At 72.3% G+C, this 98,580-nt stretch carries 77 protein-coding genes, 3 tRNA genes and 1 pseudogene (1 of these 81 cut by a window edge); 41 read left to right on the top strand and 40 right to left on the bottom strand.

What is annotated here, in order from left to right; all coding sequences use genetic code 11:
- Positions 1-59: 59 nt before the first annotated feature.
- Positions 60-3,689 carry a S8 family serine peptidase gene (locus tag ABZT74_RS20070; protein WP_356436533.1) on the bottom strand — a complete coding sequence of 1,210 codons (3,630 nt, stop codon included), beginning with the start codon at positions 3,687-3,689 and terminating at the stop codon, positions 60-62.
- Between the two features lie 961 nt (positions 3,690-4,650).
- Between ABZT74_RS20070 and ABZT74_RS20065 the strand changes: the two genes are divergently transcribed.
- The 7 genes from ABZT74_RS20065 to fxsT all read left to right on the top strand — a co-directional run bounded on the left by ABZT74_RS20065 (position 4,651) and on the right by fxsT (position 16,171).
- Positions 4,651-5,688 (top strand): rod shape-determining protein, encoded by a 1,038-nt coding sequence (locus ABZT74_RS20065; protein ID WP_356175178.1) that lies wholly within the window; start codon positions 4,651-4,653, stop codon positions 5,686-5,688.
- A gap of 24 nt (positions 5,689-5,712) precedes the next feature.
- Positions 5,713-7,335, top strand: a complete 1,623-nt coding sequence (locus ABZT74_RS20060) for a GAF domain-containing protein (RefSeq protein WP_356436530.1) — start codon at positions 5,713-5,715, stop codon at positions 7,333-7,335.
- 200 nt (positions 7,336-7,535) lie between these two features.
- Positions 7,536-7,718: a hypothetical protein gene (locus ABZT74_RS20055; RefSeq protein WP_355863655.1), complete on the top strand. Its 183-nt coding sequence runs from the start codon at positions 7,536-7,538 to the stop codon at positions 7,716-7,718.
- Between the two features lie 142 nt (positions 7,719-7,860).
- Entirely contained in the window at positions 7,861-10,053 is a 2,193-nt protein-coding gene (fxsB, locus tag ABZT74_RS20050) for a radical SAM/SPASM protein FxsB, inactivated metallohydrolase extension form (RefSeq protein ID WP_356436527.1), read from the top strand.
- Complete coding sequence (locus tag ABZT74_RS20045) at positions 10,046-10,819, top strand: AAC(3) family N-acetyltransferase (RefSeq protein ID WP_356436524.1); 774 nt, start codon at positions 10,046-10,048, stop codon at positions 10,817-10,819. The genes fxsB and ABZT74_RS20045 overlap by 8 nt, the downstream gene beginning before the upstream one ends.
- Before the next feature lie 94 nt (positions 10,820-10,913).
- On the top strand, positions 10,914-12,227 hold the full coding sequence (locus ABZT74_RS20040; RefSeq protein ID WP_355863649.1) for a TIR-like protein FxsC: 1,314 nt from the start codon (positions 10,914-10,916) through the stop codon (positions 12,225-12,227).
- Positions 12,224-16,171 carry an FxSxx-COOH system tetratricopeptide repeat protein gene (fxsT, locus tag ABZT74_RS20035; RefSeq protein WP_356436521.1) on the top strand — a complete coding sequence of 1,316 codons (3,948 nt, stop codon included), beginning with the start codon at positions 12,224-12,226 and terminating at the stop codon, positions 16,169-16,171. Before ABZT74_RS20040 ends, fxsT begins: the two co-directional genes overlap by 4 nt.
- Before the next feature lie 166 nt (positions 16,172-16,337).
- Here the strand turns inward: fxsT and ABZT74_RS20030 are convergent, their stop codons facing one another.
- The 4 genes from ABZT74_RS20030 to ABZT74_RS20015 form a co-directional block, all read right to left on the bottom strand.
- On the bottom strand, positions 16,338-17,321 hold the full coding sequence (locus ABZT74_RS20030; protein WP_356436518.1) for an alpha/beta hydrolase: 984 nt from the start codon (positions 17,319-17,321) through the stop codon (positions 16,338-16,340).
- A gap of 717 nt (positions 17,322-18,038) precedes the next feature.
- A tRNA-Ile gene (locus ABZT74_RS20025) sits at positions 18,039-18,115 on the bottom strand.
- Positions 18,116-18,281: 166 nt separating this feature from the next.
- Positions 18,282-18,354, bottom strand: a tRNA-Asn gene (locus ABZT74_RS20020).
- Between the two features lie 5 nt (positions 18,355-18,359).
- Positions 18,360-18,432: transfer RNA gene (locus ABZT74_RS20015), tRNA-Asn, on the bottom strand.
- A gap of 144 nt (positions 18,433-18,576) precedes the next feature.
- On the opposite strand from ABZT74_RS20015, the gene ABZT74_RS20010 reads away from it, so the two are divergent.
- The 4 genes from ABZT74_RS20010 (at position 18,577) to ABZT74_RS19995 (ending at position 24,281) form a co-directional block, all read left to right on the top strand.
- Positions 18,577-18,882: a YtxH domain-containing protein gene (locus ABZT74_RS20010; protein ID WP_164370735.1), complete on the top strand. Its 306-nt coding sequence runs from the start codon at positions 18,577-18,579 to the stop codon at positions 18,880-18,882.
- Positions 18,883-18,979: 97 nt separating this feature from the next.
- On the top strand, positions 18,980-20,434 hold the full coding sequence (locus tag ABZT74_RS20005; RefSeq protein ID WP_356175157.1) for an FGGY family carbohydrate kinase: 1,455 nt from the start codon (positions 18,980-18,982) through the stop codon (positions 20,432-20,434).
- Positions 20,435-20,619: 185 nt separating this feature from the next.
- Positions 20,620-22,353 (top strand): ABC transporter ATP-binding protein, encoded by a 1,734-nt coding sequence (locus ABZT74_RS20000; protein ID WP_356175154.1) that lies wholly within the window; start codon positions 20,620-20,622, stop codon positions 22,351-22,353.
- On the top strand, positions 22,353-24,281 hold the full coding sequence (locus ABZT74_RS19995) for an ABC transporter ATP-binding protein (protein ID WP_356175152.1): 1,929 nt from the start codon (positions 22,353-22,355) through the stop codon (positions 24,279-24,281). Before ABZT74_RS20000 ends, ABZT74_RS19995 begins: the two co-directional genes overlap by 1 nt.
- Positions 24,282-24,453: 172 nt before the next feature.
- Here the strand turns inward: ABZT74_RS19995 and ABZT74_RS19990 are convergent, their stop codons facing one another.
- The 5 genes from ABZT74_RS19990 to ABZT74_RS19970 form a co-directional block, all read right to left on the bottom strand.
- Positions 24,454-25,734: an RNA polymerase sigma factor gene (locus ABZT74_RS19990; protein WP_355863636.1), complete on the bottom strand. Its 1,281-nt coding sequence runs from the start codon at positions 25,732-25,734 to the stop codon at positions 24,454-24,456.
- A gap of 246 nt (positions 25,735-25,980) precedes the next feature.
- Complete coding sequence (dnaG, locus tag ABZT74_RS19985; protein ID WP_356436515.1) at positions 25,981-27,885, bottom strand: DNA primase; 1,905 nt, start codon at positions 27,883-27,885, stop codon at positions 25,981-25,983.
- A gap of 123 nt (positions 27,886-28,008) precedes the next feature.
- On the bottom strand, positions 28,009-29,274 hold the full coding sequence (locus ABZT74_RS19980) for an FAD-dependent oxidoreductase (RefSeq protein WP_356175147.1): 1,266 nt from the start codon (positions 29,272-29,274) through the stop codon (positions 28,009-28,011).
- 93 nt (positions 29,275-29,367) lie between these two features.
- Entirely contained in the window at positions 29,368-30,777 is a 1,410-nt protein-coding gene (locus tag ABZT74_RS19975) for a deoxyguanosinetriphosphate triphosphohydrolase (RefSeq protein ID WP_356436645.1), read from the bottom strand.
- 93 nt (positions 30,778-30,870) lie between these two features.
- On the bottom strand, positions 30,871-31,797 hold the full coding sequence (locus ABZT74_RS19970) for a sirohydrochlorin chelatase (RefSeq protein ID WP_356436512.1): 927 nt from the start codon (positions 31,795-31,797) through the stop codon (positions 30,871-30,873).
- 273 nt (positions 31,798-32,070) lie between these two features.
- Here ABZT74_RS19970 and ABZT74_RS19965 point away from each other — a divergent pair, with 273 nt between their 5' ends.
- Complete coding sequence (locus tag ABZT74_RS19965; RefSeq protein ID WP_356436509.1) at positions 32,071-32,811, top strand: ElyC/SanA/YdcF family protein; 741 nt, start codon at positions 32,071-32,073, stop codon at positions 32,809-32,811.
- 14 nt (positions 32,812-32,825) lie between these two features.
- Here ABZT74_RS19965 and ABZT74_RS19960 read toward each other — a convergent pair whose 3' ends face one another.
- The 3 genes from ABZT74_RS19960 to cutA form a co-directional block, all read right to left on the bottom strand.
- Complete coding sequence (locus tag ABZT74_RS19960; RefSeq protein WP_356436506.1) at positions 32,826-33,029, bottom strand: hypothetical protein; 204 nt, start codon at positions 33,027-33,029, stop codon at positions 32,826-32,828.
- A 124-nt stretch (positions 33,030-33,153) separates the two neighbouring features.
- A complete protein-coding gene (locus tag ABZT74_RS19955; RefSeq protein WP_355863626.1) occupies positions 33,154-33,600 on the bottom strand; it encodes a gamma-glutamylcyclotransferase family protein in 447 nt (148 codons plus the stop codon).
- A complete protein-coding gene (gene cutA / locus ABZT74_RS19950; protein WP_356436503.1) occupies positions 33,597-33,923 on the bottom strand; it encodes a divalent-cation tolerance protein CutA in 327 nt (108 codons plus the stop codon). The genes ABZT74_RS19955 and cutA overlap by 4 nt, the downstream gene beginning before the upstream one ends.
- Before the next feature lie 182 nt (positions 33,924-34,105).
- Here cutA and ABZT74_RS19945 point away from each other — a divergent pair, with 182 nt between their 5' ends.
- Positions 34,106-35,749, top strand: coding sequence for a M4 family metallopeptidase (locus tag ABZT74_RS19945; protein WP_356436500.1), 1,644 nt, complete (start codon positions 34,106-34,108; stop codon positions 35,747-35,749).
- A 222-nt stretch (positions 35,750-35,971) separates the two neighbouring features.
- Here ABZT74_RS19945 and ABZT74_RS19940 read toward each other — a convergent pair whose 3' ends face one another.
- Positions 35,972-36,556, bottom strand: a complete 585-nt coding sequence (locus ABZT74_RS19940) for an NAD(P)H-dependent oxidoreductase (protein ID WP_356436642.1) — start codon at positions 36,554-36,556, stop codon at positions 35,972-35,974.
- Positions 36,557-37,137: 581 nt separating this feature from the next.
- Between ABZT74_RS19940 and ABZT74_RS19935 the strand changes: the two genes are divergently transcribed.
- Positions 37,138-37,656, top strand: coding sequence for a hypothetical protein (locus tag ABZT74_RS19935; protein ID WP_355863618.1), 519 nt, complete (start codon positions 37,138-37,140; stop codon positions 37,654-37,656).
- A 166-nt stretch (positions 37,657-37,822) separates the two neighbouring features.
- Positions 37,823-38,443: a class F sortase gene (locus ABZT74_RS19930; protein ID WP_355863616.1), complete on the top strand. Its 621-nt coding sequence runs from the start codon at positions 37,823-37,825 to the stop codon at positions 38,441-38,443.
- Positions 38,444-38,474: 31 nt separating this feature from the next.
- Here ABZT74_RS19930 and ABZT74_RS19925 read toward each other — a convergent pair whose 3' ends face one another.
- Entirely contained in the window at positions 38,475-39,257 is a 783-nt protein-coding gene (locus ABZT74_RS19925; RefSeq protein ID WP_356436498.1) for a TSUP family transporter, read from the bottom strand.
- 281 nt (positions 39,258-39,538) lie between these two features.
- Positions 39,539-40,471 (bottom strand): oxidoreductase, encoded by a 933-nt coding sequence (locus tag ABZT74_RS19920; protein WP_356436495.1) that lies wholly within the window; start codon positions 40,469-40,471, stop codon positions 39,539-39,541.
- A 268-nt stretch (positions 40,472-40,739) separates the two neighbouring features.
- Here ABZT74_RS19920 and ABZT74_RS19915 point away from each other — a divergent pair, with 268 nt between their 5' ends.
- Positions 40,740-41,759 carry an alpha/beta hydrolase gene (locus tag ABZT74_RS19915; protein WP_356436492.1) on the top strand — a complete coding sequence of 340 codons (1,020 nt, stop codon included), beginning with the start codon at positions 40,740-40,742 and terminating at the stop codon, positions 41,757-41,759.
- Between the two features lie 150 nt (positions 41,760-41,909).
- Here ABZT74_RS19915 and ppdK read toward each other — a convergent pair whose 3' ends face one another.
- Together ppdK and ABZT74_RS19905 are read right to left on the bottom strand one after the other, a co-directional pair.
- Positions 41,910-44,660: a pyruvate, phosphate dikinase gene (gene ppdK, locus ABZT74_RS19910; protein ID WP_356436489.1), complete on the bottom strand. Its 2,751-nt coding sequence runs from the start codon at positions 44,658-44,660 to the stop codon at positions 41,910-41,912.
- 406 nt (positions 44,661-45,066) lie between these two features.
- Positions 45,067-46,287 carry an ROK family protein gene (locus ABZT74_RS19905; RefSeq protein ID WP_355863608.1) on the bottom strand — a complete coding sequence of 407 codons (1,221 nt, stop codon included), beginning with the start codon at positions 46,285-46,287 and terminating at the stop codon, positions 45,067-45,069.
- Between the two features lie 284 nt (positions 46,288-46,571).
- Here ABZT74_RS19905 and ABZT74_RS19900 point away from each other — a divergent pair, with 284 nt between their 5' ends.
- Together ABZT74_RS19900 and ABZT74_RS19895 are read left to right on the top strand one after the other, a co-directional pair.
- Entirely contained in the window at positions 46,572-48,011 is a 1,440-nt protein-coding gene (locus ABZT74_RS19900; RefSeq protein ID WP_356436639.1) for a hypothetical protein, read from the top strand.
- Positions 48,008-49,945: a glycogen debranching N-terminal domain-containing protein gene (locus tag ABZT74_RS19895; RefSeq protein WP_356173025.1), complete on the top strand. Its 1,938-nt coding sequence runs from the start codon at positions 48,008-48,010 to the stop codon at positions 49,943-49,945. The genes ABZT74_RS19900 and ABZT74_RS19895 overlap by 4 nt, the downstream gene beginning before the upstream one ends.
- A 1,015-nt stretch (positions 49,946-50,960) precedes the next feature.
- Here ABZT74_RS19895 and dusB read toward each other — a convergent pair.
- Positions 50,961-52,112, bottom strand: a complete 1,152-nt coding sequence (gene dusB, locus ABZT74_RS19890; protein ID WP_355863604.1) for a tRNA dihydrouridine synthase DusB — start codon at positions 52,110-52,112, stop codon at positions 50,961-50,963.
- Positions 52,113-52,208: 96 nt separating this feature from the next.
- Between dusB and ABZT74_RS19885 the strand changes: the two genes are divergently transcribed.
- The gene (locus tag ABZT74_RS19885) at positions 52,209-53,672 is read left to right on the top strand and encodes an MFS transporter (RefSeq protein WP_356173022.1); all 1,464 of its coding nucleotides are present in this window, start codon (positions 52,209-52,211) and stop codon (positions 53,670-53,672) included.
- Between the two features lie 138 nt (positions 53,673-53,810).
- Here ABZT74_RS19885 and ABZT74_RS19880 read toward each other — a convergent pair whose 3' ends face one another.
- Positions 53,811-54,641, bottom strand: a complete 831-nt coding sequence (locus ABZT74_RS19880; protein WP_356436631.1) for a helix-turn-helix transcriptional regulator — start codon at positions 54,639-54,641, stop codon at positions 53,811-53,813.
- A 278-nt stretch (positions 54,642-54,919) separates the two neighbouring features.
- On the opposite strand from ABZT74_RS19880, the gene ABZT74_RS19875 reads away from it, so the two are divergent.
- From ABZT74_RS19875 to ABZT74_RS19865, 3 genes are all read left to right on the top strand, one after another.
- On the top strand, positions 54,920-56,347 hold the full coding sequence (locus tag ABZT74_RS19875) for an MFS transporter (RefSeq protein WP_356436486.1): 1,428 nt from the start codon (positions 54,920-54,922) through the stop codon (positions 56,345-56,347).
- A 286-nt stretch (positions 56,348-56,633) separates the two neighbouring features.
- Entirely contained in the window at positions 56,634-57,908 is a 1,275-nt protein-coding gene (locus ABZT74_RS19870) for a M14 family zinc carboxypeptidase (RefSeq protein ID WP_356173062.1), read from the top strand.
- Between the two features lie 101 nt (positions 57,909-58,009).
- Entirely contained in the window at positions 58,010-58,216 is a 207-nt protein-coding gene (locus tag ABZT74_RS19865; RefSeq protein ID WP_081217173.1) for a hypothetical protein, read from the top strand.
- A 64-nt stretch (positions 58,217-58,280) separates the two neighbouring features.
- Here ABZT74_RS19865 and ABZT74_RS19860 read toward each other — a convergent pair whose 3' ends face one another.
- Positions 58,281-58,886 (bottom strand): TetR family transcriptional regulator, encoded by a 606-nt coding sequence (locus ABZT74_RS19860; RefSeq protein WP_356436483.1) that lies wholly within the window; start codon positions 58,884-58,886, stop codon positions 58,281-58,283.
- 26 nt (positions 58,887-58,912) lie between these two features.
- Entirely contained in the window at positions 58,913-59,917 is a 1,005-nt protein-coding gene (locus ABZT74_RS19855) for an aldo/keto reductase (protein ID WP_355863594.1), read from the bottom strand.
- A gap of 230 nt (positions 59,918-60,147) precedes the next feature.
- On the opposite strand from ABZT74_RS19855, the gene ABZT74_RS19850 reads away from it, so the two are divergent.
- Entirely contained in the window at positions 60,148-61,200 is a 1,053-nt protein-coding gene (locus ABZT74_RS19850; RefSeq protein WP_356436480.1) for a chitinase, read from the top strand.
- Positions 61,201-61,317: 117 nt separating this feature from the next.
- Here the strand turns inward: ABZT74_RS19850 and ABZT74_RS19845 are convergent, their stop codons facing one another.
- The gene (locus tag ABZT74_RS19845) at positions 61,318-62,700 is read right to left on the bottom strand and encodes a glycine--tRNA ligase (RefSeq protein WP_355863590.1); all 1,383 of its coding nucleotides are present in this window, start codon (positions 62,698-62,700) and stop codon (positions 61,318-61,320) included.
- Positions 62,701-62,931: 231 nt separating this feature from the next.
- On the opposite strand from ABZT74_RS19845, the gene ABZT74_RS19840 reads away from it, so the two are divergent.
- Genes ABZT74_RS19840 through ABZT74_RS19825 form a run of 4 tightly spaced genes read left to right on the top strand, consistent with a single transcriptional unit; the run spans position 62,932 to position 66,080 of the window.
- Positions 62,932-63,894 carry a metal ABC transporter substrate-binding protein gene (locus ABZT74_RS19840; RefSeq protein WP_356436477.1) on the top strand — a complete coding sequence of 321 codons (963 nt, stop codon included), beginning with the start codon at positions 62,932-62,934 and terminating at the stop codon, positions 63,892-63,894.
- Positions 63,895-63,926: 32 nt separating this feature from the next.
- A complete protein-coding gene (locus ABZT74_RS19835; RefSeq protein ID WP_356436474.1) occupies positions 63,927-64,703 on the top strand; it encodes a metal ABC transporter ATP-binding protein in 777 nt (258 codons plus the stop codon).
- Positions 64,703-65,605 (top strand): metal ABC transporter permease, encoded by a 903-nt coding sequence (locus ABZT74_RS19830; RefSeq protein WP_355863584.1) that lies wholly within the window; start codon positions 64,703-64,705, stop codon positions 65,603-65,605. The genes ABZT74_RS19835 and ABZT74_RS19830 overlap by 1 nt, the downstream gene beginning before the upstream one ends.
- A gap of 58 nt (positions 65,606-65,663) precedes the next feature.
- Positions 65,664-66,080, top strand: coding sequence for a transcriptional repressor (locus ABZT74_RS19825; RefSeq protein WP_355863582.1), 417 nt, complete (start codon positions 65,664-65,666; stop codon positions 66,078-66,080).
- Between the two features lie 90 nt (positions 66,081-66,170).
- Here the strand turns inward: ABZT74_RS19825 and ABZT74_RS19820 are convergent, their stop codons facing one another.
- From ABZT74_RS19820 to ABZT74_RS19810, 3 genes are all read right to left on the bottom strand, one after another.
- A complete protein-coding gene (locus ABZT74_RS19820; protein ID WP_355863580.1) occupies positions 66,171-67,016 on the bottom strand; it encodes an isoprenyl transferase in 846 nt (281 codons plus the stop codon).
- A gap of 102 nt (positions 67,017-67,118) precedes the next feature.
- The gene (recO, locus tag ABZT74_RS19815; protein ID WP_356436471.1) at positions 67,119-67,865 is read right to left on the bottom strand and encodes a DNA repair protein RecO; all 747 of its coding nucleotides are present in this window, start codon (positions 67,863-67,865) and stop codon (positions 67,119-67,121) included.
- Between the two features lie 194 nt (positions 67,866-68,059).
- Complete coding sequence (locus ABZT74_RS19810) at positions 68,060-68,290, bottom strand: hypothetical protein (RefSeq protein ID WP_356173001.1); 231 nt, start codon at positions 68,288-68,290, stop codon at positions 68,060-68,062.
- Between the two features lie 615 nt (positions 68,291-68,905).
- Here ABZT74_RS19810 and ABZT74_RS19805 point away from each other — a divergent pair.
- Positions 68,906-69,667 (top strand): PIG-L deacetylase family protein, encoded by a 762-nt coding sequence (locus ABZT74_RS19805; protein ID WP_356436468.1) that lies wholly within the window; start codon positions 68,906-68,908, stop codon positions 69,665-69,667.
- A gap of 82 nt (positions 69,668-69,749) precedes the next feature.
- On the opposite strand, the pseudogene ABZT74_RS19800 reads toward ABZT74_RS19805, so the two are convergent.
- Positions 69,750-70,136 (bottom strand): annotated as a pseudogene (locus ABZT74_RS19800) (protein phosphatase); the annotation flags it as partial.
- Positions 70,137-70,473: 337 nt separating this feature from the next.
- The gene (locus tag ABZT74_RS19795) at positions 70,474-71,217 is read right to left on the bottom strand and encodes a FadR/GntR family transcriptional regulator (RefSeq protein WP_356436628.1); all 744 of its coding nucleotides are present in this window, start codon (positions 71,215-71,217) and stop codon (positions 70,474-70,476) included.
- A gap of 314 nt (positions 71,218-71,531) precedes the next feature.
- Here ABZT74_RS19795 and ABZT74_RS19790 point away from each other — a divergent pair, with 314 nt between their 5' ends.
- The 5 genes from ABZT74_RS19790 to ABZT74_RS19770 are packed head-to-tail and all read left to right on the top strand — an operon-like array spanning position 71,532 to position 78,182.
- Positions 71,532-73,160, top strand: coding sequence for an ABC transporter substrate-binding protein (locus tag ABZT74_RS19790; RefSeq protein WP_356436465.1), 1,629 nt, complete (start codon positions 71,532-71,534; stop codon positions 73,158-73,160).
- A 19-nt stretch (positions 73,161-73,179) separates the two neighbouring features.
- Complete coding sequence (locus tag ABZT74_RS19785) at positions 73,180-74,139, top strand: ABC transporter permease (RefSeq protein ID WP_356172994.1); 960 nt, start codon at positions 73,180-73,182, stop codon at positions 74,137-74,139.
- Entirely contained in the window at positions 74,139-76,115 is a 1,977-nt protein-coding gene (locus tag ABZT74_RS19780) for a dipeptide/oligopeptide/nickel ABC transporter permease/ATP-binding protein (protein ID WP_356436462.1), read from the top strand. Before ABZT74_RS19785 ends, ABZT74_RS19780 begins: the two co-directional genes overlap by 1 nt.
- 43 nt (positions 76,116-76,158) lie before the next feature.
- Positions 76,159-77,250: an ABC transporter ATP-binding protein gene (locus ABZT74_RS19775; RefSeq protein ID WP_356436459.1), complete on the top strand. Its 1,092-nt coding sequence runs from the start codon at positions 76,159-76,161 to the stop codon at positions 77,248-77,250.
- Positions 77,247-78,182 carry a dihydrodipicolinate synthase family protein gene (locus ABZT74_RS19770; RefSeq protein WP_356436456.1) on the top strand — a complete coding sequence of 312 codons (936 nt, stop codon included), beginning with the start codon at positions 77,247-77,249 and terminating at the stop codon, positions 78,180-78,182. The genes ABZT74_RS19775 and ABZT74_RS19770 overlap by 4 nt, the downstream gene beginning before the upstream one ends.
- Positions 78,183-78,270: 88 nt before the next feature.
- On the opposite strand, the gene ABZT74_RS19765 is transcribed toward ABZT74_RS19770, so the two are convergent.
- The 3 genes from ABZT74_RS19765 to leuA form a co-directional block, all read right to left on the bottom strand.
- Entirely contained in the window at positions 78,271-79,485 is a 1,215-nt protein-coding gene (locus ABZT74_RS19765; RefSeq protein ID WP_356436453.1) for a sialidase family protein, read from the bottom strand.
- A 215-nt stretch (positions 79,486-79,700) separates the two neighbouring features.
- Complete coding sequence (locus tag ABZT74_RS19760; RefSeq protein WP_356436450.1) at positions 79,701-80,396, bottom strand: TerB family tellurite resistance protein; 696 nt, start codon at positions 80,394-80,396, stop codon at positions 79,701-79,703.
- 186 nt (positions 80,397-80,582) lie between these two features.
- Positions 80,583-82,334: a 2-isopropylmalate synthase gene (leuA, locus tag ABZT74_RS19755; RefSeq protein WP_356436447.1), complete on the bottom strand. Its 1,752-nt coding sequence runs from the start codon at positions 82,332-82,334 to the stop codon at positions 80,583-80,585.
- Positions 82,335-82,654: 320 nt separating this feature from the next.
- Here leuA and ABZT74_RS19750 point away from each other — a divergent pair, with 320 nt between their 5' ends.
- The 4 genes from ABZT74_RS19750 (at position 82,655) to ABZT74_RS19735 (ending at position 86,712) form a co-directional block, all read left to right on the top strand.
- Entirely contained in the window at positions 82,655-83,725 is a 1,071-nt protein-coding gene (locus ABZT74_RS19750) for a M4 family metallopeptidase (RefSeq protein WP_356436444.1), read from the top strand.
- Between the two features lie 60 nt (positions 83,726-83,785).
- A complete protein-coding gene (locus ABZT74_RS19745) occupies positions 83,786-84,052 on the top strand; it encodes a protealysin inhibitor emfourin (protein ID WP_355863554.1) in 267 nt (88 codons plus the stop codon).
- Positions 84,053-84,148: 96 nt separating this feature from the next.
- Positions 84,149-85,453, top strand: coding sequence for a GH1 family beta-glucosidase (locus ABZT74_RS19740; protein ID WP_355863552.1), 1,305 nt, complete (start codon positions 84,149-84,151; stop codon positions 85,451-85,453).
- Positions 85,450-86,712, top strand: coding sequence for an MFS transporter (locus ABZT74_RS19735; protein ID WP_356436441.1), 1,263 nt, complete (start codon positions 85,450-85,452; stop codon positions 86,710-86,712). The genes ABZT74_RS19740 and ABZT74_RS19735 overlap by 4 nt, the downstream gene beginning before the upstream one ends.
- Positions 86,713-86,761: 49 nt before the next feature.
- Here ABZT74_RS19735 and ABZT74_RS19730 read toward each other — a convergent pair whose 3' ends face one another.
- Complete coding sequence (locus ABZT74_RS19730; RefSeq protein WP_356436438.1) at positions 86,762-87,619, bottom strand: NAD(P)-dependent oxidoreductase; 858 nt, start codon at positions 87,617-87,619, stop codon at positions 86,762-86,764.
- 119 nt (positions 87,620-87,738) lie between these two features.
- Between ABZT74_RS19730 and ABZT74_RS19725 the strand changes: the two genes are divergently transcribed.
- Complete coding sequence (locus tag ABZT74_RS19725; protein WP_356436435.1) at positions 87,739-88,581, top strand: helix-turn-helix transcriptional regulator; 843 nt, start codon at positions 87,739-87,741, stop codon at positions 88,579-88,581.
- A 42-nt stretch (positions 88,582-88,623) separates the two neighbouring features.
- Here the strand turns inward: ABZT74_RS19725 and ABZT74_RS19720 are convergent, their stop codons facing one another.
- Positions 88,624-88,962 (bottom strand): P-II family nitrogen regulator, encoded by a 339-nt coding sequence (locus tag ABZT74_RS19720; RefSeq protein ID WP_356172965.1) that lies wholly within the window; start codon positions 88,960-88,962, stop codon positions 88,624-88,626.
- 207 nt (positions 88,963-89,169) lie between these two features.
- Between ABZT74_RS19720 and era the strand changes: the two genes are divergently transcribed.
- Positions 89,170-90,162: a GTPase Era gene (gene era / locus ABZT74_RS19715; RefSeq protein ID WP_355863542.1), complete on the top strand. Its 993-nt coding sequence runs from the start codon at positions 89,170-89,172 to the stop codon at positions 90,160-90,162.
- A gap of 51 nt (positions 90,163-90,213) precedes the next feature.
- Here the strand turns inward: era and ABZT74_RS19710 are convergent, their stop codons facing one another.
- Both ABZT74_RS19710 and ABZT74_RS19705 read right to left on the bottom strand, forming a co-directional pair.
- Positions 90,214-90,567, bottom strand: a complete 354-nt coding sequence (locus ABZT74_RS19710) for a cytidine deaminase (protein ID WP_356172963.1) — start codon at positions 90,565-90,567, stop codon at positions 90,214-90,216.
- 77 nt (positions 90,568-90,644) lie between these two features.
- Positions 90,645-91,466: a helix-turn-helix transcriptional regulator gene (locus tag ABZT74_RS19705; protein ID WP_356436625.1), complete on the bottom strand. Its 822-nt coding sequence runs from the start codon at positions 91,464-91,466 to the stop codon at positions 90,645-90,647.
- A 164-nt stretch (positions 91,467-91,630) separates the two neighbouring features.
- On the opposite strand from ABZT74_RS19705, the gene ABZT74_RS19700 reads away from it, so the two are divergent.
- Positions 91,631-93,136 (top strand): MFS transporter, encoded by a 1,506-nt coding sequence (locus ABZT74_RS19700; RefSeq protein ID WP_356436432.1) that lies wholly within the window; start codon positions 91,631-91,633, stop codon positions 93,134-93,136.
- 33 nt (positions 93,137-93,169) lie between these two features.
- Here the strand turns inward: ABZT74_RS19700 and ABZT74_RS19695 are convergent, their stop codons facing one another.
- The 5 genes from ABZT74_RS19695 to ABZT74_RS19675 all read right to left on the bottom strand — a co-directional run bounded on the left by ABZT74_RS19695 (position 93,170) and on the right by ABZT74_RS19675 (position 97,652).
- On the bottom strand, positions 93,170-93,529 hold the full coding sequence (locus ABZT74_RS19695; protein WP_356436429.1) for an MmcQ/YjbR family DNA-binding protein: 360 nt from the start codon (positions 93,527-93,529) through the stop codon (positions 93,170-93,172).
- On the bottom strand, positions 93,526-94,830 hold the full coding sequence (locus ABZT74_RS19690; protein ID WP_356172954.1) for a hemolysin family protein: 1,305 nt from the start codon (positions 94,828-94,830) through the stop codon (positions 93,526-93,528). The genes ABZT74_RS19695 and ABZT74_RS19690 overlap by 4 nt, the downstream gene beginning before the upstream one ends.
- The gene (ybeY, locus tag ABZT74_RS19685) at positions 94,827-95,324 is read right to left on the bottom strand and encodes an rRNA maturation RNase YbeY (RefSeq protein ID WP_355863532.1); all 498 of its coding nucleotides are present in this window, start codon (positions 95,322-95,324) and stop codon (positions 94,827-94,829) included. Before ybeY ends, ABZT74_RS19690 begins: the two co-directional genes overlap by 4 nt.
- A gap of 12 nt (positions 95,325-95,336) precedes the next feature.
- A complete protein-coding gene (locus ABZT74_RS19680) occupies positions 95,337-96,404 on the bottom strand; it encodes a PhoH family protein (RefSeq protein ID WP_355863530.1) in 1,068 nt (355 codons plus the stop codon).
- Between the two features lie 132 nt (positions 96,405-96,536).
- The gene (locus ABZT74_RS19675) at positions 96,537-97,652 is read right to left on the bottom strand and encodes a PfkB family carbohydrate kinase (RefSeq protein WP_356436427.1); all 1,116 of its coding nucleotides are present in this window, start codon (positions 97,650-97,652) and stop codon (positions 96,537-96,539) included.
- Between the two features lie 548 nt (positions 97,653-98,200).
- Here ABZT74_RS19675 and ABZT74_RS19670 point away from each other — a divergent pair.
- Positions 98,201-98,580 carry the start of an MFS transporter gene (locus tag ABZT74_RS19670; RefSeq protein ID WP_356436424.1) on the top strand. 1,051 nt of this gene lie beyond the right edge of the window, so only the first 380 of its 1,431 coding nucleotides appear in the window; it begins with the start codon at positions 98,201-98,203; the stop codon falls past the right edge of the window.

Raw genomic sequence — 98,580 nt, 5'->3', positions numbered from 1 at the left:
TGCCCGGGGGCCGGGCGGGCCCCCCGCGGGGGGGGGGGGGCCCCCCCCACGGCGGCCGGTCACCTCACGCCCACCGCCCGGATGATCTCCTGGGTGACCGTGCCGCCCTGGTCGTCCCGTGCGGAGGCCCGCAGGGAGATGAAGCCGGCGTCGCGCGGCACCGCCAACAGGCCCTTCCAGGAGGCGTGGTGGCCGAGGAGCGGAACCTTCTTCCAGGTCTTCCCGTCGTCGTAGGACACCTCCAGCTTTCCGCCGCCGATGGTGCCGGTGTCCGGGGCGCCCTTCACGTACTCGGCGGAGAGGCCCACCGGGACGAGGCCGTGCCGGACGTCGCCCGTGAGGTCGGTGCCGACGTCGAAGCCGAGGTTGAGGAGCGGAAGGAAGGTGGAGCGGTCCTCGGGGGTGGCCGCCGACCGGACGGTCCACTCGGTGTGGCCCTTGGTGGAGAGCTTCCAGCGCTCGGGGTCGAGGGCGGTGTCCGTGACGACCTTGTAGGTGTGCTCGTCGGCGGGCGCGTCCCACACGTAGGCGGCGGAGCTCGGGCCCCGGTCGACGAGGACGTCGTCCTGGTACACCGAGGTGGTCTGGGTCATTCCTGACTCCTCGCTCCACACGTCGCCGAAGCCGGTGTGGTCGGGCCCGGAGTCGCCCCAGCCGGGGGTGTTGAACTGGATCTGGTTGCCGTTGCGCTGCTGGCCCCAGCCGAGCCCGGTGCCGAGCCACGGGTGCCAGACCGGCTTGAACCAGTCGAGGGTCTCGTGACTGCCGCCCTGGTAGGGGACCAGGCCGCTGCGCTCCTCCAGCGTGCCCTCGCCGACGTACGCGGACTCCGTCCAGGTCTGGCCGGGGCCGGTGGAGACGTAGTCGGTGCGCTCGGCCGGGTAGTCGACGCGTTCCTGGAATCCGATGCCGATCGGGAACGGACGGGCGATCGAGTAGCGGAACTCGCTGCCGGAGACGGGCTTCACGGCGTGGAACCTGGTGTCGAGGACGGCCAGTTCACGTCGGGTGGGCTCGTACGTCAGGCTCCGGTCCGGGACCGCGTCCTCGTAGCCGTGCGAAAGGTCGTACACGTAGGGCGTGTTGCGGGTGCCGGTCATCTCGACGGTCCGGGAGGAGCGGAGCTTCGCCGCGTCCGCGGTGTTCACGGTGGCGATCTGGAGCGGCCGGTCCGTGTAGTCGTCGGTACCGAACCAGGTGTTCAGGCGTCCTGCCGTGGCGTCGGTGACGAACAGCGCCTTGACGCCAGCGTCCTGGGCCGCCTGGGCGAGCGCGGCCGGCTCGACGCCGTCGGTGAGGGTGGCCAGGACGGCCTTGCCGCGCACCCCGGTGAACGGTCCGTGGCCGACGTCGACGAGGGGCAGCCTGCTGCGGCCCTCGGTCAGGGTGCCGCCGGGCTGGGCGAGCGCGTCGGCGACACCCTTCACCTCCAGGAGGGGCTTCCCGAGGCGCCACACGGTGCGGTAGTCGAAGCTGCCCTCGGTGACCTCGGGGGTCGGCGCCGCGAAGATGCTGTCGTACTTGACCGGCACCTGGACCGCGCCGAACAGGTCGGAGCCGCCGGCGTTCCGGTCGTACTCCATCAGGAGCTGGCGGGTCTCGGTGCGCTGGTCGACCTTGGCCGAGATCTCCCGCAACGTCCGTCCGTCGAGGGTGACTTCGCGGTCCCGGTCGAGGGTGATCTGGGGTGCGGCGAGGAAGCCGAGGCCGAGCGAGTCGGCGCCGTGGCCGCCGCGCACGTCGAGGAAGGACGTCAGGCCGTACGTGCCCGGCAGGAGCCGGAGCTTCACGGTGCCGGACTCCCCGACGGACGCCGGGTAGGGGTCGGTGCCCGCGGCGAACCGCTGGACCGCGAGGTCGGCGGCGGCCGGTCTGCCGTCCCGGTCCTTCACGTGGACGGTGAGCGTGTACCGCTCCTCCTCCTTGACCATCCCGAACGCGGTGTGGGCGACCGGGGTGCCGTCCGCCGAGGCGACGATCTGCCCCGAGGTGTCGCCGACCGGGGCCTTCGACGCGTCGCCGGTGACCGTGGTGGAGGCGGTGCCGTGCGCGGGCACGGTGAGCGTGGTGTCGGCGAGGGTGGCGACACCCTCGCCGGCCCCCTCCGCGGCGAGCGTCAACCGCACCGCCGCGTCGGAGGAGTTGGTGTACGTCACGGTCTTCGTGACGGGCTTGTCGTCCTCGTAGGGCCAGCCGTGGAAGCCGAGGTCGGCGCTGCCGGTGGCGGTGATCCTCGCTCCGGTCGCGTCCGGGACGCTGACCCGGCCCGCGCCCAGCTGGTAGACGGGGGCGTCGAGCCGCTTCGACGTCGACATCAGCGCGTCCTTGAGCTGCGCGCCGGTCCAGTCGGGGTGCTTCTGCGCCAGCAGCGCGGCCACGCCCGCGACGTGCGGGGTCGCCATCGACGTACCGCTCATCGTCGTGTAGGGGCCACTGCCGTCGACGAGCGTCGAGCGGGCGGCGAGGATGTCGACGCCGGGCGCGGACAGGTCGGGCTTGAGGGCGTTGTCGCCGTAGCGCGGTCCGGCGCTGGTGAAGTAGGCGGCCTCGTCGGTGGAGTCGACGGCACCGATGGTCAGCGCGGAGTCGGCGGCGCCCGGCGAGCCGATCGAGGAGCGGGCGCCGGTGTTTCCGGCGGCGATGACGAAGAGGGCGCCGGTCTCCTTCGAGAGGCTGTCGACGGCCAGGGCCATCGGGTCGGTGCCGTCACTGGGCTCGGTGGAGCCGAGGCTCATCGAGATCACCTTGGCGTGCACGTCGCGGGCGGCCCACTCCATGCCGGCGATGATCTGCGAGTCGCTGCCCGAGCCCTCGTCGCTGAGCACCTTGCCGACGGCGAGCGTGGCGTCCGGCGCGACCCCCTTCTCCTTGCCGTCGGAGGCGGCACCGCTGCCGCCGACGGTGGAGGTGACGTGCGTGCCGTGCCCGTTGCGGTCGGCGACCTCCTGCCCGTCGATGAAGCTCCTGGTCTGCGAGACGCGGCCGGCCAGGTCGGGGTGGCCTGTGTCGACACCGGTGTCGAGGACGGCGACGGTCACGCCCTTGCCGGTGAGACCGGCCTCCCACGCCTCGGGGGTGCCGATCTGCGCGTTGCTCTCGGCCATGTCGGCCTTGACGCGCCCGTCGAGCCACACCTTGCCGATGCCGTCCTGACGGGTCACCGCCTTCCAGAACGTCCGGCCTTTGTCCGCGTCGACGGCGGCACCGCGGATGCTCGGCAGCGCCCGGGTCCGCTCGGCGCCGGCCGGGATCGCGGCACGCGCCGTCCTGTCGTAGGTGACGATCAGCGGCAGCTCGTGCGTCTTGCGGTCGGTGAGTCCCTGACGTATCAGCTCACTCACGTCGAACAGTCGCCGGTCGAGGGTGCCCGCCCGCAGATACGGCAGCGCCTCGTCGGGTACGACCGTCACGGCACCGTCGGCCACCTGCGTGCGCACCGCTCCGGTGGCGCCCCGGGGCCGCATCACGGACACCGTCTTCGTGCCGCCGCCGACCTCGGTGACGGTCACCTTGTCACCGGTCACGAGGGTGACGGTGTGTGCCGCGGACGCGGTCCGCGCCGATGCCGGGGCGCCGGTGTCGCCGGTTCCGGCGGCGTCGAGCGCGCCGGCCCGCCCCATGGGCAGCAGGGCGAGCACGAGCCCGGCCGACAGCAGCGCCGCCGGACGTCTCGCTGGTCCTCTGGTCATTGGTGCCCTCTCCTCATCGCCGTACCGCGCCGGACGGGGGTGGTGCCCGGGGCTTGCGAAGAGTGTCGGGGGGCTTGTGTTGCGGGGGTGTTGACGGGACCTGGCGGCTTCCCGCCCTGGCAGCTTCCCGCCAGGGCGGGGGCGGGGACAGGGCGGTAGGAGCCACCGAAACCGGGACAGGTCGCGTGCGATCCGCGACACACAGCCCGACCGGCCGTCGCGGACCGCACGCTCACCGGCGGCCACCGGCGGCCGGTCGGCACCGCGGTCGTCGGCAGGCAGTCGCCACCGCGGCCACCGACAGGCAGTCGCCACCGCGGCCACCGACAGGCAGTCGGCACCGCGGTCATCGGCGGGCGGTCGGCACCGCGCTCACCCTTGGGCGGTCGGCACCGCGCTCACCGGCAGGCGGTCGGCACCGCGGCCATCGACAGGCAGTCGCCACCGCGCTCACCGGCAGGCAGTCGCCACCGCGGCCATCGACAGGCAGTCGGCACCGCGGTCGCCGGCAGGCAGTCGCCACCGCGGCCACCGACAGGCAGTCGCCACCGCGGCCACCGACAGGCAGTCGGCGCCGCAGTCGCCGGCGGGCGGTCAGCGCCGCAGTCATCGACAGGCGGTTGGGGGTGAGGCCGTCTGTGGGCGGTCACGGATGACGCGGTCGTCGGCGGGCGGTCGCGGGCGGCGCGGTGACCGTCGCCCGTCCGCTGACGGCCCGTCACCCTCGCCTGGTGTCCGGGCCGCCGCACGCCCCGGATTCCGGACCGCCACGGGACGCGGTCGCCTGCCCGCGCGGTCGCCCGCCCTCCGCGGGGCCCTGATGCGCCGGAAGACCACCCGTCCAGCGGCACCCCGCCCGGCCCCCCACAAAGGGCGGCACCCGCCCCGCGCGCCGAGGATGCGAGAGAGGACCGCCGCCCGGCGGAGCCCCGCACGGTCTGCGCTCTCGGGAGGACCCGCCATGACCGCCAGCCTGGAGCAGTTGCGCCGCTGCCATTTCGCCGTCGACCTCGGCGCCGCGAGGACCCGTGTGTACGTGAAGGGCGCGGGTCTGGTCGTCGACCAGCCGAGCGTCGCGGCGATCAACACGAAGACGGGCGCGCTGATCGCGGTCGGCGAGTTCGCCGAGAAGATGACGGGCCGTACACCCGACTACATCCGGGTCGTGCGTCCCGTGTCCGGCGGCACCGTCGTGGACATCGACATGGCGCAGCGGATGCTGCGTCACCTGCTCGGCGACAAGGTCCGCCGCGCGCTGCGCCGCAAGCCCCGGCTGCGGGCCGCCGCCTGCACCCCGCACGACGCGGACCCGCTGGCGCAGCGCGCCGCGATCGAGACGCTGGTCGGGCTGGGGGCGCGCCGGGTCGAGCTGGTGGACACGCTGATCGCCGCCGCGGTCGGCTGCGGACTGCCCGTCGAGCGGCCCGAGGCCACCATGATCATGGTGTGCGGGGCGGCAGCGACCCAGCTCGCCGTGCTGTCGCTGGGCTCGATCGTGACGGCCATCCGCGTCCCGGTCGGCGGCGAGGCCGTCGACCACGCGATCGTCCAGCACCTGCGCCACCAGCACGAGTTGATGCTGCCGAGCCAGGCCGTACGGCCCCTGCAGCTCGCGCTCTCCGGCAACGGCCTCACCCCGCACGGCCCGGCCCTCACCGAGATCCACGGCCGGGACGTCGCGACCGGGCTGGCCCGTTCCGTGCAGGTCGACACCGCCGCCGTGCGCAACGCGATCCAGACCCCGCTGACCGCCGTGCTCGACGGCATCGGCAAGGTGCTCCGCACCTGCCCGCCCGACCTGGTGGCCGACCTCGCCGACCGCGGGATCATGATGGTCGGCGGCAGCGCGCTGCTCCCCGGTCTCGACCAGATGCTGCGGCACGCGACGGGCATGCCCGTGCACATCGCGGAACGGCCCGACGTGTGCGCGGTCCAGGGGCTCGGCTACATGCTGGAGGGCAAGATCGAGCCGCTGATCCTGGACCCGCTGGCCGGCTGACGCCCCGGCGCCCGGGGGTCTCGGATGACCGGTCCCGCACCCGTACCCGGCCGCAGGCCCGATCCCGTCCCCGGGCTCCCGCCCCTCCTCGAAGCGGTCCTGCGCGTCGGCACCGACCTCGAACTGCGGGCCACGCTCCAGCGGATCGTGGACGCGGCGGCGGAACTGACCGGCGCCCGGTCCGCGGCCCTGGGCACGAAGGATCCGGGCCGGGACGGCCTGGTACCCATCCGCAGGACGGTGACCGACCCGCGCACACCGGTTCCCGGCACGGGCACCGGCGGCGAGCGCGACGACCACCGCCACGGCGGCGGCTGTGAAGGGACCGGGGCTGCCACCGGTCCCGAGGCCGGCGCCGAGACGCACCCCGCTCCCGGGATCTGCCTGGACGTCCCCATCCGGGTCGGTGACGAGGTGTTCGGGAACCTGCGTCTCGCGGACAGGCCGGGCGGCCCCTTCACCCCGGAGGACGAGCAGGTGGTGCGGCTGCTCGCCACGCAGGCGGGGATCGCCATCGCCAACGCCCGGCTGTACGAGACGGCGCGGCAGCGGGAGCGCTGGATCGAGGGAGCCGCCGCCGTCACCACGGCCCTGCTCACCGGGGAGAGCGCGGACGACGCCCTGCTGACGGTCGCCGAGCGGGCCAGGCTGCTCGCGGGCGCGGCGGCGGGCGTGATCCTCCAGCCCACACCGGAGGGCGGCATGGAGATCGTGGCCGCCTCCACCCATCAGGACCCGGACGGCATCGTCGGCACCACCATCGCTCCCGGCAGCCCCGTCCTCGAACAACTCCTCGGCGGAGAGCCGGTGTTCATCGACGACTCGGCGACCGACCCGCGGATGACGACGCCGGTGCGGTCCCGGTTCGGGCCGAGCATGATGCTGCCCCTGCAGACCGAGGGCCGACTCATCGGGACGCTGGCCCTGCCGCGCGCGCGGGGCGACCGCCCGTACACCCGGGTCGAACGCCTGCTGGCCACCCAGTTCGCCTCGCAGGCCGCGCTCGCCCTCGTCCTCGCCGGTGCCCGGCACAGCCGGGAGCGCCTCGCGGTCTACGAGGACCGCGACCGCATCGCCCGCGACCTGCACGACCTGGTCGTCCAACGCCTGTTCGCGACCGGCATGATGCTGGAGTCCACGCTGCGCCGGAGCCGGGCCGAGGGAGCCGGCGGAGCGACGGAGGGCGAGGGAGCGGGGGCGGAGGAACCGGGGGGCGGTGGCGGCGCGGAGGTGCGGGCGACGCTCGGCCACGCCGTCGACGAGCTGCAGTCCACCATCCAGGAGGTCCGCACCGCGATCTTCGCCCTTCAGCAGCCGCCCGCCGACGCGCCGACCACGTTCCGTGGCAAGGTGCTGCGCGAGACGGCGGGCGCGGGCGCCCTGCTCGGTTTCCAGCCGTCCGCCCGGTTCACCGGGCCCGTAGAGGACCGGGTTCCGGAGCCCGTCGCCGGGCATCTCGTCGCCGCCCTGCGCCGCGCGCTGGCGGTCGCCTCACGGCGTGCCGGGGTCTCCCGGATCGAGGTCGCCGTCGACGCCACGGCCGTACTGCCGGACGGCCGTCCCGCCGTACGGCTCACCGTCCGGGACGACTCCCCGGCGCCCGTAGACGGCACGGACACCTTGTTCACCTGGCAGTCACCGCTGTGAGGACCCGGCACCCGCCGAACTGACGTCTCCCTCACCGGACCCCGTTCCGACGCGTTCACGGGATTCATCCGGCCGGCCGCGCTCGCATTGCGTAAAGCGCCGCTCGCGACTAAGTCTGAAATCGAAGGAAGTGCAGGTTGCGCGATAGATCCGACTGGTACTCTCCGCCCGATAGCAGCCCATCAAGCGAAAGTCCTCACATGAACCTTCCGGTGACGCAGGCGACGCACCGCTCCGCCGCCCCCAGGCCCATGCGCCGGCCGCACACCCCGCTGTCGGCGATCGACCCGCTCGGGACCGCCGCCGTGAGGTCCGCCGGACGAGTGACGGACATCCCCGGGCGCCGCCCGGCCAGGCCGATCACCTTCGACTCGGCCCTCTAGGCACCCCCACCGCTTTCGTACGGGCGCATCCGGCCCACCCCGCCGGGTGCGCCCGTCCGCGCGCCCCGGAACCCCCAACATCCCTTGTGGATCAAGGAGTTCGCGGTACAGGGGGCGCGTCCCCGGTATTACCCTTCACCGGGTGAAGCTCCAGCAACTCGTCCTCAAGATCCACAGCCGGTGCGACCTGGCCTGTGATCACTGTTATGTGTACGAGCATGCCGATCAGAGCTGGAAAAGCCGGCCCACCTTCATTACCGAAGAAACTCTCGGAAAAGTGGCCCGGAGATTCGCGGACTATGCCAGGGAAGAGAAACTCCCGTCCGTTTCCGTGATCCTTCACGGTGGCGAACCCCTTCTCGTGGGTCCCGTCCGTATGAGAGACATCTGCGCGGAACTCGTCCGCACCATCACCCCGGCGACCGCCCTCGATCTCAGAATTCACACGAACGGCGTGCGGCTGAACACCCGCTATCTCGACGTGTTCAAGGAATTCGACGTCAAGGTCAGCATCTCGCTCGACGGCGACCGCGCCGCGAACGACCGGCACCGGCGCGACCGGCGGGGCCGCAGCAGCCACGACCGGGTGCTGCGCGCGATCGACCTGCTGCGCACGCCCGAGTACCGGCACCTCTACAGCGGCCTGCTGTGCACGGTGGACGTGGCCAACGATCCCGTCGCGGTGCACGACGCGCTGGCCGCCCTGTGCCCGCCCCGTGTCGACTACCTGCTGCCGCACTCCACGTGGGACAGCCCGCCGCCCCGGCCGGACGGCTCCCCCACCGCCTACGCCGACTGGCTGCTGCGGATCTTCGACCGGTGGGACGCACAGGGCCGCACCGTCGGGGTGCGCACCTTCGAGTCGGTCCTGAGCACGCTGCGGGGCGGCCCGCCGCTGACGGAGGCGATGGGTCTCGCGCCGACCGATCTCGCGGTGGTGGAGACCGACGGCAGCTTCGAGCAGGCCGACTCCCTGAAGACGGCGTACGACGGTGCCCCGTCCACCGGCTACGACGTCGACCGGCACACCTTCGCCGAGTTCGCCGGCCACCCCGGGGTGCGCGCCCGGCAGCTGGGCCTCGCGGGCGTCGGCGCGACCTGCCGGCGCTGCCCGGTGATCGAGTCGTGCGGCGGAGGCCTCTACGCGCACCGGTACAGCACCGGGCACGGCTTCGCGAACCCGAGCGTGTTCTGCGCGGACCTGAAGGCCCTCGTGGACGGAGTCGCCGAGCGCATCACCGACCACTCCCTGAACCCCGCCGTCCACGACCGACACGAACTCGCCTACGCGCAGGGCGAACTGGTCCGCACCCTGGTCCCCGTCGTGGCCGCCCGGCACACCGGCGAGCCCGGCTGGGACGCGGTGTGGCGGGCGTTCCTGGCGCTCGACGGCGCCCCGGCGACCGCGCCGTACGTCGACGAGATCCTCGCGCACCCCTATCTGCACACCGCGCTGAACAACTGTCTGCACGGCCGCCTCACCGAACCGGGGCCGCTCGCCCGCGCGATCACCGCCGCGGCCGTCCGCGCCGGCGCCGACCTCACACTCTCCTGGGACGAGCCCACCGCGGACCTGCACCTGCCCACCCTGGGCACCCTCGGCCTCCCCGGGCCGGGCCCCGTCGACGTCTCGGTCACCGCCGGAGAGCTACGGGTACGCACCCGGGCCGGCACCGTCCACTCCCCCGGCGACGGCCGCTCCCCCTGGCGGCCGCTGCACACGGTCCCCGTCGCGGACGGCACCCTGCTGCTCCTGGACGACGCGGACCCGCTCCGCGACTGCTACCCCGTACCGGTCGCCGAGCCGCTGGGCTCCAGCGACCTCGCCATGTTCACCAAGCGGCTGCGCGGGGCCTACGAGCTGCTGGAGGAACGGCGTCCCCTGGAGGCCGAGGGCGTCCACGGGGCGGCGCCGACCACCGTCACCCCCCTCGCCGCCGGCACGGGGGTGCGGCTCGGCGCGCACGGGCTCGGCGCGATCGGCCTGGCCGTGGACTTCGAGCCCGAGGACCTGGTCCGGGAACTGCCGCGCTCCGCACGGCTGGCCCGTCTCAGGGCGCTGCGCGAGACGGCCGACCTGAACGTGCCGGGCAACCGGGCCGGCCGGCTGCTCGACGAGGCGAGCGGCGAGCTGGGCAACGCCGCCTACTGGGCCGGCGGGACGGCCGAGCGGGCCGCCGCCCTGGACCGGGCGGCCCGCGCGCTCGACCTGCTGGCCGCCCGCCCCGCCCACGAACTCACCGCCACCGGAGCGGTGCTGGCGGACGAGCTGCGCGCCGAACTGAAGCAGGCGGCGAGCACGGTCCCGTCCGTACGGGCCGGCGGACATGACTGACTCCGGCCGACTGGGCGACTTATTGGAGGAGTTGGGCATCCCTCGCGGAGGCGTCGTCCTGGCGCACGCCTCCCTGGGCGGCAGCGGTCTGCGGGCCGCCGAGGTACGGGACGCGCTGCTCGACGCCCTCGGACCGGACGGCACCCTCGTCGTGCCCGCGTTCTCGCCGGAGAACTCGTTCACCTCGCGGGCCTACAAGGAGCTCACCGCGGGGATGTCCGAGGAGCGGGAGCGGGCCTTCCGCGCGTCGCGGCCGCCGTTCGACGCCGCGACCACGCCCTGCCCGACGATGGGCGTGCTCGCCGAGTGCGTCCGCACCGCACCGGGCGCCGTGCGCAGCACCCATCCGCACACCTCGCTGGCCGGACTCGGCCCACGGGCGGCCGAGTTGCTGGCCGTCCACGACCCGGACTGCCATCTCGGCGAACGCTCCCCGCTCGGCGCGCTCTACGCGGCGAACGCCCAAATCCTGCTGTTCCGGGTGGGGTTCGAGGTGTGCAGCGCGTTCCACCTCGCCGAGTACCGGCTGCGGCCCGCGCCGCCGCTGCGCTCGTACTCCTGCGTGACCGGCGGGCCCGGCCGCTGGACCTCGTACGAGGACATCACCCTGGACGACGGGGACTTCGGGGCGATCGGGGCGCGGCTGCCGCGTGATCTCCCGGCGGAACGGGAAATGGCGGGGAGAGCGGTGCGGCTCTTCGGGATGCGGGAGGCCGTCGACCTGGCCGGGGTCCAGATGTCTGGATATCGCAAGGGATTGACGTGAAAGAGGCGACCCGCACGGGGCCTCGGTCGGGAAGATTGTGGGTTCCGGCCAGGTGAACATCCCGTAGGGGTCTCATCCACAGGCAGGGGGGCGCGTGGACATACCTGAACGGGCATCGGACAACCGGCCGTACTTCTTCCTGAGTTACGCCCACACACCGGCCTGGGGGCCCGGTGGCGGGGACCCGGACCACTGGGTGCAGGTCCTCTTCACGGACCTGTGCGACCACATCATGGCGCTGACCGACCTTCCCGCGGGGGTGCCCGCCGGGTTCATGGACCGGGAGATGCGTTCGGGGGACGGCTGGCCGGAGAAACTCAGCGAGAACCTCGCCAACTGCCGGGTGTTCGTGCCGCTGTTCTCACCGCGCTACTTCACCAGTGAGAGTTGCGGCCGGGAATGGTTCGCCTTCAACGAACGTATTCTGCGGGCCCGGGCGACCAGCAACGGCGCGGTGCAGGCGATCGTCCCCGCGCTGTGGACGCATATCGACTACGCCCAACTCCCCGATTCCGTACGGCACATCCATGTCGACCACGCCCAGTTCGGGGACCGTTACGCGGCCAACGGCATCTACGGTCTGATCAAACTGAACCGGCTGCGCGACGAGTACGAGGAAACGGTCCTCGGCCTCGCCCAGCGGATCGTGCAGATCGCGCAGGAGTCTCCGCTGCCCTCCAGCAGACCGCGCCCCTACGAGAGCACGCCGAGCGCGTTCAAGCCGCGCGGAGAGGGTCCCCGGCGTATCCACCTGACGGTGGCGGCACCCACCCGGCACAGCATCCCCGAGCACCGGGACGCCCGCCCGTACGGCGAGGACGCCCAGGACTGGAACCCGTACCATTCGGAGTCGACCCGTTCGCTGCCCGCGCTCGCCGAGGAACTCATCCGCTCCCTCGACTACCGGATCACGGTGTCCTCGTTCGACGACGAGACCACCGACGACGACCTGGGCGCGGACGACGCCGAGAAGGCGGGACCGAGCCACCCGGGCATCCTGCTCGTCGACCGCTGGGCACTCACCGACGAGGAACGGGCCCGCAGGCTCAAGGCGTTCGACGCCAGCGCCCGGCCCTGGATCAGCGCGGTCGTCCCGTGGAACCGGACCGACATCCAGTGCCACGGCGAGGAGGGCCGGCATCTGGCGGCCGAACTGGAACGGACCCTGCCGCTGATCCTCGACCGGGGGCGGCGCGCGGACTGCCGGGTCGCCGTCAACGGCGTACCCACGCTGAAGGCCTTCACCGACGTACTCCCTGTCGTCGTCGCGCACGCGACCCGGCAGTACCTCAAGCACGCCGAGGCGCATCCGCCCGCGGGCCCGGCCGTCCGCCGGCCCCGCCTGATGGGCCCCACCCACCCGCCGCTGCCCGAAGGCGGATCCGACCACGGAGGAGAAGAAGCATGACGGCCGTGCAGGACGGACGGATCATCACCTTCTACTCGTACAAGGGAGGCACGGGCCGCACCATGGCCCTGGCCAACACGGCCTGGATCCTCGCCGCCAACGGCAGGCGCGTCCTCGCCGTCGACTGGGACCTGGAGGCCCCCGGCCTGCACCGCTTCTTCCATCCCTTCCTCGACCCCAACGCGCTCGCGGCCACCACCGGCGTCATCGACATCATCAACGAGTACGCGTGGGCCGCGACCACCGGAACCCAGCGCTCCGGCGAATGGCACCGGGACTACGCGCGCGTCGAGCAGCACGCCATCTCCCTGACACCCGAACGCCTCGGACTGCGCTTCCAGGAGGGCGGCTCGCTCGACTTCCTCTCCGCCGGGCGCCAGGACCGCTCGTACTCGGCGAGCGTCTCGTCCTTCGAGTGGGACAACTTCTACGAACGGCTCGGCGGCGGCCTCTTCCTCGACGCCCTGCGCGACGACATGCGGGCCTCCTACGACTACGTGCTCATCGACAGCCGCACCGGGCTCTCCGACAACGCCGACATCTGCACCATCCAGATGCCCGACGTACTGGTGGACTGCTTCACGCTCAGCGACCAGTCCCTCGACGGCGCGGCGGCCGTCGCCCGCAGCGTCGAGGACGGCTACCGCAAGCGGCCGATCCGGGTCCTGCCGGTGCCGATGCGCATCGACGAGGGCGAGAAGGAGAAGGTGGACGCCGGCCGGGCGCTGGCCCGTCTGAAGTTCGACGGACTGCCCAAGGGGCTCGGCGGCGAGGAGATGGCCGGCGAGGAACTGACGGCCTACTGGGGCGCCGTCGAGATTCCGTACCGCCCGTACTACGCCTACGAGGAGACCCTCGCCACCGTCGGCGACGAGAGCGGCATCGCCAACTCGCTGCTGTCCGCGTTCGAACGGCTCACCGCGGTCATCACGGACGGCACCGTGACCGCCCTGCCGCCGGTGCCGGAGCCTGTACGGCTGCGCTGCCGGGACGCGTTCCTCAGGAGGCGTCCGATCTCCACCGCGGCGGACGTGGTGATCGCGTACACGGCGGAGAACCGGGTCTGGGCCGACTGGATCGAGTCGCTCCTCAAGCGGGCCGGCTGCCGGGTCACCCCGCACGACATCGCGTCCGGCCCCGTCGACCGCCCGGACCCGGCGACCCGCACCCTGGTGCTGCTGTCCAAGGCGTTCCGCAAGTCCCGGCACGCCGACCCCCTCTGGCGCGCCCTCATCGACGCCGAGGACGAGACCCCGCACGACGCCGCGCACGGGAGTGTCGTCCCCGTCCGGGTGGACGAGGTGCATCTGCCGCAGTCCTACCTGGACCGCAATCCGGTCGACCTGCACCGGCTCGACGAGGCCCAGTGCGTCAGCGCGCTCCTCGGCGCCCTGGAACTGCCGGGCCGGCCCGTCGAGCCGGGCGCGGCGGGACCCCGGTTCCCGGGCAGCACCCCGGCCATCTGGAGCGCGCCGCAGCGCAACAACACGTTCACCGGCCGCGACGTCATCCTCGACCGGGTCCGCGACCAGCTCGGCGGCGGCATCTCCGTCGTCCTGCCGCAGCCGCAGGCGCTGTACGGACTCGGCGGCGTCGGCAAGACCCAGGTGGCGCTGGAGTACGTGCACCGGTTCATGGCCGACTACGACCTGGTGTGGTGGATCTCCGCCGAGGACCCCGGCAACGTCGTCTCCTCGCTCGCCGAACTCGCGGCCCGCATCGGCGCGCCCAGCGGCGAGGACATCAACCTGGCCAGTCAGGAAGCCGTGCAGATGCTGGCCCGCGGGGCGCCGACCAAGCGGTGGATCCTGATCTTCGACAACGCCGACGACCCGGCCCGCCTCACCCGCTTCTTCCCGGCCGGGGGCGGCGGCCACATCCTCGTCACCTCCCGCAACCAGGCGTGGGCGCAGCAGGGCGCCTCGCTGCCCATCGACGTGTTCCTGCGCGAGGAGAGCGTCGAACACCTCACGCGGCGCGCCTCCGGGCTGACCGTGGAGGAGGCCGACCGGGTCGCGACGGCGGTCGGCGACCTGCCACTGGCCGTCGAGCAGGCGGCCGCCTGGCTGGCGGAGACGGCCACCCCGATCGAGGAGTACCTGCGCCAGCTCGCCGAGCAGACCACCGAGGTCCTGGACCTCAACCAGCCCGCCGACTATCCGCAGACGGTCGCCGCGACCTGGAACATCTCCATCGCCCGGCTGCGCGAACGCTCCCCGGCCTCCGTGCGGCTGCTCCAGCTGTGCGCGTTCCTGGCCGCCGAGCCGATCTCCTCGCATCTGCTCTACAGCAAGGAGATGATCGACGCCCTCAGGCCGTACGACCCGGCGCTGCAGGAGAGTCTGCTGCTCGGCCGGGTGATCCGGGAGATCGGCCGGTTCGCGCTCGCCAAGGTCGACCAGGTCAGCAACAGCATCCAGGTCCACCGGCTGGTGCAGGCCGTGATCCGCTCGCAGCTCACCGAGGAGGAGCAGCGGCAGGCCCGGCACGTGGTGCACACGGTCCTCGCGGGCTGCCGGCCGGACGGCGACGAACCGATCGACGACCCGGAGACCTGGCCGCGCTTCGCGGTCATCTGGCCGCACCTGGCGGCCTCGGACGCCCGCAACTGCACCGACTCCGCGACCCGCCGGCTCCTCATCGACCGCGTCCGCTACCTGTGGAAGCGCGGTGAGTTCCCCGGCGCGCAGGCGCTCGCCGAGGAACTCCTCGCCCACTGGGAGCCGATCCTCGGCGAGGACGACGTCCAGTTCCTGTACCTGCGCTGCCAGCTCGGCAACGTGCTGCGCTCCCAGGGACGGTATGTGGAGGCCCGGGACATCAACACGGCGCTCCTGGAGCGCCAGCAGCGGGTCCTCGGGCCCACCCACCCGCACACGTACGTCACCATGTCGGGCCTCGCGAGCGACCTCGCGGCGCTCGGGGTGTACGAGTCGGCGGTGGAGTTCGCCCGCGAGGCGCACGACGGGTTCCGGCAGATCTTCCACGAGTCGCACCGCCGCACCCTCAGCGCCGCGAACAACCTCGCGCTGGCGCTGCGCATGGTCGGCCGCTACGGCGAGGCCCGCGTCCTCGACCAGGAGACCTTCGACCGCCGCACGGAGGTCCTCGGCCCCGACCATCCGTACACGCTCGCCTCGGCGGCCCGCCTCGGCCGCGACCTGCGCGAGGTCGGCCGCTACGGCGAGTCGGTGTCCCTTCTCTCCCGCGCCTACGACGCCCACAAGCGCATCCTCGGCAAGGACTTCCCGGGCACGCTGAGCTGCGCCAAGTCCCTCGCGGTGTCGCTGCGGCGGGCGGGCGAGTTCGAGGACGCCCGGCGGCTCACGACGGCCACGCGCGCGCAGTACCGGCAGCAGTACGAGGCGCCGACGCCGGACTCGCTGGCCTGCGACCTCAACATGGCGGCGGACCTGTTCGCGGCGGACGAGCGGGAGGCGGCGCGCGAGGTCGCCCGGGAGGCCCTCACGGAGTACATGAAGGTGCCGGGCGAGGCGCACCCGTACACCCAGGCGGCGTTGAACAACCTGGGGATCTTCCACTGGGGCTGCGGCGACGCCGAGGAGGCGGAGAGGGTGTTCCGCAAGGTGCTGCGGCGGATGGGCGAGGTCCTCGGCGAGAAGCACCCGCACACCCTGTTCACCGGCATCAACTACGCCAACGTCCTCGCCGACCAGGGCCGGCTGGCCGAGGCCCGCGAGCTGGAGGAGAAGGCCGTGGTGACCCTGCGTACGGTGCTCGGCCCGCACCACCCGGAGACGCTCGCCATAGTCGCGAACGCGGGCCTGACCCTCGCCGCGCTCGGCCGCAGGGACGAGGCCCGCCGGATGCGCGACGAGGCCCTCACGGAACTGCGCGCGCTGCTCGGTGAGGAGAACGGCATGACCCGCGTGGCCGCGGACGACCGCCGTATCTACCGGGACCTGGAACCCCTGGCGGTGTGAGACCGGGACGGGACGGCACCCGGAGAGGCCGGCCGACGGCTTCTCCGGGCGACCCGACGACGGGCTCGCCCGGCAAGGACGCGGTCCCGTGGGCCGCGCGAGCCGGGGTCCCGTCTCGTGCCGGGGTCCGCTGACCGGCCCGGCGTCGGGAGCGGTGCCCGGACCGTCAGAGAGAGGCGGGAGCCTGCGAGCGCGCCGCGCCGGCCGGCCCCGGCGGGACCTCGGCGTGGGCGTCCGCGCCGGAGGCCACCGCGCGGCCCCGCCTGCTGCCGGGCCACACCGGAGTGTCCGCGAGCAGCCAGGCCAGCACCTTGGGCAGGGCCCGCAGCGCGGCGAAGTGGGCGGCGGTCGGTTCGAGGACGGCGGTGGCCCGGGGAATCCGGGCGGCCATCCACGAGGAGTGCGACGCCGGGGAGAACACGTCCTTCACCCCGTGCCACAGCAGCACCGGCACCCGGATGTCGGCCGGCTCGAAGCCCCAGTTCCCGGTGAGGGCCAGCGCGTCGTCGATCCACCCGTACGGCGAGGTCCGCAGCGCCTCGCGGTAGTTGCGCAGCAGCATCGAGCGGATGGTGTTGTCGGAGACGATCTGCCGGTCGTCGGCGGTGAGTTCGGGCCGGAGATCCTCCAGCAGGCGCACCGGGTCCCGGCGGATGGCGGCGGACCGCGGGATCAGCCGGGCGGTGAAGCGGTCCGGGTCGGTGAACGCGGTCCGGAACTCGTTGACGTTCGACGGTGCCATGCCGGCGAACCAGTCGAGTCCCTCGGCGCCGCGCGGGGCGAGCCCCACGAGTGCGGCGGCCCGCGTCACCCTCTGCGGCATCAGCGCGGCGCAGGCGAGCGCGTGCGGGGCGCCGCCGGACCGGCCGGCCACGGCGAACCGCTCGATGCCCAGGGCGTCCGCGATGGACGTGACGTCCTGCACGACGTCGACGACCCGTCGTCCCGGAAGCCGGTCCGATCCCCCGTACCCGGGGCGGTCGTAGCTGATCAGCCGGGTGCCGCGCTGGTACAGGAACATGGACCGGGGCCGCGGCCCCACCCGGCTGCCGGGCATGCCGTGCAGCAGGAACACGGGGCGTCCCCGCGGATCCCCCGAGATCTCGACGCGCAGCAACCGCCCGTCCGCCGAACGCACATGGTCACGCACAGCGCTCCCCCTCCCTCGGTCCGGACGGACCGGGACAAACGCTGCCGAGTGCCTGCCCGCCCGGATGTACGACGAAACGAGTTCGCAGGTCAACCTGACTGCCAGATCAAGCCACTTGCGGGCGCGCGCGCTCCGGGCGGGAGCGGGAGGGAAGAGGGGGAACGGCCGGGTCAGTACGGCAGGATGCGTCCCGAAGGGGTCCTGCGGTCGATCGGCATCTCGCGCGGCGCGGCGGGCCGGCGGCTGACGCGAATCCGGATCTGACGGTTCATGACCCCTCCTCATGACTGACGATCCCCCGCGTCGTCGCCGACGCGCTTAGACGCATGGTGCCCACGGAGACCCGCTCCTACCCTCCGAGCAGGATGTTCCGTGCGCCGCCCTTCGCGCCGGTGAGGAGCCGGGCCCGGCGCTCGGGAGGGTGCGGGAGGCCCGGGTGGGAAGTGCGGTCGGCGCGAGCCGTCCCGAGGGGGTCCTCCGGTGTCCCGGCGATCAGCGCCGCGGGCCTCTCCGGGAGGGCCTCGGGGCGGTGTGCGTGTACTCCGTCCGAGGGCCGGTCAGGCCGTTCGGGTGAGGGGCGAGTTGGCCGGGGCGGGGGCCTCCGCACGGGCCCTGCGACCGGGGTTCCACGGTCCGGCGGGGCGCCCTCGCGGGCTCTCAACTCGCCTGATCCGCCAGCGAAGTTGCTGGTCGCATCGATTCTTCCCGCGTAGCGTGTGGTGGGGCGGGTGGGACTCGAACCCACGGCCGACGGATTATGAGTCCGCTGCTCTAACCGGCTGAGCTACCGCCCCGTTACGGCGCGCCGCGCACATTTGTGCGCGCCGTCTGCCGCAGCATAGCCGCTCATACGATCTCCTGCTTCGGATGGTCGGCATCGCACGACCATGAGGACTTCGGCGTGCCCCGAGCGGTTCCCCCGGACATGAAAAAGGACCCCTGAGGGGTCCTCTTCCGTTGCTCTCCCGACTGGACTCGAACCAGTAACCTGCCGGTTAACAGCCGGCTGCTCTGCCAATTGAGCTACAGGAGACCGAGCTCCCCCGACTGGACTTGAACCAGTAACCTGCCGATTAACAGTCGGCTGCTCTGCCAATTGAGCTACAGGGGATTGTCTCGTTGCATCGAACGCACCCACCTGGGTATTCGCCAGGGGGCGTGCGCTTGCTGCGACACATACATTAGCGCAAGCAGGGGGGTGCTCCGCCAATCGGTTCCCTCCGACCGATGCCGACGCAAGGGAAGGGTGGCTGTCATGCGCTACAAGCTCACATTCGTCGCCGGACTGGCCCTGGGGTACGTGCTCGGCACGCGCGCCGGGCGAGAGCGGTACGAGCAGCTGAGGAAGTCCGCTCGCCAGGTCTCGCAGAACCCGGCCGTGCGCAACACCGCCGAGACCGCGGCCCAGCAGGGCCGCGCGATCGCGGGCAAGGCGTTCCACACGGTGAGCGAGAAGGTGGGCGACCGCGTCCCCGACTCGGTCACCGACCGGGTCCGCTCGCTGCGGCAGCGGAACACGGGCGGGGCCGGACAGGACGACTGGGGCACCAGCAACACCTGACCGGTACACCCGTGACACCAGGGGATTCCAGGGCCGCGCCGGATCTCGTGCACCCGCCCGGCGCCGCCACCCCCTGTCGTACGGCAGAATTTCCGCCATGGGGATAGTCGCCGGGTTGGACAGTTCGCCCGATTTCACTCGAATCGTCGTCTGCGACGCGGACACGGGCACCGTGCTGCGGCAGGGCTACGCGCCGCATCCGCTCGACGGCACCGAGGGCGGCGGACGTCCTTCCGACGTGGATCCACAGGCCTGGCTGCTGTCCCTGGGCGAGGCCGCCGGCGGCGGCCTGCTCGAAGGCGTGCAGGCCATCGGGGTGTCCGCGCAGCAGAACGGGCTCGTCCCGCTGGACGCGCAGGGCAACACCGTGCGGCCCGCACTGGTCGGCGGTGACAAGCGGGCACAGGTCGCCGCGGCCGATCTCATCGACGCGCTCGGCGGGCGCGAGGCGTGGGCGCAGGCCGTGGGCAGCGTCCCGCAGGCCGCGCAGCCGGTGACCAAGCTCCGCTGGCTGAACAAGACCGAACCCGACGCGGCGCGGCGGACCGCCATGCTGCTGCAGGCCCACGACTGGCTGGTGTGGCAGCTGCTCGGACGGCCGGTGCGCAGGACCACGGACCGGGGCGGCGCCTCCGGGACCGGCTACTGGTCGGCGGCGACCGGCGGATACCGCCCCGACCTCATCGAACTCGCCCTCGGCCACCATGCCGCGCTCCCCGAGGTGCTCGGCCCTTCCGAGGCGGCGGGGACCACGCCCGAAGGGCTGCTGATATCCGCCGGCACCGGCGAGACCATGGCGGCGGCGTTCGGGCTCGGCATCGGGCTCGGCGACGCGGTGGTGTCGCTCGGCGCCTCCGGTTCCGTGATGGCCGTGCACACCGAAGCACTGGTGGACTCCACCGGCATGATCACCTCCCTGGCGGACGCGACCGGCATGCACCTCCCGGTCGTCAGCACGCTCAACGCTGTACGGGCCCTGCGCGGCGCGGCCGAGCTGCTCGGCGTGCCGGACCTGGAGGGCCTGTCCGACCTGGCGATGAAGTCGACGCCGGGCTCGCACGGGCTGGTCCTGCTCCCGTACCTGGAGGGCGAGCGCACGCCGAACCTGCCGCACACGGCGGGGACGCTGGCGGGCCTGCGACGGGAGTCGATGCGGCCCGAGCACCTGGCACGGGCGGCCTTCGAGGGCATGCTGTGCGGTCTCGCGGACGCGCTCGACGTCCTGCGCGGGCGCGGTGTCGACGTCCGCCGGATCTTCCTGCTCGGCCAGGCCGCCGAGCTGCCCGCCGTGCAGGCCGTGGCCCCCGCGCTGTTCGGCGCGCCGGTCGTGGTGCCCCAGCCCGCGGACTACGCGGCACTCGGCGCGGCCCGCCAGGCCGCCTGGGCCCTCGGCGCCTCCCAGGGCACCCTCGACCCGCGGAACCCGCCCGCCTGGCAGGGTCCGGTCGCCCAGGTGCTGGAGCCCGGTGACGAACTCGCCGTGGGCCAGGCCGTACGACAGCAGTACGTGTCCGTACGGGAACAGACGCATCCCGGGGCGTTCCGGGCGTAACGGCGCGCGGCCGGTTCCCCGGAGCCCGACCGGCGTACGTCCGCGGACGGAGCCATGGTCCGTTCTTGGTCCGCACTTGGGTCAATCGGTTGAGGTAACACCGGTGGAGTGTCCGACGATAGGGGGTGGTGCACCATCCAGCGCCCGCCGATCACCCAGCCGTCGACGATCCCGAGAGACCCCGCGTGCTCATACGACTCCTGCGGACCCACCTGAGTCCGTACAAGAAACCCATCGCCCTGCTGGTCCTGCTGCAGTTCCTGCAGACCTGCGCCACGCTCTACCTGCCCACGCTGAACGCGCACATCATCGACAACGGTGTCGTGAAGGGGGACACGGACTACATCCTGTCCTTCGGCGCCCTCATGATCGGCATCTCGCTCGCGCAGGTCGTCTGCAACATCGGGGCCGTCTACTACGGCGCCCGGACGGCGTCCGCGGTCGGCCGGGACGTCCGGGCCGCCGTCTTCGACCGCGTCCAGTCCTTCTCCGCGCGTGAGATGGGTCACTTCGGAGCGCCCTCGCTGATCACCCGCACCACCAATGACGTCCAGCAGGTGCAGATGCTCGCACTGATGACGTTCACCCTTCTGGTGTCGGCCCCGATCATGTGTGTGGGCGGCATCATCCTGGCCCTCGGCCTCGACGTACCGCTGTCCGCGGTGCTCATCGCCGTGGTGCCCACCCTCGGTATCTGCGTCACGCTCATCGTGCGCCGGCTGCGCCCGCTCTTCCGCACCATGCAGGTGCGCCTGGACACCGTGAACCGGGTGCTGCGCGAGCAGATCACCGGCAACCGGGTGATCCGCGCGTTCGTGCGCGACGGCTACGAGAAGGAGCGCTTCAAGGGCGCCAACACTGACCTCACCGAGACGTCGCTGGCCACCGGGCGGATGCTCGCCCTGATGTTCCCGATCGTCATGACGGTGGTGAACGTGTCGTCCATCGCCGTCGTCTGGTTCGGCGCCCACCGCATCGACAGCGGCGGCATGCAGATCGGCGACCTCACCGCGTTCCTCGCCTACCTGATGCAGATCGTCATGTCCGTGATGATGGCGACCTTCATGTTCATGATGGTGCCGCGCGCGGAGGTCTGCGCCGAGCGCATCCAGGAGGTCCTGGGCACCGACAGCAGCGTCGTCCCGCCGGTCGCGCCCGTCCTGGAACTGCGCCGCCACGGCCACCTGGAGCTCCGCGCGGCGGGCTTCCGCTACCCGGGCGCCGAGGAGCCGGTCCTGAAGTCCGTCGACCTCGTGGCGCGCCCCGGGGAGATCACCGCCGTCATCGGCTCGACGGGCAGCGGCAAGTCGACGCTGCTCGGCCTGGTCCCCCGGCTGTTCGACGCCACCGACGGCGAGGTCCTGGTGGACGGCGTCGACGTGGCGACGATCGGCCCGAAGCTGCTGGCCAGAACGGTCGGGATGGTCCCGCAGAAGCCGTACCTGTTCGCCGGGACCGTCGCCACGAACCTGCGCTACGGCAACCCCGACGCGACCGACGAGGAGCTGTGGCACGCCCTGGAGGTCGCGCAGGCCAAGGGCTTCGTCGACCGTCTCGAAGGCGGCCTGGACGCGCCGATCTCCCAGGGAGGCACCAACGTGTCGGGCGGCCAGCGCCAGCGCCTGGCCATCGCCCGCACCCTGGTGCAGCGCCCCGAGATCTACCTCTTCGACGACTCCTTCTCGGCCCTCGACTACGCGACCGACGCGGCACTGCGCGCGGCGCTCGCCGAGGAGACCGCCGAGGCCACCGTGGTGATCGTCGCCCAGCGGGTGTCGACCATCCGGGACGCCGACCGGATCGTGGTCCTCGACGAGGGCCGGGTCGTCGGCACCGGACGGCATCACGAACTGATGGCCGACAACGAGACCTACCGGGAGATCGTCCTCTCCCAGCTGACGGAAGCGGAGGCCGCCTGATGGCCGGGCCGATGGGGCGCATGATGGCCGGGAGCGGCCCGGACCAGCGCTCGATGGAATTCAAGGTGTCGGGCCGCAGGCTCCTCACCCAGTTCAAGCCCGAGCGCGCCACGCTGTACGTGATGCTCGTCGCCGTCGTCTTCAGCGTCGGCCTGTCGGTGGTCGGCCCGAAGATCCTCGGCCGGGCCACCGACCTGGTCTTCGCGGGCATCGTCGGCCGTCAGATGCCGGCCGGCGCCACCAAGGCCGAGTCCCTGGACTCGCTGCGCGCGCACGGCCAGGGCGCCGTCGCCGACATGCTCAAGAGCACGGACTTCACCCCCGGCGAGGGCATCGACTTCCACGCCGTCGGCAGCGTCCTGCTCCTCGCGCTCTGTACGTTCCTGCTGGCCGGCCTGCTGATGGCGGTCGCGACGCGGCTGGTCAACCGGTCCGTCAACAGGACCGTCTTCCGGATGCGCGAGGACCTCCAGGCGAAACTGTCGCGGCTGCCGCTGTCGTACTTCGACAAGCGCCAGCGCGGTGAGGTCCTCAGCCGGGCCACGAACGACATGGACAACATCCAGCAGACCCTCCAGCAGTCGATGGGCCAGCTCGTCAACTCGCTGCTGACCATCGTGGGGGTCCTCGCGATGATGTTCTGGGTGTCGCCGCTGCTCGCGCTCGTCGCCCTGGTCACGGTGCCGCTGTCCTTCGTCGTCGCCACCCGGATCGGCAAGCGCTCGCAGCCGCACTTCGTGCAGCAGTGGCGCACCACCGGCAAGCTCAACGCCCACATCGAGGAGATGTACACCGGCCACAACCTGGTGAAGGTGTTCGGGCGGGCCGACGAGTCGGCCGCGCAGTTCGCCGAGCAGAACGAGAAGCTCTACGAGGCAGGGTTCAAGGCCCAGTTCAACAGCGGGATCATGCAGCCGCTGATGATGTTCGTGTCGAACCTGAACTACGTGCTGGTCGCGGTGGTCGGCGGGCTGCGCGTCGCCTCCGGCACGCTGTCGATCGGTGACGTGCAGGCCTTCGTCCAGTACTCCCGCCAGTTCTCGATGCCGCTGACGCAGGTCGCGTCGATGGCGAACCTGGTGCAGTCGGGTGTGGCGTCGGCGGAGCGGGTCTTCGAGATCCTCGACGCGGACGAGCAGGAGGCTGACCCGGCGGTGTCGGCCGGCCCCGCCGAACTGCGCGGGCGCGTGGCGCTGGAGCACGTGTCGTTCCGCTACGACCCGGAGAAGCCGCTCATCGAGGACCTCTCGCTGACGGTGGACCCCGGCCAGACGGTCGCCATCGTCGGCCCGACCGGGGCCGGCAAGACCACCCTGGTGAACCTGCTGATGCGCTTCTACGACGTCACGGGCGGCCGCATCACCCTCGACGGGGTCGACGTGGCGTCCATCTCCCGTGACGAACTGCGGGCCGCCATCGGCATGGTCCTCCAGGACACCTGGCTGTTCGGGGGCACGATCGCCGACAACATCGCGTACGGCGCCGCGCGGGAGGTCACCCGCGGGGAGATCGAGGAGGCGGCGCGCGCCGCGCACGCCGACCGGTTCGTCCGTACGCTGCCCGACGGCTACGACACCGTGATCGACGACGAGGGATCGGGCGTCAGCGCGGGCGAGAAGCAGCTGATCACCATCGCCCGGGCGTTCCTGTCGGACCCGGTCATCCTGGTGCTCGACGAGGCGACCAGCTCCGTGGACACCCGGACCGAGGTGCTGATCCAGAAGGCGATGGCGAAGCTGGCGCACGGCCGGACGTCGTTCGTGATCGCCCACCGCCTGTCGACGATCCGGGACGCCGACACGATCCTCGTCATGGAGGACGGCGCGATCGTCGAGCAGGGCGCGCACGCGGAGCTCCTGGAGTCCGGCGGCGCCTACGCCCGCCTCTACCAGGCCCAGTTCGCCCAGGCGGTCGCCGAGGTCGACTAGAGCACGGCCTCCCCCCTGGACCCCCTTCCGCCGGTTCTCACCCTTCCGGCGAGAAGTCCGGCCCCTCGGTCGTCGAGGAGCGGGGGTCCGGGGGCGGAGCCCCCGGACCCGGGACGGGCGGGGGCACGGGGGCGGGAGCCGCACCCCTGCGGAATCCCCCTCGGCGTCGTGCTCAGTCCAGATACCCGCGCAGTTGGTCCGCGAAGGCGTGGTCCCGCAGCTTGTTCAGGGTCTTGGACTCGATCTGCCGGATGCGCTCGCGGGTGACGCCGAAGATGCGGCCTATCTCCTCCAGGGTCCGCGGACGCCCGTCCGCCAGCCCGTACCGCAGCTGCACGACCTTCCGCTCCCGCTCCCCGAGCGTCGACAGCACCGCCTCCAGGTGCTGCCTGAGCAGCAGGAACGCGGCGGACTCGACCGGTGAGGCCGCGTCACCGTCCTCGATGAGGTCCCCGAGGGCGACGTCGTCCTCCTCCCCCACGGGCGCGTGCAGGGACACCGGCTCCTGGGCCAGCCGCAGGACCTCGCTGACCCGCTCGCCGGTCAGGTCGAGATGGGCGGCGACCTCTTCGGGACTGGGTTCGTAGCCGCGCTCCTGGAGCATCCGCCGCTGCACGCGGACCACCCGGTTGATCAGCTCGACCACGTGCACGGGGACGCGGATGGTGCGCGCCTGGTCGGCGAGGGCGCGGGACATGGCCTGCCGGATCCACCAGGTGGCGTACGTCGAGAACTTGTAGCCGCGGGCGTAGTCGAACTTCTCGACTGCCCTGATGAGCCCGAGATTGCCCTCCTGGACCAGGTCGAGCATGGTCAGCCCACGCCCCACGTACCGCTTGGCCACCGAGACCACGAGCCGCAGGTTCGCCTCGATGAGCCGGCGCTTGGCCATCCGGCCCATGACGACGATCTTGTCCAGGTCGAGGGCGAGCTGGCTGTCCAGGTCCGGGGTGAGACGCAGCTTCTCCTCCGCGAAGAGCCCGGCCTCGACGCGACGGGCGAGCTCGACCTCCTCGGCCGCGGTGAGCAGCGGGATCCGCCCGATCTCGCGCAGATACTGCCGGAACAGGTCCGACGAGGGGCCGCCGGTGTCGGCGGCGCGGCCCCGCGGCACCTCGGCGGGTTCCTCGGCCTCGGTCTCCACTTCCGCCTCTGCCCCGGGTGTCTGCGGCGGGCCGTCCGGGTCGGCCTCGGGGTGGTGCGCGGCACGGCTCTGCGCGGGTACCGCCCCGACCGCGTCGGCGTCCGTGACGGTGGTGTTGTCGGTCTCGGCGAGGGTCTGGGTCTGCACGGGGGCGACCTCCAGGAATGTCGCTGCTGAGTCGTGCGGCAGCGGTACGTCCGGGATGGGCTCGACGGCCTCGCCGCTGTCCATCCCATAGTCGTTTGGCGGAACCGCGGGAAAAGGGAACCCGTCGCGTACGGGTCGGCCGCGCTCCGAGGACTCAGGCACCGGAACCCAGTGTGGAGTACGACACATCGCCGCCACGAGGGGCGTGCGGTGACTTTTTGCGTCCGGTCCGTGACCGCCTGGTTACCGTTGTGGACGAGTGCGCAGTTCAGCGGAGCCGCAAGCGGTGGGAGCCGGTCCGGGATTGGCATGTGCCGGGCCCCCGCGAACGCGACCCGCCGCCCGCACGCCCCGCCGTGCCGCCACGCGCGGCCGCGCACCACCCCGGCACGCGGGGCCGGGCCGGGCTCAGAGGGCTTCGGCGCCCTTCTCGCGCAGCGCCTGGCCGTACTGCTGGAGCACCCACAACTCGTTCTGCACGGCGGCCAGCCGGGCCGGGTCGCCGCCCGCGCTGAGCCGGGACAGCGAGCCCTGCACGTCGCGGATGCGGCGGTCGACGGCGCGGCGGCGGACCGCGACGAGCTGGTCGCCCGCATAGGTCTCGTCGACGGTCTTGCGCAGGATCGCCTCGACCGCCAGCTCCGTGACCATCGCCCGCACGGCGTCGTCCGGAGCGGCGTCGCGGACGCGGATCAGATACTCCTGGGGGTCCTGGGTGCCGTACTCGGTGCCGCCCGCCTCCATGACGGCCAGCCGCACGGCGGCGTACGGGGGCGCGGTGAACTCGTCGATGCCGTACGCGTCGAACGCCGGGGCGACCAGCTCGGGCCGCTGCAGGGCGAGCTTGAGCAGCTCGCGCTCGGTGGCGAAGACGGGGTTGCGCAGGGTCAGGGCCGGGCCGCCGTTCGTGGGGGCCTGGGCGGCGGTGTACGTCTGCTGGGAGCGGTTCCCGGCGGGCGCGGGCCCCCTGCCGCCGCGGTCGCGTGCCCAACGGGCCAGCTGCGCCACCCGCTTGACGACGAACTGGGTGTCGAGGATGCCGAGCATGCCCGCGAGCTGGACGGCCACCTCGTGCTGTGCCCCGCTGTTCTTGATGCGGGCGACGATCGGGGCGGCCTCGTCGAGGGCGGCGGCGCGCCCGGCCGGGGTCTCCAGGTCGTAGCGCAGGACGATCTGGCGGAGGGCGAACTCGAAGAGCGGTGTGCGCGGTTCGACCAGGTCGACGACGGCCTCGTCGCCCTTGGCGAGGCGCAGCTCGCAGGGGTCCATGCCGTCGGGGGCGATGGCGATGTACGTCTCGGCGGCGAACTTCTGGTCGTCCTCGAAGGCGCGCAGGGCCGCCTTCTGACCGGCCGAGTCGCCGTCGAAGGTGAAGATCACCCGGGCCGAGCCGTTGTCCATGAGGAGGCGGCGGAGGATCTTGATGTGGTCGCTGCCGAACGCGGTGCCGCAGGTCGCGATGGCGGTGGTGATGCCGGCCATGTGGCAGGCCATGACGTCGGTGTAGCCCTCGACGACGACCGCACGGCTGCTCTTGGCGATGTCCTTCTTGGCGAGGTCGATGCCGTACAGCACCTGGGACTTCTTGTAGATCGCCGTGTCGGGCGTGTTCAGGTACTTCGGGCCGTTGTCGGAGTCGTAGAGCTTGCGGGCGCCGAAGCCGACGACCTCGCCGCCGATGTCGCGGATGGGCCACATGAGGCGGCCGCGGAAGCGGTCGATGGGGCCGCGGCGGCCCTCCTGGGAGAGGCCGGAGAGGACCAGCTCCTTGTCGGTGAAGCCCTTGCCGCGCAGATGGCGGGTGAGGTGGTCCCAGCCCTGGGGGCTGTAGCCGACGCCGAAGTGGGCGGCGGCGGCCTGGTCGAAGCCGCGCTCGGCGAGGAACGTGCGGCCGGCGTCGGCCTCGGGGCTGGTGCCGAGCTGCTCGATGTAGAACTGGGCGGCGGCCTTGTGCGCCTCCACCAGACGGATCCGCTCGCCGCGCTGGTGGGAGGGGTTGTACCCGCCCTCCTCGTAGCGCAGGGTGATGCCGGCCTGGCCCGCGAGGCGCTCCACCGATTCGGAGAAGGTGAGGTGGTCGACCTTCATCACGAACGTGATGGTGTCGCCGCCCTCCTGGCAGCCGAAGCAGTGGAAGAGGCCCTTGCTGGGGCTGACCTGGAACGACGGTGACTTCTCGTCGTGGAAGGGGCACAGTCCCTTCAGGTTCCCGCCGCCCGCGCTGCGCAGCTGGAGGTACTCGGACACCACGGCGTCGATCGGGACCGCGTCCCGAACCGCCTTCACGTCCTCGTCGTTGATCCTGCCGGCCACGTGGTGATTCTACGGGGCCGGACCGACAGTCCTGGGGCGAGGTGAGCGACGCCGTGCCGGGGTCCGGGGGAACTGCTCCGGACCCCGGCACGGGAGGGGTGGGGCGGCGGGTGCCGCCGTGCGTCACGGGACCAGGCTGTCCAGGGGGATGTGCGGGTCGGCGAGCGCGTCGGCGTCCACCTGGATCCGGGAGCGGACGAGCTGCTGGATGGGGTCCGTGACATCCCACACGTTCACGTTCATCCCGGCGAGCACCCTGCCCTCCTTCAGCCAGAAGGCGATGAACTCCCGCTTGCCGACGTCACCGCGGATCACCACCTGGTCGTACGTCCCCGGGGGCGCCCAGCCCGAGTACTCCAGGCCGACGTCGTACTGGTCGGAGAAGAAGTAGGGCACCCGGTCGTACGGCGTGCCGCGGCCCAGCATGGAGCGGGCGGCGGCCGGTCCGCCGTTCAGGGCGTTGGCCCAGTGCTCGACGCGCAGCCGGGTGCCGAAGAGGGGGTGGTGGAAGGAGGCGACGTCGCCGGCGGCGTACACGTCGGGGTCGGAGGTGCGCAGCGTCTCGTCGACCGCGATGCCCCCGCCGTGCTCCCGGCCGGCGAGTTCGAGCCCCGCGGCCTCGGCGAGGCCGGTGCGCGGGGCGGCGCCGATGGCGGCGAGGACGTCGTGCGCGGGGTGCTCCTCGCCGTCGTCGGTGCGGGCGGCCAGCACCATGCCGTCCTGGCCGACGATCTCGGTGAGCCGGGCGCCGAAGTGGAACCGCACGCCGTGCTCGCGGTGCAGCTCGGCGAAGACCTGGCCCAGTTCGGGGCCGAGGACGCTGTGCAGCGGGGTCGCCCCGGGCTCGACGACGGTGACCTCGGCGCCGTACTCGCGGGCCGCCGCGGCGATCTCCAGGCCGATCCAGCCGGCTCCGGCGATGACGATGTGGCCGTTGTCCCGGCCGAGCGCGGCGAGGACGCCCTTGAGCCGCTCGGCGTGGGCGAGGCGGCGCAGGTGGTGCACGCCCGCGAGGTCGGTGCCCGGGATGTCGAGGCGACGCGGCTCGGAGCCGGTGACGACGAGGAGCTTGTCGTAGTGGACGAGGGTGCCGTCGTCCCCGAAGCGGACGGTCCTCGCCGCGCGGTCGATCGCGTCGACGGTCTGGCCGAGGTGCAGCTCGATGTCGTTGCGCGCGTACCAGGCGGGTTCGTGGACGAAGACGCTGTCGCGTTCCTCCTTGCCGAGGAGGTAGCCCTTGGACAGCGGCGGACGTTCGTAGGGGTGGTCGCGCTCGTCGCAGATCAGTATCACGCGTCCGGTGAAGCCCTCCGCTCGGAGCGTCTCGGCCGCCTTGGCGCCTGCCAGGCCTCCTCCGACGATGACGAATGTCTGATCCGCGTCGACCACTTGATGCCTCCTCGTAAGGATGTCGCCATATGCGAGAGTCCCGCACGGAGCGTGATGCGGGAAGGGGGAGTGGCCCGATCAGGCCACGCAGGGTCACACTCCGGCGCCTCCATGGGAACGCGTGGTGAGCCTGAGGTGCAGGGAACGCGCCGAGGCATCCGTGAGGGATGCGATCTGGTCGACGATCACCCGCTTACGGACGCGGTCGTCGGCCGCGTGCTCGAACAGGGCCCGGAACTGAGGATCGAGCACCTCGGGCGCGCGGGCGGTGAGCGCCTCGGCGAGTTCGGCGACGACGACGCGCTGGTCGGCGCGGAGCCGCTCCTGCTCGGCGCGCTGCATCACGTACCGGTCGGCGACCGCCTTGAGGACGGCGCACTCGTGCCGGGCGGCGCGGGGGACGACCAGCTCCGCCGCGTACCGGGTGAGGCGGCCGGTGCCGTGGCGGGCGCGGGTGGCGCCCTCCGCCGCCAGGCAGAACCGGCCGATGAGCTGGCTGGTGGCGTCCTTCAGCCGGGCCTGGGCGACGGCCGATCCGTCGTAGCGGTGCGGCCACCACTCCTGGCCGAGGAGCCGGTCGAGGGCTTCGGCCAGCTCGGCCGGGTCGGTGTCCGCGGGCACGTACCGCCCGATGGCGACGGCGAAGATCTCCGCACGCTCCGGTGCCGAGGTGAGGCTGGCGGGGTCGATGTGGCCGGCGTGCAGGCCGTCCTCGACGTCGTGCACCGAGTAGGCCACGTCGTCGGACCAGTCCATCACCTGGGCCTCGAAGCAGGTCCGGGTGCCGGGGGCGCCCTCGCGGATCCAGTCGAAGACCGGCCGGTCGTCCTCGTAGACCCCGAACTTCGGGGACCGGGGGTCGGTGGGGCAGGCACCCCTGGGCCAGGGGTACTTGGTGGCGGCGTCGAGGGCGGCGCGGGTGAGGTTGAGGCCGACGCTCACGAGGTCCTCGTCGGCGTCGGCGGGCGCGGAGGCCACCATGTCGCTGCGCACGAAACGCTTGGGTTCGATCCGGGTGAGCAGCCGCAGCGACTGGGCGTTGCCCTCGAACCCACCGCAGTCCTCGGCGAATTCGTTGAGTGCCTGTTCGCCGTTGTGCCCGAAGGGCGGGTGGCCGAGGTCGTGCGAGAGGCAGGCCGCCTCGACGAGGTCGGGGTCGCAGCCGAGGGCGGCGCCGAGGTCGCGGCCGACCTGGGCGCACTCCAGGGAGTGCGTCAGCCGGGTGCGGGGGCTGGCGTCCCACACCTGGATGGGGATCTCCCCCGTACGCGCGGAGCCGAGGACCTGGGGCAGGGTGCCGGGGGTGACGACCTGCGTCTTGCCGGCGAGGCGGCGCAGGGCGGCCGAGTGCAGGACGCGGGCGCGGTCGCGCTGGAAGGCGGTGCGGCCGGGGTGCTTGTCGGGTTCGACGGCCCGGCGTTCGACGGCGGACACGTCGTACTCGTCGTGTGCGGCGGGGTTCTCGGGTGCCTTCGGTGCGGGTCCTGCTGTGTGCCGTTCCATGCCTTCCATGCACCGACAGTAAACGCAGCCGGTGACAAGCGGGGCGCCCGGCACCGGCGGCGGAGGGCGCGGGCCGGCGCGGGACCGCCCGGGTCAGGCCGGGGTGAGGGCGCGCTCCGGGGCCGGCTCGGGGGCCGCGAGGGCCTGGTCGTAGCGGTGCAGGACGAGGCGGACCATCGCCGGGTGGTCGCCGAGGGGTTCGGCGCGGATCCACGGGCCGGCCTCGGCGCAGCGGGAGGCGAGCCGGCCCGGGGCGGTGAAGTGGGAGGCGACGGCGATCCGGTGGCGGCCGCGGGCGGCGAGGGCGCGCAGGGCGGCCGGGACGGTGGGGGCGGCGCCGGAGGCGTACGCGGGGACGACGGGCACGCCGAGCCGCTCGGCGAGCAGTTGGGCGGTGCGGCGCGTGTCGGCGGCGGACTCCACGAGCCGGGAACCAGCGGACGCGAGGACGACGCCACTGGCGCGGCGGGCGGTGTCGCTCATCGCGGCCGGCCAGCCGGCCTCCACGAGCCGGTCGTGGAGGGTCTCGACGAGCAGCGGGTGCGGGCCGAGCGGGGCGGCGACGCGGACGGGCGGGCCGGGGGCGGCGGCCGCCGCCTCGGGCAGGTCGCGCCGGACGTGGTGGCCGCGTCCGAGCAGCAGCGGGACGAGAACGGCGCCGGCGCCCTGCCCGCCGCCGAGCGAGGCGAGCGTGCCGGAGAGCGAGGGGTCGCTCACGTCGATGTGGCCGACGCGCACGGCCAGATGCGGGCGCAGCTCACGGACCCGTTCGGCCAGGGCGCGGACGGTGCTCAGCGCGCGCGGGTCGCGGCTGCCGTGGGCGGCCAGCACGAGCGTGGGCGGCGCGGGACGGCGGGTGCCGTTGAGCGAGACCAGGCTGAGCTGGCTGCCGAGCTGACTGGTGATCCGGTTCATCAGCTGCGCCGTGGTGTCGAGCTGCCCGTCGAACCGGTCGGCGCGCGGCGGCGGCCCCGCGGAGCGGGCGGAGGACTCGTCTCGGACTGGATGCGACGCCGTCATGGGGCGATCCTCGCGGTAGGAGGTTGCCGGGCCGTTGCACGGGCATGTCGGGCGTTTTCCGGCGGTTCACCGTACGGTACGCCTGCCGGACGAGCGCCTCCCACCTGCGGTTCCCCCGCCGCGGGTGACAGCGCTCACGACACCCCGGTGAACCGAACGGGCTTGCGCCGCGTCCTCCTGTGTCGAACACGTACATGAGAATCAGCGTCTGCCGGCCCCGACCGCGGGGCCCGGTCCGCACCCGCGCGTGACGTCACCTGGGGGACATCGACCATGCTGCGTCTGCCGCGCCCGAAGCGTCCGGTCCCGCGCCGGCCGCGTCCGCTGCGACTGCTGCGACTGCTGCGCCAGGTGCGTCTGCCGCGGACCCGCAGGGGCCGACGGCGGTCCGTGCAGGCGCTGATGGTCCTGTGCGTGCTGGCTCTCCTCCCGATGACGTGGATGTACGTGACGACGGGCGACCGGCTGCGGACGACGGCGGACGCCCCGCGCACCGAGGTGGCGGTCGTCTTCGGCGCGGGCCTGTGGGACGGCGAGCCGTCCCCGTATCTCGCGCACCGGCTGGACGCGGCGGCGAAGCTGTACCGGGCGGGCCGGATCGAGGTCGTCCTCGTCACCGGCGACAACAGCCGCGAGGACTACGACGAGCCGGACGCGATGCGCGCCTACCTCACCGCGCACGGGGTGCCGGACCGGCGGATCGTCAGCGACTACGCGGGCTTCGACACCTGGGACTCGTGCGTCCGGGCGCGCAGGATCTTCGGCGTCCACGAGGCGGTCCTGATCAGTCAGGGCTTCCACATCCGCCGGGCCGTCGCCCTGTGCCGTGCGGCGGGGGTCCGCTCGTACGGCATCGGCGTCGACGCCAAGCACGACGCGACCTGGTACTACGGCGGCACCCGGGAGATCTTCGCGGCGGGCAAGGCCGCCCTGGACGCGGTGTTCCGGCCGGATCCGCGGTTCCTCGGCCGGAAGGAGCACGGGGTGGCCCGGGCGCTGGCGGCCGGCCGGTAGTCGGCGTGGGGACGTCAGTTCCCGTCCGCGTACTCCGCTCCGGCCCTCCCGTCGGGCCGCTTCGGTGCGGTGCCGTCCCCGGGGCGCGGGGAGGTGTGCGGCGAGGCGTCCGGTTCCGGGTCGGCGCCGCAGGAGCTGAGCCCGATACCCAGGGCCGCGCCGACGGCCGCGCCGCCGAGCGCGAGGACACGTCGTCTGGTGAGGTCGCGGTCGGTCATGGCCGGACCCTAGGGGGTGCCGGCGCCCGCGCGGGCGGGGCGCACGGACCGGCCACCCGCACGGGTGCACGCCCCTCTCCCCGTGACGGCGGTTCAGCCGGGGCCGTGTGCGGACGGGCGGGGTTCAGCCGGGTCCGTGCGCGGGCGCGTCCGCTGTCGCGCCGTGCCACTCGCCGCTCTCGATCGGGCGTCCGACGGCCCGCAGGCGCGCGGCGACGGAGGGCGCCGCGATGTACACCCAGGCGCGGACGGTCCTGCCGTCGGCGAGGACGGCGTCGCGCATGACCCGCTCGTACAGGTTGTGCGGATCGCCCGGCGCGTACTCCTCCAACGCGTCCAGTTCCGCGAGGAGTTCCTCGTACGCCCCGGGCAGCGCGGTCACGAGGTCGCCGGTCACCGTGCCGCCGGGCTCCTCGACGGCGTACGGGTAGCCGGGCCCCGGGTGCAGCACGAGCCCCGCCATCCGCCCGGGCTCCTCGGAGCGGGTCCGGCCGCGCAGGTACAGGTCGTGGTTGTGCTCGCCGGGGCGCAGGGTGCCGTAGACGAAGAAGGGCGGTCCCGTTCCGTTCACGGGGTCGTCTCCTCCCCCACCCACCGCAGGTAGTCCGCGCCGCCCGCGACGACCGGGGTCGCGATGATCTCCGGCGTCTCGTAGGCGTGGGTCTCGCGGAGGTACGCCTCCAGGGCGGGGTAGCGGACCGCGGTCGTCTTGAAGTGGATCTGCCACTCGGCGGCCGTCTCGACGGTGCCCTGCCACCGGTAGACGGACGTGACCGGTCCCGAGATCTGCGCGCAGGCCGCGAGCCGCCCCGCCACCGCGCCATGGGCCAACTCGGCCGCCCTCTGGGCCGAGTCGGTGGTGGTCAGAACGGCCAGACAGGCCGGCGTCTCCATGATCGTCTCCCTTCGTGGGGGTACGGAAACGATTCTCGCCCGATCCCGCGTCCACCGCGTAGGCGCTATGGACATGACATGTCATGAACCTTTAAATCTGAGGCAGCCGTGCGGCGCCTCCGAGGCGGCTGTGCGGCGCCTCCCCCACGCGCCCTCCCCAAGGGGCCTTCCCAAGGAGACCGATGAGTCGGACACGGCACATCCGAGGTTCCTCGCTCGCCACCGCGGGCGCCGCCGCGGCCGCGGCCGCCCTGCTGGCCGCCGCATCGGCGCCCACCGCACACGCCGACGCCCGGCCCGGCCGGGCCGCCGCCGTCGTGAACGCGGCCGCCGCCCTGGTGGACCACGCCACGGGCCTGGGCCTCACCTCCGCCCAGGACACCTCCGTGCGGGACGTCGTCGTCGACCAGGACAGCACCCAGCACGTCCGCTACGACCGGACCTACCGTCATCTCCCGGTCCTCGGGGGCGACTTCGTGGTCCACCTGGCGCCGGGCGGCACCTACCGCGGCGCCGACCGGGCCACCACGAAGGCCATTTCGCTGAGCAGTGTCACCCCGGCGCTGTCCGCCCCGAGGGCCATCGGCCTCGCGGCGGCCGCGCTGCGCGCCGCCGACCCGGGCGAGGCGCTGCGCAAGGTGACGGCCAAGCCGCAGTTGGTGGTCGACGCGCTGCACGGGGCACCGAAACTCGCCTGGCGCACCACCGTGGTGGCCCAGGACACCCTCGGCAACCCGGTCGCCCGCATGGTCCTCACCGACGCACGCACCGGCGCCCGGATCGACGCCTGGGACACCATCGAGACGGCCACCGGCGACGGCAAGTCGCTGTACAGCGGCACGGTTTCGCTGGAGACGACCGTGTCCGGATCCACGAACCAGCTGAAGGACCCGACGCGCGGGAACACGTACACGGGCGACGCGGCGAACAAGACGGACCTGTGCATCTTCGGGATCTGCATCAGCCGGGCGCCCGCGACCCTGTTCACCGACGCGGACAACCACTGGGGCACCGGCGCGACGGCGGACCGCGCGTCCGCGGCGGTGGACGCGCAGTACGGCACCGACGAGACCTGGGACTACTACAAGAACGTGCACGGCAGGAACGGCATAGCCGGCGACGGCAAGGGCTCCTACAACCGGGTGCACTACGGCAACAACTACAACAACGCTTTCTGGGACGACAGTTGCTTCTGCATGACGTACGGGGACGGTGACGGCACGACGCTCGGGCCGCTGGTCGCGCTCGACGTCGCGGGGCACGAGATGTCGCACGGCGTCACCTCGAAGACCGCCGCGCTGACGTACTCGGGCGAGTCCGGCGGCCTGAACGAGGCGACCTCCGACATCTTCGGCACCATGGTCGAGTGGTACGCGAACAACGCGGCGGACCCCGGTGACTACCTGATCGGCGAGAAGATCGTCCGCTCCGGCTTCGGCAAGCCCGCCCTGCGCTTCATGGACAAGCCCTCCAAGGACGGCAACTCGGCCGACTGCTGGAGCAGTTCGGTCGGCAACCTCGACGTCCACTACTCCTCCGGCGTCGCCAACCACTTCGCCTACCTCCTCGCGGAGGGCAGCGGGGCGAAGACGGTGGGCGGCGTCAGCTACGACTCCCCCACCTGCAACGGCTCGACGGTGTCCGGCATCGGGCACGACAAGGTGGGCAAGATCTGGTACCGCGCGCTGACGGTCTACATGACGTCGTCGACGAAGTACGCGGGCGCCCGTACCGCCACGCTGAACGCGGCCAAGGACCTCTACGGCGCGGGCAGTACGGAGTACAACGCCGTGGCGGCGGCCTGGTCGGCGGTCTCGGTCGTCTGACCCCCGTCTCCCGGAACACCCACCGCACACCGTGGGCAGGCGGTCCCAACGGCCGCCTGCCCACGGCCTGTTCCTCAGCGGCCCGGCCCGGCAGTCCTGCCCAGCGGTACTGTCCAACGGTCCTGTCCGGCGGTCCTGTCCGGCGGTCCGCCCGATCCCGGACGCCCGACGCCACGGACGCCCCCGGGCCACCCCGCACGTTCCCGCACTCCGGTGCGCCTCTCACCCCGCGTACGGCCTTCGCCCCCGCGCGTCTTTCAACGCCCTCGCCCACCAGCCGAGTTGGTCCAGCATGGTGTTCGCCGCGGCGGCGGGGCCCGCCGGGTCGCGCGGGTGGCCGGCCTCGTCGAACGCGGCGCCCGCGCCGTGGAAGGACACGGTGTCCCGGACGGTGACGGCGTGCAGTTCGGCGAAGACCTGACGCAGGTGCTCGACGGCCCGCAGGCCTCCGGAGACACCCCCGTAGGAGACCAGGGCGACGGGCTTGGCCCGCCACTCGGCGTAGTGCCAGTCGACGAGGTTCTTCAGGCCCGCGGGGAAGGAGTGGTTGTACTCGGGGGTGAGGACGACGAAGGCGTCCGCGTCGGCGAGGGCGGGCGTCACCTTCGCCAGCTCGGCGGCCACCGCGGGCGACGGGGAGGAGGACAGGACCGTGGGGAGGTCGACGGACGCGACGTCGAGGACCTCGGGGAGGAAGTCGTCCCGCTCCGCGATCCGGTCGAGCAGCCAGCCGGCCACGACGGGACCGAACCGGCCCTCTCGATTGCTGCCGATGACCACGGCGACCCGTACGGGAGCCTCGGCCACCGGCCCCGGAACGGCGGGTTCGGTCCGGGGCCGGGCGGATACGGCGGGCGGCTCGGCGGACACGGCGGGGGGCTCGGCGACGGCGGACGGGGCAGCGACTGCGGACGCGGCTGCGGCAGGGGCAGAGGCGGTGACTGTGGCTGGGGCTGGGGCTGTGGCTGTGGCTGTGGCTGTCTTCATGCCGCACAGCCTCGTACCTCAACCTTTCTTGAGGTCAAGTGCGACAGCGGAGCGCGGGCGCCCCGAGAACGCCGGCGCCCCGGCGGGAGGGCCGGGGCCCCCGCCGCGTCCGCGGCCAATCCGGGCCGCCGCCCCGCACCCCGGTCACCCGTTCACACCCTCGGCACCGCGCCCTTCGGGTTCTCGTTCGCGACACGCCAGGCGGACGCCGGTGACCTGCTGGAACGCCGGCGCTTCCGCCCGCGCGGCGGGGCGGCCTGACACCCGTTCACCTCATTTCTGACACACCATCAGGAAGCGGGTGGGGGCCGGTGCCACTTACCTCGGTAGAGCAGGGGCACGACCGACGCAGCGGCACTTGGGGGTGTCGCGGGCCGGGCCCCCTCGGAGGAGCTAGCACGATGCGACGTACCGCCCGGATGCTGACCGGTACCGCGCTCGCCGTCGCCGCCGCGGGTCTGGCCGCCGCGCCCGTGTACGGAGAGGACAGCGGGAGCCTGGAGGTGTTCCCCTCCACCGTCGTCCCGGGTGCCGACGTCACCGTCAACACGTCCGCCTGCCCCGCGGACGGCACCGCGACGGGGGACGCCGGCGCCGTGGGCGCCGGCACCTTCACGCTCGCGGCGAGCGCGCACGAGCAGGACGCCATCGGTCAGTTCCGGGTGCCGCCGAGCGCGCAGCCGGGAACGTACGAGATCGTCGCGAAGTGCGCGGACGGCCGGCGGATCACCGGCGACCTGATCGTGACCCTGACCTCGACGCGCGAACAGGTCCAGCCGCGCGGCCATGTGAACACCGGTGTCGGCGGCGCGCTGGGCCCCGACCCCGTCCAGACCGCGGCGGGAGTGGCGGCACTGGCCGTCGCCGCCGCGGGCGGTACCTGGCTCCTGCATCGCCGGGCGAGAGGCGACGGGATCTGACGGACACCCTCCGCCGTCCGTCCGCCGGTACCGCCGTCCCCTCCCCCTCCGTGACCCGACGCCCCTCGCGGCGCGGAGGGGGAAACGGGGACCGATCGCGTCCCCTTCCCAGCCGTCGGGCCCGGCCGGCCCCGGCCCCCGGGAAGGACCCTGTGAGGAGGCTCGTGTGCGCCGGGTCAGCAACATCGCCATAGCGTCGGTCACCGTGTTCGCCCTGTGCTCGGGCGCCTGGCTGCTGCGCAGCGGCTCCGAACCCCATCCGCCGCCGCAGCCGTCGGCGGCCGAGGCGGGGACCGGCGGGGACCGCGCGCCGTCCGCCGCGCGGGCGCTGCCGCACTCCCCGCCGGACCGCATCCGTATCCGCGCGATCGGGGTGGACGCCCCGCTCATGGGCCTCGGTCTCACCCCGCAGGGCAGCCTGGACGTGCCGCCCGCGGAGAAGAAGAACCTGGCCGGCTGGTACGAGTCGGGCACCTCACCCGGCGAGCGCGGCACGGCGATCGTCGCCGGGCACGTCGACAACGCCGAGGGCCCCGCCGTCTTCTACGACCTGGGCGCCGTCCGCAAAGGCAGCACGGTCGAGGTGGACCGGCTCGACGGCAGCACGGCCGTGTTCACCGTCGACGCGGTCGAGGTGTACGACGCGCGGGCCTTCCCCGACGCCAAGGTGTACGGCGCGGCCCGCCGGCCGGAGCTGCGGGTCATCACCTGCGGCGGCGGCTACTCCAGGTCGACGGGCTACCAGGGCAACGTGGTCGTCTTCGCCCATCTCTCGGGAAGCCGCTGAGGGGTGGACGGGCGCCGGGCCCCGCCGGGGGTCAGGCCAGCCACTGCTCGTACGCGAGGTTCGCGACCAGCGCGAAGACCACCGTCAGGAGCACGACGCGGACGAAGCCGCTGCCCTTCTTGAGCGCGGTCCGTGCCCCGACCATGCCACCGGCGAGGTTGAACACGGCCATCAGGGCGGCGAGTTCCCAGAAGACGGTGCCCTTCCACGCGAAGGTGGCGAGGGCGCCCGCGTTGGTGCAGCAGTTGACGATCTTGGCGGTGGCGGAGGCGGTCAGCAGGTCGAGGTGCAGCAGCGCGGTCAGGGCGAGCACGAGGAAGGTGCCGGTGCCGGGGCCGATGAGGCCGTCGTAGAAGCCGATCCCGAGGCCCGCGAGGCCGATCGCGGCGAGGACGCGGCGCGCGGAGACCGGGGTGGCCGACGGCGCGGTGCCGAACGCGGGCCGCAGGATCACGAAGGTGCCGACGGCGAGCAGGACGACCATGACGACCGGCTTGAGCACCTCGGTGCTCAAGCCCGCCGCGACGAACGCGCCCGCCGTCGAACCGGCGAGCGCGGCCAGGCCGATGCGCACGGCGAGCCGTACGTCGACGGGGGCCTTGCGCGCGTACGTGACCGCGGCGCCCGTCGTGCCGACGATCGCCACCGCCTTGTTGGTGCCGAGCGCGTACGCGGCGGGGGTGCCCGCGGGCAGGCCCAGCAGCATGGCGGGCAGCAGGAGCAGGCCCCCGCCGCCGACCACGGCATCGATCCAGCCGGCCGCCAGCGCGGCGGCGCAGAGTACGAGGACCGTGGTCAGCGATATGTCGGGCATGATCGCGACCCTATGGACGCGATGCGTGTGCCGTCCATGGATCTCGCAGGCTTGAGCGAGTTCAGAGGTTCGGACCGGCGGGTTCGGACCGTCGGGTTCGGACCGGCGGGTTCGGACCGGCGGGTTCGGACCGGCGGGTGCGGAGCGGCGGGTGCGGACCGGCGGGTTCGGACCGGCGGGTTCGGACCGGCGGGTGCGGAGCGGCGGGTGCGGACCGGCGGCTTTCGCGGACGGCGCCGGTCCGGGGCCGGTCCCTGAGCCCTTGCCCGAGCCCGCCGCTCCTACTTGAGGCCGTCGAAGGTGACGCCGGTCAGTTCCTCCGAGGCTGCCCAGAGCAGCTCGCCCGCGCGGTCGTCGCGGGTCCAGGGGGCTCGCCAGGACGGCGCGGGCGAGCCGCGCCACATCGCGAAGGACGGTCCGACGAAGGTGTCGGGTGCCACGTCGGGCGCGGTGGCCGCGTACAGGCTGGGCAGCGCGCCGGCCTCGGCGCTCTGGGCGAAGACGCGGTTGCCGAGTTCCATGAGCCGCTCGGCGCCCCGGCGTCCCTCCATCCGGGGCCCGGCGGTCTGCAGGTTGGTGGAGGCGTAGCCGGGGTGCGCGGCAGCCGCGACGACGTCGGAGCCGGCGCGGGCCAGCCGTCGTGCCAGCTCGTGCGTGAAGAGGAGGTTGGCGGTCTTGGACCGGGCGTAGGCGATCCACTTGCGGTAGGGCTGCCGGTCGTTGTTCAGGTCGTCGAGGTCGATGTTGGACAGCGCGTGGACCATGCTGGACACGGTGACGACGCGGGCGCCGGGGGTGTCGGCGACCAGCGGGTGCAGCAGTCCGGCGAGCGCGAAGTGCCCGAGGTGGTTGACACCGAACTGGGTCTCGAACCCGTCGGCCGTGCGGCCGGGCGGCAGCGCCATGACACCGGCGTTCCCGACGAGCAGATCGAGCCGCCCGTAGGTCCGCGCGACCGTGGCGGCGAACTCCCGCACGGAGTCCAGGTCCCCCAGATCGAGCCGCAGGAACGCGACGTCGGCCCCCGGGACTTCGGCCACGATCCGGTCCCCGGCCTCGGCCCCCCGCTCCGCACTCCGGCAGGCCAGTACGACCCGGGCCCCCTGGCGGGCCAACTCCCGCGCGGTCACATACCCGAGTCCGCTGTTGGCCCCGGTGACGACAGCGGTACGCCCCCGCTGCCCGGGCACGTCCTGAGCGTTCCAGCGGGGCATGAGGTGCTCCTTCGAGGGAGGGGACGACGGCGCTCCCCACCCTAGGGGGCGGGGCGGAGACGCGGTGCGACCCGAAGGGGCGGGACGCCGACTCGCTTCCTGGCGCCGCGGTTCGCACGGTGCAGGAGAGGCCCGGCCCGGGCGTCGACGCCGTACCCGGGCTGATCCACACGCCAGGAAGGCGGCCGCGTGGACCGGGCATATGGTCCCGCGGCGGTCCTCCACCTCTCACGTCGCACGGGTGGGCCTGCGGTGAAAGACTGACGGAATGAGCGTGACGCGCACAGGTCCGGAAGATCCGGTCACCGCACGTCGGGGCCGCCGGCTCGTCACCGCCGTCACGGCCGTCGTCCTGCTCGGTCTCTCCACTCTCGGCGCCTCGGCCGTGCCCTCGGGCGACACTCGAACGGCGGACGGAACGGCGACCGGTGCCACGGCGTCGGACGGTACCGGGCATCCGGTGAGCATCGGAGACGGCCGCACCGTCCATCTCCGGTGCGAGGGAACCGGGTCTCCCACGGTCGTGCTCGTGTCGGGTACGGGAGGCGCCTTCGACGAGTGGACCCACGTGGTCGACCGTGCCGACCCCGCGGGCGCTCTGAAGCCCAGCGCATCAGCGGTCCTGCCGACGGTCGCCTCGTCCACGCGGGTGTGCGCCTACGACCGCCCCGGCACCACGCGGGTCGACGGGAGCGTGAGCCCCTCGACCCGGGTTCCGCAGCCCACGACGGCGAAGGACGGCGTCGCGGACCTGGAGGCGGTGCTCCGGGCCGCCGGCGAACAGCCGCCGTACGTGCTGGTCGGAGCATCCTGGGGTGCGATGATCACCACCCTGTTCGCGCGCACCCACCCGGCCCAGGTGACCGGTCTGGTCACCGTCGACGGCGCTTCACCGTTCCTGAAGGACACGCTGACTCCGGATCAGTGGTCCGACTGGATGGCCAAGATCGCCGCGACGGAGTCGGCGAAGCGCCTGGAGGTGCCCGACTACGAGTCCAGCGTCACCGAGATCCGGAACGCACCCGCCCTGCCCCACCTCCCGCCCGGCGTCGTGCTGACCTCCGACCACCCGTGGGACCTCCAGGTGGGACACAGCGGCTCGACCTGGCCCGCTTGGCTGGACGCCCAGCAGCGGCTGGCTTCCGAGCTCCACGCCCGGCACATCACTCACACCGACAGCGGGCACGGCATCGGCGTCGAACAGCCCCGGACGGTGGCCCGGGCCATCCTCTCCGTGGTCGACCAGGCGCGGGGCACGGCCGCTCCGGCGGATCACGCCCACCCCTAGGGGCTCGGCGTCACCGTCTCCGCCCGGCGCTCTCCCCGGTCCAGGACGAAGGGGCGGCACCCCCGCACAGGGTTGCCGCCCCTTCGTCCTGGACGCCGGGGTCCTCACCGGCCGGTGAGGGTGAGTGGCCGGCGGGGACCCCGGGGGTTTCTAGCGGTGGTCGCTGCCCTTCGAGCTGGAGGCCGCGCGGCCCGCTTCCAGGCGGGCGACGGGGATGCGGAAGGGGGAGCAGGAGACGTAGTCGAGTCCGACCTCGTGGAAGAAGTGGACCGACTCCGGGTCGCCTCCGTGCTCGCCGCAGACGCCGAGCTTCAGGTCGGGGCGGGTCGCGCGGCCGGCTTCGACAGCGGACTTCACCAGGGAGCCGACGCCGTCCTTGTCGATGGTCTCGAAGGGGCTGACGCCGAAGATGCCCTTCTCCAGGTACGCCGTGAAGAAGGACGCCTCCACGTCGTCGCGGCTGAAGCCCCACACCGTCTGGGTGAGGTCGTTGGTGCCGAAGGAGAAGAACTCGGCGGCCTCGGCGATCTGGCCGGCCGTCAGCGCGGCCCGCGGGAGTTCGATCATCGTGCCGATCGCCAGCTTCAGCCGGATGCCGGTGGCGGCCTCGACCTCGGCGATGACCTGGTCGGCCTCCTCGCGGACGATCTCCAGCTCCTGGACGGTGCCGACGAGCGGGATCATGATCTCCGCGCGCGGGTCGCCCTTGGCGTTCCTGCGCTCGGCGGCGGCCTCCGCGATGGCCCGTACCTGCATGGTGAACAGGCCGGGGATGACCAGCCCGAGGCGGACGCCGCGCAGGCCCAGCATCGGGTTCGACTCGTGCAGCCGGTGCACGGCCTGCAGCAGGCGCAGGTCGTTCTCGTTGGCGTCCTTGCGGGACTCGGCGAGCGCGACCCGTACCGACAGTTCGGTGATGTCGGGCAGGAACTCGTGCAGCGGCGGGTCCAGGAGACGGATCGTCACCGGGAGGCCGTCCATCGCCTCGAACAGCTCGATGAAGTCCTGCTTCTGGAGGGGCAGCAGGCCCTTGAGGGACTCCTCGCGTTCCGCGTCGGTGTCCGCGAGGATCAGCCGCTCCACGAGTTCGCGGCGGTCGCCGAGGAACATGTGCTCGGTGCGGCACAGGCCGATGCCCTGCGCTCCGAAGCGGCGGGCGCGGAGCGCGTCCTCGGCGTTGTCGGCGTTGGCGCGCACCCGCAGCCGGCGGACCCGGTCCGCGTACGCCATGATCCGGTGCACGGCGGCGACGAGTTCGTCGGCGTCGTCGGCGCCCGCGTGCATGCGGCCCTCGAAGTACTCGACGACCGGGGAGGGCACGACCGGGACCTCGCCCCGGTAGACCTTGCCCGTGGAGCCGTCGATGGAGACGACGTCGCCCTCTTCGATGACGACGCCGCCGGGGGCCGTCATACGGCGCCGCTTGGTGTCGACCTCCAGCTCCTCGGCGCCGCACACACAGGTCTTGCCCATGCCGCGGGCGACGACGGCGGCGTGCGAGGTCTTGCCGCCGCGCGAGGTCAGGATGCCCTCGGCGGCGATCATGCCGTCGAGGTCGTCGGGGTTGGTCTCGCGGCGGATCAGGATGACCTTCTCGCCCGAACGGGACCACTTGATCGCGGTGTACGAGTCGAAGACGGCCTTGCCGACGGCGGCGCCGGGCGAGGCGGCGATGCCGCGGCCGAGCTGGTCGACCTTCGCCTCGTCGTCGAAGCGGGGGAACATCAGCTGGGCGAGCTGGGCGCCCGTCACCCGCTGGAGGGCCTCGGCCTCGTCGATGAGTCCCTGGTCCACGAGCTGGGTGGCGATACGGAAGGCCGCGCCCGCGGTGCGCTTGCCGACGCGGGTCTGGAGCATCCACAGCTGGCCGCGCTCGATGGTGAACTCGATGTCGCAGAGATCCCTGTAGTGGTTCTCCAGGGTCTCCATGATCTGCATGAGCTGGTCGTACGACTTCTTGTCGATCGACTCCAGCTCGGCGAGCGCGACCGTGTTGCGGATACCGGCGACGACGTCCTCGCCCTGGGCGTTCTGGAGGTAGTCGCCGTAGACGCCCTGGTGGCCGGAGGCGGGGTCGCGGGTGAAGGCGACGCCGGTGCCGGAGTCGGGGCCGAGGTTGCCGAAGACCATCGAGCAGACGTTGACGGCGGTGCCGAGGTCGTGCGGGATGCGCTCCTGGCGGCGGTAGAGCTTGGCGCGCTCGGTGTTCCAGGAGTCGAAGACCGCGTGGATGGCGAGGTCCATCTGCTCGCGCGGGTCCTGCGGGAAGTCCCGGCCGGCCTCGGTCTTGACGATCTTCTTGAACTTGGTGACGAGCTTCTTCAGGTCGGCCGCTTCGAGGTCCGTGTCGACCACGACCTTCTTGAGCTGCTTGGCCGCCTCCAGCGCGTCCTCGAAGAGGTCGCCGTCCACGCCGAGGACCGTCTTGCCGAACATCTGGATGAGGCGGCGGTAGGAGTCCCACGCGAAGCGCTCGTCGCCGGCCTGCTTGGCGAGGCCCTGCACCGACTTGTCGGAGAGGCCGATGTTCAGGACGGTGTCCATCATGCCGGGCATGGAGAACTTCGCCCCGGAGCGGACCGACACCAGCAGCGGGTCGTCGGCCTGGCCGAGCTTCTTGGCCATCTTCGCCTCGAGGGCGTCGAGGTGTGCACTCACCTCGTCACGCAGTGCCGCCGGCTCCTCGCCACTGTCGAGGTACGTCTTGCACGCCTCGGTGGTGATGGTGAAGCCGGGCGGGACGGGAAGACCCAGGTTGGTCATCTCGGCGAGGTTGGCACCCTTGCCTCCGAGAAGGTCCTTGAGTTCCTTGTTGCCCTCGGTGAAGTCGTAAACGAACTTCGCTCCGCCGACGCCGCTGTCGCCGCTCTCAGCTACGTGGGGATCTTTGTTTTCCGACACGAGTCTCGACTCCTCGACGTCGCGGTGGCTGCCCTGACGAGGGGGAACATACCCAGATCGAAGGCGCGTGGGTACGTCCACTTGCGCGTCATGCGCCTGTAACCACCCGTCCGCCACCAGATCGAAAGTCAAGGCTTGGCAAGCCATCCGGCGTCCGTGTTTTCACTTCTTGAACGCATCAACACCCGTAGACCGCTCTGCACGCTCAGGTGAGCGGCCCTCGGCACGTCTGAGTTTAATCGATGAACGATCAAGGGGTGGCACTGAGTGCCACCCCTTAGGGAAGTGCAGCCGCTCATGATCCGCTCATCTGAGCGATACCCCTATCAAGGGTGGCGAGAATCACGCCTCGCGGAGCGGCCCGGTTTCATCATGCGGACCACGATCCGGACACGACACACGGCTGTCACACGCCGAGCGCCGCGAGCCGCTCCTCCGCGCGCTCGGGGGCGTAGAGGTACTCGACGACCAGCGCCCCGGCGCCCACCAGTGCGGCCCGCTCGCCGAGCCGCGAGGTCACCACGTCCAGATGAGCGGTGGAGCGGGGCAGCGCCCGCTGGTAGAGCAGTTCGCGCACACCCGTGACGAAGGGTGTTCCGGCCAGGTCTCCGGCGATCATCAGCACGCCCGGGTTGAGCAGCGTGACCACGGTGGCCAGAACGTCCCCGACCTGCCGGCCGGCCTCCCGGGCCAGGGCCATTGCCTCGGGGTGACCGGCCGTCAGCAGGTCCCGCACGTCGGAGCCGGAGGCCGCCCGCACGCCCGCCTCGGCGAGCCGCCGGGCCACCGCGCCACCGCTCGCGACGGCCGCGAGACAGCCGTGGGACCCGCACCGGCACAGCGCGTCCGCGCCCACCCTGATGTGCCCTATGTCGCCTGCCCCGCCGTCCACGCCCCGGTAGATCGTGCCGCCGACGACCATGCCAGCGCCGATACCGGTGGAGACCTTGACCAGCGCGAACGCGGAGCAGTCGGGGTAGCCGGTGCGCTGTTCTCCGTACGCCATCAGGTTGGCGTCGTTGTCGACGAGCACGGGGACGCGGGCGCAGCGGTCGGTGCCGGCGTGCTCGGCGAAGGCGCGGGCCAGCCGGCCCCGGATGTCGTAACCGTCCCAGCCCGGCATGATCGGCGGCTGCACCACCCGCCCGGTGTCGATGTCGACCGGTCCCGGCACGGCGAGCCCTATGCCACAGACGGCGTCGGCGCCCCGGCCGGACTTCTCCAGCAGTTCGGCGAACCAGCGTCCCAGTTCACCGAGCACCGCCTCGGGTCCCTCGTCGACCACCAGGAGGCCCGCGTGCTCGGCGAGGATCTCGCCGGTCAGGGTGACCACGGCGGCCCGGCCGTGCCGGGTGTCGAGGTCGGCGGTCAGGACGACCGCGTGCTCGTCGTCGAACTCCAGGGTGATCGAGGGGCGGCCGCCCAGCGGTGAGTCGACGGGGCCGCCCGCGCCCTCGCGGAGCCAACCGGCGCGGAACAGCCGGTCCAGCCGCTGGCCGACCGTGGCCCGGGACAGGCCGGTGGCCTGCTGGAGCGCGCCGCGTGTGGTCGCCCGGCCGCTGCGCACCAGTTCGAGCAGCTGTCCGGCGCTTGCCTGGTTCACGGTCCTCGCCGCCCTTCCGGTCATGCGCACCCCCTTGCGTTCCTCAACTCTGCATTACATATTGAGTTTTGCGTGTTAAATAGACGTAACCCTACGGCAGCTACTGCCGAACTGGTCGGACGGACGTCTTCGGGGAGACCTGAGTGGACCGCACAACCCAGCTCACCGCCCTGCGCAGGGGACTCACCGCCCCCTTGCGCCCCACCGGCACTCCCGTGCACGCCTCCGGCCCGCCCACTCCGCCCGGTCCGGGCGGAATCGCCCGTACCGGACCACTTGTATACGATCCGGCGGGGTCGTCGGGTTCCCTGCACCTCGGGGCGTCCCGGGTGCTGAACGGCAACTGGACGGGAACGTCCACGGTGCCCTCGCGCGGCCTGTACCCGCACCAGTGGTCGTGGGACTCCGCGTTCATCGCGATCGGACTGCGTCATCTGTCGCCGCTGCGGGCGCAGACGGAGCTGGAGACCCTGCTCGGCGCGCAGTGGGCCGACGGACGTGTCCCGCACATCGTGTTCAACCCCTCCGTCCCGCTGGACGCGTACTTCCCGAGCCCCGACTTCTGGCGCTCCTCGACCGCGGGCCGCGCGGCGGGCGCCCCGCGCACCGTACAGACGTCGGGCATCGTGCAGCCACCGGTGCACGCGCTCGCCGTGTGGCTGGTGCACCGCGCGGACCCGGGGCTGTCGCGGGCGCGGTCGTTCCTCTCCCGGATGTATCCCCGGCTGGCGGCCTGGCACCGCTATCTCCTGCACCGCCGGGATCTGGGCGGCGGCGGTCTCGCCAGCGTGGTCCACCCCTGGGAGCAGGGCATGGACAACAGTCCGTGCTGGGACGCGCCGCTCAGCCGCGTGACCCCGGCACCGGCCCGGTCCTTCCGGCGCGCGGACCTCGACCACGGCGCCCCCGAGGACCGGCCCACCGACCTCGACTACGGGCGGTACGTGCGGCTGGCCGCCGACTACCGCGACCGCGGATACGCCGACGGGGGCGGCGAGTTCGCCGTCGAGGACCCGGCGTTCAACGCCCTGCTGATCGCCTCGGAGCACGCGCTGGCCGAGATCGCGCAGGAGCTCGGCGCGGCGGGCACCGCACGCCACGCGCGCGCCGAGCGGCTGACGGCGGCTCTGGTGGACCGGCTGTGGGATCCGGCGGAGGGCCTGTTCTTCTGCCGGGACGAGCGCGGCGGCCCGGACGGCCGCGGCAGCGGGCTGATTCCCGAGCGCAGCGTCGCCGGACTGCTGCCCCTCATCCTGCCCGCGCTGCCGCGTGAGATCGCCGCCACGCTCGTACGGACCGCGGGCGGCCCGCACTTCGCCCTCGGCGGGGCCGCACGGCTCGCGCCCAGCTACGACCTGACCGGCGACTCCTTCGACCCGCACCGGTACTGGCGGGGGCCTGCCTGGTTCAACACCAACTGGCTGCTGGAGCGCGGGCTTCGGCTGCACGGGGAGCACGGGCGGGCAAACGCCCTGCGGACCGCTCTGCTCGACACGGCCGGGGAGTCGGAGTTCGCCGAGTACGTGGACCCGTACACCGGCGAGGCCTGCGGAGCACTCGGCTTCAGCTGGACGGCGGCCCTGACGCTCGACCTGCTGCACACCGCGGGCGGGCCGGAGCCGCTCGTGTCCGAGGACGGGCCGGACACGTTGGTCACCCCGGACACGTTGGTCAGCACGGGACACAGCACTGCGACACAGAGCGCGTACGACGCCGGGACGGGCGCCAAGGGAGGGGACCGGGGATGACGGAACGGCATCATCTGCTCGTGCACGGTGGGACGTTCGCCGCCGTGAGCGACGGCGGGGACATCAGCGGTGTGCGGGGCGGCAGTTCGCCGGACGGCTTGTTCGTGCGGGACGCACGGCACCTCAGCCGGTGGCAGTTGACGGTGGACGGGGCGGTGCCCGAGGCGCTCACCCCGGTCGCGGACGGCGACACGGCACGCTGCGTGCTGGTGCCGCGGGGCGGCCGCAACGAACCGCCCGCGTACACCCTCTTCCGTGAACAGGCCGTCGCCGAGGGCGCGTTCGTGGAGGCGCTGCGCGTCACCAGCAACCGTCCGACGCCGACCACGGTCCGTATCGCGGTCACCGCCGACGCCGACTTCACGGACCAGTTCGAACTGCGCTCCGACCACCGCACGTACGCCAAGACCGGCGTCGTGCGCCAACGGCAGGTCCTCGACGACGGGGTGGAGTTCAGCTACCGGCGCGGGGAGTGGCGGTCCCGGACGACGGTCACCTCCGAGCCCGCCCCGGACGGGGTGGAGGAGACGGGCACCGGAGCACGCCGTCTGGTGTGGTCGCTGGACCTCGAACCGCACGGCTCGGCGGAGCTGGCCCTGCGGGTCGCGGCCCGCCCGCACGGCGCCGCGCACGATCCGCCCGTCCCCGCCTCCCCGGCCGCCGCGAACGAGCGACTGCTCGCCCTGGAGGGCGAGTTCGCGGAGGGGGTGCCGTTCCCGACCGGCTGGCCGGAGCTGGCCGCGGCCTGCGCGCGGGGCCTGTCCGACCTCGCCGTCCTCCAGGTCCCGGCCCGCGGCCCGGACGGCGAGGAACTGCGGGTGCCGGCCGCCGGAGTCCCCTGGTTCCTCACCCTGCTGGGCCGGGACGCCCTGCTCACCTCGCTCTTCGCCCTGCCCTACCGGCCGCAGCTCGCCGCCGCCACGCTGCCCGCGCTCGCCGCGACCCAGGCCGTCGAGGTGGGGGCGGACACGGTCGCGCAGCCGGGCAAGATCGTGCACGAGGTGCGGCACGGCGAGCTCGCGCACTTCGGGCAGGTGCCGTACGGCCGCTACTACGGTTCGGTGGACGCGACCCCGCTGTTCCTGGTGCTGCTCGGCGCGTACACCGAGCAGACCGGCGACGCGGCCCTCGCCCGCCGGCTGGAGCCCAACGCCCGTGCCGCGATCGGCTGGATGCTGGACCACGGCGGGCTGACCTCGCGCGGCTATCTCGTCTACCGCGCGGACGGCGGCGGCCTCGCCAACCAGAACTGGAAGGACTCCCCCGGCGCGATCTGTTCGGCCGACGGCAGCCGTCCGAGCGGTCCGGTGATGGCGGCGGGCGCGCAGGGGTACGCGTACGACGCGCTGCGCCGCACCGCGCACCTCGCCCGGACCGTCTGGGACGACGAGGTGTACGCGGCGCTCCTGGAACAGGCGGCCGCCGACCTGCGCGACCGGTTCCAGCGGGACTTCTGGATGAGCGGACACGCCTTCCCCGCGCTGGCGTTGGACGGCGACGGCCGGCACGTCGACGCGCTCGCGTCGGACGCGGGCCATCTTCTGTGGTCGGGGCTGCTCGACAAGGAGTACGGCGAACTGGTGGGCCGCAGGCTGCTGGAGCCGGACTTCTTCTCCGGCTGGGGCGTCCGCACGCTCGCCTCGGGCCAGTCGGCGTACCACCCGCTGTCGTACCACCGCGGTTCGGTCTGGCCGCACGACAACGCGCTCATCGCGCTGGGGCTGGCACGGTACGGCCTGCACGACGAGGCCCGGACGGTGGCCCACGGGCTGGTGGACGCGGCGACGGCGGCCGGCCACCGGCTGCCGGAGGTCATCGCGGGCTACGACCGGGAGACCCACGCCGAACCGGTGCCCTATCCGCACGCCTGCGTCCGGGAGTCCCGCTCGGCGGCGACTCCCCTGGCGCTGCTCACGGCGGTCGGCGGCGCCTGAGGTCCATCGAGGGACGGGGCGAAGCCGCGGGCCGATGGTGCGCGGTCCGATCGCGCTCGGCGGCCCGCGCCGCGGGCGGTTCGGCGGACGAGCGGGCCGGGGACGCGCCCCGCGTACCGGGCAGCCCGCCAGCGGCGGCCCGGTACGGCAGACGGTGAGCGCGAAGGCCCGGCAGGCGGTGAGGGCCGAGGATCGGCGGGGCGCCCGGTTCGGCCGGTCAGCGGACCGGGGACGCGCCCCGCGCACCAGGCAGCCCAGTAGGCAGGCGGTGAGGGCGAAGGCCCGGCGGGCGGCCGGGGCCGCAGGCGATGGGGGCCGAGGATCGGCGGGGCGCCCGGTTCGGCCGGTCAGCGGACCGGGGGCGCGCCCCGCGTACCGGGCAGCGCGCTGAAGGCGGCCCGGTACGGCAGACGGTGAAGGCCCGGTGGGCGGACGGTGGGGGCCGAGGATCGGCGCGGCGCCCGGTTCGGCCGGCGAGCGGGCCGGGGGCGCGCGCCGCGCACCCGTCAGCGCGCACCGGGCAGCCCGCCGGCGGCGGCCCGGGGGCCGCAGGCGGTGGGGCCGAGGCCGGGCGGGCGTCCGGTTCCGGTGCTCGGAACTGGTCCGTGTGGGCGAGCGCGGCGCGGTCCCGTCGGGGGTCGGCGGGACGTCCGGTTCGGCCGGTCAGCGGACCGGGGACGCGCCCCGCGTACCGGGCAGCCCGCTGACGGCGGCCCGGTACGGCAGACGGTGAAGGCCCGGTGGGCGGACGGTGGGAGCCGAGGCCCGGCGAGGCGCCCGGTTCGGCCGGCGAGCGGGCCGGGGGCGCGCCCCGCGCACCGGGCAGCGCGCCGGCGGCGGCCCGGGGGCCGCAGGCGGTGGGGGCCGAGGCCGGGCGGGCGTCCGGTTCCGGTGCTCGGAACTGATCCGTGTGCGCGAGTGCGGCGCGGTCCCGTCGGGGGTCGGCGGGACGTCCGGTTCGGCGGGTGGGGGCGGGTCGCAGGAGCGGTGGGCGCCCGTGACCCGGCGGCCGGGTTCAGCCGCCGGATGTGTCCAGTTCGGCTTCCTCGCCGACGCCCGCGCAGTCGTAGGGGTCCTTCAGCCAGCCCTCGGGCAGGACGACACGGTTGTTGCCGGAGGTGCGGCCGCGCGGGCCGTCGGCGTCGGCGGGCCACGCCTGGTCGAGGTCCAGCTCGGCCAGCCCGTCGGACAGTTCGGCGAGCGAGGAGGTGACGGCGAGCCGCTTGCGCATCTCGGAGCCGACGGAGAAGCCCTTCAGGTACCAGGCGACGTGCTTGCGGAAGTCGATGACACCGCGCGCCTCGTCGCCGATCCACTCGCCGAGCAGGGTGGCGTGCCGGACCATGACGGCCGCGACCTCGCGGAGCGCCGGGCGTGCGTACTCCTCGCGGCCCTCGAACGCGGCGACCAGGTCGCCGAACAGCCAGGGCCGGCCGAGGCAGCCGCGGCCGACGACCACGCCGTCGCAGCCGGTCTCGCGGACCATCCGCAGCGCGTCGTCCGCCGACCAGATGTCGCCGTTGCCGAGGACGGGGATCTCCGGCACGTGCTCCTTCAGCCGGGCGATGGCGTCCCAGTCGGCGGTGCCGCCGTAGTGCTGGGCGGCGGTCCGGCCGTGCAGGGCGATCGCGGTCACGCCCTCCTCGACCGCGATGCGCCCGGCGTCGAGGAAGGTGATGTGGTCGTCGTCGATGCCCTTGCGCATCTTCATGGTGACGGGCAGGTCCCCGGCGCCGCTGACGGCCTCGCGGAGGATCGCGCGCAGCAGCGGGCGCTTGTACGGCAGGGCGGAGCCGCCGCCCTTGCGGGTCACCTTGGGGACCGGGCAGCCGAAGTTGAGGTCGATGTGGTCGGCGAGGCCCTCGTCCGCGATCATGCGGACGGCCTTGCCGACGGTCGCGGGGTCGACGCCGTACAGCTGGATCGAGCGCGGCTTCTCGGTCGCGTCGAAGTGGATCAGCTGCATGGTCTTCTCGTTGCGCTCGACCAGCGCCCGCGTGGTGATCATCTCGCTGACGAAGAGACCCTTGCCGCCGCTGAACTCGCGGCACAGCGTGCGGAACGGCGCGTTCGTGATGCCCGCCATGGGGGCGAGGACGACGGGCGGCTGCACCTGGTGGGGACCGATCGACAGCACGGAGTTCACGGTGGACGTGGGCGTGGGCATTCCCCCATTGTGGCGTACGGCGACGGGTGCCCGCGCAGAAGATCGTGTAGAGGTCATTAGTTAGACACACTATCGACGTCGGCGTACGCTGAGTGGATGCCTGAGCTCAGCCACCGCCACCGCATGCTGGTGCTCGCGATCTGCTGCATGAGTCTGCTGATCGTGAGCCTCGACGTCACCATCCTGAACGTCGCCCTCCCCTCGATGCAGAGGGACCTGCACGCGAGCGTCGCGGGCATGCAATGGACGATCGACGCGTACACCCTGGTGCTGGCCTCCCTGCTGATGCTCGCGGGCTCCACCGCCGACCGCATCGGCCGCCGCAAGGTCTTCATGGCGGGTCTCGTCCTGTTCACCATCGGCTCGGTGCTCTGCTCGCTCGCCCCGAGCCTCGACACCCTCATCGTGTTCCGGATGATCCAGGCCGTCGGCGGCTCGATGCTCAACCCCGTCGCCATGTCGATCATCACGAACACGTTCACCGACCCCCGCGAACGCGCCCGCGCGATCGGCGTGTGGGGTGCCGTCGTCGGCATCTCCATGGCCGCGGGCCCCCTCGTCGGCGGACTCCTCGTCGACACCGTCGGCTGGCGCTCGATCTTCTGGATCAACCTGCCCGTCGGCCTCGCCGCCCTCCTGCTGACCCTGCGGTTCGTCCCCGAGTCCCGCGCCCCCAAGGCCCGTCGCCCCGACCCGGTCGGCCAGCTCCTCGTCATCGCGCTCCTCGGCTCCCTCACCTACGCGATCATCGAAGCGCCCACCTCCGGCCTCACCCACACCCTCGCCTTCGGCGCGGTCGCCCTCGCCTCCCTGCTCGGCCTCCTGTGGTACGAACCCCGCCGCGACGAACCCCTCATCGACCTGCGCTTCTTCCGCTCCGCCCCGTTCAGCGGCGCGACCGTCATCGCGGTCAGCGCGTTCGCCGCCCTCAGCGGCTTCCTGTTCCTGTCGACGCTCTACCTGCAGAACGTCCGCGGCCTCGACGCCCTGCACGCGGGCCTGTGGATGCTGCCGATGGCCGCCCTCTGCTTCGTCTGCGCGCCCATCTCGGGACGCCTCGTCGGCAGCCGCGGCCCCCGCCTGTCCCTGCTGATCGCCGGCGTCGCCATGACCATCAGCGGCGTCCTGTTCGCCGCCTTCGAGGCCGAGACGTCGAACGTCACCCTCGTCATCGGCTACGTCTTCTTCGGCCTCGGCTTCGGCTTCGTCAACGCCCCCATCACCAACACCGCCGTCTCCGGCATGCCCCGCACCCAGGCGGGCGTCGCCGCGGCCGTCGCCTCCACCAGCCGCCAGATCGGCGGCACCCTCGGCGTCGCCGTCATCGGCGCCGCCCTCGCCTCGGGCATCCAGGCCTCCGCCTACCGCGACACCTTCGTCTCCGCCGCCCGCCCGGGCTGGTGGATCATCGCCGCCTGCGGCCTCGCCGTCCTCGTCCTCGGCGCGCTCACCAGCGGACGCTGGGCCCGCGGCACGGCCGACCGCACGGCCCGCCTGCTGGAGGCGCCGGAGGTGGCGGAACCGGTGAGCGCAAGGACACACGACACCACAGCCGCCTGACCCCGGACGGGAACGGCCCGGACGGAACAGTCCCGAACCGTGCACCGCCCGCGGTGGGCCCCGACCGTTCACGGCCCGCGGTGGGCGCGTCCGCCCGCCGTGGGCCCGGGGCGGCGCCCGCCGGCCGCCCCCGCGGCGTCACGCCGCTCCGGCCTCCTCGGCCTCCGCCTCCAGGGCGATCGCGTGCAGCCGCTCCAGCCGCTCACGGCTCTGCTCGTCGGCCGGCGGATAGGTCACCATCCGGGCGCCCTGCGCGGGCGCGAGCCACAGGTCGGTGTGATCGACCGTCACGAGACCGACGTACGGGCTGACGAACTGCTTCGTCTTGCCGCGCGCGCTCACCACCTCATACCGCTCCCAGATCTCGCGGAACTCCGCCGACTCCGCCCGCAGCCGCTTCACCAGCATCTTCCAGGCCGGCTCCCCGAGATGCCCGGCCATCGACACCCGCAGCCGCGCCGCCATCAACCGCATCGCCTCGTCCAGGAAGACGATCGACTCACGCCACTCCGCGTTCGTGTACGCGAGCACCAGGCAGTTGCGGTCGGCGGGCGGCACCGTGTCGAGGTCACGCATCATCAGCCGGGCGTACGTGCGGTTGTACGCCAGGATGTCGTACCGGCTGTTCTGGATACAGGCCGGAACGGGCTCCAGCTGCCGCAGCATCAGACGCAGCGCCGGCGTGATCCCCGAGCACTGCGCGGCCGGCGACGGATCCACGGCACCCGCCAGCTGGAAGAGATGAGCGCGCTCACCGGCATCCAGCAACAGGGTCCGCGCCAACGCGTCGAGGACCTGCTCGGACACCTGGATGTCCCGCGCCTGCTCCAGCCACGTGTACCAGGTCACCCCCACCGCCGAGAGCTGCGCGACCTCCTCGCGGCGCAGCCCCGGAGTACGCCGCCGACGCCCCCGGGGCAGCCCCACCTGCTCGGGCGTGATGCGCTCACGGCGGCTGCGCAGGAACATCGCCAGCTCGTGCCGCCGGATCTCACTGCCCCGCGACGCCGCGGCACCCGACGACAGCACCTCCCCGGCGACGGCCCCGACGCCCCCCGCTCCTGCCGACCCCGCGGGCCCCGTCGGCGCGCCCGCGGACCGTACCCCCGCCGAACCCGCGGTCGCATCCCGTGCCATCGTCGTCATGCCTCCAGCCTGCCGCTCACCGCAGCCTGTTGCCAGGTACTCCTTCTACCAGGATAAGAAGACTCTGGTACCAGCCTGAGAGCGGGAGAAGGCTGGAGGACGTGACCGAAACCGGAACGCTCACCACCACCGTCCGCACCCCTGCCCCACCCGCCCTCGGCGGCCTCGGACTCTTCACCGTGCTGCTCGGCGCGGCCCTGCCCCTGATCGACTTCTTCATCGTCAACGTGGCCCTCCCCACCATCGGACACGACCTGCACGCGAGCGAGTCCGTCCTCGAACTCGTCGTCGCCGGCTACGGAGTCGCCTACGCCGTCCTCCTCGTCCTCGGCGGACGCCTCGGCGACCTCTTCGGCCGACGACGGTTCTTCCTCGGCGGCATGGCCGCCTTCGGCCTGACCTCACTCGCCTGCGGACTCGCCCCCACCGCCTGGACCCTCGTCGCCGCCCGCGTCGCCCAGGGCGCCGCCGCCGCCGCGATGCTGCCCCAGGTCCTCGCCACCATCCAGGCCACCACCGCCGGACCGCGCCGCGCCAAGGCCATGGGCCTCTACGGCGCCACCGCCGGTCTGTCCATGGTCGCCGGACAGATCCTCGGCGGCGTCCTCGTCGCCGCCGACATCGCCGGCAGCGGCTGGCGCTCCGTCTTCCTCGTGAACGTCCCCGTCGTCGCCCTCGGCCTGTTCCTCGCCGCCCGCGCCGTCCCCGAGACCCGCTCCCGGCACCCCGAACCCGTCGACGCCCCCGGCACCGTCCTGCTCGCCGTCACCCTGGTGGCCCTGCTCACCCCCCTCACCGAGGGCCGCGCCGCCGGCTGGCCCCTGTGGACCTGGCTCTCCCTCGCCCTGTTCCCCCTCGCCGCCACCGCCTTCTACCTCGTCGAACGGCACGCCGACCGCAACGGCCGCACCCCCCTCGTCCCGCCCAGCCTGTTCCGGCTGACCTCACTGCGCCGCGGCCTGATCATGATCGTGCCGTTCTCCATCGGATTCAGCGGCTTCATGTTCGTCATCGCGGTCGCCCTGCAACAGGGCGAGGGCCTCGGCCCCGTCCCCGCCGGACTCGCCCTCGCCCCGCTCGCCGTCGTCTTCTTCGTCACCTCGCTGTGCGGCCCCCGCCTGATCGCCCGCCACGGCACCCGCGTCGTCACCGCCGGCGGAATCCTCCAGGGCATCGGCATCACCCTCATCGCCCTCGCCGCCTGGCGGTCCTGGCCCGACCTCGGCGTCTGGCAACTCCTCCCCGGAGCGGCCGTCGCCGGAGCCGGACAAGCACTCCAACTCCCCGTCCTCATCCGGATCGTCCTCTCCGAAGTACCCGCCGCCCGCGCCGGCGTCGGAAGCGGCGTGATGGCCACCACCCAGCAGGCCTCCCTCGCCATCGGCGTCGCCACCCTCGGCACCCTGTTCCTGTCCCTCGCCCCCACCCACGGCATGCGGGACGCCCTCGTCATCACCCTCCTCGTCCAGCTCGCCGGCATCGCCCTCACCACCGCGCTCAGCCTGCGACTCCCCCGCACCATCGCCTGACCGCCGACCCCGGGCGACCACCCCGCACGACCCCACCCGCACGCCCCCGCCCGGCCACCGGCACATGCACCCGTCATGCCGTCAACTACCCATTCCCCAGGGCCTGTTGACACTCTCCGCACACCATGTCGTACTGAGTCGCACTGAAGTCGAACGGACCGCGCCCGGCGACCGCCCAGCCGCACGCCCCCGTCGACCGCTCCGCGATCCGAGGAGGCCCCGTGGCCCACACCAAGATCCGCACACCGGACCAGAGGCCCACCACGGGCACCGGCGGAACCGGACACTGAACTACCCCACACCCGCCGACGTCACCCGCACCGCCAGGGCCCTCGCAACCCGGCACCCCGACAAGTGCCGGCTCACCACGATCGGCCACTCCCGCCGCGGCACCCCCCTACGGATGCTCAGCGTCGGAAGAGGCCCACGGCACGCCCTCGTGGTCGCGGGCGCCCACCCCAACGAATACGTCGGCGGCGGCACCCTCCTCGCGCTGGCCCACCGGGCACTGGCCGGCGAACACCCCGGAACCGTATGGCACCTCGTGCTGTGCCTCGACCCGGACGGAGCCCGCCTCAACGAAGGCGGCCACCACGCCGACACCCTCCTCGACCAGTACCGCCACTTCTTCCGCCCCGCCCCCGACGAACAACCCGAATGGGCACCCGCACTCCCCCGCCCCCGCTTCCTCCCCGAGAGCCGCGCCCTCCTCGACGTCATCCGCCGCATCCGCCCCTACGTCCAGATCTCCCTCCACAGCACCGACATCGGCGGCACCTTCGCCCAGCTCACCCGCGACGTCCCCGGCCTCGACCGCACCCTCACCACCTCCGCCGAACGCCTCGGCATCCCCGTCGAGAACGCCCCCCTCGACGCCCTCCACTGGCCCGCCACCGCCCCCGGCGTCTTCGTCCTCCCACCCCCCGGAGCCCCCGAACGCCCCACCGCCTTCCCCGAGAACGCCCACCGCTCCACCTGGCTCGCCCCCCACGCCTACGGAGGCGTCACCGCCGTCATCGAAGTCCCCGTCTGGGCCGCCACCCGATTCGCCGACCTCACCCCCGACCCCGCCCCCGAACAACGCCTGCGCCACTGGGCCGAACGCCTGCGCGCCCACACCCACACCACCCGCGCCCACTACGAACGCGCCCGCCCCCACCTCCCGCCCCCCGGCCCGGACCCCGCCTTCAGCATCCGCAGGGCCATCGCCGAAACCCTCCGCGTCTGCGGCCCCCTCGCCGACAGCTGGGACCCCAGCCACCCCACCTACACCCCACTGCCCGACCTCACCCGCGCCCGCACCGCCAGCATCGAAGGCTTCGCCCGCCGCACCCCGCTCCGCGCCGCCGCCATGCTCCTGCGCCTCCTCGACGAACACGCCCCCCACCCCGCCACCGCACCCCAACGCGCCGAACTGGAAGCCCTCATCACCCGCTGGTGCGCCGCCTACTCCACGAGCTTCACCGCCACCTGGGTCCCCGTGGACCGGCAGATAGAACACCAGGTCAACGTCACCACCGCCGCCGTGGAAGCCGCCGAAGGACACCTCGCACCCTCCTGACCCACCCGGCCCCCCACCGAACTCACCGCCCGACAGCCCCCGTTGATCTTCCCGATGCTGCACACTCCTAGCGCAGACGAAACGGTCAACCAGGAGGTGTCATGCTGCAGATCAACCAGAGCAAAGTCAGCCGCTGGGACCAGCACGGCCGCGAACACACCGTCCGCGTCCAACGCACCGGCGTCCAGCGCACCATCCGATGCGACACCTGCGGCTGGCGCAAGAACGCCCAGTTCCTCCCCTGGCTCAAGGCCGAGGAACACCTCGCCGAAGCCCACCAGGCGACCGTCGACCCCAAGGAAAACTGAAACCCCGGCGAGCCCACCCCGCCGGGGTCCACACAACAGCCCGGTCCACCCCGGGCGACACACCTCAGTCGATACGCCGACGCAGACCACGCAACAGCAGCCGGACCACCGCCACGAACTCCGCCTCGATCCCCGCCTGCACCCACTCACCCGCATACGCCGGATCATGGAAACGGCCCGTCGCGTCGAACACCGCCCGCGCCGTCGCCGCCGAATCACCGTCCACCGACAAGAAATCGCCCTCCTGGACACCCCGGAACACGATCTGCGTCAGCTGCTCCACCAGCTCCGCGACGTGCTCCTCCACCACCGCACTCGCCTCGGCGAGCAGCACCATGTACGTCGCGAACAGCTCCGGATCGTCCCCCGCCTTGTGCCGCTTCGCCGTGAACAGCGCACCCAGCCAGTGCTCCAGAGCCACCGGAGCCGGCTGCGCGGCCGACCCGGCGATCTCCCCCAGCGTCGCCGACGTCCGGTCCAGCCACCGCTTCGTGACCGCCTCCCGCAGCGCCGCCTTCGTACGGAAATGGCGGTAGACACTGCCATGACTGACACCCAGCGCCCGCGCCACGTCCACCACCGTGGCCTTCGCCGGCCCATGGCGACGCAGCACCTCCTCGGTCACCTCGAGGATGCGCTCGGCCGTCAGTACTTCACCGGTCTGTGCCATGACGAAGACCGTACCCGCCGGTACTGTCAGCGCTCACTGTCGAGATGTGCCATCTGCGCCGCCGGGTAACGGTCACCCGCCGCCGCGTCCACCGGCACCGCCCGCTCGATCGCCGCCAGGTCCGCCTCGTCCAGCGTCACGTCCAGAGCGCCCAGCGCCTCCGCCAGCCGCTCCCGGGTCCGCGCACCCACCAGCGGCACGATGTCCCCGCCCCGCGACAGCACCCACGCGATCGCGATCTGCGCGACGCTGACCCCCTTCTGCTCGGCGATCTTCCGCAACGCGTCCACCAGCGAGAGGTTGTGCCGCAGGTTGTCCCCCTGGAAACGGGGACTCATGGCCCGGAAGTCGTTCGCGCCCAGCTGCCGGTCGGCCGTGAAGTGCCCCGAGATCAGACCGCGCGACAACACCCCGTACGCCGTGATCCCGATCCCCAGCTCACGGGTCGTCGCCAGGATCTCCCCCTCGATGCCCCGCGAGATCAACGAGTACTCGATCTGCAGATCCGAGATCGGCGCCGTCGCCGCCGCACGCCGGACCGAGTCCGCGCCGGCCTCACTCAGACCGATGTGCCGCACATGCCCGGCCTCCACCAGCTCCGCGATCGCACCGACGGTCTCCTCGATGGGAATTCCGGGATCGACCCGGGCGATCCGGTACACATCGATATGATCGACGCCGAGGCGCTGCAAGGAGTAGGCGGCGAAGTTCTTCACCGCCGCGGGCCGCCCGTCATACCCCGACCAGCCCCCGTCCGGATCCCGCAACGCCCCGAACTTCACACTCGTCAACGCCCGCTCACGCAACGCCGCCGGCGCCGAACGCAGCGCCTCCCCGATCAGCATCTCGTTGTGGCCCATGGCGTAGAAATCGCCCGTGTCCAGCAGGGTCACGCCCGCTTCGAGCGCGGCATGGATCGTCGCGACGGACTCGGCCCGGTCCGCGTCCCCGTAGAGCGCGGACATGCCCATGCAGCCGAGGCCGAGGGCGGAGACCTGGGGGCCGGTTGTTCCGAGGGGGCGGGTTTGCATGAGAGCTCCTTGGTGGTCCTTGGAGGGGCGGTACTCCATCACCCTCGCATTACAGCTGACAGATTTCAATATCTGTCAGCTGTCATCTGTTATCTGTCATTCCATACCCGACATCAGCCACGCACACCCCGAACCATGGTCCAGACCTATTGACGAATGGTCTGGACCGCGCGAATGTCATGCCTACGACACCTCGACACCTCACCGCACCCCCCACCGGGAGGCCTCGCATGATTCGTCGCAAGCTCCGCCTGCTCGCCGTCGCCCTGGCAGCGGCGGTCCTGACCCCGTTGTCGGTGGCCGGTGCGCCCAGTGCCGCCGCGGCCGACACCTGTGCCGTGAAGTCTCGTCCCGCCGGCAAGGTTCTCCAGGGCTACTGGGAGAACTGGGACGGCTCGTCCAACGGCGTGCATCCGCCGTTCGGTTGGACGCCGATCACCGATTCCCGTATCGCCCAGCACGGTTACAACGTGCTCAACGCGGCGTTCCCCGTGATCCGTTCGGACGGGACGGCGTTGTGGGAGGACGGGATGGACGTGGGCGTGAAGGTCGCGACGCCCGCCGAGATGTGCGCGGCCAAGGCGTCGGGGCAGACGATCCTGATGTCGATCGGTGGCGCGGCCGCCGGGATCGATCTGAGTTCGTCCACGGTCGCCGACCGTTTCGTGGCGACGATCGTGCCGATCCTGAAGAAGTACAACTTCGACGGGATCGACATCGACATCGAGACGGGCCTGACCGGCAGCGGGAACATCGGCCAGTTGTCCGCGTCGCAGGCGAACCTGATCCGGATCATCGACGGAGTGCTGTCGAAGATGCCGTCGAACTTCGGGCTGACGATGGCGCCGGAGACGGCGTACGTGACCGGTGGCAGCATCACGTACGGGTCGATCTGGGGCGCGTATCTGCCGGTCGTGAAGAAGTACGCGGACAACGGCCGGCTGTGGTGGCTGAACATGCAGTACTACAACGGGAGCATGTACGGGTGTTCCGGTGACTCGTACTCGGCGGGCACGGTGCAGGGGTTCACGGCGCAGACCGACTGCCTGAACAAGGGTCTCGTGGTGCAGGGGACGACCGTCAAGGTGCCGTACGACAAGCAGGTGCCGGGGTTGCCCGCGCAGTCGGGGGCGGGTGGCGGTTACATGGCGCCGAGTCTGGTGTCGCAGGCGTGGAAGCACTACGGGACCGGCCTGAAGGGTCTGATGACCTGGTCGGTGAACTGGGACGGTTCGAAGAACTGGACGTTCGGCGACAACGTGAAGGCGTTGCAGGGCCGTTGAGTCGGGTGACGGTTCGGTCGCGGGGCCGTTGAGGGCGGCCCTGCCGGCCTTGTCCGGGCAGCGCGAAGCCCCCGGTTCCCTGGTGGGAGCCGGGGGCTTCGTGGTGCGTGGGTCGGGTCAGCAGCCGACGAGGCGGCTGGCGAGGTAGCCCTCGATCTGGTCGAGGGAGACGCGCTCCTGCTTCATGGAGTCGCGCTCGCGCACGGTGACGGCGTTGTCGTCGAGGGTGTCGAAGTCGACGGTGACGCAGAAGGGGGTGCCGATCTCGTCCTGGCGGCGGTAGCGGCGGCCGATGGCGCCGGCGTCGTCGAACTCGATGTTCCAGTGCTGGCGCAGCGCGGTGGCGAGGCCCTTGGCCTTGGGCGACAGTTCCGGGTTGCGGGAGAGCGGGAGGACGGCGACCTTGACGGGCGAGAGGCGGGGGTCGAGGCGCAGGACGGTGCGCTTCTCCATCTTGCCCTTGGCGTTGGGGGCTTCGTCCTCGATGTAGGCGTCGAGGAGGAAGGCGAGCATGGCACGGCCGACGCCGGCGGCGGGCTCGATGACGTAGGGGGTCCAGCGCTCTCCGGCTTCCTGGTCGAAGTAGGAGAGGTCCTGGCCGGAGGCCTTGGAGTGGGCGCCGAGGTCGTAGTCGGTGCGGTTGGCGACGCCTTCGAGCTCGCCCCATTCGTTGCCGCCGAACTGGAAGCGGTACTCGATGTCGGCGGTGCGCTTGGAGTAGTGGGAGAGCTTCTCCTGGGCGTGCTCGTACCAGCGCATGTTCTCTTCGCGGAGGCCGAGGCCGGTGTACCAGTTCCAGCGTTCCTGCATCCAGTACTCCTGCCACTTCTCGTCCTCGCCCGGCTTGACGAAGAATTCCATCTCCATCTGTTCGAACTCGCGGGTGCGGAAGATGAAGTTGCCGGGGGTGATCTCGTTGCGGAAGGACTTGCCCATCTGCGCGATGCCGAAGGGCGGCTTGCGGCGCGAGGTGGTCTGTACCTGGGCGAAGTTGGTGAAGATGCCCTGGGCGGTCTCGGGGCGCAGGTAGGCGACGGAGCCGCTGTCCTGGGTGGGGCCGAGGTGGGTGGAGAGGAGGCCGGAGAACTGCTTGGGCTCGGTGAACATGCCCTTGTTGCCGCAGTTGGGGCAGTTGATGTCGGCGAGGCCGTTCTCGGGGAGGCGGCCGTGCTTGGCCTCGTAGCCCTCTTCGAGGTGGTCGGCGCGGTAGCGCTTGTGACAGGAGGTGCACTCGGTGAGGGGGTCCGAGAAGGTGGCGACGTGTCCGGAGGCGACCCAGGTCTCGGTGGCGAGGATCACCGACGAGTCGATGCCGACGACGTCCTCACGCGAGGTGACCATGTAGCGCCACCACTGGCGCTTGATGTTCTCCTTGAGTTCGACGCCGAGCGGGCCGTAGTCCCAGGCGGCACGCTGTCCGCCGTAGATCTCACTACTGGGGAAAACGAAGCCACGGCGCTTGCTCAGGCTGACGATGGTGTCGATCTTGTCGGCGGCCACGGTGCTCTCTTCATTACGGACGGACGGCGGCGAATGCTTCAGGTTACCGGCGTGGCCCACCTCTGTATCAAATCGGTTCGCTGAGTGGGCGGCTCGCTGGGGGTTACATCCGGTTGGTGGGTGTTTTCGAGGGGTGTGCGGGTGGGGGCGGGGGTGGGTGTTGGGGGGTTCAGGGGGTCCGCCCTTCGAGCGTATTGACAATCGTTTCCACTTTTGTTGAAAATGAGTGTCATGAACGTACGACGACGCCTCATATCCGGGTCCGCCGCTCTGGTGGCCACCGCCCTCGGTCTCGGGGTCCTCTCGGCCTGTTCGGGTTCGGCGGCGGCCGACGGCAAGGGCGGGGGCAGGCTCGACGTGGTGGCGTCGTTCTACCCGCTCCAGTACCTGGCCGAGGAGATCGGCGGGTCGCATGTGAGCGTGACGAACCTGACGCAGCCCGGCCAGGAGCCGCACGACCTGGAGATCAGCGCGCGGCAGACCGCGCGGCTGCAGGAGGCGGACGCCGTCCTCTATCTGAAGAACCTCCAGCCGGCCGTCGACGACGCGGTGGCCCAGTCCGAGGTGGGTACGAAGATCGACGCGGCGTCGTTGACGACGCTGGAGAACCACGGGAACGAGGTCGGCGGGCACGCGGCCGAGCACGACCACACCGCGGGCGAGGAGTCGGGGGCGGCGGACCCGCACATCTGGCTGGACCCGGTGCGGTTCGCCGAGGTGGCGGAGGGCGTCGCGAAGGGGCTGGAGAAGGCCGATCCGCGGCACGCCGGGGACTACGCGAAGAACATGGCGGCGCTGCGGAAGAAGTTCGACGCGCTGGACAAGGACTTCCGTGACGGGCTGGCGCACACGGACACGAAGACGTTCATCACGACGCACGCGGCGTTCGGCTATCTCGCGGAGCGGTACGGGCTGACGGAGGAGGCCATCAACGGTCTGGATCCGGAGTCGGAGCCGAGCGCGAAGCGGGTGCGGGGGCTGGAGACGCTGGCGAAGGCCGACGGGGTGACGACGGTGTTCTACGAGACGCTCGTGAGTGACAAGACGGCCCGGACGATCGCGCGGGACGCGGGGCTGCGGGCGGATGTCCTCGATCCGATCGAGGGGATCACCGGCAAGTCGAAGGGCGACGACTACCTGCAGGTCATGCGGTCCAACCTGAAGGCGCTGCAGACGGCTCTGGGGGCGAGGTGACGGAGGTGAGAAGCGTGACGGAGGCGGAGGACGTGGCGGCCGTGGGCGAGGCGGTGGTGTCGTTGCGCGGGGTGCGGGCCGAGCTGGGTTCGCGTCCGGTGCTGCGGGGTGTGGATCTGACGGTGCGCCGCGGTGAGGTGGTCGCGCTGCTGGGGGCGAACGGTTCGGGGAAGTCGACGGCGGTGCGCAGTGTCATCGGTCAGGTTCCGGTGAGTGCCGGGGAGATCGAGATCTTCGGGGTGCCGCGGCGGCGGTTCCGTGACTGGCGGCGGGTGGGCTATGTGCCGCAGCGGACGACGGCGGCGGGTGGTGTGCCGGCGACGGTGACGGAGATCGTGGCGTCGGGGCGGTTGTCGCGGGCGCGTTTCGGGGTGCTGCGCAAGGCCGATCACGCGGCGGTGCGGCGGGCGCTGGAGCTGGTGGGGATGGCGGACCGGGCGAGGGATTCGGTGAACGCCTTGTCCGGGGGTCAGCATCAGCGGGTGCTGATCGCGCGGGCGCTGGCGAGCGAGCCCGAGTTGCTGATCATGGACGAGCCGATGGCGGGAGTGGACCTTGCGAGCCAGGAGGTCTTGGCGGCGACACTGCGTGACCAGGTGGCACAGGGCGCGTCGGTGCTGCTGGTGCTGCACGAGCTGGGACCGCTGGAGCCGTTGATCGACCGTGCGGTGGTGCTGCGGGACGGGTGTGTGCTGCACGACGGTCCGCCGCCGAGGGCGGTGGGTCAGCATGCGCTGCCCGGTCATGACCATGTACATCCGCACGCGGCGCACGACGCCGGGCCGATCCGGACGGGGCTGCTGAGCTGATGGAGATCCTTGATTACGCGTTCATGCAGCGGGCGCTGCTCGCGGCGGTGCTGGTGGGGATCACGGCGCCCGCCGTCGGTATCTATCTGGTGCAGCGGCGTCAGGCGTTGATGGGTGACGGCATCGGTCATGTGGCGATGACGGGTGTGGGTCTCGGTTTTCTGCTGTCGTGGTCGCCGGTGTGGATGGCGACGGCGGTGTCGGTGCTGGGTGCGGTGCTGATGGAGTTGATCCGCTGGTACGGCAGGACGCGGGGTGACATCGCGCTGGCGATGCTGTTCTACGGGGGTATGGCGGGTGGCGTCATGTTCATCAATCTCGCGCCGGGTGGTTCGAACGCGAACCTGACGTCGTATCTGTTCGGTTCGCTGTCGACGGTGAGTGCGTCGGATGTGACGGCGATCTGTGTGCTGGCGGCGTTCGTGGTGCTGGTGACGCTGGGGCTGCGGCGGCAGTTGTTCGCGGTGAGCCAGGACGAGGAGTTCGCGCGGGTGACGGGTCTGCCGGTGCGGGCGCTGAACCTGCTGACGGCGGTCACGGCCGCGGTGACGGTGACGGTCGCGATGCGCGTGGTGGGTCTGTTGCTGGTGAGCGCGCTGATGGTGGTTCCGGTGGCGGCGGCGCAGCAGCTGAGCCGGAGTTTCGCGGCGACGTTCGCGATCTCGGTGGCGATCGGGGTGAGTGTGACGATCGGGGGGACGGTGACGTCGTACTACCAGGATGTTCCGCCGGGGGCGACGATCGTGCTGCTGACGATCGGGGCGTTCATCGCGTTGACGGCGCTGGCGGCTCCGGTGGCGCGGCGGCGGGCCCGGGCCGCGGCGGCTGTGCGGGAGGCCGGGGATCCGGTGGAGTGCGCGATTCCGGCGTCGCGGGGTCCGGAGAGCACGGTCGGCGTCTGACCGGGTGGAGTGCGGGCTGGCACAATGGCCGGGCAAGGGCAGACGTGAGGAGGCAACGGTGACAACCGCTGGATCGCCCGTTCGGGGCCGTTCCACCCGGCAGCGTGCCGCCGTGGCGGCCGCGCTGGACGAGGTCGACGAGTTCCGTAGCGCTCAGGATCTGCACGACATGCTCAAGCACAAGGGCGACTCGGTCGGGCTCACCACGGTCTACCGCACGTTGCAGTCGCTGGCCGACGCCGGCGAGGTCGATGTCCTGCGGACGTCGGAGGGCGAGTCCGTCTACCGGCGCTGCTCCTCCGGCGAGCACCACCACCATCTCGTCTGCCGTGTCTGCGGCAAGGCGGTGGAGGTGGAGGGGCCCGCCGTCGAGAAGTGGGCGGAGGCCATCGCGGCGGAGCACGGTTATGTGAACGTGGCGCACACGGTGGAGATCTTCGGCACGTGCGCGGACTGCGCGGCGGCGAAGGGCTGAGTTTCGCGATCGGTCACGGTCCCTCCCCCGTTCGGGGTGAGGGACCGTTCTCGTGGTGCGCGGGTTCCGGTACGGCGGTGGGCGTGGGGGTTACGAGCCGTCGCCCCTTATGCCTTGTTCCATGGCGAGGAGGTCTTCGTTGGGGACGGCGCCGCCGAAGCGGCGGTCGCGCTGGGCGTATTCGACGCAGGCGCGCCACAGGTCGCGGCGGTCGAAGTCGGGCCACAGGACGTCCTGGAACACCATTTCGGCGTAACTGGACTGCCAGATGAGGTAGTTGGAGGTGCGCTGCTCTCCGCTGGGGCGCAGGAACAGGTCGACGTCGGGCATGTCCGGGTAGTACAGGTACTTCTGGATGGTCTTCTCGGAGACCTTGTCGGGGTCGAGGCGGCCGGCGGCGACGTCGGCGGCCATCGCCTTGGCGGCGTCGGCGAGTTCGGCGCGGCCTCCGTAGTTGACGCAGAAGTACAGGGTCATGGCGTCGTTGTCCTTGGTCTGCTCCTGGGCGACCTGGAGTTCCTGGACGACGGACTTCCACAGTTTGGGCATGCGGCCGACCCAGCGGATCCGGATGCCGAGTTCGTCCATCTCGTCGCGGCGGCGGCGGATGACGTCGCGGTTGAAGTTCATGAGGAAGCGGACCTCGTCGGGGGAGCGCTTCCAGTTCTCGGTGGAGAAGGCGTAGAGGGAGAGGTTCTTCACGCCGAGGTCGATGCAGCCCTTGAGGACGTCCATGACGACGCCTTCGCCGACGCGGTGGCCCTCGGTGCGGGGCAGTCCGCGTTCCTTGGCCCAGCGGCCGTTGCCGTCCATGACGACGGCGACGTGGCCGGGGATGAGTTCGCCGGGGAGTTTGGGCGCGCGGGCACCGGAGGGGTGCGGTTCCGGCGTCTTGTACTCGCGGCGCTGGCGTCCCAGGATCCCGCGTACGACCATGTGCTTCTCGTCTCCCTCTTGCTCTTGCTCTCGTGCGGTGTTGCCGGTGTTCGGTGCTGTGGTTCCGGTGGCCGGTATTGTCCGTGCCGGTGCGGTGGCCGGTTACTTCTCCACGTAACGCAGGGAGCGCAGTCCGCGTTCCAGGTGCCAGTGCAGGTAGGCCGACACGAGGCCGCTGCCCTCCCGGACGTGGCGTGGTTCGGCCGCGTCCGCGGTCTCCCAGTCTCCCGTGAGGAGTGCGCCGAGGAGTTCGAGGGCCTGGGGCGAGGGTACGACGCTGCCGGGGACGCGGCAGTCGACGCAGACGGAACCTCCCGCGGCGACCGAGAAGAACCGGTTCGGTCCGGGCATGCCGCATTTGGCACAGTTGCCGAAGCTGGGGGCGTAGCCGTTGACGGCGAGGGAGCGCAGCAGGAAGGCGTCGAGGACGAGGTGGGACTCGTGTTCGCCGCGGGCGAGGGTGCGCAGTCCGCCGACGAGCAGCAGGTACTGCTGGACCGCGGGTTCTCCCTCGTGGTCGGTGAAGCGTTCGGCGGTCTCCAGCATGGCGGTGCCGGCGGTGTAGCGGGCGTAGTCGGTGACGATGCCGCCGCCGTAGGGGGCGATGGTCTCGCTCTGGGTGCACAGGGGGAGGCTGCGTCCGATGAGTTCGCCGCCGCGGGCGAAGAACTGGACGTCGACGTGGGAGAAGGGTTCGAGGCGGGCGCCGAACTTGGACTTGGTGCGGCGGACGCCGCGTGCCACGGCGCGTACGCGGCCGTGACCGCGGGTGAGCAGGGTGATGATCCGGTCCGCCTCGCCCAGCTTCTGGGTGCGCAGCACGATGCCGTCGTCGCGGAACAGACTCATGCCGCCCATTCTCGCCTACGGCGTCGGCGCCCCGGCCCCGATGGGCTCGATTGCGTGCAGGAGGCCGGTTCGGGGTGTGCGGCGGGGGGCCGGGGCGGGCTGCGGGCGGGTGGTGGCGGTGGGCGGGGGCACTGTGCGGGGCGGGGTGGGGTGGTCTCGGGTTCGCGTGTGCGGTGGGTGCCGTCGGGCCCGGTTCAGGGGACTTCGCCTCGGCTGCGGGCGTTGGCGTAGGCGGTTGCGGCGTGGATCCGTTCGGCGGCGGTGGCGCGGCGGACGGTGTCGGGCGGGCACTCCCATTCCCTGCCGCCGCCGAGCGGCCTCAGCCGGACGCGGGGCCCGTCGATTCCTGTGACCATGCCCACCTTCCCGGTGTGCGTGTCGACGGCGTACGAGCCGACCGGGGGTGTCGGCGTCGGGGGGTTCATCGGGGGGCCGCCGGTCGCCGGGGGGTGGTTCTGGTGGAACGGCCGCCGCGGACGACCGCGGGGCGGGGTGCCGGGGGTGCCGTGGCCGGTGGGGCGGTCCGCGGGACCGGTGGGGTGGTGTCGGCGTGGGCGAGCGCCGTGGTGTCGGCGTGGGTGGGCGCCTTCACGGTTTCCTCCGCCTCTTCGGCGCGGTGCGCCGAGTGTCGTCCCCCCAGTGGTGCGTGTTCTCGTACGTGATCGTGCGGGTGTTCCGTGCCTGTCTCCTGTCGGAGTGTCCGCGGGGCCGGCGCCGGTGCCGGTGCGGGTGCCCTTGTCCGAGGGTGGGCCCGTACGGCCGGCCGGGATTTGTTCTTCTTTCACCCTGCTCCCCCGCGCCGCCGGATTTCACGCTTCGCATCCCGGTGGTGACGCTCCGCGTCTACACTCGGCGGGATGAGCCCGTGGCAAGTGCCGTGCGGTGCACGGGGGTTGGCGGCGGGTGCGGGCCGGGGCGGTGGGTCCGCCGGGTGTACGGGGGTACCGGCGGACGGGTGACGCGGGCCGGTCGGAGGGCGGGGAGGGGTAGCCTGCACTGGCCTGTGAACGAGCCGCTCGGCAGGGGAGGACGACCCGTCGATGACTCTTCCGAGCCTTCTGGCGGTGTTCGCGCACCCGGACGACGAGTCCTTGTCGGCGGGCGGTGTGCTCGCCCGGCACGCGGCGTCGGGAGCCCGTACGGCGGTCGTGACGGCGACCTGGGCGCAGGACACCCGGCGGGCGGCGGAACTGGCCGACGCGCTGCGGATCCTCGGTGCGGGCGCGCCCCGGCTGCTGGGCTACGCCGACGCCCGTTTCCCGGGGTCGGCGCCGGGGGCGGTCCGGTTCTGCGACGCGCCGCTGGACGAGGCGGTACGGCGGCTGGTGGCGCACCTCCGGGAGGTACGGCCGGACATCGTGGTGACGCACGACGCGTACGGCGGGCTGACGGGCCATCCGGACCATGTGCACACCCACCGGGTGACGGTGCTCGCGGTGCAGGCGGCCGGGCTGGACCAGCTCTACCCGGACGCGGGCCCGGCGTGGCGGCCGGGCGCCGTCTATCTGGCCACGCATCCCGACTCCGCCGCCCGGGAGCTGGGCCCGCTGCTGGTGCGGGAGGGCAGGCCGATGTTCAGCGTCCCGGACGCGTGGGTGACCGCGACGGTCGAGGCCGGTCCCTGGCTGGACCGGAAGATCGAGGCGGTGTTCGCCCACCGCGCCGAGGTGGAGCGCGGGGCGCTGCCGGGCCGGCTCGCGGGACTCCCTCCGGAGGAACGGCGGAGGCTGCTGGCCACGGAGTGGTTCGTCCGCCACGGGACCGGTGCCGCGCATCCGCCGCAGACGGAACTGACGGCCTGAGCGGCCGGGAGTCCGGGCGGCGCCCGCCCACCGGACGGCGGACCGGCGCCGGCGCAGGCCGCTGGTCCCGTGGGGCGAAGTGGCGTACGTGGGCGCGCTGCCAGGGGGTCTCCACCGCGTGGCGGTCGTAGTGGCGGCGGACGTGGGCGACCGCGTCGGCGGGCGGTGCGCCGTCGAGGACGGCGAGGCAGGCCAGGGCGGCGCCGGTGCGGCCCCGGCCGCCTCCGCAGGCGATCTCGACGCGTTCGCCGACCGCCCGCCGCCAGGCCCGGGTCAGGACGGCACGGGCCTCGTCGCGGTCGGCGGGCAGCCGGAAGTCGGGCCACCGCAGCCGGGGGGCCTCCCGGGGCACCGGGGGCGGCTCCCTGCCGAGCAGGTACACGGCGTACGTGGGCGGCGGGGTGTCGTCGTCCGGGAGGGGCCGCCGCGGCGCCCGCCCGCGGACGGTCCGCCCGGAGGGCAGCCACAGGACACCCGCACCACCCGGTGCCCAAGTGCCGCTCCCGGCGGCGGAGTCGGGCCGCGCGCCGGACTGGCGTCCGGGTCCGGTTTCGGCCAGGGGGTCAGGGTGGGGGCAGGGGCGGCGCGCCGGGGCGAGACGGTGCCGCGACCTCAAGGAGCATGCGTCGCAGGCCCCAGCGGGCTTGGCCTGTAAGGGTGTTGGGCGCCGGTTTCCGTACGGGGCGCCGTGGCGCGGCCCGTACGGGTGGGTCCGCATGCACGCGTCCGTACGCACGGGTCCCTACGCACCGGTCCCGTACGCACTGGTCCGTGCGGGCGTCCGATGACAGGTGGTGGGCTCGGGGTCAGCTCACGCCGCGGGCGCCCTGGGCCGCCCGGGCCTCGATGCCGCGGAAGTGGTCGGACATCGCGTCGCGGGCACCCTCGACGTCGCGGGCGCGCAGGGCGGTGAGGATGTCGCGGTGGCGGCGGGCGGTGACCTCGGGGGTGATGTCGTCGGTCCAGCCGCGGACGGCGGCGACGCGGCGGAAGACGGTCCAGAAGGCGTTGAGGAGCTGGGGGACGAGGGGGTTGCCGAGGGAGGCGTAGAGGAGTTCGTGGAACTCGCTGTCGAGTTCGGGGAAGGAGCGTCCTCCGTCACGGGCGGCGGCCTCCATCCGGGTGACGACGGTTTCGAGCCGGTCGAGTTCGTCCTCGGTGAGGACGTCGACGACGCGGCTCATGAGGCCTTCCTCCAGCACCTCGCGGACCTGGAGGATCTCGGCGAGGGCGCCGGTGGGATCGTCCGGACGGGCGAGGGTGCGGAAGGTGAGACCGTCGACGAGGGGGGTCATGGACGCCTCGCCGACGTAGGTGCCGTAGCCGTGCCGGATCTCCACTATGTCGAGTGCCTGGAGTGCCTTGAGTGCCTCGCGGACGGAGTTGCGGCTCACCCCGAGGTCGTTCATCAGCTCGGTCTCGGTGGGCAGCGGGGAGCCGGCGGGGAGGCCCCGGTCGAGGATCAGCTGCATGACCTCGCGCTGGATCTGGCTGGTCACCCGACGCTCGGCTCGGCTCCGGTTCCCGGTCTCCTCAGGCATGCGCCGCATCGTACGCTCGCTGGACATCGGACGTCCCACCTCCGGGCTGATTAAAGTCCTGGTTCGGCCAACTGCCCCTGTTTCAAGCCGTCATTGGTCGCACCAGTGGAAGATACGCCATTCGCGTGCGATCCCTTGACCCCCTCGAGCGCCCCTTTTATGGTCGCGCTGCCGCCTATGACGTAGGACGTCGTATCTCCTGCCGCGCCGGCCCGGGGCGGCTTCGCGATCCGTCGGGTCCGCGGCGCCCGGGGACCCGACCGCTTCACCGCTCCACCGCTTCACCGGACCGCTCAACTGGACCACTCCTTGCTGGAGGAACCGTGCGCGACGTGACCACCGCTCCGGCGCTGCACCGCCGGTCGTTCCTGAAGTACACGGGCGCCCTGGGCGCCGCCGCCGCGCTGTCCTCGTCGCTGGCGGCCTGTTCGTCCGGGCCGGAGTCCACGAACGACACGGGCAACTCGGGCAGCGGCAGGAACGCCACCCTGACGGCCGTGATCGGCTACGGGAACGACGGCAGCTGGGATCCGACGCAGACCGCGTCCGCGTTCTGCATGGCCGCCAACAACCACATCTACGAGGGTCTGCTCGACACGGACCCGATCTCCCGCGAGCCGTACGCGGCGCTCGCCACCCGGGTGCCCGCCGATCTGACGGGCACGTCGTGGAGGTTCACGCTGCGGGCGGGCGCCACGTTCCACGACGGGAAGCCGGTCACCGCCGACGACGTGGTGTTCGTCTTCGACCGGATCCTCGACCCGAAGACCCAGACGCTGGCCAAGGGCTTCTTCGCGAGCTGGCTGAAGGAGGTCCGGAAGATCGACGCGCGGAACGTGGAACTGGTCCTCAAGTTCCCCTTCCCGGAGGGGATCGCCCGGCTCACGCTCGCGAAGATCATGCCCCGGCACGTGTTCTCGCTGCCGGGGGCCTGGGACGACGCGATCAGGGGGAAGGCGATCGGCTCGGGGCCGTACCGGCAGACCGCGCACCACCCGAAGTCGAACACGACGTTCGAGGCGTTCGCCGCGTACAACGGGCCGCGCCGGGCCGCCTTCACGAAGATGAACTGGCTGACCATAGTGGACGCCGCGCCCCGGGTCGCGAAGATCTCCGGGGCGAGCGCCGGAGCGCAGATCGCCGACAACATCCCGTACGCCAACATCGGGCAGCTCACCAAGGGCGGCATGACCGTGCGGGGCGGCGCGGGCATGAACAACCTGTTCCTGATGTTCAACACGCGGCACAAGCCGTTCGACGACGTCCGCGTGCGGCAGGCGCTGCACCACGCCATCGACACGAAGAAGATGGTCGAGGTCGCCCTCAAGGGGCACGGCAGGCCCGCGACGTCGTTCCTGAACGAGGCCAACCCCGCCTACCGGCCCGCGAGGACCGTCTACTCCTACGATCCGGAGAAGGCGAGGAAGCTGCTCGAGGAGGCCGGGGTCAAGGGGCTGCGGATCGAGATCCTCGCGGTGAACGTCAGCTGGATCGTCGACTGCCTGCCGACCATCAAGGCGTCCTGGGACGCGATCGGCGTGAAGACGACGCTGGCCCCGCAGGAGACCACGGCCGTCTTCACCAAGATGGACCAGAAGCAGGACTACCAGGTGGTCGCCGCGGCCTCGAACCCCAACCAGTTCGGCCTCGACGCCGACCTGATCATGCACTACAACTACGGCCCGCAGAACCTGTGGATGGGCTACGCCCGCTGGGCCGGCGACCCGGTCGCCAAGAAGCTGTTCCAGGACATGGACCGGGCGACCCGGGAGCCCGACGCCGGCCGGAAGAAGACGATGATCCAGGACTACATCGACGTCGTCGCCGAACAGGCCGTGCTCTACCCGGTGGTGCACAACGAGCTGATGACCGCGTGGAACCCGCACCGGCTCACCGGGATAAGGCCACAGCCCTACCCGGGCATCAACCTGCTGCAAGCCAAGTGGGTCTAGGCGACGGGAGAGTCGGTACGTGGTCGTCATCGTCAGGATCCTGCTGCGCCGCGTCGCGCTGCTCGTGCCGCTGATGCTCGGGATCGTCCTGTTCGTGTTCCTGGTGATGCGGTTCTCGGACGTCGACCCGGCGTCCGCGTTCTTCCAGGGCGCCAACCCCACCCCCGGACAGCTGCACGACTTCCGGGAGCGGAACGGGCTGCTCGACCCGCTGCCCGTGCGCTACGTCCACTTCGTCGGGGACCTCCTCCACGGCGACCTGGGCACCAGCGCGCTGACCCGGGCACCGGTCGTCGAGCAGGTCACCACCGCGCTGCCGCTCACCCTCCAGCTGACGTTCCTGGGCCTCGGCATCGCCGTGGTGCTGGCACTGCTCGGCGGCGTCACGGCGGCGATCTACCGGGACCGGCTGCCGGACCAGATCATCCGGGTCGTGTCACTGACCGGGGTCGCCGCGCCGGGCTTCTGGCTGGCGCTGCTGATGATCCAGTACCTCGCCGTCGACCGGGGCTGGTTCCCGACCGGCGGCTACATCAACCCGGCCGACTCGCTCACCGGCTGGCTGAGGACGATGGCGCTGCCCGCGCTCGCCCTGTCCCTGCCGGTCGCCGCGCAGCTCACCCGGATCGTGCGGACGTCCGTGGTGGAGGAGCTCGACAAGGACTACGTGCGGACCGCGATCGGCAGCGGGCTGCCGCCCCGGGTGGTCGTCGGCCGCAACGTGCTGCGCAACGCGCTGATGAACCCGCTGACCGTGCTGGGCCTGCGCGTGGGCTATCTGCTGGGCGGCGCGGTCGTCATCGAGACGATCTTCTCGCTGCCCGGCATGGGCAAGCTGATGATCGACGCCGTGCAGAACGGCGACCCGGCGGTCGTGCAGGGCGTCGTCCTGACCACGGCCACCGGGTTCGTGGTGGTGAACCTCGTCATCGACCTCCTGTATCTGCTGGTCAACCCACGACTGAGGGAAGCGTCCTGATGTTCACGCGGAAGGAACTGGCGGGGGTCCTCGCCCGGCCCGGTGTCCGGCTGCGCGGCTGGCGCAGGCTGCCGCCGCTGTCGCGGATCGCGGTGTGTTTCCTGGCCGTGGTCGTGCTGGTGGCACTGTTCGCGCCGCTGATCGCCCCGCACGACCCGCTCGACCAGCTGCCGCCGGTGGACGGTACGGGTCATCCGTCCGCGGGCCACTGGATGGGGCAGGACAGTCTCGGCCGGGACATCCTGAGCCGGCTGATGTACGGGGCGCGCTGGTCGCTGGCGATCGGTCTCGGCGCCACCGCGCTCGCCCTCGTGGTGGGCTCGCTCCTCGGGGCGTTCGCGGCGACGTCCCGCAAAGGGGTCGACGAGACGCTGATGCGCTGCCTGGACGTGGTGATGGCGTTCCCCGGCATCGCGCTGGCGGCCGTGCTGGTCGCCGTGTTCGGCGGCGGCATCACCGTGCTGATCTGCGCGATCGCGTTCCTGTTCACCCCGCCGGTCGCGCGGGTCGTCCGGGCGAACGTCCTCGATCAGTACGGGGAGGACTACGTGACGGCCGAGCAGGTGATCGGCGCCCGTACCCCGCACATCGTGCTGCGGCACGTGGCCGTGAACTGTGCGGCGCCGGTGCTGGTGTTCTGCACCGTGCAGGTCGCCGAGGCGATCGTGTTCGAGGCGTCGCTGTCGTTCATCGGCGCGGGTGTGCGGCCTCCGGACCCGTCCTGGGGCAGTGTCATCGCCGACGGCAAGAACATGGTGCTGACGGGCGGCTGGTGGGCGACGGTCTTCCCCGGGCTGCTGATGCTGCTCACCGTGCTGTGTCTGAACATCCTCTCCGAGGGGGTCTCCGACGCGTGGGCGGCGCCCGCGGCCCGGGAGGTGCCGGTGCCGCCCGCCGAGGACCGGCTCCAGGCCCCGGAGCCGGGCAGCGGCACGGTCCTCGAACTGCCCGGGCTCGCCGAGGCGGCCGCGCGGCTGCGGTCCCGGGCCCGCCCCCGGCCCGACGCCCCGCGGCCGGTCCTCGCCGTCGAGGACCTGGCGATCGGGTTCGATGACCGGCACGGCGGGGTGGACATCGTCGACGGCATCGGCTTCGAGGTGTATCCCGGTGAAGTGCTGGGCCTGGTCGGTGAGTCGGGGTGCGGGAAGTCGCTGACCGCGCTGACGGTGATGGGCCTGGAGCCGAAGGGCGCCCGGGTCCGCGGCCGGGTCCGGTTCGACGGACGGCAGCTGGTGGGCGAGCCGATGCGGGTACGGCGCCGGCTGCTGGGCCACGAGATGGCGATGGTCTACCAGGACGCCCTGTCGTCGCTGAACCCGGCGATGACGATCAGGGCGCAGCTGAAGCAGGTGGTACGTCGTGGTGGCGGCCGCACCGCCGCCGAGTTGCTGGAGCTGGTCGGTCTGGACGCCGAACGGACCCTGCGGAGCTATCCGCACGAGTTGTCGGGCGGGCAGCGTCAGCGGGTGCTGATCGCGATGGCGCTGTCCCGTGAACCGCGTCTCATCGTCGCCGACGAGCCGACGACGGCGCTGGACGTGACGGTGCAGGCGCAGGTGATGGAGCTGCTGCTGCGTCTGCGGGCGGAGCTGGACTTCGCGCTGGTCCTCGTGTCGCACGATCTGGCGCTGGTCTCCGCGGTCACCGACCGGGTGGTGGTGATGTACGGCGGGCAGATCGTCGAGACGGGGGTGACGGCGGACCTGGTGGAGTCGCCGGCCCACCACTACACGCGGGGGCTGCTGGGCAGTGTGCTGTCGCTGGAGTCGGCGGCCGAGCGGATGACGCAGATCAAGGGGGTGGTCCCCTCCCCCGCCGACTTCCCGGCCGGCTGCCGGTTCGCCGACCGGTGTCCGCTGGCGGCCGAGGTGTGCCGGTCGACCGCGCCGGCCCTGGTGGGCACGCCCACGCACACGGCGGCCTGTCATCGTCCGGCCGTCGACCTGGTGACCACGGAGAGCGAGGCCGTGAAGTGAACGCTGCGCAGCGGATGCCGGGGGCTCTGGGATGACCGGGCCGGTGACGGAGAGGGCGAGTTTCGGGGCGGAGCCGCTGGTGCGGCTCACGGACGCGCACGTGGTGCACCGGGCACGCAGCGGCGGGGTGTTCACCCGGGACCGGGTGTACGCGCTGACGGGTGTCGGCCTTTCGGTCGCGCCCGGGGAGACGGTCGGGGTGGTCGGCGAGTCGGGGTGCGGTAAGTCGACGCTGGCGAAGGTGCTGGTGGGGGTGCAGCGGCCGACGTCGGGCACGGTGACCTTCCACGGCGACGATCTGTGGTCTTTGAAGCCGGACGTGCGGCGCACGGCGGTCGGCGCGAGCACGGGCATGATCTTCCAGGATCCGTCGACGGCCCTGAACCGTCGGCTGTCCGTGCGGCGGATCCTGCGTGACCCGCTGGACGTGCACCGGCGCGGCACCCCGGCCGAACGGGAGGACCGGGTCCGGGAGTTGATGTCTCTGGTCGGTCTGCCGCGGGCTCTCGCGGACGCGTTGCCGGGCCAGTTGTCGGGCGGGCAGCGCCAGCGGGTGGCGATCGCGCGGGCTCTGGCGCTGGATCCGGGGCTGGTGGTGGCGGACGAGCCGACGAGCGCGCTGGACGTGTCGGTGCGGGCGCAGATCCTCAACCTGCTCCTCGACCTGAAGGAACGCCTCGGTCTGGCGCTGGTGTTCGTATCGCACGACATCCAGACGGTGCGGCGGATGAGCGACCGGGTGATCACGATGTATCTGGGGCGGGTGGTGGAGGAGTCGCCGGCGGGGGAGGTCACCGGCGGGTCCCGGCACCCGTACACGCGGGCGCTGTTCTCGGCGACGCCGGGCCTGCTGGAGCCGGTCGATCCGATTCCGCTGACCGGGCCCGTCCCGTCGGCGACGCGCCCGCCGAGCGGCTGCCCGTTCCGCACCCGGTGCTGGAGGGCGGACGAGGAGTGCGCGGAGCGGATGCCGGAGTTCACGGCCGCGTCGGCGCCGGGGCACCGTTTCCGGTGTCACCATCCTGTGGAGGAGGGCCGGTCGACGCGTGACCTGGTCGCGCAGGCCGCGTCCGCCGCCGCGGCCACCGCCCTGGCCGACGCCATGTTCCAGCAGCACATCAGGGAGCCTTCATGACCTTCCCCGCCCCGCTGACCGGTGTCGTACCGCCCGTCTGCACGCCTTTGACGCCGGACCGCGAGGTGGACGTCCCGTCGCTCGTCCGGCTGATCGACCATCTGATGGATGCCGGGGTGCACGGTCTGTTCGTGCTGGGTTCGACGTCCGAGGTGGCCTATCTGACGGACGCGCAGCGCCGGCTGGTGGTGGAGACGGCGGCCGGGCACGTGGCGGGCCGGCTGCCGGTGCTGGCCGGTGCGATCGACATGACGACGCCGCGGGTCCTGGACCACGTGCGGGCCGCGCGGGCCGCGGGCGCGGACGCGGTCGTGGTGACGGCCCCGTTCTACACGCGCACCCATCCCGCCGAGATCGCCCGGCACTTCCGGCTCGTCGCGGCCGGGGCGGGGCTGCCGGTCTTCGCGTACGACCTGCCGGCTTCCGTGCACACCAAGCTGCGCCCGGAGCTGGTCCTCGCTCTCGCCGCGGAGGGTGTCCTCGTGGGCCTCAAGGACTCCAGCGGCGACCTCGGTTCCTTCCGCTCGGTCGTCACGGGGGCCCGTGATCTGCCCGGGGTCGGCGGGTTCACCGCGCTCACCGGTTCCGAGGTCGTCGTCGACGCGGCGCTCGCCCTGGGCGCGCACGGTGTGGTGCCGGGGCTCGCCAACGTCGACCCGGCGGGCTACGTGCGGCTGTACGACCTGTGCGCGGCGGGCGACGTCGAGGGGGCGCGGGCGGAGCAGGAGCGGCTGTGTGAGCTGTTCGGGATGGTGGACGTCGGCGATCCGGCCCGGATGGGCGGGAGTTCGTCGGCGCTCGGCGCGTTCAAGGCGGCGCTGTTCCTGCGGGGCGTCATCGCGTGTCCGGCGACGGCGGAGCCGCAGGTGCCGTTGTCGGAGGCGGAGGTCGAGCGGGTGGGCAAGTACCTGGCGGGGGCCGGGCTGTTGTAGGGGGCCGGGCGATGCCGCCCGGCCCGCGCCGCCAGGACTCGGGCTGTCCCTGCTCGGGCCGTCCCGACTCGGGCTGTCCGGGTTCGGGCTAGCCGGGCAGGCCGTTCACGGGCAGGCGCCGGAAGGTGATGGTCTCGTAGGGGCCGGTGACGCCGGTCTCGTAGAGGATCCCGACGCGGGACGGGCCGAGCTGGACGAGGTCGGAGTAGGCGGCCGGGTCCGTGGACAGGGTGGACGCCCGGGTGAAGGCGGCGCCCCCGGTCGTGCTGCGCCACAGGGCCATGGAGCGGCGGGCGGTGGGGACGGACGGGCCGGCGAACAGGAGCGGTGCGGTGGGGCCGCCGGTGAGCTGGAGGACGCTGCCCTGCACGACGGGGACGTCGTTCAGGGTGGGCTGGACGGTGTAGGGGCGGTCGAGGGTTTCGCCGCCGTCGCTGGAGTAGGTGTCGAGGCGGTTTCCGGGGCTCGTGCCGTTCTGGTCGCGGGCGCTGAAGTAGAGCCGCCCGTCGGGGAGTTCGGCGACCGTGCTCTCGTTGGAGTTGTCCGTCCCGTCGTAGGAGTCGTCGACGAAGCCGAGTCGCCAGGTGAGTCCGCCGTCGTCGCTGTAGAGGGCGTGGGCGCCGTAGTACCTGGCTTCCTGGCCGGTGTCGGTGGAGCCGGCGGGCGGGGCGGCGGAGTGGTTGGCGGGGACGACGAGGCGTCCGGCGTGCGGGCCGTGGCGCAGGGCGACGGCGTGGCCGGGACCGGTGGCGTACCAGCGCCAGTCGGGCAGCTTGGTGGCGGCGGTGATGTCGCGCGGCGCGGTGAAGTGGCGGCCGTCGTCGCGGCTGGTCTGGACGAAGGCGCGGCGGCTCTGCTCGGCGGTGACCTCGCCGCGCATGATCTGCGCCTCGCTCACGGCGCCGCTGTTGTAGGAGGTGAGCAGGACGACGCGGCCGGTGCGGGGGTCGACGACGGGGGCGGGGTTGCCGCGGGTGTCGCCGTCACCGGAGGCGACGACCTGGAGCGGGCCCCAGGTGCAGCCCTTGTCGGGGGAGCGTCTGAGGACGACGTCGATGTCGCCGGTGTCGCCGGCCCCGCTGTGCCGCCCTTCGGCGAAGGCCAGCAGGGTGCCTGCGCGGGTGGTGACGGTCGCCGGGATGCGGTACGTGTCGTAGCCGCCGCGGCCCGCGGTGTAGGGCACGGAGGAGGTGCAGTCCCGGCCGTGCAGGGGCGCGGCGGAGGCGGTGCCGCCGGTGGCGGCGAGGGCGGTGAGAAGTCCTGCGGCACTGGCGAACGCGGCCATGCGGGTCGTGACGGTCATGGCACTCCCTGGACTACGCGGACTGCGCGGACCACGTCGGACATGGGACGTGGGATGTCCTGGGAGAAGTTAGTGGGCGTCGGGTGGCACAGCAATACCTGTGGGGCGACGGCACGCTGACGGGGTGTCGGTTCACTCCGTTGTCGCGGCGGATGGTCGCGGGCACCGGTCGGGAAGCGGGCGCGGGCGGCGGGGCGGTGGGACCCCGGAGGGGTTCAGGAGGGGGTGCGGGCCGTCGCCAGGAGGCGGGTGACGTCGTCCGAGCAGATGGTGAGGGCCGCGCCGACGGTGGCGAGGACGTCGCGCTCGGCGGGGGTGTAGGGGCCGTCGGCGAGGGCGATACGGGCGCCCTGGAGGAGGATCGCCTCGCGGCCGGTGGGGGCGAGGTGCGGGGCCAGCGGGTCGAGTGCCTCGTGGAGCTCTATGGCCAGGCTCGCTCCGCAGGGCTCGCCGAAGAGGCGGCCGGTGTCGGCGGCGAGTGCCTCGACGAGGGCGCCGAGCTGGTCCTCGGTGCAGTCGTCGAAGCCGGCCGAGCGGACGGCGGACGCCGCGGTCTCCAGGGACGTACGGGCGCAGCCGCCGCCCGTGGCGAGGACGGCGAGGGCGACGGTGTGGACGGCGTCGCGGAGCATCGCGGAGAAGCGGGTGGTGGTGGGGTGGTCGAGGACGTCGGCGCCGTAGTGGTGGTGGCAGGCGGCGCACTCGACGACGGGCCCGGTCTCGCCGCGCGGCAGCACGGGCAGGCCGAGGAGGGTGAAGCGGCGGCGTCCGGTGAGCCGCTGGTAGTTGCGGTCGCCTCCGCAGCCGGGGCAGAAGAACTCGCCGTCGCCGACGGTGCTCCACGCCGTACGGGTGCCCAGGATGCGGGGAACCTGAACCGAGCGACCGTTTCGTCCCCATCCTGGCAGCACGTCGCACACCTCCGTAACGCCACGGCAACATCGCCGCGCTGGCGTGATGTTAGCCACATTGTCGAGGCGCCGTCAGTACCCCGGACGAGACCCGTCCGTGACCCCGGCCCGCTTTGGCCGGTACACGACTGCGGCCCCGCCCGCCTCACAAGGCGGACGGGGCCGGAAAGACGCAGGTGGAACGGGTCAGCGGGCGGCGCGGTTGACGGCGGAGACGACGGCCTTCAGCGAGGCACGTGTCGTATTCGCGTCGATGCCGATTCCCCACAGAACCTTGTCGCCGATCGCGCATTCGATGTAGGAGGCGGCCTGTGCGGAGGCGCCCTTGCTCATCGTGTGCTCCTGGTAGTCCAGCAGGCGTACGTCGATGCCGATGGACTGCAGGGCGTCGAAGAACGCGGAGATCGGGCCGTTGCCGGTACCGCTCAGGACGGTGTCCGCGCCGTCGACGGTGGCCTCGACGGTGAGGGTGTCCACGCCGTCCTTGTCGGTGGTGGACTGGCCGGTCCTGACCTGGACGCGGCCCCACGGGTTCGCGGGGTTGGGCAGGTACTCGTCCTGGAAGGTCGCCCAGATGTCCGACGGGGTGACCTCGCCGCCCTCGGCGTCCGTCTTCTGCTGGATGATCTTCGAGAACTCGATCTGCATCCGGCGCGGCAGGTCCAGCTTGTGGTCGTTCTTCAGGACGTACGCGATGCCGCCCTTGCCGGACTGCGAGTTGACGCGGATGACGGCCTCGTAGGAGCGGCCGACGTCCTTGGGGTCGATGGGCAGGTACGGGACGGCCCACTCGATGTCGTCGACGGTGACGCCCTTGGCGGCCGCCTCGGCCTCCATGGCGTCGAAGCCCTTCTTGATGGCGTCCTGGTGGGAGCCGGAGAAGGAGGTGTAGACGAGGTCGCCGGCGTACGGGTGACGGGCGTGGACCTCCATCTGGTTGCAGTACTCCCACGTACGGCGGATCTCGTCGATGTCGGAGAAGTCGATCTGCGGGTCGACGCCCTGCGAGAACAGGTTCATGCCCAGGGTGACCAGGTCGACGTTGCCGGTGCGCTCGCCCTGGCCGAACAGGCAGCCCTCGACGCGGTCGGCACCGGCCATCAGCGCCAGTTCGGCGGCGGCGACGGCGGTGCCGCGGTCGTTGTGGGGGTGGATCGACAGGCAGACGTGCTCGCGGCGGGACAGGTTGCGGCCCATCCACTCGAAGCGGTCCGCGTGCGTGGAGGGCGTCGAACGCTCCACGGTGGCGGGCAGGTTGAGGATGATCTCGCGGCCCGGGCCGGGCTGCCAGACGTCCATGACCGCCTCGCAGACCTCCAGGGCGAAGTCCAGCTCGGTGTCGGTGAAGATCTCGGGGCTGTACTGGTAGCCGAACTCGGTCTCGGGGTCCAGCAGCTTCTCCGCGTACTCGACGACCAGGCGGGTGCCGTCGACGGCGATCTGCTTGATGTCGTCCTTGGAGCCGCGGAAGACGACGCGGCGGAAGACCGGGGCGGTCGCGTTGTACAGGTGGACGTTGGCGCGCCGGGCGCCCTTCAGCGACTCGACGGTCCGCTCGATCAGGTCCTCGCGGGCCTGGGTCAGTACGGAGATCGTCACGTCGTCGGGGATCGCGGTCTCGTCCTCGATGATCGAGCGGACGAAGTCGAAGTCCGTCTGGCCCGACGCCGGGAAGCCGACCTCGATCTCCTTGTAGCCCATCTTCACCAGCAGGTCGAACATCTCGCGCTTGCGCGCGGGCGACATGGGGTCGATCAGGGCCTGGTTGCCGTCACGCAGGTCGGTGGAGAGCCAGCGGGGGGCGACGGTGATCCGGTTGTTCGGCCAGTCGCGGTCGGGGATGTCGACCTGGTCGTACCGGCCGTACTTGTGGACCGGCATCGACGTGGGACGCTGGCGGTTGGCGCGGGTCTGCTCGCTGCTGTGGCTGTTCGCCATGATGCGTGGGCTCCTCAGGATGTCCGAAAGGACGGCCGACGGCGCAACACCAGACTCCGCGGGGAGGGGGTCGGCCTCGACTACAGGCCCTCGCCGCGGCAGCTAAGGAGAAGCAGCCCGAAACGCATGATGCTCCGCAGCCTAACCGAGTCGCGCTTGCCACGGGGGGCCGTATCAGTATGCGGGATCACGGGTGGCGAAGAGGACAAAACGTGCGTCATACCAATTCCGGGCGGACGATCCGGCTCCCTTTCGCCGCATTTCACCAATCATGGTTGCGGGTAGTGACAGTGGCATAACTCAGTGCAAGGGTGCCGGGCATGACCACCAACGGGGGCTTCGAGCCCGTCTTCTGCACCATCGTGCCGCCCCACGTCCTCGACCGACTCGCGAGCAGCGAGGACCCCGCGCTCGCCGGTCCCGCCCGCCAGACCCTGGAGCGTGACGCGTACGAGCGCACCCACCGGCGGCTGACCACCGTCCTCGGCGCGCCCTCCGTCGCCGCTCCGCCGGAGGCGGCGGGCGGGCAGCCGCACCGCACGATCTACGACGCGCGCCACGGGCAGGACCTCCCGGGCACCCGGGTCCGCGGCGAGGGCGAGGAGCCCGGCACGGACGCCACCGTCAACCGTGCGTACGCCGGCCTCGGTGCCACCTTCGAGCTCTACCTGAACGCGTACCAGCGTTCCTCGATCAACGGCGACGGCCTGCCGCTCGACGCCACCGTGCACTTCGACAACGACTACAACAACGCCTTCTGGAACGGCGAGCAGATGGTGTTCGGCGACGGGGACGGGGAGATCTTCCTCGACTTCACCATCCCGGTCGACGTCATCGGGCACGAGCTGACCCACGGGGTCACCCAGTACACGGCGAACCTCACCTACTTCGGCCAGCCGGGCGCCCTGAACGAGTCGATGTCGGACGTGTTCGGGTCGCTGATCAAGCAGTACACGCTCGGCCAGAGTGCCGCCGAGGCCGACTGGCTGATCGGCGCGGGGCTCCTCGCCCCGCGCGTCACCGGCTCCGCGCTGCGCTCCATGAAGGCGCCGGGCACCGCGTACGATGACGACGTGCTCGGCAAGGACCCGCAGCCCGGGACGATGGACGGCTATGTCCGCACCGGCCGTGACAACGGCGGCGTCCACATCAACTCCGGCATCCCCAACCACGCCTTCTACCTCGTCGCCGAGGCGCTCGGCGGGCACGCGTGGGAGCGGGCAGGGCAGATCTGGTACGACGTCCTGACCGGTGGGGAGCTGCCGCAGCAGGCCCTGTTCTCGGACTTCGCGCGGCTCACGCTGGCCGCGGCGCGCTCCCGGTACAACGACGGGGAGGAACTCCAGGCGGTCGGCAAGGCCTGGGAGCAGGTGGGGGTTCCGGCCACGTAGAGGGTGCCGTTCCGCGCCGGGGCCGTGGCCGCGGGCGTCCGACTCGGCTAGACAGGACCCATGCGTATTCAGGTGAGGCGCACGGGCGGGTTCGCGGGCATCGAGCGCCGTGCGGAGGTGGACACCGCGGGGCGGCCCGACGCGGATGACTGGCACGTCCTGGCCGAGCGGACGCTCGCCGCCGGCCGGGGCGCTCCCCCGCCCGGCGTCCCGGACGGCTTCAGCTACCGGATCACGGTGGACGGCACGACGGTCCACGCGGCCGACCCGAGCCTCACGGAGGAGCAGCGCGAGCTGATCTCCCGGGTGCTCAAGGAGGGCGCCTAGCGGGCGGCACTGCGGCGGGGCCCGGCGGGGAGGGTCAACTTCCCGTCGCGGCAGCACCGTTGACTTCCGTTACCCGGGGTACGGATGATCGCGCGCATGGCGACGAACCCCCTCCCGCAGTTCCCGCCCGGCTTCCTCTGGGGCGTGTCCACCTCGGCCCACCAGATCGAGGGGGCCGCCGGTGAACGCGCCCCGTCCGTGTGGGACGCGTTCACGGCCGAGCCCGGCCACGTCAAGGACGGCTCCACGGCGGCGGTGGCCTGCGACCACTACCACCGCTATCCCGAGGACGTGGAGCTCCTCGCCGGACTCGGCGTGGACGCGTACCGCTTCTCGGTCTCCTGGCCCCGGGTGAACTCCCCCGGCGGTCTCGACTTCTACGACCGTCTCGTCGACGCCCTGTGCGCGGCGGGCGTCCGGCCCGTTCCCACGCTCTTCCACTGGGACCTGCCGGTGGAGCTCGACTGGCTGGACCGGGACACCGCCGAGCGGTTCGCCGCGTACGCCGCGACCGTCGCCGAACGCCTCGGTGACCGCGTCACGAAGTGGATCACTCTCAACGAGCCCGCCGAACACACCCTGCTGGGCCACGCGCTCGGCGCGCACGCCCCCGGCGGTCGGCTCCTGTTCGACGCGCTGCCGGTGGCCCACCACCAGCTCCTCGCCCACGGTCTCGCCGTCCGGGCGCTGCGCGCGGCCGGCGCGGGCGACATCGGCATCGCCAACTCGCACGGTCCGACCTGGGCGGCCTCGGACAGCGCGGAGGACGTGGCGGCGGCCGACTTCTACGACCTGCTGCTCAACCGCCTGTTCGCCGACCCGGTCCTGCTCGGCCGCTATCCCGACGGCATCGAGGCGCTGATGCCCGGCGACGTCGAGGCGGACCTGAAGGTCATCGGGGAGCCCCTCGACTGGTACGGGATCAACTACTACCAGCCGACCCGCGTGGGCGCCCCCGAGGGAACCGAGATCGAGTTCGGCGGCCTCCGCCTGCCCGCCGAACTCCCCTTCACCGTCCACGAGTTGGAGGGGTACCCGGTGACGGACTTCGGCTGGCCGGTGGTGCCCGAGGCGCTCACCGAACTCCTCACGGGCTTCCGCGAGCGCTACGGGGACAGACTGCCGCCCGTCGTCATCACCGAGAACGGCTGCTCCTACGACGGCATCGACGACCAGGAACGGATCACCTTCCTGGACGGCCATGTCCGCGCCCTGCACCGGGCGTCGGAGCAGGGCGTGGACATCCGCGGCTACTTCGTCTGGTCGCTTCTGGACAACTTCGAGTGGGCGGAGGGGTACGCGCGCCGCTTCGGTCTCGTCCACGTCGACTTCGACACCCTGGAGCGGACGCCGAAGGCCTCCTACCGGTGGCTGCGGGACGCGCTGCGGACACGGAGATGACCGCGACCGGACCGGCCGTGCCCGCCGGGGCGCTCGCCGAGCCCGTCGAACGGGTGGGCCGGGGCTGGACGTCGGCGCTCTCGCTCGCCAACGGGGCGATCTGGGTGGGCTGGTACGGGCCTCTGCAGATCCTTCTCGCCGCGCAGGCGGAGGACTTCGCGCCCGGCACCGGCATGTCCAAGGAGTCGCTGCTGGCCTGGATCACGGGGGCCGGCGCGGTCGTCTCGCTGATCGCCAACCCGCTGTTCGGCGCGCTCTCCGACCGGACGACCTCGCGGCGGGGCCGCCGTACACCGTGGATCGTGGCCGGAGCGGCGGGCGGCGCGCTGTCCCTGCTGCTCCTGGGGCGGGCGGACGGTCCGTGGACGGCGGCGGCGGGCTGGTGCCTGGTCCAGCTCACGCTGAACGCCGCGTTCGCCGCGGTCACGGCCGCCGTCCCCGACCGGGTGCCCCGGTTCCAGCGGGGATCGGTGGGCGGCTGGCTGGGCGCCGCGCAGATCCTCGGCGTGGTCGGCGGCACGGCACTGGCGACGGCGGCGGGAGGCACCGGGGGCGGCTACGCGGCCTGTGCGGTGTTCACGCTGGCGGGTGTCCTGCCGTACGTGCTGCGGTACGAGGATCTGCGGCTTCCGGCGGCGGCCCGGCCCGCCTGGTCCCGGCGGGCCTTCCTCGGCTCCTTCCGGCTGAGCCCGCGCCGCCACCCCGACCTGGCGTGGGCGTGGCTGACCCGCTTCCTCATCAACCTCAGCAACGCCCTCGTGCTGCTGTACCTGCTCTACTACCTGCGCGACCGGCTGCACCACGACGACCCCGAGCAGGGCGTCCTGATCCTCACCGCGGTGAACGGCGTCACGCTGCTCGCCACCGTCGTGGTCGGCGGAGTGTGGTCGGACCGGGTGGGCCGCCGCAAACCGTTCGTGGTCTGGTCCGGCGTCCTGATGGCGGTGGCCACCGCGGCGCTGGCGGGGTGGCAGACCTGGCCCGGCGCGATCGTCGCGGCGGCCGTCCTCGGCGTCGGCTTCGGCGTGTTCACCTCCGTGGACTTCGCCCTGATGACGGACGTCCTGCCGACGGCCGCCGACCGCGGCAAGGACCTCGGTGTCATCAACATCGCCAACGCCCTCCCGCAGGTCGCCGCGCCCGTCCTGGCGGCGCCGGTCGTGACGTATCTGGGCGGCTACCGGGTGCTGTACGCGGTAGCGGCGGTGATCGGTCTCGCGGGGGCGGTGCTGGTGGGGCGGATCAAGGGGGTCGACTGACAGCGGGCCGGGCGAGGCGGACGGGCTGGACGGCGGCGGACGCGCCCGGTCACAGGGCCCCGGCGTCGCGGGCGCTCCACACGGTGGGGTGGATCGGGCGGAATCCCAGGTCGTGGCGGATGCGGTCGGTGGAGACGACACCGTTCCAGGGGTCGGGGTCGGTGCGCTCGTAGAGGGCGGGCGGCACCTCGACGCCGTTGATCCGGTGCAGGTCGACGGCGGTGACGGGGGCGTCGTCGGCGATGTTGTAGATCCGGCCCGCCGCGCCGGGGGCGTACAGGATGCGCCGCAGGCCCTGCGCGACGTCCGCGTGGTGGACCATCTGCAACCGCTGCCCGGCGGCCCAGTTCCCGGCCCATCGCATCGACGCGGCGAGGTGCGGGTCGCCCTCCCCGTAGACGAACGCCAGGCGGCCGATCCGGACGTCCATGCCTCCCCGCAGGGCGAGCAGACCGCGCTCCGCCTCCGCCTTGGACGCCGGGTAAGCGCCCCACATGTCGCCGCCCGGCACGCTCTCGTCGTCCTCGGCCAGCGGACGGCCACGGCCCTTCCCGTACACCAGGTTCGTGCTGACCTGCACGAACCGTCGCACGCCCGAGGCCTCGGCGGCGCGGCCGAGCTCCAGGGCGGCGTCCCGGTTCACCGCCCGGGCCTCCTCGTCCGGTACCCCGCGGAAGGCGGCCGCGATGTTCACGACCGCGTCGACGCCCGCCAGGGCCTTGCCGAGGGTCTCGGCGTCGCGCAGGTCACCGACGGCGATCTCGGCACCGAGGCCGGCGACGGCCGCCGCGCGGGCCTCGTCGCGGACCAGGACCCGGACCCGGTCCCCCGCGGGTGCCTGCGCCAGGAGGCGGGGGACGAAGCGGCGTCCGACCTCGCCCGTCGTTCCGGTCACCAGTGTCAGCATGATGTGCTCCTCTCGTCGGCCTCCACCGTCCCCCGGTGCCGGGCCGGACGGGAGAGACCTCCTGATCCGGGGACCGGCAGTGCCTGGATAAGTCCGGCGATCCGGGTCACGCTGGAGGGGTGAACCGAGCCGAACTCGCCGACTTCCTGCGCCGCGGCCGCGCCCGTCTGGACCCCGCCGACGTGGGGCTGACGGCCGGTTCCCGCCGCCGTACACCGGGTCTGCGCCGCGAGGAGGTGGCGGCGCTGGCGGGCATGTCGGTGGACTACTACACCCGCCTCGAACAGTCGCGAGGCCCGCGCCCCTCCCGCCAGATGCTGGGCGCGCTGGCGCGGGCGCTGCGGCTCTCCGCGGACGAGCGCGACCATCTCTTCCACCTGGTGGGCGAGGAGCCGCCGCGGGCCGGCAGCGCGTCGACGCACGTCCGCCCCGGGCTGCTGCTGATCCTCGACCGGCTGCACGACGCGCCCGCGATGGTCATGACCGACTACGGCGACGTCCTCGCGCAGAACGCCCTCTCGGCGGCGCTGACCGGAGAGGCGGAGCCGGGGCGCAACGTCGTCCGGCGGTTCTTCACCGACCCGCGCTCCCAGGCCCTGTTCCCCTCCGAGGACCGTCCCGAGCACGCCCGCTCCCACGTCGCCAACCTGCGCGCGGTCACCGCGGCCCGCCCGCACGATCCGGCGCCGGCCGCGCTGGTGGCCGAACTCCTCGCCACGAGCCGGGAGTTCGCCGAACTGTGGGAGTCGCACGAGGTCGCGGTGCGGCGGGCGGCGACGAAGAGGTTCGTGCATCCGACCGTCGGCGTCATGGAGCTCGACTGCGAGTTGCTGCTCGGCTCCGGCGACAACCAGCTCCTCGTCGTCCACACGGCACGCCCCGGCAGCGAGTCCCACGAGCGCCTGCAACTGCTGCGCGTGGTGGGCCTGCAGAGCATGACAGCGGCCGCCGGACGGGCGTGACCGGCCCGTCCCAGAGGGGGGCGGCCGCCGTGCCGTCGGCGCTCAGAGCGCGTCGGGTCCGCGTTCGTCCGTGCGGACCCGCACCACCGTCTCCACCGGGACGATCCACACCTTGCCGTCACCGATCTTGCCGGTCCGCGCGGCCTTGACCACCGCGTCGACGACCGCGTCGGCGTCCGCGTCCTCGACGACGACCTCGATCCGCACCTTGGGAACGAGGTCGACCTGGTACTCGGCGCCGCGGTACACCTCGGTGTGGCCGCGCTGGCGCCCGTATCCGCTGGCCTCGGTGACGGTCAGGCCGTGCACGCCGATCTCCTGGAGTGCGGTCTTGACCCCTTCGAGGCGGTAGGGCTTGACGATCGCGGTGATGAGCTTCATGCCCGGGCTCGACCTTCTGCGCGGCGGGTGGGACAGGCGGCGGGGGAGGGGCTGCGGAACCGGGGTGCCGTCGCCCGGGACCCCGGTGATCGTAGGCGCTCCCGCCCCGCTCCGTAAGATCTCCGCCGGTCTTCACCCAGGTGGCCGGGGACCCGGTTCCGGCGACTCGAACAGCTTGGTACAGCGGGCCCCCGACGATCAGGGACAATGGGCGCCATGAGCGTTCGCAACCAGTCATCCGAGCCGTCCGAGGACGGGGGCACCTCGCACGCCCCCGAGGCCGCGGGACCGCACCGCGCCGGCTTCGCCTGCTTCGTGGGCCGCCCCAACGCGGGCAAGTCCACCCTCACGAACGCTCTGGTCGGCCAGAAGGTGGCGATCACCGCGGACCAGCCGCAGACCACCCGGCACACGGTGCGCGGCATCGTGCACCGGGCCGACGCGCAGCTGATCCTCGTCGACACCCCTGGCCTGCACAAACCCCGCACCCTGCTGGGCGAGCGGCTCAACGACATCGTCCGCACGACCTGGGCCGAGGTCGACGTGATCGGCTTCTGCCTGCCCGCGAACGAGAAGCTCGGCCCGGGTGACCGTTTCATCGCGAAGGAACTCGCGTCGATCAAGAAGACGCCGAAGATCGCGATCGTCACGAAGACCGACCTCGTCGACAGCAAGACGCTCGCCGAGCAGCTCATCGCGATCGACCAGCTCGGGCGCGAGCTGGGATTCGAATGGGCGGAGATCGTGCCGGTGTCGGCGGTCGCCGACCAGCAGGTGGGTCTGCTGGCCGACCTGATCGTCCCGCTGCTGCCGGAGGGACCCGCGCTCTACCCCGAGGGCGACCTGACGGACGAGCCCGAGCAGGTCATGATCGCGGAGCTGATCCGCGAGGCCGCCCTGGAGGGTGTGCGCGACGAACTGCCGCACTCCATCGCGGTCGTGGTCGAGGAGATGCTGCCGCGCGAGGACCGGCCCGCCGACAGGCCGCTGCTCGACATCCACGCCTTCGTCTACATCGAGCGGCCCAGCCAGAAGGGCATCGTCATCGGCCCGAAGGGCAAGCGGCTGAAGGACGTCGGCATCAAGTCCCGCAAGCAGATCGAGGCGCTCCTCGGTACGCCGGTCTTCCTCGACCTGCACGTGAAGGTCGCCAAGGACTGGCAGCGGGACCCCCGCCAGCTCCGCAAGCTCGGCTTCTGAGCGGCGGTCGACGTCCCCTCCGGCGCCCCCGGGTACGGCGGGGGCCCGGACTCAGCCCGCGGTGACCGTCAGGCGCACGGCGCCGTCGGGTCCGGCCAGCAGCACCGGTGTCCCGGGGCCGCCGAGGTCGGACACGGCCGCGCGGTCCGTGTCGGCGAGGGCCTCCGCCTCGGAGACCACGGCCGCCGCCTCCAGCGACTTCGCCCCGGACGCCACGGCCATCGCGACGGCCGTCCGCAGGGCGCTCAGCCGCAGCGAGGGCAGGTCCACGGTCCCGGCGACGTACGTCCGCCCGGTCTCGTCGCGTACGGCCGCACCCTCGGGGACGCCGTTGCGGGCCCGCGCGGAGCGGGCCAGGGTGACGATCTTGCGGTCCTCGGGGTCGAGCGCGCTGCTGTCGGTCATGACCAGAGCATACGAAGTGCCGGAGCGGACCTCCGCCGACGGGTCGGCGGACGCGGCAGGTCACCGCGGACCGCCGGTCACCCCGCCACCGGGTACATCGCCCCCCGCCGGCCCTCCGGCGACGCCAGCCACTCCAGCTTCGCCGCCGTGTTCGCCTCCGGCAGCGGGGTGTGCAGCACGATGGTGAGGTCGGGTCGGACCGGCACCTTCATCGCGGTCGACTCGACGGCGAGCAGCCCCACGAGCGGATGGTCGAGCTCCTTGCTGATCTGACCGGCGTCCTCGATGTCCCGCTCCTCCCACAGCCGCGCGAACTCCTCGCCCACCTCGGCCAGTTGGGCCAGCACCTGGTGGAAGCCCTCGTCGTTGGGCGCGGCGGCGCAGGAGGCGCGGAACTGGGCGACGACGGTCCGCGCGTTCCGCTCCCAGGTGCGTGAACGGCCCCGGTAGAGCGGGTCGGTGAAGAAGTCGACGATGCAGTTCTGGGTGTTCTCCGGGCGCATGCCGAGGACCACCGAGGCGGCGTCGTTGTACATCACGCAGTTGTAGTACGGGTCCATGATGTGCGCCGGATACGGCATCCAGGTGTCGATCAGCCGGCGCAGCCCGTCGCACATGTCCCGGTCCCCGGGGGCGACTTCGGGCGCGGGCGGGTTCAGTCCGGCCAGCGTGTACAGATGGCGCCGCTCGGTGTTGCTGAGCCGCAGCACCCGGGCGACCGCGTCGAGGACCTGCGGCGACACGGAGATGTCCCGCCCCTGTTCCAGCCACTGGTACCAGGAGGCGCCCACGCCCGCGAGGACGGCGACCTCCTCACGGCGCAGCCCCGGTGTGCGGCGGCGGGCGCCGCCGTCCGGGAGTCCGGCCTCGGCGGGCGACACCCGCGCCCTGCGGCTCATCAGGAACTCACGCAGTTCCCTGCGCCGGTGGGTCCCAAGGACGTCCTCCGTCACGTCTGCCTCCCCCTTCGGTGCACGCACCGTCCCCTTCGGTGACTGGTGGTGCGACCACCAGCATAAGTTGCGGCTCCCCACGGGTGTTCGGGCCGCCGGATGCTCTTGCCATGCCCATCGAGACGACGACACAGACCACCGGCGACACCGCCACCGACTCCCCCTCCGCCGGCCGCGTGCCGGACACCGCCGAGGGCCGTGGGACCCCGGGCGCCCCGGCCCGGGTGCACCGGCCACCCCGCGCCGACCGGCTGTCGCGGCGCGACAGACTCGTCCTGTTCGTGCTGTGCGCCGCGCAGTTCATGGTCGCGCTGGACTTCTCGGTCCTGAACGTGGCGCTGCCCGTGCTCGGCGGCGACCTCGGCATGAGCCGGTCGGCGCTGCAGTGGGCGGTCACCGCGTTCGCGCTGCCGTCCGGCGGCTTCCTGCTCCTCTTCGGCCGCATGGGAGACCTGTACGGCCGCCGCAGGCTCTTCCTCTCCGGTCTCGCCCTGTTCGGGGCGGCCTCGCTGCTCGCGACCTTCGCCTGGGACCCGGGGTCCTTCCTGGCCGGGCGGGCGCTCCAGGGGCTCGGCGCCGCGGCGATCGTGCCGACCGGCATGTCGCTGCTGACCACGACGTTCCCGGAGGGGCCGGCGCGTGACCGGGCGCTCGGTGTCTCGGGGACGGTCCTGTCGCTCGGCTTCACCGTCGGGATGGTGGCGGGCGGTGTCCTGACCGACGTCCTCGGCTGGCGTTCGACGATGGGCCTGCTGTCGCTGTTCGCGCTGATCGTGCTGCCGCTGGCGCCGGGCCTGCTGCCCGAGTCCCGGACCCCTGAGCGTCCCCGCCTGGACGTGCCGGGCGCGGTCGCCGTCACGGGCGGACTGCTGGCCCTGATCTACGCCCTGTCCACGGCGGCGGAGAACGGCTTCGGCGGCGCCGACGTGATCGTCTCGCTCGTCGCCGGTGTGCTGCTGCTGGGTGCCTTCGTGCGGATCGAGTCGCGCGCCGCCGACCCGCTGGTCAGCCTGCCGATGCTGCGCCGCCGCACGGTGGCGTGGGGCAACCTGGGCGGGCTGGTCACCTTCTCCATGATGTCGACGGTCGTGTTCGTGCTGACCCTGTACCTCCAGGAGACGCTCCGCCTGTCCGCGTTCGAGACGGGCCTGGTGTTCGGGGCGCAGGGTGTCCTGTCGGCCGTCGCCGGGATGTACGCGCCGAAGGTCATCGGCCGGGTGGGTGCCCGCCGCACACTGGTCGGATCGCTGGCCGGGCAGGGCCTGTTCGTGGCGGCGCTGCTGCTGCTCGGCACGCACGGCTGGTCCGTGTGGATCGCCACGGCCGCGGTGTCGCTGGCGAGCATGTGCCACCTGGGCGCGATCATCTCGTACGGGCTGACCGTCACCTCGGGGGTTCCGGACGAGGAGCAGGGGCTGGCGACCGGTCTGGTGACGTCCACCCAGCAGGTGGGCATCACGATCGGCATCCCGCTCCTCGGTGTCCTCGCGACGACGTCGGACGACCTGCTGGCCGGCGTCCACACGGTGCTCGTGCTGGACGCGGCCATCGTCCTCGCGGCGGCGCTGCTGGTCGCGGTGGGGCTCGGGCGGCGCGGCGCGGGCCGGACCCGCTGACCGCCCGCGGGCGCGGCTGCGGGGCGCCGGCCGTCAGGGCCGGTCGAGCCGCAGCCGCTCGGCACGCGGCAGACCGGCGACGACGAGATCGTACGAATCCTCGATGAGCTCCCGGACCAGACGGTCCGGGAGTTCGCCGTCCACCGTCACCGTGTTCCAGTGCCGCTTGTTCATGTGGTAGCCGGGGAGGATCAGTTCGGGGTGCTGCTCGCGCAGGCGCAGGGCGTCCTGCGGGTCGCACTTGAGGTTGACCGTGAGCGGGCGCGCGTCCAGGTTCGTCAGGGCGAAGAGCTTGCCCAGCACCTTGAAGACCGAGGTCTCCGGGTTGAAGGGGAACTCCTCGCCCGACGCGTTGAAGGACAGGCAGAACGCGCGCAGCTCCTGCGGGGTCACTCCGGCTTCTCCTGTGGCGCGGGACCGTCGGGGCCGACGGGTTCGACGAGCACCGTGACGATCTTGTTCCGGCGGCCGGCCGAGGACTCCGCGGTGAGCCGCAGTTCGCGTCGGTCGGGGAGGGCGACGACCGAGGAGGCGCCGGCGATGGGCACCCGGCCGAGGGCCTTGGCGAGGAGGCCGCCGACGGTCTCCACGTCCTCGTCGTCGTAGGCCTCGAAGCCGTACAGCTCGCCGAGGTCGCCGATGTCGAGGCGGGCGGTCACGCGGTAGCGGTCGTCGCCGAGGTCCTGGACGGGCGGCAGTTCGCGGTCGTACTCGTCGGTGATCTCGCCGACGATCTCCTCGAGGATGTCCTCGATGGTGACGATGCCGGCCGTGCCGCCGTACTCGTCGATGACGACGGCGACGTGGTTGCGCTCCTGCTGCATCTCGCGCAGCAGGTCGCCCGCGTTCTTCGTGTCGGGCACGAAGGTGGCCGGGCGCATGGCCGTGGCCACCAGCTCGGACTCGGCGTCCCGGCTGATGTGCGTCTTGCGGGCGAGATCCTTCAGGTAGACGATCCCGACGATGTCGTCCTCGTTCTCCCCGGTGACCGGGATGCGCGAGAAGCCGGAGCGCAGGGCCAGGGTGAGGGCCTGCCGGATCGTCTTGTAGCGCTCGATGACGACGAGGTCCGTGCGCGGCACCATGACCTCGCGCACGAGGGTGTCGCCCAGTTCGAAGACGGAGTGCACCATGCGGCGCTCCTCGTCCTCGATGAGGGACTCCTTCTCGGCGAGGTCGACGAGCGCCCGCAGTTCCGCCTCGGAGGCGAACGGGCCGCGCCGGAAGCCCTTGCCGGGGGTGAGCGCGTTGCCGATGAGGATCAGCAGCGGGGGGATCGGGCCCATCACCCGGGCCAGCGGCAGCAGCACGTACGCGGCGGCCGTCGCCGTGTTCAGCGGGTGCTGACGGCCGATGGTGCGCGGCGAGACGCCGACCGCGACGTACGACACGAGGACCATGACGGCGATCGCGACGGCGAGGGCCTGCCAGGTCTTGTCGAACTCGTTCAGGCAGGCGTAGACGACGAGCGCGGCGGCCGCCATCTCGCAGGCGACGCGGACGAGGAGCGCGACGTTCAGATAGCGCGTCGGGTCCGCGGCGATCTGGGCGAGCTTCGCGCTGCCGCGCCGGCCGCTGCGGACGGCCTCCTCGGCGCGGAAGCTGGAGACGCGGGCGAGTCCGGCCTCCGCGCAGGCGGCGAGCCAGGCGACGACGACGAGGGCGATGGCACCGATGACAAGCTGTGGGCTCATGACACGGTCGGGGCCGGAGAGGGACCCGTCATGCCCTTCTCCGCGCGCCAGCCGTCCACGATGGCGGCCTGCAGGCCGAACATCTCGGCCTTCTCGTCGGGCTCCTCGTGGTCGTAGCCGAGGAGGTGCAGCACTCCGTGGACGGTGAGGAGTTGGAGTTCCTCGTCCATGGAGTGCTGCGTCTCGGCGTCCTTGCCCTGCGTCTCGGCGACCTCGGGGCAGAGCACGATGTCGCCGAGCAGGCCCTGCGGCGGCTCGTCGTCGTCCTTCGACGGCGGACGCAGCTCGTCCATCGGGAAGGACATGACGTCCGTCGGGCCCGGCAGGTCCATCCACTGGATGTGCAGCTGCTCCATGGCGTCGGTGTCCACGACGATCACCGAGAGCTCGGAGAGCGGGTGGATGCGCATCCGCGCGAGTGCGTAGCGGGCGATGTCGAGGATCGCCTGCTCGTCGACCTCGGTTCCGGATTCGTTGTTGACGTCGATCGACATGGTCGTGCTGGTCTACTTCCCCTTGTGTCCGGCGTTGCCGCGGCCCTTGTGGGTGCCGTTCTCGGTGCCGTTCTCGCTGTCGTACTTCTCGTACGCGTCGACGATACGGCCGACGAGCTTGTGCCGGACGACATCCTGGGACGTGAGCCGTGAGAAGTGGACGTCGTCGAGTCCCTCCAGGATGTCCTGGACCTGCCGCAGACCCGACTTGGTGCCGCTCGGCAGGTCGACCTGCGTCACGTCACCGGTGATCACGATCTTCGACTCGAAGCCGAGGCGGGTGAGGAACATCTTCATCTGCTCGGGGCTCGTGTTCTGGGCCTCGTCCAGGATGATGAAGGCGTCGTTGAGCGTCCTTCCGCGCATGTACGCCAGCGGTGCCACCTCGATCGTGCCCGAGGCCATCAGCTTCGGGATGGAGTCGGGGTCGAGCATGTCGTGCAGCGCGTCGTACAGCGGGCGCAGGTACGGGTCGATCTTCTCGTAGAGCGTGCCCGGGAGGAAGCCCAGGCGCTCGCCGGCCTCGACCGCGGGGCGGGTCAGGATGATGCGGTTGACCTGCTTGGACTGCAGGGCCTGGACCGCCTTCGCCATGGCGAGGTAGGTCTTGCCGGTACCGGCGGGGCCGATGCCGAACACGATGGTGTGCTTGTCGATGGCGTCGACGTAGCGCTTCTGGTTGAGCGTCTTGGGGCGGATGGTGCGGCCTCGCGAGGACAGGATGTTCTGCGTGAGCACTTCGGCCGGTGTCTCCTGGCCGTCGCCCTCCCCGTTCCCGCTCGCCCTCAGCATGGCGATCGAGCGTTCCACTGCGTCCTCCGTCATGGGCTGCCCGGTGCGGAGCACCAGCATCATCTCGTCGAACAGGCGCTGGACGAGGGCGACTTCACCGGCGTCGCCGACCGCACTGATCTCGTTGCCCCGGACATGGATGTCGGCCGCCGGGAAGGCCTTCTCGATCACACGCAGCAGCGAGTCGCCGGACCCCAGAACGGTCACCATGGGGTGCTTGGCCGGGACGGTGAAGTGCGCGCGTGCCTGCCCCTGGGCGGGGCCGTGAGCTGTGGGTGTCTGAGTCATGGGCCGGCTCTGTAGGCCTGCGTATCCTCCTCGGTCGGCACGCTTGCCACACGGGCAGCGTTGCGTCTCCCAGCGTACGTCGCGGCGCTGACAGAGCCGTAGGGCTTTTCCTCACGTCACGCGGTCGTGACCTCACACCGAGCGGCCGAAGCCGATCGTCGGCACCGCGCGCCGCAGCGGCCAGGGGCGGGTCACCGCGGGCAGCAGGCCCTCCAGGAACGCGTACCGGCGCAGCGCGGTGGGGTCCTGGTCGTCGACCGACTGGACCCGGCGCCACCAGGCGGCAATCTCCGACCAGCCGGGCGCGGACAGGGATCCGCCGAAGTCCTGGACGGAGAGGGCGGCGGTGAGGCCGGCGAAGGCGAGGCGGTCGGCGAGCGGCCAGTCGGCGAGGGTGCCCATGACGAAGCCGGCCACGAAGACGTCTCCGGCGCCGGTGGGGTCGAGTGCCTCGACGGCGATGGCGGGGACCGCGGCGCTGTCCCCGGTGCGGCCGTCGACGGCGTACGCGCCCTCGGAGCCGAGGGTGACGACCGCGAGCGGCACGTGTTCGGCCAGCGCGTGGGCCGCGGCGCGGGGGCAGTCCGCGCCGGTGTAGCGCATGGCCTCCTCGGCGTTCGGCAGGAACGCCTCGCAGTGTGCGAGGTCGGCGAGGCCCGCGAGGTCCCAGCGGCCGGTGTCGTCCCAGCCGACGTCCGCGAAGATCCGGGTGCCGCGGCTCGCGGCCTGGGCGATCCACGGGTCGCGGACGCCGGGGGTGAGGGAGGCGACGGCGGCCCGGGCGCGGGGCGGGCAGTCGGGGGCGGCCGCCGCTTCCACGGGAGGCGGCTCGTGGCCGTGGCTGACCATGGTCCGTTCGCCCTCGTAGGCCATGGACACGGTGACCGGGGAGTGCCAGTCGGGCACGGTCCGGGAGGCGGACAGGTCGATGCCCTCGCCCTGTTCCAGGGCGTCCCAGCAGTACTCGCCGTAGTGGTCGTCTCCGAAAGCGGCGGCCAGGGAGGTCCGCAGGCCGAGCCGGGCCAGGGCGGTGGCCATGTTCGCGACGCCGCCGGGGCTCGAACCCATGCCGCGCGCCCAGGACTCGGTGCCGCGCACGGGGGCCGAGTCGAGGCCGGTGAAGATGATGTCCAGGAAGACGGTGCCCGTGAGGTAGACGTCCCAGGGCGGGTCCTGCGGTGTGCGCAGCCCGGCGAGCGGGTCCACATGGGCCTGGCCGAACGGTCCTTCACCGTTGGACGCGATCACGGTGTGCTCCCTGGGGTGGTACGGATCTGGCCAGTGTGCACCACACGGGCCGTCCCGGCCGTGGGTCACGCCGGGGCGTCGTCGCGGTCGGGCCGGGTCGCCGACCGGGTGACCGGCCTCGCCGCCGCGGGCCCGGCCGTGCCGCACGCGGTCGCCGCACGCCGCGGGGCCGTCCCCCGCGCCCGGCTCCGCGCGCTCCTGCCCGCGCGGCGGTGCCGCGGTCCGGTGGGCGCCTCCCGGTGCGGACGGCCGGCCGGCGCGGGCCCGGGGCCGGTGTCCGACGGGGCCGTGCGCATCGCTCCCCCACCTGCGGGAACACCGGTGTTCCCGCGCGCGGGGAGCCGCTCCGCACCCTCGGTGGGCCCGGGAAATGGGGCCCCTCCTACCCCTGACTCCCCACCCCAAACGGGAAGTGTTCCAGATCACACCCTCCCGCCTTTTTTCCGGTGCCACCGCCTTGATACAAATTGCCCGCGCGTTCCTGTCCGTCGACAGCCGCCCACTCCCCCTTTCTTGAGCCGCTCCTTTCGCATGCCCTGGGAACGCCCGTGTCCGCCCGCACCACCACGCCCTGGCCCCTCGTCGCCCTTTTCACGGCCGGGTACCTTGCCGCGTATCTCCTCCCCACCACCGTCGGCCGCCTCGACGCGGGACTCCCGCTGTCGGCGACCCAGGCCGGAGCCATCGGCAGTGTCCTGCTGCTGAGTTCGGCCTCGGCCGGCTTCCTCCTCGCCTCCCGCGTCGACCGTTTCGGCCCCCGCCGGCTGGCCCGCGCCGGACTGCTCCTCGCGGTCGCCGGCTACGGCACCGCCGCGCTGTCGACCGCGCTCCCCCTCGTCGTGGCCGGCGCGGTCCTCGGCGGCTTCGGCTCCGGTACGGCCACCACGGTCGCCGCGACCGGGATCGCCGGCCGGCCCGACCCGCACCG

The organism is Streptomyces sp. NPDC005302, assembly GCF_040607345.1.
Classification (GTDB): Bacteria; Actinomycetota; Actinomycetes; order Streptomycetales; family Streptomycetaceae; genus Streptomyces.
Note: the sequence above shows the minus strand (reverse complement) of the source record. Positions and strands in the feature narration are given on the sequence as shown.

What these genes read in the sequence shown, in the direction of transcription:
- ABZT74_RS20070 (WP_356436533.1), bottom strand. Translation starts at nt 3,689, where the DNA reads ATGACCAGAGGACCAGCGAGACGTCCGGCGGCGCTGCTGTCGGCCGGG.
- ABZT74_RS20065 (WP_356175178.1), top strand. Translation starts at nt 4,651, where the DNA reads ATGACCGCCAGCCTGGAGCAGTTGCGCCGCTGCCATTTCGCCGTCGAC.
- ABZT74_RS20060 (WP_356436530.1), top strand. Translation starts at nt 5,713, where the DNA reads ATGACCGGTCCCGCACCCGTACCCGGCCGCAGGCCCGATCCCGTCCCC.
- ABZT74_RS20055 (WP_355863655.1), top strand. Translation starts at nt 7,536, where the DNA reads ATGAACCTTCCGGTGACGCAGGCGACGCACCGCTCCGCCGCCCCCAGG.
- ABZT74_RS20045 (WP_356436524.1), top strand. Translation starts at nt 10,046, where the DNA reads ATGACTGACTCCGGCCGACTGGGCGACTTATTGGAGGAGTTGGGCATC.
- fxsT (WP_356436521.1), top strand. Translation starts at nt 12,224, where the DNA reads ATGACGGCCGTGCAGGACGGACGGATCATCACCTTCTACTCGTACAAG.
- ABZT74_RS20010 (WP_164370735.1), top strand. Translation starts at nt 18,577, where the DNA reads ATGCGCTACAAGCTCACATTCGTCGCCGGACTGGCCCTGGGGTACGTG.
- ABZT74_RS20005 (WP_356175157.1), top strand. Translation starts at nt 18,980, where the DNA reads ATGGGGATAGTCGCCGGGTTGGACAGTTCGCCCGATTTCACTCGAATC.
- ABZT74_RS19995 (WP_356175152.1), top strand. Translation starts at nt 22,353, where the DNA reads ATGGCCGGGCCGATGGGGCGCATGATGGCCGGGAGCGGCCCGGACCAG.
- ABZT74_RS19975 (WP_356436645.1), bottom strand. Translation starts at nt 30,777, where the DNA reads ATGGAACGGCACACAGCAGGACCCGCACCGAAGGCACCCGAGAACCCC.
- ABZT74_RS19970 (WP_356436512.1), bottom strand. Translation starts at nt 31,797, where the DNA reads ATGACGGCGTCGCATCCAGTCCGAGACGAGTCCTCCGCCCGCTCCGCG.
- ABZT74_RS19965 (WP_356436509.1), top strand. Translation starts at nt 32,071, where the DNA reads ATGCTGCGTCTGCCGCGCCCGAAGCGTCCGGTCCCGCGCCGGCCGCGT.
- ABZT74_RS19960 (WP_356436506.1), bottom strand. Translation starts at nt 33,029, where the DNA reads ATGACCGACCGCGACCTCACCAGACGACGTGTCCTCGCGCTCGGCGGC.
- cutA (WP_356436503.1), bottom strand. Translation starts at nt 33,923, where the DNA reads ATGGAGACGCCGGCCTGTCTGGCCGTTCTGACCACCACCGACTCGGCC.
- ABZT74_RS19945 (WP_356436500.1), top strand. Translation starts at nt 34,106, where the DNA reads ATGAGTCGGACACGGCACATCCGAGGTTCCTCGCTCGCCACCGCGGGC.
- ABZT74_RS19935 (WP_355863618.1), top strand. Translation starts at nt 37,138, where the DNA reads ATGCGACGTACCGCCCGGATGCTGACCGGTACCGCGCTCGCCGTCGCC.
- ABZT74_RS19925 (WP_356436498.1), bottom strand. Translation starts at nt 39,257, where the DNA reads ATGCCCGACATATCGCTGACCACGGTCCTCGTACTCTGCGCCGCCGCG.
- ABZT74_RS19920 (WP_356436495.1), bottom strand. Translation starts at nt 40,471, where the DNA reads ATGCCCCGCTGGAACGCTCAGGACGTGCCCGGGCAGCGGGGGCGTACC.
- ABZT74_RS19915 (WP_356436492.1), top strand. Translation starts at nt 40,740, where the DNA reads ATGAGCGTGACGCGCACAGGTCCGGAAGATCCGGTCACCGCACGTCGG.
- ABZT74_RS19905 (WP_355863608.1), bottom strand. Translation starts at nt 46,287, where the DNA reads ATGACCGGAAGGGCGGCGAGGACCGTGAACCAGGCAAGCGCCGGACAG.
- ABZT74_RS19895 (WP_356173025.1), top strand. Translation starts at nt 48,008, where the DNA reads ATGACGGAACGGCATCATCTGCTCGTGCACGGTGGGACGTTCGCCGCC.
- dusB (WP_355863604.1), bottom strand. Translation starts at nt 52,112, where the DNA reads ATGCCCACGCCCACGTCCACCGTGAACTCCGTGCTGTCGATCGGTCCC.
- ABZT74_RS19885 (WP_356173022.1), top strand. Translation starts at nt 52,209, where the DNA reads ATGCCTGAGCTCAGCCACCGCCACCGCATGCTGGTGCTCGCGATCTGC.
- ABZT74_RS19880 (WP_356436631.1), bottom strand. Translation starts at nt 54,641, where the DNA reads ATGTTCCTGCGCAGCCGCCGTGAGCGCATCACGCCCGAGCAGGTGGGG.
- ABZT74_RS19865 (WP_081217173.1), top strand. Translation starts at nt 58,010, where the DNA reads ATGCTGCAGATCAACCAGAGCAAAGTCAGCCGCTGGGACCAGCACGGC.
- ABZT74_RS19860 (WP_356436483.1), bottom strand. Translation starts at nt 58,886, where the DNA reads ATGGCACAGACCGGTGAAGTACTGACGGCCGAGCGCATCCTCGAGGTG.
- ABZT74_RS19855 (WP_355863594.1), bottom strand. Translation starts at nt 59,917, where the DNA reads ATGCAAACCCGCCCCCTCGGAACAACCGGCCCCCAGGTCTCCGCCCTC.
- ABZT74_RS19850 (WP_356436480.1), top strand. Translation starts at nt 60,148, where the DNA reads ATGATTCGTCGCAAGCTCCGCCTGCTCGCCGTCGCCCTGGCAGCGGCG.
- ABZT74_RS19840 (WP_356436477.1), top strand. Translation starts at nt 62,932, where the DNA reads ATGAACGTACGACGACGCCTCATATCCGGGTCCGCCGCTCTGGTGGCC.
- ABZT74_RS19830 (WP_355863584.1), top strand. Translation starts at nt 64,703, where the DNA reads ATGGAGATCCTTGATTACGCGTTCATGCAGCGGGCGCTGCTCGCGGCG.
- ABZT74_RS19820 (WP_355863580.1), bottom strand. Translation starts at nt 67,016, where the DNA reads ATGGTCGTACGCGGGATCCTGGGACGCCAGCGCCGCGAGTACAAGACG.
- recO (WP_356436471.1), bottom strand. Translation starts at nt 67,865, where the DNA reads ATGAGTCTGTTCCGCGACGACGGCATCGTGCTGCGCACCCAGAAGCTG.
- ABZT74_RS19810 (WP_356173001.1), bottom strand. Translation starts at nt 68,290, where the DNA reads ATGAACCCCCCGACGCCGACACCCCCGGTCGGCTCGTACGCCGTCGAC.
- ABZT74_RS19805 (WP_356436468.1), top strand. Translation starts at nt 68,906, where the DNA reads ATGACTCTTCCGAGCCTTCTGGCGGTGTTCGCGCACCCGGACGACGAG.
- ABZT74_RS19795 (WP_356436628.1), bottom strand. Translation starts at nt 71,217, where the DNA reads ATGCGGCGCATGCCTGAGGAGACCGGGAACCGGAGCCGAGCCGAGCGT.
- ABZT74_RS19780 (WP_356436462.1), top strand. Translation starts at nt 74,139, where the DNA reads ATGTTCACGCGGAAGGAACTGGCGGGGGTCCTCGCCCGGCCCGGTGTC.
- ABZT74_RS19770 (WP_356436456.1), top strand. Translation starts at nt 77,247, where the DNA reads ATGACCTTCCCCGCCCCGCTGACCGGTGTCGTACCGCCCGTCTGCACG.
- ABZT74_RS19765 (WP_356436453.1), bottom strand. Translation starts at nt 79,485, where the DNA reads ATGACCGTCACGACCCGCATGGCCGCGTTCGCCAGTGCCGCAGGACTT.
- leuA (WP_356436447.1), bottom strand. Translation starts at nt 82,334, where the DNA reads ATGGCGAACAGCCACAGCAGCGAGCAGACCCGCGCCAACCGCCAGCGT.
- ABZT74_RS19750 (WP_356436444.1), top strand. Translation starts at nt 82,655, where the DNA reads ATGACCACCAACGGGGGCTTCGAGCCCGTCTTCTGCACCATCGTGCCG.
- ABZT74_RS19745 (WP_355863554.1), top strand. Translation starts at nt 83,786, where the DNA reads ATGCGTATTCAGGTGAGGCGCACGGGCGGGTTCGCGGGCATCGAGCGC.
- ABZT74_RS19740 (WP_355863552.1), top strand. Translation starts at nt 84,149, where the DNA reads ATGGCGACGAACCCCCTCCCGCAGTTCCCGCCCGGCTTCCTCTGGGGC.
- ABZT74_RS19735 (WP_356436441.1), top strand. Translation starts at nt 85,450, where the DNA reads ATGACCGCGACCGGACCGGCCGTGCCCGCCGGGGCGCTCGCCGAGCCC.
- ABZT74_RS19730 (WP_356436438.1), bottom strand. Translation starts at nt 87,619, where the DNA reads ATGCTGACACTGGTGACCGGAACGACGGGCGAGGTCGGACGCCGCTTC.
- ABZT74_RS19720 (WP_356172965.1), bottom strand. Translation starts at nt 88,962, where the DNA reads ATGAAGCTCATCACCGCGATCGTCAAGCCCTACCGCCTCGAAGGGGTC.
- era (WP_355863542.1), top strand. Translation starts at nt 89,170, where the DNA reads ATGGGCGCCATGAGCGTTCGCAACCAGTCATCCGAGCCGTCCGAGGAC.
- ABZT74_RS19710 (WP_356172963.1), bottom strand. Translation starts at nt 90,567, where the DNA reads ATGACCGACAGCAGCGCGCTCGACCCCGAGGACCGCAAGATCGTCACC.
- ABZT74_RS19705 (WP_356436625.1), bottom strand. Translation starts at nt 91,466, where the DNA reads ATGAGCCGCAGGGCGCGGGTGTCGCCCGCCGAGGCCGGACTCCCGGAC.
- ABZT74_RS19700 (WP_356436432.1), top strand. Translation starts at nt 91,631, where the DNA reads ATGCCCATCGAGACGACGACACAGACCACCGGCGACACCGCCACCGAC.
- ABZT74_RS19690 (WP_356172954.1), bottom strand. Translation starts at nt 94,830, where the DNA reads ATGAGCCCACAGCTTGTCATCGGTGCCATCGCCCTCGTCGTCGTCGCC.
- ybeY (WP_355863532.1), bottom strand. Translation starts at nt 95,324, where the DNA reads ATGTCGATCGACGTCAACAACGAATCCGGAACCGAGGTCGACGAGCAG.
- ABZT74_RS19680 (WP_355863530.1), bottom strand. Translation starts at nt 96,404, where the DNA reads ATGACTCAGACACCCACAGCTCACGGCCCCGCCCAGGGGCAGGCACGC.